This window comes from Methylobacterium sp. NPDC097929, assembly GCF_049543375.1.
Taxonomy (GTDB): Bacteria; Pseudomonadota; Alphaproteobacteria; order Rhizobiales; family Beijerinckiaceae; genus Methylobacterium.
Map to the genome: position 1 here is coordinate 885605 of NZ_JBMVEP010000001.1, position 110257 is coordinate 995861.

The window sequence follows — 110257 nt, forward strand, 5'->3', positions numbered from 1 at the left end:
CGCAAGCTGATCGAGTCGGTGACGCTGTTCCCGGAGCGGGCCCACATCGTCGGCGCCTACGCGCTCGGCAAGGCGCAGCGGGTGATGGCGCTGCTGCGGGAGGAGGGGTGGGACCGGCCGATCCACCTGCACGGGGCGATGGAGAAGCTGACGGCCCTCTACAAGGAGGAGGGCATCGCCCTCGGCGAGACGCCGAAAGTGGTGGCGGCCGAGCGCAAGGACCTGCACGGGGCGATCGTGCTCTGCCCGCCGTCCTCGATCCAGGACCTGTGGTCGCGAAAGTTTCCCGATCCGGTCACCGCCTTCGCCTCGGGCTGGATGCGGGTGCGCGCCCGCGCCCGGCAGAAGGGCGTCGAGCTGCCGCTGGTCATCTCCGACCATTCCGACTGGCCGGACCTGTGCCGGACGATTCGCGACACGGGCGCCGGGGAGGTCTGGGTCACCCACGGGCAGGAAGACGCGCTGGTGCACTGGTGCGGGACGCAAGGCATCCGCGCCAAGCCGCTGCACCTGCTGGGCTACGGCGACGACGGCGAGGCCGAGCCCGATCCCGGGCACGACCCGAAGATGGAGGAGGCCTCGGCGTGAACGACTTCGCCCACCTTCTCGACCGCCTCGCCTACGAGCCGCGCCGCAACGCCAAGCTGCGCCTGCTCCAGGACTTCTTTGCCAGCACGCCCGATCCCGAGCGCGGCTGGGCGCTCGCCGCCATGACCGGCGGCCTCACCTTCCGCGAGGCCAAGCCGGCGCTGATCCGGGGCCTCGTGGAGGAGCGGGTCGATCCGGTCCTGTTCGCGCTCTCGCACAACTACGTCGGCGATCTGGCCGAGACCACGGCGCTGATCTGGCCGGGACCGAACGAAAACCCTCCCCCCACAGAGGGGGGAGGGCAGTGGCCCGGCCCCGGCCACAACAACCCGCCCCCTTCCGTCCCCACCCTCGCGGAGGTCGTGGAGACGCTGACCGGCACCCCGAAGCGCGAACTGCCGCGCCATCTCGCGCACTGGCTCGACGCCCTCGACGAGACCGGGCGCTGGGCGCTCCTCAAGCTCGTGACCGGCAACCTGCGCGTCGGCGTCTCGGCCCGGCTCGCCAAGACCGCGGTGGGCGCGCTCGGCGGTCACGAGGCGGATGCGGTGGAGGAGGTCTGGCACGGGCTGAAGCCGCCCTATGCCGAGCTGTTCGCCTGGGTGGAGGGCAGGGGCGAGCGGCCCGAGAGCCGCAACCCGGCGCCGTTCCGCCCGCCGATGCTCTCGCACCCGGTCGAGGAATTCGAGGATCTCGACAAGCTCGAGCCGGAGGCGTTCTCCGCCGAGTGGAAGTGGGACGGCATCCGCGTCCAGCTCGCGGGTGGGCGCGACGGCCAGGGACGCCAAGTCCAGAAAATCTACTCGCGCACCGGCGAGGACATCTCCGAGGCCTTCCCCGATCTTGCCGAGGCGATCACCTTCGAGGGCGCGATCGACGGCGAGTTGCTGATCCTGCGCGAGGGCCGGGTGCAGAGCTTCAACGTGCTGCAGCAGCGCCTCAACCGAAAGGCGGTGACGGCCAAGCTGCTGGACGAGTTCCCGGCCCATGTGCGGGCCTACGACGTGCTGTCGGCCGGGGGCGAGGACTTACGCCTGCTGCCCTTCGCCGAGCGACGCCCCCGGCTCGAAGCCCTGGTGCGCGAACTCGACCACGCCCGCATCGACCTCTCGCCCCTCGTGCCCTTCGCGAACTGGGAGGCGGTCGCCGCCGCCCGCGCCGACCCGGCCTCGGCCGGCGCGGGGGCGGATGCCGACGCGGTCGAGGGCGTGATGCTCAAGCGGCTCAACAGTCCCTACCTGCCGGGCCGGCCGAAGGGCCCCTGGTGGAAGTGGAAGCGCGAGCCCTACGTGGTCGATGCGGTGATGATGTACGCCCAGCGCGGCCACGGAAAGCGCTCGTCCTTCTACTCGGACTACACCTTCGGCTGCTGGCGCCAGGGCGCCGAGGGCGAGGAGCTGGTGCCCGTGGGCAAGGCCTATCACGGCTTCACCGATGCCGAGCTGGCCAAGCTCGACCGCTATGTCCGCAACAACACCACCAAGCGCTTCGGCCCGGTGCGCGAGGTCGCCTACGGCCGCGATGCCGGGCTCGTTCTGGAGATCGCCTTCGAGGGCGTGCAGCGCTCGACCCGGCACAAATCCGGCGTGGCGATGCGCTTCCCCCGCGTCAGCCGCATCCGCTGGGACAAGCCGCCCGCGGAGGCCGACCGGGTCGATGTGCTGGAGCGGATACTCTCCCGCGGCGAGAGCGAAGTCGCGCCGGGCGCGGCGATGGAGGCATCGGAATGAGGCAGGCGGGCAGGAATGCGGGCAAGATCGGACCGCTCGACGGGTTTTCGGCCGGGCCGGCGAGCCGGCAGGCGTGTGCTCAGCTGACGGTCGCGACGCCCGGCCAAGGCTTTTCGGAACTCACCGGGGCGGTGGCGGAGTTCGTGGCGCGCAGCGAGATCCGCACCGGCCTCGTCAGCGTGTTCTGCCGGCACACCTCGGCCTCCCTGACGATCCAGGAGAATGCCGACCCGGACGTGCGGGTCGATTTGATGACAGCGCTCGACGGGTTTGCGCCCCGGCACGGGCAGTACGTCCACGGCATGGAGGGGCCGGACGACATGCCCGCCCATATCCGCACGATGCTCACCGATTCCGGCCTGACGGTGCCGATCCGGGATGGGCGCCTCGCGCTCGGCACGTGGCAGGGGATCTACCTGATCGAGCACCGCGACCGGGGCCACCGGCGGGAGATCGTCCTGCACGCCATCGGGGCTTGAGCCCGGTCAGCGCCGGATCAGGATCACGCCGCCGACCAGCAGGGCGACGCCGATCAGGCGCGGGCCGTCGAGAGGGCGCTGGGCGAGGCCCATCCAACCGAAATGGTCGAACGCCACCGATGCCAGCATCTGGCCGGCGACGAGGAGCGCGATGAAGGTCGCGGCGCCAAGTTGCGGCACCAGCACGATGGCGAGTCCGATGAACAGGGCGCCGAACAGGCCGCCGGCCCAGCCCCACCACGGGATGCGCGCTGCCGTGGCCATGGAGGGCAGGGGATCGCGCAGCGCCAGGGCCAGCAGGGCCATGCAGGCGAGGCCGACGGCGTAGCTCGCAAAGCCGGACCACGCCGCCGAGTTCAGGGCCGTGCGCAGGTTCGCGTTCAGCACCTGCTGGATCACGATGCTGACACCCGCCGCGACGGCGAGCGCGGACGGGATCAGGATGGCGAGCATCGGCTTCGGCCTTTCACGGTGCATCCGATCACCCCGCTCGAGTCATCCCTTGTCCGTTCGACTGCCTCGGCCTTCGCGGCACACCGTCATCGCGAGCGTCAGCGAAGCGATCGGGCTGCGCGACCTCTCCGGATCGTACGGAGCCCTGGATGGCTTCGGCTCCGCCTCGCCATGACGATCCGAGGAAAGGAACGGGCAGCGGGATCGGACGGGCCGACAGACGCCGCAGCTGCTCAGCGGTCGCGCAGCAGCAAGTAGAGCGCGTGGATCGAGCCCGGGAGGTAGAACAGCAGGCAGAGCAGGATGTTGAAGAGGAACTGGATGCCGATTCCGTTCGTCATCAGCACCGAGATCGGCGGCAGGAAGAACGCGATCAGGATCTTGATGATGCTCGACAAGGGGGTCTCCGGTTCGCTCGCTGCGGGTCGGGCGATGAACGAAAGCGGAGCGGTTCGGTTCCGTGCGGGGCGGCCCTCCCCGGGCGGGGGAGGGCGCCGGTCGTGCTAGGCTGCCCGGTTCAGGGCGTCGTAGAAGCGCCCGCCCGTCTCGGCCATGGCCACGACGTTCTCCGGCGGGGCGAAGCGGGGGCCGTGCTTCGCTTCGAGGCCGCGTGCCAGTTCGACGAAGGCGCGGGCGCCCATGAAGTCGATGTAGGAGAGCGCGCCGCCGGTGAAGGGGGCGAAGCCGAAGCCGAGGATCGAGCCGACATCCGCCTCGCGGGGATCGGTCACCACGCCCTCCTGCACCGTGCGGGCCGCCTCCAGGGCCTGCGCCACGAGGAAGCGGTGCTTCAGCTCGGCCACGTCGATCGTGTCCGGGTCGAGCCGGTTCGGCTGAATCTCGGCCAGCCCCGGCCAGAGCTTCTTCTGGCCACCCTCGGGGTAGTCGTAGAAGCCGCGCTTGTTCTTGCGCCCGAGCCGGCCGCGATTCTCGACCATCTCGACGAGGAGCCGCTTCTGGTCGAGATCGATCGCGGCCTCGCCGAGCTGCGCCTCCGTGGCCTTCAGGATCTTGAGGCCGAGATCGAGCGCGACCTCGTCGTTGAGGGAGAGCGGACCGACCGGCATGCCGGCCATCCGGGCCACGTTCTCGATCATGGCCGGGGGCACGCCCTCCGCCAGCATCTTGTGGCCCTCCTTCACGTAGGCCAGGACGCAGCGGTTGGCGAAGAAGCCGCGGGCATCGTTGACGACGATGCCGGTCTTCTTGATGGCCCGCACGTAGTCGAGTGCGGTCGCGACGGCGCGGTCGCCCGTCTGCGCGCCGCGGATGATCTCCACGAGCAGCATCTTCTCCACGGGCGAGAAGAAGTGGATGCCCACGAACCGATCGGGGCGCTTCGAGGCCTCGGCCAGGCCCGAAATCGGCAGGGTCGAGGTGTTGGAGGCGAAGATCGCGTGCTCGGGCAGAGCGGCCTCGACCCGGGCGATCACCTCGGCCTTCACCGTCGGGTCCTCGAACACCGCCTCGATGACGAGGTCGCAGCCGGAGAGGGCGGCGTAGTCGGGCGTGGCGGTGATGCGGGCCAGGAGCGCGTCGCGGTCGGCGGTCTTGGCCTTGCCGCGGTTGATCTGCCCGGTGATGAGCTTGTGGCAATGCGCCTTGCCGGCGTCGGCCGCCTCCTGGTCGCGGTCGATCAGCACGACCTCCATGCCGGCCTGCGCGCTGACATAGGCGATGCCCGCGCCCATGAAGCCCGCGCCGATCACGCCGACCCGGGCGACCTTGGTGGGCTCCACGTCCTTGGGGCGGCGGGCGCCCTTGTTGATCTCGCCCATGGAGATGAACAGGGTACGGATCATCGCCTGCGCCTCCCGGGTGCGCAGGATGTGGGCGAAGTAGCGGCTCTCGACCCGCAGGCCGAGATCCATCGGCAGCTGCAGGCCCTCGTAGACCGAGGCCAGGATCGCCTTGGCGGCGGGGTAGTTGTCGTGGGTCTCGCGGCGGTAGATCGCGTTGGCCGGCGGCCAGATCATCATGCCGGCGGGCGAGTAGACCTTGCCGGACGGCGCCTTGAACTTCGGCACGTCCCAGGGCGCCACCGCGGAGCCGCCCTCGCGGATCCAGGCTTTGGCGCGCTCGACGATCTCGGCGGCCGGGGCCACCGCGTGGGCGAGCCCCATGTTCTTGGCCATGAGGGCGCGGATCTGCTCGCCCTTGAACAGCATCTGCAGGGCGTCGCCCGTCTGCATCAGCCGCGCCACGCGCTGGGTGCCGCCGCCGCCGGGGAAGAGCCCGACCTTGATCTCGGGCAGGCCGACGCGGGTCTTGTCGTCGTCGGCGAGCACCCGGTGATGGCAGGCCAGCGCCAGCTCGAAGGCGCCGCCGAGGCAGAGGCCGTGCACCGCCGCGGCGAAGGGCTTGCCGCAGGTCTCCAGCTTGCGGAACACGAGGCTGAGGCGCGCGGAGCCGTCGAAGAAGTGGCGCATGGCCACCTCCTCGCCCTCGGCGGCCTTGAGGCGCTCGTACTCGGCGCCCAGCCCCTGGAGCATGGTGAGGTCGGCGCCGCCCGAGAAGTTGTTCTTGCCCGAGACGACGACGCAGCCCTTGATGCCGGCATCGGCGACGACCGCGTCGACGATGGCTTCGAGTTCGTCCATCACCTCCATGGTGATGACGTTCATCGAGCGGCCGGGCATGTCCCAGGTCGCGAGCGCGATGCCGTCGGCATCGGTCTCGAAGCGGAAGTTCTTCGGGGCTTCGGTCATCGCTCTTCCTCGGGCCTCGTCTGAGAAGACCGGCGGCGCATGGTGCCGCCGGTGCTTCGGCTTGGAGCGCCGTCAGGCCGGCGCCCCGCGGATCACTTCTGGGGCGTCGGCATGCCGCCGGGCAGACCGCCGGGCGCGCCGCCCTTCTGATCGCTGGCGGCGGCGAGCGTCAGCATGTTCAGGAGCCGCGTCACCACCGACTGGGAGAGCAGGTTCACCTCCGACTTCGGGTCGGCGTTGACGGCCTGGAACTTCTGGTAGGTCTTGTCCTCGTAGATCGTGTCGAGCTGCTTCAGCTCGTCGAGGGAGAACTTGTCCGCGTACTGCTTCGAGAGACCGTCGAGCAGCTCCTTGCGCTGCTTGTCGAATTCGGCCCGGGCCTCCTTGCGGACGGTCTCGGCCTTGTCCTCGGGCATGGTCGAGACGGTCTTCTCCAGCGCGCCGCCGAAGCCGGTGTCGAGGTTCTTGAGCACCGTCTTCTCGGTCAGCTTGGTGGCGACGGCGAGCTTGTCCGCGGCCTCGTCGGCCCGCGCGGCGAGCGGCAGGGCCAGCATTGCGGCGAGGCACAGGGCGGCTTTTCTCGTCTTCATCGTGGCGTTTCTCCCGGTCGAGTTCGGACCGCGCCCGCTTTGAAAAGGGCGCGGCGTGGGAGGCCCTTAGCAGCGTTTGCGTGCCGAGGGCAGGGCGGCGGAGCCTGCCCCGATCACACCCGCTCGATGATCGTCGCGGTGCCCATGCCGGCGCCGATGCAGAGCGTGACCAGCGCGCGCTCCTTGCCGGTGCGCTCCAACTCGTCGAGCACGGTGCCGAGGATCATCGCCCCGGTGGCGCCCAGCGGATGGCCCATGGCGATGGCCCCGCCATTGACGTTCACCTTGGCCGGATCGAGGTCGAAAGCCTGCTGGAAGCGCAGCACCACCGAGGCGAAGGCCTCGTTGATCTCGAACAGGTCGATGTCCGACAGGCTCATCCCGGCCCGCGCCAGCACCTTCCGCGTCACGTCGACCGGCCCTGTCAGCATCAGCGCCGGATCGGACCCGATATTGGCGAACGCCCGGATGCGGGCGCGCGGTCGCAGCCCGGCGCGCTCGCCCGCCTCGCGCGAGCCGAGCAGGACGGCCGCCGCGCCGTCGACGATGCCCGACGAGTTGCCGGCATGGTGGACGTGCTCCACCGCCTCGACATCCGGGTGGGCATCGACCGCCACCGCGTCGAAGCCGCCCATCTGGCCCATCTGGACGAAGGAGGGCTTGAGGGTGGCCAGCGACTGCATGTCGGTCGAGGGCCGCATGTGCTCGTCGCGGTCGAGGAGGGTGATGCCGTTGATGTCCTTGACCGGCACGACCGCGTTCCGGAACAGGCCCTCGTCCCAGGACTTGGCCGAGCGCCGCTGCGATTCCACGGCGTAGGCGTCGCATTCGTCGCGGGTGAAGCCGTACTTGGTGGCGATGAGGTCGGCCGAGACGCCCTGGGGCATGAAGTAGGACTTGACCGCGATCGCCGGATCGACGGGCCAAGCGCCGCCCGAGGCGCCGAGGCCGACGCGGCTCATCGATTCGACGCCGCCGCCGACGGTGAGGTCGTGCTGGCCGGCCATGACCTGCGCCGCGGCGAAATTGATGGCGTCGAGGCCGGAGGCGCAGAAGCGGTTGATCTGCACGCCGGGCACGTGGGTGCCGTAATCGGCGACCAGCGCCGCGGCGCGGGCGATGTCGCCGCCGGCCTCGCCGACGGGATCGACGCAGCCGAGCACCACGTCGTCGACCTGCCGCGTGTCGAGGCCGTTGCGGTCCTTGAGAGCGCGCAGCGCCGTCTCGGCGAGGCGCAGGGCCGTCACCTCGTGCAGCGCGCCGTCCGGCTTGCCGCGACCGCGGGGGGTGCGGACGTGATCGTAGATGTAGGCCTCGGGCATGTGCGCTTCCTCGTCTTCCCGGTCGCCAGCGCCTCGAAAACCCTCCCCCCTCCGCGGGGGAGGGTGCCTGCGGAGCAGGCGGGAGAGGGGACCAACGGTGCCGAATGGAGGGCTCGTCATCCGCCTCACCGCCCTTCCGGCGGCGTGGTTTCCCCTCACCCGACCCCCTTCGGGGGCCACCCTCTCCCGCGGAGGGGAGAGGGCTTGTCCGGTAGCGTTTAAAACGCCTCGGCCGGCAGCGCCATGGTGGTCTCGGCCCCGGCCTTGATCCGCGCCAGCCGCAGGGCCGTCTCCGGCAGCGTCCGTTCCATGAAGAAACGTCCGAGCACCAGCTTGGCGTCCATCCGCCCCGCATCCGCCCCGTCCGCCTTCTTGGCGAGCGCCGCCCTCGCGATCTTCCCCCACATGTAGCCCAGCACCACCTGCCCGAGCAGGTGCATCAGGTCGGTGGCGCCGGCGCCCGCATTGTCGGGCTTGGAGAAGGCGTTCTGCATCAGCCACATCACGGCGGCCTGCAGATCGTTCAGCGCGGGCTGGAGCGGGGCGACGAAGGGCTTCATCCCCTCGTCCTCAGCATGGTCCTTGATGAAGGTCTGCACCTCGGTGAGGAAGGCCATCATCGCCCGGCCGCCGTCCTTGGGCAGCTTGCGGCCGATCAGGTCCATGGCCTGGATGCCGTTGGCACCCTCGTAGATCATGGCGATGCGGGCATCGCGCACGAACTGCGACATGCCCCATTCCTCGATGTAGCCGTGCCCGCCGAACATCTGCTGGGCCTCGACCGCGTTGGCGAAGCCCCGGTCGGTCAGCACGCCCTTCACCACGGGCGTCATCAGGCCGAGCAGGTCCTCGGCCGCCTGCCGCTCGGCCGCGTCCTGCGAGCGGTGGGCGATGTCGGATTGCAGGGCCGTCCAGAGGACGAGCGCCCGGGCCGCCTCGTTGAAGGCGCGGATCTGCATCAGCGTGCGGCGCACGTCCGGGTGGACGATGATCGGGTCGGCGGCCTTGTCCGGCGCCTGCGCGCCGGTCAGCGCCCGGCCCTGGAGCCGTTCCCGGGCATAGGCCACGGCGTTCTGATAGGCGACCTCGGACTGGCCGAGCCCCTGCACGCCGACAGCGAGCCGCGCCTCGTTCATCATCACGAACATGGCGTTGAGGCCGCGATTCTCCTGGCCCACGAGCCAGCCCTTGGCCCCGTCGTAGTTCATCACGCAGGTCGAATTGCCGTGGATGCCCATCTTGTGCTCGATGGAGCCGCAGCTGACCGCGTTGCGATCGCCCACCGAGCCGTCCTCGTTCACCAGGAACTTCGGCACGACGAAGAGCGAGATGCCCTTGGTGCCCGACGGCGCGCCCTCGATGCGGGCGATGACGAGGTGGACGATGTTCTCCGACAGGTCGTGCTCGCCCGCCGAGATGAAGATCTTGGTGCCGGTGAGGCTGTAGGAGCCGTCGCCGTTGGGGACCGCCTTGGTCTTGAGGAGCCCGAGATCCGTGCCGCAATGCGGCTCGGTGAGGTTCATGGTGCCGGTCCAGGCGCCCTCGACCATCCGGGGCAGGTAGGTCTGCTTCTGGGCCTCCGAGCCGTGAACGAGGAGCGCGGCGATCGCCCCCTGGGTCAGGCCGGGATACATGCTGAGGGCGAGGTTGGCGCCGCAGCCGAATTCCTGGATCGCCGTGTTGATCACGTGCGGCAGGCCCTGGCCGCCGAACTCCTCCGGCACCGACAGACCCATCCAGCCGCCGGCCGCGTAGGCGTCGTAGGCCGCCTTGAAGCCCTTCGGCGTGACGACGCTGCCATCCTCGCGGCGGGTGCAGCCCTCCCGGTCGCCGGACAGGTTGAGCGGCGCGAGCACTTCGCCCGCGAGCCGGCCGCCCTCGCTCAGCACCGCCTCGACCACGTCGGGCGATGCCTCGGAAAAGCCCGGCAGGTTGGCGTAGCGGTGGAGTCCGAGAACGTCGTTGAGGAGGAACAGCGTGTCCTCGACCGGGGCCTGGTAGCTCGGCATCGCGTCAGCCTCCCGCACTCTTTTCAGGACCGGCCGATCTGTTTCGACGGCTCCGATCCAAGATAGTTCATATGTAAACCATCTCACCCTCGCGCCGCAAGGCGCATCCGCTTCCAACCCGCGACAATCGTCGGCGGTCCGGCCTCGTCCGCAGGAGCGGGACGGCGCGAAATGCGAGACATTCGTGACGCTTCGGGGCCGTGTCAGCGCGAAACGGCGCCGTGGCCGGCATTCTTAACGGGGCATTTACCAAGATTGGAAAAGGTCGTTTCGTCCGATCCGCGCTCCGCCGCCCCACGCTCCGCCGCGCGGGGTCGGGCGGCCGGGCGGACGCCGGAAGCCGCCGACTTCGGATCTCCGCGAGATGAAACAGACCGCCCCGATCAGCCTCGACAGCTTCGACCCGGAGGTGCTCGCGGCTGCCCGCGAGGTCGCCCGGCGAGCGGGGGTCCCGCTGGAATCCTGGATCGAGTCGGTCGCCCGGCCCGACAAGCCGGCGCCGCGCCGCCGACGCACCGATGTCGCGCCGCAGACGGGACAAGCCGCCCCCCGCGAGACGGCCGAGGCCGCAGCCTCCGAGTCCTCCCCGGCGCAGGAGCCGCCCCGGACGAGGCGCCGCGACGGCGCGCCGCCGCGCGAGAAGGCGGTGGTGACGCGCGGCACGCCGCTCGAAGTCTCCCTCGACGCGATGATGCGGCGCCTGGATGCCCTCGACCGGACGATCAGCGCGGAGCGCGAGGCCTCCAAGGCCGAGGCCGCGCGGATGATCGGCGAGATCGAGGCCCGGCTCTCCGCCACGCTGAAGCCGGCCGCCGCCGAGGACATCACGGAGGTGATGACCGAGCGCTTCGCCGATATCGAGCGCAAGGTCGGCGAGATTGCCGGGCAGCTCGGCGCACCCCGGCCGCTGGGCCGGCGCGGGCGGCCGATCGCCAGCGAGGTGCGCGAGGCGGTGGCCGAGGTGCGCCGCCGCCAGCGCGAGCTGGAGGAGGGCATCGCCGGGTGGAATGCCGCCGGCGCGGTCGCTCCGCCGGTGGAGGCGCCCGTGAGCGAGCCCGCCGCGATTCGGGACGAAGGGGATCACGACCGGCCGGAGAACGATCCGCAGGACGATCGACACGACGACCTTCTGGCGAGCATCCGCGAGCAGGGCCGGGACGAGCCGTCCCCGGCCATCGCCGAGTTGCAGCGCGAGACCGGCCGTCTGCGCGAGTCGCTGAGCGGCCTCGCCACCAGCCGCGACGTGGGCGAGCTGGAACAGACCATGCGGGCCGTCGCCAGCGACCTGCAGCGGGCGCGCGATCCCGGGGAGATCGCCTCCATCGCCGCCCCCGTCGAGCTGATGCGGGTCCAGGTGGACCGGCTCGCGGCGGATGTCACCGACAACGTCCATGCCCGCATCGTGGGCGACGTGGAGCGCCTCGCCGCCAAGGTCGAGAGCGTGCTCGCCGCGGCCCCCTCCGGCCCCGCCGACCAGGGCGCCCTCGAACGGGCCTTCCGCGAACTCGACGAGATCCGCCAGCTCGTGGGGGCGCTGGCGGCGCCGGAGCGGATCCTGGGCCTCGCCCAGGGCGTCCAGGCCATCGGCGCCCAGATCGCCGAGCTTCAGCGGGGCGAGGAGGCGGGCGTGGCCGCGCTGCGTCCGCTCTTGGAGGAGATCCGCGGCGAGCTGAAGGCGCCCGACGAGACCCGCGCGCTGCTCGACCGCTTCGAGGCGCTGGCCGAGCGGATCGACCGGGCCGAGACCAAGCCGGTCGGCGAGTTGGTCGGACGGCTCGAAAGCCTGGCCGCGAAGGTGGATCGCGTCAGCGCCGGCGGCGGCGGGCTCGACGCCCTGGAACGGCACGTCCTCGCCCTGGCCGACCGGCTTGATGCGCCGCGCGGCAGCGATCCCGCTCTGGTCCGCCTGGAGCGCTCCATGGGCGACCTGCTCGCGCAGGTCTCGGCCCTGCGCGACGGGGCGCACCTGGATGCCGCCATCGAACGCGCCGCCCGCGAGGCCGCGGCCGGCGCCGCCGCGCCGCTCAAGGCGGCGAGCGGTGAGTTCGGCCTGCTGCGGGCCGACCTCGCCGACCTGCGCGCGAACCAGAAGAACGCGGATCAGCGCCTGCATGCCACTTTGGAGGGCGTGCAGGGCGTGCTGGCACGCCTCAGCGAGCAACTCGACCGCACCATGACCTCCGCCGCGGCGCTGGCCGTCGGCGTGCCGTCCCAGGCGCCCGCGCCGCAGGAGCGCGCTGCCGGCGAGCGCATCGCGCACGAGCGTCCCGCCGCCCCGCAGGCGCCGGCCCGGGCGGGAGCCCCGGCACTCGGACGGCCGCGTCCGCCCATGCCGGCGGAACCGCTGGTTCTGTCGGAGGCGGCCCGCGCCCCCGAGGAATTGCTGGAGCCCGGTGCCGGTCGGCCCGGCAGCGGCCGGCCGGCCGCGGGGGAGGCGAACCCCGCCCCCGGCGGGGCCGACATCAAGACGAGCTTCATCGCCGCTGCCCGCCGCGCGGCACAGGCGGCCCAGGCCGAGGCGGCCGAGCCGCCGCTGACGGCGCGCCTGCGCGACAAGATGGGCTCGGCCGGGCGCATGACGGGCGGTTCGAGCGCGTCTCCCGTCGCCCCCGGCGAGTCGGGGCCGCTCTCGCGGGTGCGCGGCATGTTCGAGAGCCGCCGCCGCACGCTTCTGCTCGGCCTCGCCGCCGTGGTGCTGGCGCTCGGCGCCTACCAAGCCTTCCTCGCCGGCACGTCGGACACGGCGGGCGATGTCGCCGCGACGGACGCCCGACCCGCCGAGGCCGCGCCCGCCGCCGAAGCACCGGTGAGCCGGACGGCGGAGAGCAAGCCGGAGACGGCGCCCGCCCAGACCCAGACCCAAGCCTCTGCCTCGGCGCCGGCCGCACCGCAGGCGGCTCCGCAGACGCCGCAGGACCCCACGACGACGCAATCCATCGCCGCCAAGGCGGCGGACAAGGCGCCCGAGGCGGGCAAGCGCGCGCTGCCGCAGGTCGGCGGCATGGCTTCGCTCTCCCCGGACCTCGCCGGTTTGCCGCCCGCCCTGTCCAAGCTCAAGCAGGACGCGCTCTCGGGCGACGCCGCCGCGATCTGGGATCTGGCGAGCCGCGAGGCGGAGGGACGCGGCGTGCCCCGCGACCTCGGACTCGCCGCCAAGCTCTACGAGCGCCTCGCGGCCGCCGGCTTCGCGCCGGCCCAGGTCAAGACCGGCAATGCCTACGAGAAGGGCAACGGCGTGGTGCGCGACATCGCCCAGGCCCGGCTCTGGTACGGACGCGCCGCCGACCAGGGCAACGTCCGCGCGATGCACAATCTCGCCGTGCTGCATGCCGAGAACCCGGCGGCCAACGGCAAGCCGGATTTCGCCGCCGCCGCGGGCGCGTTCCGCCGGGCGGCCGAGCACGGCGTGCGCGACAGCCAGTACAACCTCGCGGTTCTCTACGCCCGCGGCCTCGGCGTCGGCCAGGACCTGGTCCAGTCGTATCTGTGGTTCGCGGCCGCCGCCGCGCAGGGGGACGAGGAGGCGGGCCGCAAGCGGGACGAGGTGGCGACCAAGCTCTCGCCCAAGGATCTCACGGAGGCCAAGGCGGTCACCGCTTCCTTCAAGGCGAAGAGCGTCGATCCCGCCGCCAACGAGGTGCCCGCCGCCAAGGATGCGGGCCCGGCCCCGATGTCGCTGATGGGCGCGCCCTCGCCGGGGCTGCCGAACCTGTCCTCGATCCCGAAGCGCGCGGGGGCGTAGGCCGGCTTCCGCCCACCCGCCAGCCTCGAAGGACACGAAACCGGCCGCGCCCCTGTGGGAGCGCGGCCGGTTTCGTATTGCGCGCTGCGTCAGCCACCGTTCGCGGCGGCACAGGGACCCGCCGGCCTCTCCACGCCGCCCCGGGCAGCCGTCGGCGAGCGCGCTCCATCAATACTGTATACGCTCAACTCCGCAGTATAATCCCGGAATATAAAAATTATTTTCCTGGATTAAATTATATCACAATTCTGTGTTTAAACGCACTTTTCATCACTCAATTGCGTGTTACTTGTGCTGATGCCTCATCATTGGGCGACAATGATTACGAGAGGAGCACAACATGCTGCGCACTGCATCACTGGCATCGGTTTTTCTGTTCGCGTTCGCGGTCGCGGCGACCCCCGTCGCCGCTCAGCCGACCCGTGCGAAGAAGGGAAGCTGGACGGCGCTGCCGGCGCAGGGCCAGTTGCCGGCGCCGCCGACCCGCATCGACAACGGCGGCCTCGGGGCGTTTCCGTTCGCCGCCTCCGGCTCCTCGCGCTACTGCGACATCGTGGTGAAGCGGGGCGGCGGCAATCCGACCCAGGACATGACGGGCTCGATCGGCCACGCGAAGAGCTATCAGGCCGGCGGCGGCGGCCCGGCCCGCCAGCGGGTCTGCTCCCGATAGAGCGTCGTTCCGGAAGGCCCCGGCTGGCGTCCGCCCGATGACGATGCGGGGACGCACGCGGAGCGCCTCCTCCCGGATCTCCTGTCCGGGAGAAGGCTCAAAAGCCTCGATCGGCAGGCGTGATACGGCGCCCCACGGAGCGGGTGCCGTATCGCCTCACACCAGCGGCGCCATCTCCGCTTGGCGCGCGGGTTTGGTCATCTCGGGCTTCTCGTAGGCGGCGATGTCGAAATCGTCGCCGGGCAGCCGGACGAGGAAGCGCTCGGCCATCTCGAACATCAGGATATCGGGGCGGACCCGCTCGACATAGGCCCAGTCCAGGCTGGACGACCAGACGAAGTGCATCTCGCGAAAGGATTCCGCGAGCAGGCCGGTCAGCATGATTGGCGCGAAATGCGCGTAGGAATCGCCGAACAGCACCAGGGTGCGCGGATCGGCGTAGGGGGAGGGGTTCCGGTAGACGACGTGGGCGCCGACATGCAGGTCGCCCGCCCGGCCCGCCGCCTCGTAGGATTCGACCAGCGGGCTCGCGTAGGAGCGGGCGGCGTCGCGCTGCACGGCCCAGTTCACCACCGTCTCCCGCACCGGCTCCGGCAGCTTGTCGCCGAGATCCCACACCCCCTCCGTCTCGAAGCGCGGGCGCTCGGCGATGTCGGGCGGCGGCACCGCGCCGCAGGCCCGCAGCAGGGCGCGGTAGCCGATCAGGCAGCCGTCATAGGTCCAGTGCGAGTCGGTGCGGCGATAGAGCGGCTCGGCGCCGTCGCGGGCGGCGCGGAGCGGCGCGACGAGATCCACGAAGCCGCTCATCCGGTCGAGCCGGCGGGCCAGCCGCCGGGCCGGCGAGAGCCGAGGATCGTAGCCGAGGTCGAGGGTGCGGTCGTCGTAGACCGAGAGCTTCTCCGGCACGATCGCGTGGACGTAGCGGATGCCGAGGCCCCGGGCCCGGGCCGCGCGGGCCTCGATCAGCCGGGCCCAGCGGCGCAGGTGCCACCAGCCCGCGAGCGAGCGCCGGTACTGGCCGAGCACGCCGTTGGTGCCCCCGATCAGGAACAACCACCCGTCGCGCCCCCGGTGGATGATCTCTCGGTTCCTGCGCATGGCTCCGTCCTAGACGCGCCGCCCTTCGCTGAACAGCGCGGGCGCGCCACAGCCGAGCGTCTGGAAGCGCGGCCCCGCCGCGCCATCTTTCCCGAACCCTGCCGGCCCCGATCGCGAAAGCTCCTGCGCGTTGCCCGAACCCGATCCGTTGATCCTGACCCTGCAGATGGACGAGGCGACCTCTTCCCGCTTCGAGGAGCTGCGGCGGCGGCACTTCCCGGCGGCGCTGAACCGCATCCCCGCCCACGCGACGCTGTTCCACCACCTGCCCGGCGGGGACGTGGCCGGGGCCACCGAGACCATCACGGCGCTGGCCCGGACGCAGGCGCCACCGGAGGTTGCGGTGACGGGCGTGCGCTTCACGGGCCGGGGCGTCGCCTACGCCCTCGACTCGGAGGCGCTGTCAGCCTTCCGCGCCCGCGTGGCGGCAGCGTTCCGCGATGACCTCACCCCGCAGGACCGGCAGGGCTGGCGTCCGCACGTCACGGTGCAGAACAAGGTGGCGCCGGAGACCGCCCGCGCGCTCCACGCCGCGCTCGCCCAAGACTTTGCGCCCGCACATTTCCGGGCGCCGGGGGTTCTGCTGTGGCGCTATCTCGGCGGGCCCTGGGAGCACGTGGCCACCATCGCCTTCGGAGGCACGGCATGAATCTCAACGGTCTCACCCGCTCCGGCGGCGCCCTCTGGCGCGGCTCGTCGGCGTTCTGGCTGCGGCTCCACCTCAACGAGGTCGGCCCGCTGGTCTCGCTGCTCGCCGTCAGCACGCTCGGCTACGGCTTCTTCGCCCTGGCCCGCGAGGTCGGCGAGGGCTCCACCGCCGCGCTCGACCGCAAGATCCTGCTGGGCCTGCGCAACCCCGCCGACCTGTCCGATCCCCTCGGCCCCGCCTGGCTGGAGGAGGCGATGCGCGACATCACCGGCTGGGGCAGCGTGGTGACCATCGTCTTCCTCACGGCGGCGGCGGTGATCTACCTCGCCCTGGCCGGCCGCCAGCGCGTGGCGGTCTTCGTGCTCGCCGCCGTCGGGGGCGGGGAGGCGGTCTCGACCGTGCTGAAGCTGTTCTACCACCGCCCCCGCCCCGACCTCGTGCCCCACGGCATGGAGGTGTTCACGGCGAGCTTTCCCTCGGGCCACGCGATGATGTCGGCCATCGCCTACCTCACGCTGGCCACCCTGCTCGCCCGGGTCGAACGGCGGCGCAGCGTCAAGGCGCTGCTGCTCGCGCTCGGCATCAGCATGACCGTCCTGGTCGGGATCAGCCGGGTCTATCTCGGCGTGCACTGGCCGAGCGACGTGGTGGCCGGCTGGTGCGTCGGCGCCGCCTGGGCGGCGCTGTGCTGGTTCGTCGCCCTGCAGCTCCAGCGCCGGGGCGAGGTCGAGGACCCCGATCCGACCCCCGCCTCGACCGGCCCGGGCCAGCACAAAGGAACCCGTCCGGCGGGCTGACGCGTTCCGGCCTCATCTCGGGTGGGGCCAAAGGCTGATCATGAGCGACGACATTCGATTCTCCCGGCGCATCCTGCTCGCGGCGGGAGGGGCCGGGCTGACCGGCGCAGCCCTGGGCCTCGGCGGAGCGGCGCGGGCCGCCTCCGGCCCGCCGGCTCCGTCCGTGCCGGCCGATACCGGCGCGATCCAGGGCGAGCGGGTCGTCTTCCCGAACTGGCGCGATGCCGGCGACGCGCCGCCCCCGCCGCCGCCCGCGCCGATGCCGCCCTCCGAGCGGGTCGGTTTCGCCATCGTCGGGCTCGGGCGCCTGAGCCTGGAGGAGATCCTGCCCGCCTTCGGCGAGGCGAAGAAGGCGCGGGTCGTGGCGCTGATGTCGGGCTCGCCCGAAAAGGCGAAGCTGACGGCCGCGCAGTACGGCGTCCCGGCGGAGGCGGTCTACGGCTACGACCAGTGGGACCGGCTCAAGGCCAACCCGGCGGTGAAGGCCGTCTACATCGTCACCCCCAACGGGCTGCATCGCGACAACGTGCTGGCGGCGGCGTCCGCCGGCAAGCACGTGCTGTGCGAGAAGCCGATGGCGAACACGCCCGACGAGGCGCGCGAGATGATCGCGGCCTGCGCGCAGGCCAACGTCAAGCTGATGATCGCCTATCGCTGCCAGTACGAGCCCTTCAACCGAGAGGTCGTGCGGCTCGCCCGCTCCGGCGAGTTCGGGCGGGTGAAGATGATCGAGGCCTTCAACGGCCAGACCACGGCGCTTCCCGAACAGTGGCGCCTGCGCAAGACGCTGGCGGGCGGCGGCGCGCTGCCCGACATCGGCATCTACTGCCTGAACGGGGTGCGGGCGCTGCTCGGCGAGGAGCCGGTGTCGATCCAGGCGCAGATCGCCACGCCGGAGGGCGATCCCCGCTTCAAGGAGGTCGAGGAGAGCGTCGCCTTCACCCTGCGCTTTCCCTCGGGCGTGATCGCGCAGTGCGGCACGAGCTACGGCGTCCACGAGAGCCGCTCCCTGCGGGTTCACACCACCGGCGGCTCGTTCGATCTGCAGAACGCCTTCGCCTATCGCGGCCAGCGCCTCGCCATCTCCCACCGCGAGGGCGGCCACGTGCAGCGCGACGAACCGGTGCTGACCCCCAAGAACCAGTTCGCGCTCGAACTCGACCACATGGCCGAGTGCGTCCTGAAGGACCGCACGCCCCGCACCCCCGGAGAGGAGGGCTTGCAGGACTTGATCCTGATGCAGGCGATCTACGAGGCGGCGCGCAGCGGCAATCCGGTGAAGGTGGGTCCGCTGGCGAACCGGCCCGACGGGCTCGACGCCACACGCGGTCCCGCGCTCGAGGAGGGCAAGTGAAGGAGCGCCCTCACTCCCCCCAGCGCACGAACACGCCGATGGCGACGATGGCGAGCACGGCGAGCAGCCAGGACTCGCCCGCCGTCAGCGCGTAGGCGAGCAGGCCGAAGAAGCCGAGGGCGATCCCGAGCATGGTCGCGACGGCGACAGGATTCATGGCTGGCGGCGGGCTCGACGGGGTTGGGCGTCCGGCATCCGCGTCGAATGCCGGGAGGTTTTGCGCCGTGAACTAGGGCGGCGTCACGCGGCCTGAAGTGCCGCGCCGATGCGGGCGAGCGGCGGCAGGCCCTTGACCGGGCCGATCGCCGCCAGGGTCGGAGCACCCTGCAGCAGGGTGCGACCGGCCGCGCGCACGTGCTCGACCTCGACCGCGTCGACCTTGGCGATGAGTTCCTGGGGCGGGATCACCCGGCCCCAGGCGAGGAGCTGGCGGGCGTTGCGCTCGATACGCCCGCCGGGCGTCTCCAGGGCCGAGAGCAGGGAGACCTTGAGCTGCGCCTTGGCCCGGGCGAGTTCCGCCGCGTCGAGCCGCTCGGCGGCCTCCCGGGTCGTGGCAATGGTGACCTCGACGAGTTGCGCCAGATCGGCGCCCGAGGTGCCGGCGCCGATCCCGAACAGGCCGCAATCGGCAAACGGCCAGTGGAAGGCCTGGATGTCGTAGGCGAGCCCGCGGGTCTCGCGCACCTCGTGCCAGAGTCGCGAGGTCAGCCCGCCGCCGAGCACTTGGCTGAACAGGTGCAGGGCGTAGTAGCCCTCGTCCCGGAAGGAGAGGCCGGGCAGGCCGAGCACGAGGTTGGCCTGTTCCAGGCGCTTCTGCATGCGCCGCTCGCCGCCGCCGTAGACGCCGGCCACGACAGGGGGCGCCTCGACCGGCTTCAGATCCCCGAAATGGCGCTGCGCCGCCTCGACGATGGCGGCGTGCTCCACCGCGCCGGCGGCGGCGACCACCATGCGCTCGGGCACGTATTCGCGGGCGATGTAGGCCTCGATCGCCGCCCGGTCGAAGCTCTGGATCGTCTCGGGCCGGCCCAGGATCGGCCGGCCGATCGGTTGATCGGGGAAGGCCGTCTCGATGAAGGCGTCGTAGACCACGTCGTCGGGGGTATCCTCGACGGCGGCGTATTCCTGGAGGATCACGCCCTTCTCGCGGGCGAGTTCGCCCTCTTCGAAGATCGAGCGGGTGAGGATGTCGCCGAGCACGTCGAGGGCGACACCCGCATCCTCGCCGAGCACCCGGGCGGTGTAGCTCGTGCTCTCGGTGCTGGTGGCCGCGTTGATCTCGCCGCCGACATTCTCGATGTCCTCGGCGATTTTCCGCGCGGAGCGCGTCGCCGTGCCCTTGAACGCCATGTGCTCGATGAGGTGGCTCAAGCCGTGCTCGTCCGGCCGCTCGTGCCGCGAGCCCGCGCCGACCCAGACGCCGAGCGTCGCGGTGGCGACGCCGGGAATGGTCTCGGTGGCCACGGTGAGGCCGTTGTCGAGCCGGGTGACGCTGAGGCCCGGCGAGGCGCCGAAGGTCGAGAAATGCTGGTTCATTCGGTCTCAGTCGCCCCGGGTGATGCGGGCATGCTCCGTGATGTAGCGCTCGATCGCGCCCTGGTCGTTGGCGAGGTTCGCCACGGTCTCGGGCCGGGTCATCAGGTCGGCGAGGTGGGGCGGCAGCACCGGACGCCCGCCGCCGGTCGCCTGCGAGACCGCGTCCGGGAATTTGGCCGGGTGGGCGGTGGCGAGCGCCACCACCGGCGTCGCCGGGTCCTTCTCCAGAAGCTTGCGGCCGGCGCGCACGCCGATGGCGCTGTGCGGGTCGAGCACCATGCCGGTCCTGCGGTAGGTGCCGGCGATCTCGTCCACCACGTCCGGCTCGCGCACGGCGGCCGCGTCGAACTCCTCGCGCACGCTGGCGAGCACCTCGGGGCTCAGAGTGAAGCCGCCGGACTGCTTCAGGCCCGCCATCAGGCGCCCGAGCGCCGAGGCGTCGCGGTCCAGAGCCTCGAACAGAAGCCGCTCGAAATTCGAAGAAATCTGGATGTCCATCGAGGGCGAGGTGGTCGGCTGCACGCCGCGCGGCTCGTAGGCGCCGTGCTCCAGGGTACGCGCCAGGATGTCGTTGGCGTTGGTGCCGATCATCAGCCGCTCGACGCCCAAGCCCATCCGCTTGGCGACCCAGCCGGCGAGGATGTCGCCGAAATTGCCGGTCGGCACCGCGAAGGACACCTTTCGATGCGGGGCGCCCAGCGCCACCGCGCTCGTGAAGTAGTAGACGGTCTGCGCGGCGACGCGCGCCCAGTTGATCGAGTTGACCCCCGAGAGCTTCACCCGGTCGGCGAAATCGCCGTGCTGGAACATCGCCTTCACGATGTTCTGGCAATCGTCGAAATTGCCGTCGATCGCCAGCGCGTGGACGTTGGGCGCGTTCACGGTCGTCATCTGCCGCCGCTGCACCTCCGAGACCCGGCCGTGCGGGAACAGGATGAACACGTCGACCTGATCGAGCCCCTTGAAGGCCTCGACCGCCGCACTGCCCGTATCGCCCGAGGTGGCGCCGACGATGGTGGCCCGCGTGCCCTTCGCCCGCAGCACGTGATCCATCAGCCGCCCGAGCAGCTGCATCGCCACGTCCTTGAACGCGAGCGTCGGCCCGTGAAACAGCTCCATCAGGAACAGGTTGTCGTCGATCTGGGTGAGCGGGCAGATCGCCGGATGGCGGAAGCTCGCGTAGGCGGTCTCGATCATGGCATCGAGGGCGTCGTCCGGGATCTCGCCGTCGATCAGCGGGCGCAGCACGCGCTTGGCCACCTCGGCGTAGCGCAGGCCGGCAAAGCCCGCGATCTCTTCGCGGCCGATCTGCGGCCAGCTCTCGGGCACGTAGAGCCCGCCGTCGCGGGCGAGGCCGGCGAGCAGCGCATCGGAAAAGCTCAAGGGCGCGGCGGCGCCGCGGGTCGAGACGTGCAGCAAGGATGCCTCCGGGAAGGCGCTCCCTCTACACGATCGATTCGGCCGTGTCGAAGCGGAGCCGGACCGGTTTCTCACATCAACGGGATCAAACCTTCTCGCCCGGCGCCTTCTTCAGGTGACACCCCGTGATGCGCCACTGGCCGTCGACCTGACGCTGGAGCGTGTAGAGCGCGACCCAGTCGAGACCGGCCTCGTCCTGAAGGCTCAGGCCTTGGGCGATCTCGTCCTCGGCGGTCTCTCGCGCCGTCTCGAAGCGGTAGCTGCGCGGGCGGAGCACCGGGGCGTAGCCCTTCTCCACCATGGCGATGAAGGTCTCGGCCGACGGGAACAGGCTCCTGACCTGCGGCGCCGCCTCGGCATAGGCCGCGGCCGAGTCGTTGCGGCGGAAGGCATCGATCTGCCGCTCGATGGTGGCGCGGGCGGCGGTGCGGGCCGCGTCGTCGGCCCGGGCCGAAGCCCCCATCAGGATCAGGAGCACGAGGCTGGCAACGGTGCGCATCTCGGGGCACTCCGCGGGTCCGGCCGCGGGAGGCTTTTCCCCACGCGCGATGCCACTGTCAGGGCACCAAGCGGTTCAACGTCCTCAGCCGGCTTTCGGCTCCGCCGGATCGTGGAACCGCCGCCACGCGAAAACGGAAAACACGCCGATCAGGCAGGCGGCGATGCCGAACCACGTGAAGGCGTATTGCAAGTGGTTGTTGGGCAGATCGACCCGGAGCTGGCCGCCGCGGGGCCAGCCGCCGGGGTTCGGGGTGGCGTCCGCCTCGATCAGGTAGGGGGCGACCTCGGTGAGCCCCCGCGCCGCCGCGATTCCCGGGACGTCGCGGGTGAACCACGCGTCGCGCTTCGGATCGGATTCCGGCACGAACAGGCCGCGGGTCTCGCTCGCCCGCAGCATACCGGTGACCGTGGCCTGCCCAGCGACCTGACCCGCGGCGCGGTTCTTCGGGTCCTTCAGTTCGGTCGGGACGAAGCCGCGATTGATCAGGATCGTCGTCCCGTCGTCGCGACGGAGCGGGGTCAGGACGTAGAAGCCCTGGAGCGCCCGACCGGGCTCGCCCGGCGCCAGCCCGTGCACCAGCGTCTCCCGATCGTGCAGGAAGGTGCCCGTCACCCGCACCCGGCCGAACTCGTCGGCCCGCGCATCCCAGGCGTCGAAGGGAGGAGGGGCGGCCGGCGGCTCGACATGCGAGCGCTCGACGATGCGGGCGATCAGCGCCTCCTTCTCGCCCTTGCGCGCGAGCTGCCAGAAGCCGAGGCCGAGCAGGATCGCGAGGCAGACGAGCGCGGCGAGGCTCGGCGCCACCAGGCTGCGCAGGCGGGTCGTGCGCTCCGGGCGGGTGTCCATCAGCGGAAGCGCCCCTGCTCGGCCTTGTTGGCGAACTGGATCGCGGCCAGCAGACCCTTCAGCGGGCGCACCAGCAGCAGGCTCAGGCCGATCGCCAGCGTGCCGGCCACCACCGCGTGGACCCAGACCGGCGGCTCGTAGCGGAATTCCAGCCAGAGCGCGGCGCCGACCACGACGAAGCCGGTGATCGACATCACGAAGAAGGCGGGCCCGTCCGCCGAGTCGAAGGCGGAAAAGTCCTGACCGCAGGCCTCGCAGGCCGGTGCAACGGCCAGAAACCCCTGGAACAGACGGCCCTCGCCGCAGGCGGGGCAGTGCCCGCGCAGGCCGGTCGGGAGCGGGGAGGGGGGCGGGCTGGTCGGCGTCGCTCGGGTCACGGGTGGCTCGCTCGTTCGCTCCCGCCGGTATGGGAAACCCGGCGAGGCCCTGCACGTGAAAAAGGGCGGCTCGCGCCGCCCTTCCAAGGTTGCCGCCCGCGTGGGGCGGCGGATGCGGTCGGCCCTCGGCCTCAGTGGGCCGCGCCGCCGGTGCCCGCGCCCCAGACGTAGATGGCAGCGAACAGGAACAGCCACACCACGTCGACGAAGTGCCAGTACCAGGCGGCGAATTCGAAGCCGAGGTGCTGCTTCGGGGTGAAATCGCCCTGGTAGGTGCGCAGCAGGCAGACCGCGAGGAAGATCGTGCCGATGATGACGTGGGCGCCGTGGAAGCCCGTCGCCATGAAGAAGGTCGCCGAGTAGATCGAGCCCGAGAAGCCGAAATGGGCGTGGGCGTACTCGTAGGCCTGGCAGGCGGTGAACAGCACGCCGAGGATGATGGTGAGCCAGAGGCCGTACTTCAGGCCCTTGCGGTCGCCGTGCAGCAGGGCGTGGTGGGCCCAGGTCACGGTGGTGCCCGAGGTGAGCAGGATCAGCGTGTTCAGGAGCGGCAGGTGCCAGGGGTCGAACGCCTCGATGCCCTTGGGCGGCCAGACGCCGCCGGTGAATTCGAGGCGGGTCGCCTGGATCGGGTCGGCGGTGTAGAGCGCGGCCTCGAAATAGGCCCAGAACCACGCCACGAAGAACATCACCTCGGAGGCGATGAACATGATCATGCCGTAGCGGTGGTGGAGCTGGACGACGCGGGTGTGGTCGCCGGAATTGGCCTCGTGGGTGACGTCCCGCCACCAGGCCAGCATCGTGTAGAGCACGCCGAGCGTGCCGGCGCCGAACACGTAGGGGCCGATGGCGAGGCCGCCCGCGGAGAGACCCTTCATCCAGAAGACGGCGCCGAAGGCCATCAGGAACCCGGAGAACGCGCCGAGCAGCGGCCACGGGCTCGGGTTGATGATGTGGTAGTCGTGGTTCTTGGCGTGCGCCCCGGCCATCGCAACTGTTCTCCCTCAGCCCTTGCCCGTCGCCTGACGGCCGGGCCCTGTTGCCTTGGGGGCTCGGCTCAGGCCGCGCCCCGGTTCGAAACCTCTACTGCGGCGGCCAAGCCGTTGTCACGCTTGGCCCCGCCGCTGCAACCCTCAAAAATTGCTCGCGGCGCGAGGCTTGGCGACCTCGGCCACCGGCGAGCCGTTCTTCGAGGGGTAGTAGGTGTAGGACAGCGTCATCTCCGAGAGGCTGCCGATGTCCGGATCCTGGCGCAGGCGCGGATCGACGTAGAACACCAGAGGAAACTCGGCCGACTCGCCCGGCTGCAGCGTGTGCTCGTCGAAGCAGAAGCACTGTACCTTGACGAAGTAGCTGCCCATCAGGTCCGGCTGCACGTTGAACACGGCGATGCCGGTCGCGGGCGCCGGGCCGGTATTGGTGACCTTGAAGAACACCGTCGCGGTCTGGCCCGGCACCGCCTCGACGCGGGACTGCTCGGGCTTGAAGCGCCAGGACAGGCCCTTCGCGACGTTGGTGTCGAAGCGGACCGTGACCGGGGCGAGCGCCTCGCCGGTGGAAGCGCCCGGCGCGGCGCCGATCTGGGGCGTGCCGCCGTAGCCGGTCGCCTTGCAGAACATGTCGTAGAGGGGCGCCGAGGCGAGCGCGAGGCCGCCCATGCCGAGCACGACGCCCGCACAGGCGAGCACCGTCCAGCGCGCACCGCGCGCGGCCTGCCTCTGTCTCTCAGCCGGATCCGTCATCGGTTCACGCCTTCAGAGCGGTCGCTGCAGGACCTGCGGCCCGAGCTTGGCGATCGTCAGCACGAAGAACAGCAGCACCAGCGCTCCCAGCGTGAGGGCGATGGCGATCGAGCGCTTGCGACGGGCCTTGGCCTCCTCCGGCGTCAGCGGGCGCACCCCTTCCGGGAGATCGGACATCGGGGGCCTCACGCCAGGACAGCGCGGAACAGGCCGAGCCCCTGCTCGGCGAGCAGGGCGGCGAAGAGCAGGAACAGGTAGAGGATCGAGAAGGCGAACAGGCCCATGGCCGCCTTGCGCTCGGACTCGCCCTCGCGCAGCCGGTAGACCTGCACCGCACCCGCCAGCATGCCGAGCCCGCCGACGACGCCGACGACGGCGTAGAGCCAGCCGCCGAAGCCGAGCGCCACCGGTACGAGGCCGAGGGGGGCGAGCAGCAGGGTGTAGGCGACGATCTGGCGACGGGTGGAGGCGGGGCCGGCGACGTTGGGCATCATCGGGATGCCGGCGCGGGCGTACTCGCCGCTCTTGACCAGGGCCAGCGCCCAGAAATGCGGCGGCGTCCAGATGAAGATGATCGCGAATAGCACCAGCGACTCGATGCCGACATGGCCGGTCACGGCGGCCTGCCCCACCACCGGGGGCAGGGCGCCCGCCGCGCCGCCGATGACGATGTTCTGCGCGGTCGCCCGCTTCAGCCACATCGAGTAGATCACGGCGTAGAAGACGATCGTGAAGGCGAGGAGCCCGGCCGCCAGCCAGTTCGAGGCCAGCCCGAGGATCAGCACCGAGCCGACCGACAGGACGATGCCGAAGGCCAGCGCCTCGTCGGGGCGGATGCGCCCATCGGGGATCGGCCGCTTGGCGGTGCGGGTCATCAGCGCGTCGATGTCGGCGTCCCACCACATGTTGAGGCAGCCCGAGGCGCCCGCGCCGACGGCGATCATCAGGAGCGAGATCGCGGCGATCACCGGGTTCACGGTGGCGTTCGAGACCACCATGCCGACGAGCGCGGTGAAGATGACGAGCACCATCACCCGCGGCTTCAGGAGCGCGAAGAAGTCCGAGACTTCGCCGCCCACCGTGGGGGCGAACGGCGCGGTGCCGGACTCGGCGCTGAGGCTGTTCGACAGGCTCGTCATGGTGACCTGATCTGACTGCGTGTGCTGGCTTTTGAAAGATCGCGCCGTCTCTCGGGGCGCCGCCCTTTGCGGGAGGCCCCGCCGCTGCGGCGAGGCCTCCGGGAAAGAGCGAGGACCGCCTCGGCGGTCCTCGCGATCCTTGTTTTCGGTCCCGCCTTAGTGGGCCGGCTCGTCGACGATCTTGGGAAGCGTCTCGAACTGGTGGAAGGGCGGGGGCGAGGAGAGGGTCCATTCCAGGGTGGTGGCACCCTCGCCCCACGGATTGTCCGCAGCGCGGGTCTTGGAGCGGAAGGCCAGCACGATGCCGATCATGAACACGACCATGCTCAGCGCGAAGACGTGACCGCCCATGGTCGCGACCTTGTGCCAGCCGGCAAACGCCTCCGGGTAGTCGGCGTAGCGGCGCGGCATGCCGGCGAGCCCCAGGAAGTGCATCGGGAAGAACAGGACGTTCGCACCGATGAAGGCCAGCCAGAAGTGCAGCTTGCCCGCCCATTCCGGGATGACGTGGCCGGTCATCTTCGGGAACCAGTAGTAGACACCGGCGAAGATGATGAACACGGCGCCCAGCGAGAGCACGTAGTGGAAGTGCGCCACGACGTAGTAGGTGTCGTGCAGGTACTTATCGACCGAGGAGTTCGCGAGCACGACGCCGGTGACGCCGCCGACCGTGAACAGGAAGATGAAGCCCACCGCCCAGTGCATCGCCGCGGTGAAGCGGATCGAGCCGCCCCACATCGTCGCGATCCAGGAGAAGATTTTCACGCCGGTCGGCACCGCGATCACCATGGTCGCGAAGACGAAGTAGGACTGCGTCTGGAGCGACAGGCCGACGGTGTACATGTGGTGCGCCCACACGACGAAGCCGACGACGCCAATGGCGACCATGGCGTAGGCCATGGCGAGGTAGCCGAAGACGGGCTTGCGCGAGAAGGTGGCGATGATGTGCGAGACGATGCCGAAGGCCGGCAGGATCATCACGTACACCTCGGGGTGACCGAAGAACCAGAACAGGTGCTGGTACAGGATCGGGTCGCCGCCGCCGGCCGGATCGAAGAAGGTGGTGCCGAAGTTACGGTCGGTGAGCAGCATCGTGATCGCGCCGGCCAGAACCGGGAGCGACAGCAGCAGCAGGAAGGCGGTGACGAGCTCGGCCCAGGCGAAGAGCGGCATCTTGTGCAGCGTCATGCCGGGGGCGCGCATGTTGAGGATGGTGGTGATGAAGTTGATCGCGCCGAGGATCGAGCCGGCACCGGCGAGGTGCAGCGCAAAGATGGCGAAGTCGACCGCGGGGCCGGGATGGCCGGCGGCGGAGGAGAGCGGCGGATAGACCGTCCAGCCCGTGCCCGCGCCGTTGGCGCCGGGGGAGCCCTCGACGAACAGCGAGCAGACGAGGCAGCAGAAGCCCGAGACCGTCAGCCAGAACGAGATGTTGTTCATCCGCGGGAAGGCCATGTCCGGCGCGCCGATCATCAGCGGGACGAACCAGTTGCCGAAGCCGCCGATGAGGGCGGGCATCACCATGAAGAACACCATGATGAGGCCGTGGCCGGTAACGAAGACGTTGTAGGTCGCCGGGTTGGAGAAGTACTGGAGCCCGGGCTCCTCCATCTCCATGCGGATGCCGAAGGAGAGGAACGCGCCGACGATGCCCGCCATGAAGGCGAAGATCAGGTAGAGCGAGCCGATGTCCTTGTGGTTCGTCGAGAGGAACCAACGGGCGAAGAAGGAGGGTTTGTGGTCGTGGTGGGCGTCATGCCCGGCATGTGCTGTGGCGGTGGCCATCGATCCTTGCCTTAATCAGATGTCTGTCGCCTCTGGCGAATGAAGGACCGGCCGGGACGACGATGCCCCGGCCCGATGAGATCTCAGCGGGCGTCCGCGAGGCGCGCGCCGTTGTCGATGGCGGCGTACTTGGTCTTGGCCTCGGTCAGCCACTCGGCATAGGCCTGCTCGCTGACCACGCGCACGGTGATGGGCATGTAGGCGTGACGGGCGCCGCACAGCTCCGAGCACTGGCCGTAATAGACGCCCTCGCGGTCGGCCTTGAACCACCACTGGTTCAGGCGGCCGGGGATGGCGTCGATCTTGCCGCCGAAGGACGGGATCGCCCAGGAATGGATCACGTCGGCGGAGGTGACCTGCACCTTCACGACCTTGCCGACCGGCACGACCATGTCGTTGTCGGTGGCGAGCAGCTTGGGCTGCTGCTCCTCGTCGACGTTGGCGTCGAAGGTGAAGCCGCCCTTATCGCCCTCGGCCGGGTAGTCGTAGGACCAGTACCAGGCGTGACCCGTCACCTTGACCATGACGTCGGCCTTCGGGTCCGACAGCTGGGTGCGCAGGGTACGGAACGAGGGGATCGCCACCGCCACGAGGATCAGGACCGGGATGATGGTCCAGGCCACCTCGATCATCGTGTTGTGCGTGGTGCGCGACGGCGTGGGGTTCGCCTTCTCGCTGAACTTGAAGATGCAGTAGAGGATCAGGCCGAGAACGAAGACCGAGATGGCGAACGCCAGCCAGTGCAGCCCGTGCTCGAAGCTGAGAAGGTCGGCGGCCTCGGCCGTGACCGGGACCTGGCGGCTCATCTGCCACGGCTCGGGCTGACCGATGCCGGCCGCGAGAGCGGAAGAGGACGAGCCGAAGAGAGCGCCGAGCGCGGCGATCCCCCACGATGACCGATGTTGCGCCTGCGTCGTCCGCATGTCCCCGCTTGGCTCCCCTGGTGCCTATGGTTTGTTTGCCCTTGAATTCGCCGACTTGCGGCGCAAATCCTGGGCTGCCCGACCTTCGCGCGGGCCTTGCCGGCCCCGGCTTGACCGTGTCGCTGCCGGATGGGCGGTCGCGACGTAGAACCATACTGATCGTAAAACCGCAACCGCAACAGCGCCGCCAAGCGTCGCTTGGACGCGGCATAGGCGTTATGCGGCCGAGCCTTCCCACGGGCCGGGCGCCGTCGGGAGATGTGGATGGCGGGACCGGAGCGTAGACCTGAGGACGAGCCCGGCATGAGCGAACCCGCCACCTCGGTCCGGGTCGGCACCCTTGTCGTCGCCTACGAGGCGAGCGAGGCGCGGCCCGATTCCCGTGGGCTGGCCGTCGAGATGCCGGTCAACGTCGTCTACGGCAGCGTGCCCTACGCGGTGATGATGACCACGCCCGCGGATCTCGAGGATTTCGCCTACGGCTTCAGCCTGACCGAGGGGGTGATCGAGACGCCCGACGAGATCCGCGGCGTCTCGGTCGAGCCCGGCGAGGGCGGCCTGCGGCTGCTGGTCGATCTCGCCCCGGGACGGCTGCGCGAGCATCTCGCCCGCAAGCGCGCGATCAGCGGACGCACGGGCTGCGGGGTCTGCGGCATCGACGACCTCGCCGCATTGCCGACGGCCAAGACCCGCGCGGGCGACGCACCGCGAAAGGGCCCGCAGGTCAGGCTGTCGGCGATCCAGGCGGCGCTGACCGCCCTGTCCGATCGTCAGGTGCTCAACCGCGAGACCCGCGCGGTGCACGCGGCCGCCTGGGCGCGGCTCGACGGGACGCTGACGGCCGTGCGCGAGGATGTCGGCCGCCACAACGCGCTCGACAAATGCATCGGCGCGCTGCTGCGGGAGGGCGTGCGGCCGGACGAAGGCTTCCTCGTCATCACCAGCCGCTGCTCCTTCGAGATGGCGGAGAAGGCCGCCACCCTCGGCGCCTCGGTGCTGGTGGCGATCTCCGCCCCGACCTCGCTCGCCATCGAGCGGGCGCGCTGCCACGACCTCACGCTCTGCGCCATCGCCCGCGCGGACACGCTCACGGTCTTTTCCGGGCGCGAGCGGCTGCTGCTGGCGGGCGAGGGGTGAGCGGAGGGGCGAGCAGAAAAGCAGGCCAAGGGGCGGGCGACGAGGGCTGAGCCCCCGTCAGTTGCCGGCGGCCTCGCCGCTGCCGCCGGGCACCACCGTCGCCCCGCCGATCACCCGCACGTTCTTGCGGGGACCGTCGGCGGGCGGGTCCTGCCAGCCGGGCTTGGCCGGCGCGGGGGCCGAGTCGGCCGTCTTCGCGGGTTCCTTGGCGGGCTCCTTGGCCGGTTCCTTGCTCGACTCCCTGGAAGGAAGCTTGGGCGACTCCTTGGCCGGGGCCGGGGCGGCGTCGAGCTTGGACGGGTTCGCCGGCGGCTCGGACGCCTTGGCTTCCTTCGCCGGCTCCGGGCGGGCGGCCGGCATGATCTCGGGCGTCGCCGCCTGCCCCGAACGCAGGGTCGGCTCGGGAGCCGGCGGAGTGATGCGCGCCTGGGCCGGCTTCGCCTTCTCGGAGGCGGGCACGGCGGCCGGCGCGGGGCGGGCGGCGCGGCGCGGCGCCTCGGGACGGGCGGTCGCCGCGTCGGGATTGACGCCGAGGGGATTGGCCTCGGGCCGCACGGCCGGCGAAACGCGCTCGGCCCGCAGGGGGCGGGGCGCCTCGCGCTCGGGGCCGAGCGGCGCGTTGCGGAGCCCCGGAACGGAGGGAATGTCGGCGGGAGGCACGATGCGCTCGGCCTCGCGCTGGCGGCGGGGCCGCATGTCCTCCTCGGTCCAGCCGTAGCCCGGCGCCGCCGGCCGCACCCGGTCGGACGGGTAGTAGACGCCGAGCGGCTCGCGCCCGAGCACGTCGCCCTCGCGGGCATCGACCACGAGCCGCACCCGCATACCCCGCGGGCTCGTCGCCTCGACGCGGTAGGCGCGGCCGTCGAAGCGGGGGCGGCCCACTTCGGAGAAGCCGCGCTCGTGCAGCCCCTCGACGATCTCCCGCGGCGGGAGCAGCCCGTCGTCATCGTTGAAGTAGGCGCCGCGGGGCGGGCCGTAGACCTCGCGATAGAACCCTTGCGCGGCAGCGCCCTGCGGGCCGGCCCCGGTCAGGAGCGCGGCCGCAAGGCCGAGACCGAGGCCGCGACGCAGCGACGCGCGCGCGATCCGACCCGGGGCATGACGGCTCGAAGCCATACGGACCTCTCGCAGCAAGTGCTTGGCAAAAAACGGTCTCCGGGGGCCCGCTGTTGACCGCGAGGTCCCCCGGCGTCACGGTCGGAGCGTTCCCCGCATTCCCCCGTGTCGGCAAGGGTTTCTAAACGGGTGATTGGGGCGACAATACGAATCCCCGGCCCGGCCGGCGCAGCCGAAGGCGGGCGGGGCCACGATCCCGGATCGGGCGAGGTCGCGCGCCGGGCGGATTTCAGCCATGTTCAAAAGGCCGGAGCCGGGGCTGGCCGGCCTCTTGCTGGAATGAATGAAATCTGGCAACGTCGCCCTATAGGACAGTAAGACTGTCCCATTTGTCGCGCTTGGCCGTCGGGCCAGCTTTGGGGATCCATCACGTGATCGACGTGACGTCCAAACGAGCTGACAAACCGGTGACCGTCAAGGTGATCCGGGCGAGCGCCGGCTGAGCAGGCCGGGGTTTCAGCCCGCGGGTTTGCGGGCGATTCCGGCAGGAAGACCCCGACGAGACCCGACTCGGTATAAAGAAGGCGGCGGCCCGGGCACCGATGGTGCACGGGCACGAAACATGCTCGCATGCGGGCAGGGTCGGAGATGTGCGGACGATGCGTGAGATCCCGTCTGAACTGTCGGTGCCGGTCGTGAGGGCTGAGAAAGCCGCGCCCCCGCGTGCCGGGACCGCGCCGATGATCCTGCGCGACCCGGGACTGCCGCGGGCGCAGGGCGCCTACGATCCGGCCCACGAGCGCGATGCCTGCGGCGTCGGCTTCGTCGCCGACATGCACGACCGCCGCAGCCACAGCATCGTCCAGCAGGGTCTCAAGATCCTGGAGAACATCGACCACCGCGGCGCGGTCGGCGCGGACCCGACCATGGGCGACGGCTGCGGCATCCTCACCCAGATCCCGCACGGCTTCTTCTCGGAGGAATGCTCGCGCCTCGGCTTCGAGCTGCCGCCCGCCGGCCAGTACGCGATCGGCCAGTTCTTCCTGCCCAAGGCGGAGGATGCCCGCGCCGCCATTGAGGAGATCGTCGAGAAGACGCTGGCCGACGAGGGCCTGCCGCTGCTCGGCTGGCGCGACGTCCCGGTCGATTCGACCGATCTCGGCCGGGCCGTGAAGGAGACCGAGCCGCATCACCGGCAGGTCTTCATCGGCTGCCCCGCGAGCGTCACCGATCAGGACGCCTTCGAGCGGCGCGTCTTCATCGCCCGCAAGGTGATCTCGAACAAGGTCTACGGCCTGGACGACCCGCGCGTGAAGGCGTTCTACCCCGTCTCCGTGTCGAGCCGGACCATCGTCTACAAGGGCATGGTGCTCGTGCACCAGCTCGGCCACTACTATCTCGACCTGAAGGACCCGCGCTTCGTCTCGGCGCTGGCGCTCGTCCACCAGCGCTTCGCCACCAACACCTTCCCGACCTGGCGCCTGTCGCACCCCTACCGGATGGTGGCCCATAACGGCGAGATCAACACGCTGCGCGGCAACGTGAACTGGATGGCCGCGCGCCAGGCCAGCGTCGACTCCGAGCTGTTCGGCAACGACATCTCGAAGCTCTGGCCGATCTCCTACGAGGGCCAGTCCGACACCGCCTGCTTCGACAACGCCCTCGAGTTCCTCGTGCAGGGCGGCTACTCGCTCGCCCACGCGATGATGATGCTGATCCCGGAGGCCTGGGCCGGCAACCCGCTGATGAGCGAGGAGCGGCGCGCCTTCTACGAGTATCACGCCGCCCTGATGGAGCCGTGGGACGGGCCGGCCGCCGTCGCCTTCACCGACGGGCGCCAGATCGGCGCGACCCTCGACCGCAATGGCCTGCGCCCGGCCCGCTACATCGTCACCGATGATGGCCTCGTCGTGCTCGCCTCCGAGATGGGCGTGCTGCCAATCCCGGATGAGAAGATCGTCCAGTCCTGGCGTCTTCAGCCGGGCCGGATGCTGCTGATCGATTTGGAGAAGGGCCGCATCGTCTCCGACGAGGAGATCAAGGGCGAGCTGGCCGGCGCACATCCCTATGCCGAGTGGGTCAAGAACACCCAGATCGTGCTGGAGGATCTGCACCCCATCAGCCCGCGCGCCTCGCGCACGGACGTGTCGCTGCTCGATCGCCAGCAGGCCTTCGGCTACACCCAGGAAGACCTCAAGCTGCTGATGCAGCCCATGGCCGTGACCGGCCAGGAGGCGGTCGGCTCAATGGGCTCGGACACGCCGCTCTCGGCGCTCTCCGACAAGCCCAAGCTGCTCTACACCTACTTCAAGCAGAACTTCGCGCAGGTCACCAACCCGCCGATCGACCCGATCCGCGAGGAGGCCGTGATGAGCCTCGTCTCGTTCATCGGCCCGCGCCCGAATCTGCTCGACATGGAGGGTGCCTCCCGCCGCAAGCGTCTGGAGGTCCGCCAGCCGATCCTGACGAACGGCGACCTGGAGAAGATCCGCTCGATCTCCCACTTCGAGGACCGCTTCGACACCCGCACGCTCGACATCACCTACGCGGCCGAATCCGGCGCTGCGGCGATGGAGGGCGCGCTCGATCGCCTGTGCGACCGGGCCGAGGTCGCGGTGCGCGGCGGCTACAACATCATCATCCTGTCCGACCGCATGGTGGGGCCGGACCGCATCCCGATCCCGGCGCTGCTCGCGACCGCGGCCGTGCACAACTACCTGATCCGCAAGGGGCTTCGCACCTCGGTCGGCCTCGTGGTCGAGTCGGGCGAGCCGCGCGAGGTGCATCACTTCGCCTGCCTGGCCGGCTACGGCGCGGAGGCCGTGAACCCCTACCTCGCCTTCGAGACGCTGATCGCGATGAAGGACGAGTTCCCGCCGGACCTGACCGACAACGAGATCGTCTACCGCTATATCAAGTCGATCGATAAGGGCCTGCTCAAGGTCATGTCCAAGATGGGCATCTCGACCTACCAGTCCTATTGCGGCGCGCAGATCTTCGACGCGATCGGTCTGAACTCCGACTTCGTAGCGAAGGACTTCTTCGGGACGGCCACGACGGTCGAGGGCATCGGCATGGCCGAGGTCGCCCAGGAGACGGCCCTGCGCCACCAGGACGCCTTCGGCGACGCCCCGATCTACCGCAACGCGCTCGATGTCGGCGGCGAGTACGCCTATCGCCTGCGCGGCGAGACCCATACCTGGACGCCCGACAGCGTGGCGACGCTGCAGCACGCGGTGCGCCTCGGCGTGCCCGAGCGCTACCGCGAATACGCCCGGCTGGTGAACGAGCAGGAGAACCACCTCAAGACCCTGCGCGGCCTGTTCCGGATCAAGACCGCCGCCGATCTGGGCCGCGAACCGGTGGAGCTCTCGGCGGTCGAGCCGGCCTCCGAGATCGTCAAGCGCTTCGCCACCGGCGCCATGTCCTACGGCTCGATCTCGAAGGAGGCGCACGAGACGCTGGCGATCGCCATGAACTCGTTCGGCGGCCGTTCGAACTCGGGCGAGGGCGGCGAGGAGCCGCGCCGGTTCATCCCCGGCCCCGACGGGCGCTCGCGCCGTTCCGCCATCAAGCAGGTGGCCTCGGGCCGCTTCGGCGTCACGACCGAGTACCTCGTCAACGGCGACATGATCCAGATCAAGGTCGCGCAGGGTGCCAAGCCCGGCGAGGGCGGCCAGTTGCCCGGCCACAAGGTCGACGCCAAGATCGCCAAGGTGCGCTACGCGACGCCGGGCGTCGGCCTGATCTCGCCGCCGCCCCACCACGACATCTACTCGATCGAGGATCTGGCCCAGCTCATCTTCGACCTGAAGAACGTGAACCCGGCGGCCGACATCTCGGTCAAGCTCGTTTCCGAGGTCGGCGTCGGCACCGTCGCGGCGGGCGTCGCCAAGGCGCGCGCCGACCACATCACGATCTCCGGCTTCGACGGCGGCACGGGCGCGGCGCCGCTCACCTCGATCAAGCATGCGGGCGGGCCCTGGGAAACGGGTCTGGCCGAGACGCAGCAGACGCTCGTGATGAACGGCCTGCGCGGCCGCGTCGCGCTCCAGGCCGACGGCGGCATCCGCACCGGCAAGGACGCGATGATCGCGGTGCTGCTGGGCGCTGACCAGATCGGCTTCTCGACCGCGCCGCTGATCGCGGCCGGCTGCATCATGATGCGCAAGTGCCACCTCAACACCTGCCCGGTGGGCGTCGCCACCCAGGACCCGGTGCTGCGCAAGCGCTTCAAGGGCACCCCTGAGCACGTCATCAACTACTTCTTCTTCGTGGCCGAGGAGCTGCGGGAGCTGATGGCGGCGATGGGCTTCACCAAGTTGGAGGACCTGATCGGCCGCTCCGACCTCCTCGACAAGCGCGAGGCGATCGAGCACTGGAAGGCCAGCGGCCTCGACTTCTCGAAGCTGTTCCACCGGCCCGATGTCGGGCCGGAGGTGGCGATCCGGCATGTCGAGACGCAGCATCACCCGATCGACACGGTGCTCGACCGCCGCCTGATCGCGGGGGCCGAGAACGCGATCGAGACCGGCGAGGCGGTCACCCTCACCGACGTGATCCGCAACTCGGACCGCGCGGCGGGCGCCATGCTCTCGGGTGCGGTGGCGAAGCGGCACGGCCATGACGGCCTGCCGGACGACAGCATCGTGGTGAAGCTCAACGGCACCGCCGGGCAGAGCTTCGGCGCGTGGCTCGCGGCCGGCGTCACCCTCGACCTGACCGGCCACGGCAACGACTATGTCGGCAAGGGCCTGTCGGGCGGCAAGCTGATCATCCGTCCGAGCGACGCGCTGAAGGCGCCGCCCGCCCGCACGATCATGGCCGGCAACACCGTGCTCTACGGGGCGATCGCGGGCGAATGCTACATCCGCGGTGCGGCCGGCGAGCGCTTCGCCGTGCGCAACTCAGGCGCCATCGCGGTGGTCGAGGGCATGGGCGACCATGGCTGCGAGTACATGACCGGCGGCGTGGTGGTCTCGATCGGCGTGACGGGGCGCAACTTCGCGGCGGGCATGTCCGGCGGCATCGCCTACGTGCTCGACGAGGACGGCTCGTTCCGCGACCGCTGCAACCTGTCGATGGTCGATCTGGAGCCCGTGGAGGAGGAGGACGACATCATGCGCCGCTTCCACCAGGACGGCGATCTGGAGACCAAGGGCCGGGTCGACATCCTCGCGGACATGTCGGGCCACGACGAGGAGCGGCTGTCGCAGCTTCTGACCAACCACCTGAAATACACCGGCAGCCCGCGCGCCAAGCAGATCCTCGATGACTGGGCGGGTTTCCGCACCAAGTTCGTCAAGGTGATGCCGGTCGAGTACCGCCGGGCCCTGCGCGAGATGGAGATGGCGCGCATGCCGGTGGCGGCAGAGTGATCTTGGACGGGTCGAAGGCGAGCGCCACAGGTGGAGATCACCTTCGACCCGGCCAAGCGTGAGCGGACGCTTATGGGACGCGGGCTCGATTTCGCCCGCTCCGCCGAGGTGTTTGCGACGGCAGTCGCCACGTTCATCGATACGAGGAGCGATTACGGAGAGAGACGGGAAGTCACGGTCGGATACCTTGACGGACGCATGGTCATCGTCGTCTGGACAGAACGCGACCGTGTTTGTCGGATCATCAGTATGAGGAAAGCCAATGAGCGAGAGCAAGCGCGCTACCGCCCACGACGCTGATCGACCGATGCATCCCGACGATATCGGATGGGACCCGGACGATGCGCCCGAACTCGATGACGAGTGGTTCGAGCGGGCAGACCATCTCATCGCCGGCAAGCTCGTCGAGCGCGGCTACCGCCCCGGCGAGACCGAGCGTCTCGTCCTGCCGACCGAGATCGTCGAGCGCTTCCGCGCCCAGGGTCCCGGCTGGCAGCTCCGGATCGAGGACGCTTTGAAAGAATGGATGGCCGAGCACCCTGAGCGGCTCTGAGTCATCGAACTGAGATCAGTGGGCCGCAGCGTGCCCGGGGGCTGGATACCGTCGCGAGGCGGTCACGAAGAGACGGACACGATGGGCAAGGTCACCGGGTTTCTCGAATTCGACCGGCAGGAGCAGAAGTATCAGCTCGCCGCCGACCGCGTGCGGCACTTCCGCGAATTCACGCTGCCGCTCGACGAGCACGACCTGTCCAAACAGGCGGCACGCTGCATGGATTGCGGCATCCCGTTCTGCCACGGACCGACCGGTTGCCCGGTCCACAACCAGATTCCGGACTGGAACGACCTCGTCTACCAGTCGGATTGGGAGGAGGCCTCGCGCAACCTCCACTCCACCAACAATTTCCCGGAATTCACCGGCCGCGTCTGCCCCGCGCCCTGCGAGGAGGCCTGCACGCTGAACCTCGAGAACCAGCCGGTCGCGATCAAGACGATCGAGCAGGCGATCGCGGATCGCGCCTGGAACAACGGTTGGGTCAAGCCCGAGCCCTCGGCGACCCGCACCGGCAAGCGCGTGGCGGTGATCGGCTCCGGCCCGGCCGGCATGGCCGCGGCCCAGCAGCTCGCCCGGGTCGGCCACGACGTGCATGTCTACGAGCGCGAGCCCAAGGCCGGCGGCCTGCTGCGCTACGGCATCCCCGACTTCAAGATGGAGAAGCGCCACATCGACCGGCGCGTGAAGCAGATGGAGGCCGAGGGCGTCGTCTTCCACTACCGGGCCAATATCGGCGTCAACGTCCCCCTCGAAGACCTGACGAGCCAGTTCGACGCCGTACTGTTCTGCGGCGGCGCCGAGGACCCGCGCAATCCGCAGCTGCCGGGCCAGGAACTCGACGGCGTGCACTACGCCATGCCCTACCTCGTGCAGTCGAACCGCCGGGTCGGCGCCGAGCCGATGCCGGGCAACGGCGAGCTGCCGATCCTGGCCGCCGGCAAGAACGTCGTCGTCATCGGCGGCGGCGACACGGCGTCCGACTGCGTCGGTACAGCCTTCCGCCAGGGCGCGCTCTCGGTGACCCAGCTCGATATCCGCCCGCGTCCGCCGGAGCGCGAGGACAAGCTGACGGTGTGGCCCTACTGGCCGACCAAGATGCGCACCTCGTCGAGCCAGGCCGAGGGCGCCGAGCGCGAGTTCCAGGCCGCGACCCTGCGCCTGGAGGGCAACCGCAAGGGCCAGCTCACCGGCGTGGTCTGCGCCCGGGTGGATGAGCGGCGCCAGCCGATCGAGGGCAGCGAGTTCGTGCTGCCGGCCGACCTCGTCTTCATGGCGATCGGCTTCGCCGGCTCGGTGCAGAAGGGTCTGGTCGAGGAATCGGGCGTGGCGGTCGACAAGCGCGGCAACGTGAGCGCCAACGATGAGGACTACCTGACCTCGAACCCGAAGATCTACGTCGCCGGCGACATGCGCCGCGGCCAGTCCCTGGTGGTCTGGGCGATCCGCGAAGGCCGTCAGGCCGCCCGCTCCATCGACGAGGCGCTGATGGGCGCGACGGTGCTGCCGCGGTAAGCCGTTTCAAGTCGGACGAAGCAGGGGCCATTGCCGAGAGGCATTGGCCCTTTTCGTTGACCCCAGGGCGCTTTCAGCGAGGCACACTCCCGGAGCCCGCATCGTCCCGGGCCTCCCACAGGTAGGCCGATCCGTCGCGTCCGATCCGGCCTCGGGACGAAAGATGCATCCCGGCGACGTCCAGCCCCTCGCTGGCGGCACGGTCGAGGATGCGACGGCGGGTGGCGATCGCCTGCGCCGGGTCGGCATCCCAGATCACGGTCCAGTCCGGATGCGGCATCTGCAGGATGCGGGAATGGACGATGTCGCCCCAGATCAGCAGCCGCTCCGATCCGTCCTCGACCAGCACGCCGGCATGGCCCGGCGTATGCCCCGGCAGCGGAAGGAACGAGAGGCCGGGCGCGAGCCCAGCCTCTCCGGAAACCCGGCGTATCCGGCCGGCATAGGCCGCCAGCACCGCCTGCGCCGTGTCGAAGAAGGGGGCCATCGCGGCCGGTGCCCGGGCGCGGGCAGCCGCATCCGACCAGTAGGCGGCCTCGCGCTCCTGCAGCACCAGCTCCGCGTTGCGGAAGCGGGCGCCGCCCTCGGGCGTGAGCAGGCCGCCAACATGGTCCGCGTGGAGATGGGTCAGCCACACCGTCTCGATCCGGTCCGGCCGCACGCCCTGCGCCGCGAGCGCCGCGCTCACCCCGTCGAATCCCGGCCCGAACACCGTCCCGCACCCGGCATCGAGCAGGCCGAGACGATCGCCGCGCCGGATCAGGAAGGCGTTGACCGGCTCCGGCGAGGGGCCGCCCGGCGGCAGGCCGGCCCGCACGAGCAGGACGCGCCCGGCCTCGCCGTCAGCGGCCGGAATCATGCTGGGCTGGAGCGGGAAGAGCCCGTCGTGCAGCGGCGTCACGGCAAAGGCGCCGACGCGGTAGGCGGCGGGCACGTGCGTCCTCGCATCGGCCGTGCGGAGGAGCGGCAGGCAGGCACCCGCGGCGAGCACGGTTCGGCGGGACGGCAGGAAGGGCATCGCCAACGGGTCCGGCTTGAGGGGAAAGAGAGCCGATCCTGGCGCGCCGGTTCGCCGCCGCCCAGGGAAGGACACCCGCCGAGCATCGGGCATTTTTCCCGATGAGGCTTCGTGCCCCTTGCGCCCCGGCCGGCTGCCGGTTCCCACTCGCTGGCCCTCGCTTGCCCGGTTGCCCCGATGAGCCTGCCCGCGCATCTCGCCCTGCGCCTCTCGATCGTCACGCTGCTCTGTCTGGCGGGCGCCGTCGCCTGGACCCTGTGGGAGGCGCGCACGGGTCTGCGCGAGGAAGCCGCGGTGTCGGCCGGGCGGATCGCGGCGCAGCTGGCCCGGCAGCCGGGGCTCGGCAGCCTCGGCCCGGCCGCACTGCCGATCAGCGAGCCGCAGGCCGAGCCGACCGTCCTCATGATCCTGCCGGGCATCTGCGCGGAGATCCGCCTCGGCGCCGAGGCCCCACGCCGGCTCTGCGGGGATTGGGACGGGCTCGGCACGGCCCCCGCCTGGCTCGCGGGCGCCCTGGCGGCGGAGGCGGGCGCGGCACCGGTGATCCGGGAGATCGCCTACCGTGGACGCTCCCTCGGCCAAGTCGCGGCCTGGCCGGATCCCGTCGCCGCCGCGGGCCGCGCATGGCGGCAGGTCCGGTTCGCGAGCGGTCTCGCCCTGTCGCTCGCCGGAACCACGGCGATCCTGGGCTGGCTCGCCGCCGCCCGCCTCGTGGCGCCGGCGGGACGGATCGTGCAGGGCCTCGACGGGTTCGAGGCCGGCCGGCCCCCGCCGGCCCTGCCACGCTTCGGGGCGCTGGAATTCGACCGGATCGCCGCTGCCATCAACGCCCTCGCGGCGCGCCTGGCCCGCACCGAGGGCGAGCGCGCGGAGCTGCTGCAACGGCTGGTCCAGGTGCAGGAGGAGGAGCGGCAGAGCCTCGCCCGCGACCTGCACGACGCGTTCGGCCAGTGCCTCGCCGCGGCAGGCGCGCTCGCCGCCGCCATCGAGGCGGGCGCGCCGGCGGATCGCGAGGATCTGCGGGCCGACGCCGTCGGCATTGAGGTGATCCTCGGCTCCATGCGCGAGAGCCTGCGCGGCGCCCTGGCCCGGCTCGAACTGCCCGACCTCGCCGGGATCGGCTTGAGTGAAGGCCTCCGCGGGCTCGTCCTGGAGTGGCAGGCGCGCCTGCGCACCGGGCCGAGCCTGCATCTCGACGTGACGGGCGATTGGGCGGGCCTGTCGGCGCAAGCCTCGGCGAGCCTCTACCGGATCGCGCAGGAACTCCTGACCAACGCCCTTCGGCACGGGCGGCCGAGCCGGGTCTTCCTGCGGCTGCAGGGAACCGAGTCGGGAGGGCGGGCCGTCAGCCTGAGCGTGGACGACGACGGCGGAGGCGACGCTGCGAGCGCGGCCGGCGCTTCCGGCCGCGGCCTTGCCGGAATCCGGGCACGGCTCGCCACTCTCGGCGGTCACCTGTCCCTCACCGGGAACGGCAGCGGCATCCGCGCCTGCGCCACCGTCCCGGTCCGCGGCTGAGGCGCGCGATGCCGTCAATCCTCCTCGTCGACGACCATCCCGTGGTGCGCGAGGGCTATCGCCGCCTGCTCGAACGGCAGCCGGGCTTCACCGTCGTGGCGGAGGCCGAGACCGCGGCGGAGGCCTACCGCCTCTACAAGGCGCGGGCCCCGGACCTCGTCATCCTCGACCTGTCGCTGCCGGGTCCGAGCGGCATCGAGGCGATCCGGCACATCCGGCAATGGGACGGCGCGGCCCGTATCCTCGTCTTCAGCATGCGCACCGGTGCCGCGGTCGCGCGCCAGGCCTTCGCCGCAGGTGCCGGCGGCTATGTCAGCAAGGCGAGCCCGCCGCGGGACCTGCTGACGGCCGTGGCGGGCGTCCTGCGCGGCGAGCGCGCCATGAGCCCCGACATCGCTCTCGCGATCGCGCGGGACGAGGTGGCCGGCGGACGGACCGCCCTCGACGATCTCAGTCCGCGGGAAGTCGAGATCCTCGGCCTGACGGCCGCGGGCGCGGCGGCGCCGGCCATCGCCGAGGCGCTGTGCCTCAGTCTCAAGACGGTCCAGAACAATCTTTCGCTGATCCGGGCCAAGCTCGGCGCCCGCACGGATGCCCATCTGGTCTGGATCGCCGTCGGGGCCGGGCTCGTGGCCGCCCCGCCCGGCCCTCCCTCCGCGGAGGGCTGATAGCGGCCGCCGCGACGCGGAGCCTATCCCGGCGGCCAGCGGAAATCGTCGGCCCGGCCGGGCTGGGGCAGGGGAGCCGCGCCGCGCTGCAGGCTGCGCTCGCGCGTGCCGGTGGCGTCGCCCTCCTGGGGCCGGCCGCTGATCAGCGTGCCGCCGGGCGAGGTCTCGGGACGGCCCAGCGGCACCACCGGCCCCGCCGCGGGCTTGACCGGCAGACTCGGGATACCGGGCGGTTCGGGCAGGCTCGGCAGCATCGCGGTGATCCGGCGGTCGATAGCCGCCGTATCCTCGACGCCGATCCCGGGGCCGCCCTCGGCGGGGGCGGTCGCGATCGGGGCGGCGGGCTGCTCCGAGGGCAGGCCGCCCTTGGCGCCCATCAGGCGCTTGAGTTCCACGTCGGCGAAGTGGGCCACCTTGCGGGAGCCCGCGCCGGTGAAGTGGATGCCGTCGGAGGTACGCAGCCGCGCCTCCTGGCCGTCCACGTCCGGCCCGGAGGCGGCAAAGCGATTGCGGTCGTCCACGAAGCCCTGCCAGATCTCGACATAGGTCTGGCCGGCCCGCTGCACCCGCTCGCGCACGAGGTCGTTGATCGCCGCGAAATCGCGGCTCAGGGATTCGCTGCGGACCGGCGGCAGGCCGACCCAGATCAGCGGCACCTTGTGCTCCTCGAACACCTTCACGACGGCATCGACCCGGGCCGCGTAGAGTTCGCGCCACTTGTCGGACAGGGCCTCGTAGCTCTGGTCCCCCTCGCGGATCGCCTGCCGGTCGTTCACGCCGACCATCATCAGGGCGTAGGACAGGTTGGGCGTGGCCTTGAGGAAGTCCTCGGTGGTCTTGGCCCAGTCCACCACGTCCCTGCGCACGAGGCCGCTCTCGGCCTTGGACCGGTCGAGCACGCCGATCTCGGCATTGTCAGAGAAGGCTTCGTCCACGCCCTTCACGAGGTAGCTCGCCAGGGAATCGCCGAACACGGCGACCTGGGTCGTCGGCGCCGTCTTCGGCACCTTCGCCTTGGGTTGCTGCGCGACCGCGGGGGGCGGACTCGGACGGCGCCGGCGCGCGGCGCGCTCCTCGTCCGAGCGGCTCGCGGCCGCCGGCGCGCGCGGACGCTGCGGCCGGCTGTAGCCCGAGGGCGGCTGCGGCTGCGGCGCGGGCTGGGCTCGGGGCTGATCCTCCCAGGGCCAGAAGAACTGGCGCGGCGCCTCCTGCTGCACGGGCGGCGGGGCGCGGCGGACCGGCGCGCGGCCGTAGCCGTACTCGTCGGCATAGCCCTGCCGGGCCCGGCGGCGCGGCGGCGGCGCGGCGTAGGGATCGGCCGCGGGCGCGTCGTAGCTGTCGCCCCATTGCGCGGCGGCCGGCACCGGCGCGGCGGTCAGCCAGAGGGCGGCGAGGACGAGAAGTCCGAGGATCGCGGCGGCGTTCGGAAACGCGAGGCGATCGGTCGGGCGGCGTTCCATGCGGGGAGAGCCTCGATCGAAGGGAAGCGGCCGGGCGGACCCGGCCTCACATCCCCGCAGGATAGCGCGACGGGGCCGACGCGTCTAAGGGCGCCCCTCGACCCTCTCCAGAAGCGCCGGCCGGGCATAGCCGTCGGCGGGCAACCCCTCGCGGATCTGGTACTGCCGCACCGCCTCGCGCAGCTTCGGCCCGGCCCGCCCATCCTGCTCGCCGGCATAGAGGCCCTTGGCCGCGAGCCCCGCCTGTAGGCGCTTGAGGCCCGGCCCGTCGAGCCGCGCGGCGCCGCTCGGCCAGGGAGCGGCGAGGGGAAGGCCGCCCGCCAGCCGGTCGGCGAGGTGTCCGACTGCCAGGGCATAGGAATCGCTGGTGTTGTAGCCGCGGATGACTTCGAAATTGTCAGTGATGAGGAAGACCGGGCTCCCGAGCCCGCCCGGCAGGAACAGGCTCGCCTCGCCGTTTGCCGGCAGGGGCTTGCCGTCGGTGCGGCGCACGCCGCGGGCGGCGAAATCGGGAATCGGCCCGCGGTAGCGGGTCAGGTCGAACTCCTTCGGGAGGCTGACCTCGTAGCCCCAGGACAGGCCGGGCTTCCAGCCGAGCGAGCGCAGGTAATGCGCGATGGAGGCGAGCGAATCGGCCTCCGAGCGCCAGATGTCGCGCCGCCCGTCGCCGTCGAAATCGACCGCCTCGCGCAGGTAGACCGAGGGCAGGAACTGCACCTGCCCCATGGCGCCCGCCCAGGAGCCGACCATGCGTGCGGGCTCGATGTCGCCGTTCTCCAGGATCTGCAGGGCGGCCCAGAGCTCATCGCGGAACAGGGTGCCCCGGTGCCGGGCGTAAGCCAGGCTCGCCAGTGCCCGGACCACCGACAGGGAACCGGCGCTGGCGCCGAAATCCGACTCGACGCCCCAGAAGGCCAGCACGATCGCGCGCGGCACGCCGGTCTTTCCCTCGATGGCGGCCAGCGTGGCCGCGAGCCGCTTGCCCTGCGCCTGCCCCCGCGCGATGCGCGCGTTCGAGACCGCGCCGACGAGGTAGTCCCAGACCGGCCGGCTGAACTCGCCCTGGCGGCGGGTGCGGGCGATCACCTCCGGGTCCGGGGCGCTCACGCCGGCGAAGGCCGCCGCGAAGGTCGCCTGCGAGATGCCGCGGCTCTTCGCGTCGGACCGCAGGGCGTCGACGAAGCCGGAGAAGTCGGTGTCCTGCGCGCGCGCCGGCCCGACGGCCGCGGGGGAGGCGGCGAGGAGCGCGAGAACGAGGCCCGCGAGGCCGGCCCTCACCGGCGGTTCCGCTTGGCCAGGGACTCCTCCCAGGCCAGCGCCTGGGCGACGATGGCGTCGAGATCGTCCTGGCGCGGGCTCCAGCCGAGTTCGTTGCGGATGCGATCGGCGCCCGCGATGATCTGGGCCGGATCGCCCGGGCGGCGCGGCGACAGGCGCACCTCGAAGTCGCGGCCCGAGATGCGCTTGACCACCTCGATCAACTCCAGAACCGAGTAGCCCCGGCCGTAGCCGCAATTGAGCGTCAGGCTCGCGCCCCCGCCGCGCAGGTGGTCGAGCACGACCATGTGCGCGTCCGCCAGATCCGAGACCTGGATGTAGTCGCGCAGGCAGGAGCCGTCGCGGGTCGGGTAGTCGGTGCCGAACACCTCCAGATGCGTGCGCTGGCCGAGCGCGGCCTGGGTCGCGACCTTGATCAGGTGGGTGGCATTGGGCGTCGACTGGCCCGAGCGCCCGCGCGGGTCGGCCCCGGCCACGTTGAAGTAGCGCAGCACCCCGTAGCTGAAGCCGTGGGCGGCGGCCGCGTCGGCCAGCATCCACTCGCTCATCAGCTTGGAGCGGCCGTAGGGGTTGATCGGGTTGGTGGCCAGCGTCTCGGGCACCGGCACGATCTCGGGCTCGCCGTAGACGGCGGCGGTGGAGGAGAAGATGAAGTGCCTGACGCCCGTGCGCGCCGCGGTCTCGATCAGCGCGCGGGTCTTGACCGTGTTGGCGAGGTAGTAGCCCAGCGGATCGGCGACCGAGTCGGGCACGACGATGCGCGCGGCGAAATGCGCGACCGCGTCGATCTGGTGGCGCAGGATGGTCTCGGTCACGAGCGCTTGGTCGGCCACGTCGCCGACGACGAGGCGCACCTCCGGCGGCAGGGCCCAGTCGAACCCGGTCGAGAGGTCGTCGAGGACGACGACCTCCTCGTGTCCGGCATCGATCAGGGCCAGCACCATGTGGCTGCCGATATAGCCCGCGCCGCCGGTGACCAGAACCGCCATCGTCCGTTCCCTCTGCCTTCAAGGCCCGACCGGGCGCGGAGGCCGCGCACCGATCCGCCAAGACGTTCATACATGACGAAATACGCCCAATCATACCCGAGCGGGGCTGTTACGCGGCGCCTTTGCGCTATTGTATTGCGTCGATCAGGGCTCGCCCCGACACAGAACCATCAACGGGTCCCGCCACATGAAACGAATTCGCAAGGCCGTCCTTCCCGTCGCCGGCCTCGGCACCCGCTTCCTGCCGGCGACGAAGGCCGTGCCCAAGGAGATGCTCACCGTCGTCGATCGTCCCGTCGTGCAGCACGTCGTCGACGAGGCCCGGGAGGCGGGCATCGAGCACTTCATCTTCGTGACGGGTCGCGGCAAGGCGGTGATCGAGGATCATTTCGACATCGCCTTCGAACTCGACCACATGCTGCAGGAGCGCGGCAAGCAGGCGGCCTACGAGGAGTTGAAGAGGGATCTGCCCAAGGCCGGCCAGACCAGCTTCACCCGGCAGCAGGCGCCGCTCGGCCTCGGCCACGCCGTCTGGTGCGCCCGCGAGATCGTCGGCGACGAGCCCTTCGCCGTGCTGCTGCCCGACATGCTGAGCCGCGGCTGCATGGCCCAGATGCTGGAGGCCTACGAGCGGCACGGCGGCAACGTCATCGCCGTGGAGGAGGTCAAGCCCGAGGAAACCCACCAGTACGGCATCGTCGCGGTCGGCGAGACCTTCGGCCAGACCTTCGAGATCACCGGCATGGTGGAAAAGCCCAAGCAGGGGACCGCGCCGTCGAACTTCATCATTTCCGGCCGCTACATCCTCCAGCCCGAGATTTTCTCGATCCTGGAGCGGGGCGAGAAGGGGGCCGGCGGCGAGATCCAGCTCACCGACGCGATGATCCGGCTCGCCGAGGAGCAGAAGTTCTACGGCATGCACTTCGATGGGCGGACCTACGACACCGGCTCCAAGATCGGCTTCCTGACCGCCAACATCGCTTACGGGCTGCAGCGCCCGGACCTGGCCGATTCCCTGAAGGCGGAGATCCGCGCCCTTCTCGGAGAGGGCTGATTCGGTTCCATGCATCGGCGCAGCGTAGCCATGCGCTGCCCGCAGGCGGGAAAGCGGCTTGTGCCCTTGCGGATTGTGCGCCGCGATGCGATTTGTGCATTGCGAGATCGCGATGGCGTCGCGGTCCAGCAGCCCTTCTTGGGCGTTTCCTCCCTAGACTTCGGGCCGTCCTTCGGGGCGGCCTTTTTTCTTGGCCGAACCACGCCCGCGGCTCCGGGCGGGCCCGGCCGCTATTCCGCGGCGATGCGGTGCGGCACGGCCTCCCCGGTCTCGGCGGCGATCTCGGCGAACACCGCGGCCAGGTTGTCGGCCAGAGTCGGAAAGCCCGCGGTCAGGGCCAGCGACTGCTCGTTCATGTAGAGCGCCCGGTTGATCTCGATCTGCAGCGCGTGCCGTCCGAGCCCCGGCTCGCCGTAATGCTCGGTGATGAAGCCGCCGGCATAGGGCTTGTTGCGCACGACCTTGTAGCCCAGCGCCCGCAGGCGGGCCTCGACCCCCTCCACGAGGGCCGGCAGGCAGGCGGTGCCGAAGCGGTCGCCGAGAACGAAATCGGCCTGCGCGCTCTCCTCCCGTCCGAGGCTCGACGAGGGCATCGAGTGGCAGTCGATCAGGAAGGCCCGGCCGAAGGTCCGCGCCGTGCGCTGGATCAGGCCGCGCAGGGTGCGGTGATAGGGCTTGTAGAGCGTCTCGATGCGCCGGACCGCCGCCTCGACCGGCAGGCGCTCCCGGTAGATCTCCTGTCCGTCGGCGACGATGCGCGGCACCGTGCCGAGACCTCCGGCGACCCGCATGGAACGGGTGTTGGCGTAGGAGGGCAGCCGCCCCTGGAACATGCGCGGGTCGAGTTCGTAGGGCTCGCGGTTCACGTCGAGATAGGCGCGGGGGAAGTTCGCCCGCATCAAGGGCGCGCCGAGGCCGACCACGGCGGCGAACAGCCGGTCGACATGGGCATCCTCCGAGCGGCGCAGGGTCAGGGCGTCGAGCCGGGAGGCGGCGAGGAAAGCCTCGGGGTAGTGCGCGCCGGAATGGGGCGTGTTGAACACGAAGGGAACGCTGTGCTGCGCCGGCTCGTCCACGACGAAGGGCGGATCGAAGGCCTCGGAATCGTCGGGAGGAAGAAAGCTCATCGAGAGGCGGAAGCCGAAGCGTGGCGCGGGGGAGACATCACCCCACTTTGCGGCGGCCCGACCGCCCTGTCCACCATGCGCCGCACAGCAGAGGCCGCGACCGCTGCGCCCGCGGGTGCGGCGCGGCACCGGGCGGGTTTAACGCTCTGTTTACCAAGCGACCGCTTTATGAAATGAACACCTCAAAGGCGCATGGGCACCGGGACGCCGTTCGATGAAGATCCTGCTCGCGGAAGACGACAACGACATGCGTCGGTTCCTGGCCAAGGCGTTGCAGAACGCCGGCTACGACGTGCTGTCGTTCGACAACGGTCTCTCCGCCTACAACCGTCTGCGCGAGGAGCCGTTCGAGCTTCTCCTGACCGACATCGTCATGCCGGAGATGGACGGTATCGAGCTGGCGCGCCGCGCCACGGAACTCGATCCCGACATCAAGGTGATGTTCATCACGGGCTTCGCCGCGGTGGCGCTCAACCCGGATTCGAAGGCCCCGAAGGATGCGAAGGTGCTCTCCAAGCCCTTCCATCTGCGCGATCTGGTCAACGAGGTCGAGAAGCTGCTGGCCGCCTGACGGCGGCCGGACGCCGGGCGCGCTCACGGAACGGCCGACCTGTGTCCTCGCCGCAGTAGGAAGATTTGCGCGACGCGCTTATATCCGTCGCTTCTCTCCCGAACGGGCGCGCGACGGACCCATGCAGCCGGTCACGATCTACACCACGGCCTGGTGCCCCTACTGCTCGGCGGCCAAGAGCCTGCTGCGCGACAAGGGCGTGTCCTTCAACGAGATCGACGTCGAGAAGACGGCGGGCGCGCGCGCGACCATGGTCCAGCGGGCGGGGGGACGCACCTCGGTCCCGCAGATCTTCGTCGGCGACAAGCATGTGGGCGGATGCGACGACCTCTACGCCCTGGAGCGTGCCGGCGGTCTCGACCCGCTGCTCGCCGCATGACGGCGGCCCTCGACGCCAAGCCCTTCGAGGGTAAGCCCTTCGACGATAAGCCTTTCCTGGCCGCCTGCGTGCAGATGCGCGGCGGGCGCGACCCCGCCGCCAACCGCGAGGCGGCCGTCAAGGCGGTGCGCGAGGCCGCGGCCGCGGGTGCGGCCTACGTCCAGACGCCGGAGACGACCTCGCTGATCGAGCGCGACCGCGCCGCCCTGTTCGAGAAGGTCGGCCCGCAGGCGAGCAACGCGACGCTCGCTGCGCTTCGCGAGGTCGCGCGGGCGGAAAAGATCGTCCTGCAGATCGGCTCGCTCGCCATCCGCGAGGGCGAGAAGATCGCCAACCGTGCCTTCCTGATCGACGCCGGGGGCGAGATCCAAGTTTCGTACGACAAGCTGCACCTCTACGACGTCGACCTGCCCAACGGCGAGAGCTGGCGGGAATCGGCGACCTATTCGGGCGGCGATTGCGCCGTGGTCGCGCAGACGCCGCTCGCCGATTTCGGGCTGACGATCTGCTACGACATCCGCTTCCCCGCCCTCTACCGGGCGCTGGCCGAGGCCGGGGCCACGGTGATGACGGCGCCCGCCTGCTTCACCCGGCAGACCGGCGAGGCGCATTGGCACATCCTGCAGCGGGCGCGGGCCATCGAGACCGGCTCGTTCATGATCTCGGCCGCGCAAGGGGGCCGGCACGAGGACGGGCGCGAGACCTTCGGACACTCGCTCATCGTCGATCCCTGGGGCCGCATCCTGGCCGAAGCCGCGGGCGATGCGCCGGGCGTGATCCTCGCCGAGATCGATCTCGCGCGGGTCGCGGAGGCGCGGGCGCGCATCCCCACCCTGTCCCACGCGCGCAGCTTCGGCGTGCGCCGCGCCTGAGCGCTCCCCATCTCACGCTCATGATCCGCTTCACCCTCGCCTGCGCGTCGGGCCACAGCTTCGAGAGCTGGTTTCCCTCCGGCGCGGCCTACGACGAGCAGGCCGCCCGCGGCCTCGTGTCCTGCCCGATCTGCGACTCGCGCCGGATCGCCAAGGCGCCGATGGCTCCGGCCGTGGCGCGCAGCGACCGCGCCCGCGCCGGGAGCGCGCCGCCGGCGCCCGCCCCGGAGGCGCCGACCGAGACCGTGCCGATGATCGCCGAGCCGGAGCGGCGCCTGCGCGCCCTGCTGCGGGCCGTGCGCGAGCAGGTCGTCGCGACCTCGGAGCATGTCGGGGAGCGCTTCGCCGACGAGGCGCGGGCGATCCATTACGGCGAGGCCGAGGGCCGGCCGATCTACGGCGAGGCGAGCCCGCAGGAGGCGCGGGCGCTCGTCGAGGAGGGCATCGCGGTCATGCCCCTGCCGCCGGCCCCCGACGACCGGCATTGAGGGCCCTTGTTCCGCCTTCCGCTCGGCGCGCTTGCCGGCAAAGTCAGACCGCGACGCGCGCGGCGTTGAAGCGGAACGCGATCACGCTTCCCGACGGCTGTCGCTCCCGCAGCTGGCGCGTGCCGTCGACCTGACGGGTCAGCGCGTCGACCAGCGTCGTCGCGAAGCCGTCCGCCTCCAGCGCGGTGCCGCTGCCATCCTCCTCGACCTCGACCAGCACCGCCTCTCCCTCCCGGGCGACGCGCAGCGTCAGGTGAAGGGCCCGGGCCGGGTCGGCGTGCTTGAGGATCGCGCTGAGAACCTCGTTGAGGATCAGCGCCAAGGGGGCCGCTGCGTCCGGCCGGATGCGCAGCGGGGCAAGATCGAGGGCGAGGGTGACGTCGACGCGGCCCGAGGCCGCGACCAGCGTCTCGGCGATCTCGCCCAGGAGGTCGGCGAGGTCGTGGCCGGCGCCCTCCTGCGGGTCGACGGGCTCGCGGTAGAGGGCACCGAGGGCCTCGATCCGGCCGATGGCCTCGCCGAGCGCCGCGCGCACCGCCGGATCGCCGCTGTTGCTGCTCTGGAGCGCCAGCATCGCCGCGATCATCTGGAGGTCGTTGCGGGCGCGGTGCCCGACCTCGCGCAGGAGCAGGTCGTTGGTCTCGAGGGCGGCCCGCGTCCGGTCGCGCTCCTGCGCCAAGGCGTAGCGCTCGCTGACATCGAGCTGCGAGGCGAAGAAGAACAGCAGCGTGCCGTCGTTGTCGTGGACGGGGCTGATGAACACGGCGTTGTGGAAGGTCGAGCCGTCCTTGCGGTAGTTGAGCAGTTCCGACGTCACGTCGCGCTCCGCGGCGATCGCCTCGCGGATCCGCGCCACCTCGTCGAGGTCGGTCTCGGGCCCCTGGAGGAAGCGGCAGTTGCGTCCCGTCACCTCCAGCCGTTCGTAGCCCGTCAGCCGCAGGAAGGCGTCGTTGGCGAAGACGATCGGGTTGTCGAGCCGGCGCGGATCGGTGACGATCATCGCCATGCGGGTGGCTCGCACGGCCGCTGCGAACGGATCGCCCTTGCCGGATCGGGTCCGGGCCCAGACCCGTTCCGTCAGCTGCCAGTCGTCGGGCTCCATCGGCTTCCGATCGCTCCTTGGTGGTGCGTCGCCGCGAACGCCGCCGAGCCCTGCGGCCCCCGTCGCCAAAGCTGGCGGGAATGACCATATCAAGCCGTGCCGGGGCGGCATACCCGCCGCACCCTCCCGCCCGACGGACATCCGAGGACAACGGTGATGCTTCTGTTCCGCAAGCGGCCCGAAATGCCGACCCCGTCCGAGGCGCTGCCCGGCCGGCCCCACCCCCTGCCGACGGCCGAGCGCCATTTCGTCAACGGCCAGCCTCTCAAGGGACCCTACCCGGAGGGCATCGAGACGATCGTGCTCGGCTTCGGCTGCTTCTGGGGCGCCGAGCGCAAGTTCTGGCAGTTGCCGCACGGCGTCCACGTCACGGCCGTGGGCTATGCCGGCGGCTTCACGCCGAACCCGACCTACGAGGAGGTCTGCAGCGGCCTGACCGGGCACAACGAGGTCGTGCTCGTGGCCTTCGACCCGGCCGTGCTGCCGCTGGAATCCGTGCTCAAGACCTTCTTCGAGAGCCACGACCCGACGCAAGGCTACCGCCAGGGCAACGATGTCGGCACGCAGTACCGCTCCGGCATCTATACCGGCAGCGAGGCCCAGGCCGAGACGGCGCGGGCGGTGCGCGACGCCTATGCGGGGGCGCTTCAGGCGCGCGGCTACGGGCCGGTGACGACGGAGATCGTGCCGCTCGAGACGTTCTACTTCGCCGAGGATTACCACCAGCAATACCTCGCCAAGAATCCCGGCGGCTATTGCGGGCTCGGTGGCACCGGCGTGACCTGCCCGGTCGGGGTCGGCGTCGCAGCGGAGTGATCTCGCCTTCGTTTGACTGCCTCGGCCTTCGCCCCGCTCCGTCATCGCGAGGCGGAGCCGAAGCGACCCGTCCGGACAGTGCGGAGCCCTGGATTGCTTTCGCTTCGCCTCGCAAGGACGACGGAAGAGACCGAAGCGATCAAATCAAAACCGCATGAGTCTCCGCGCCGGCGCCCTGCGGCGGGCGCAAGCTTGAGCGTCTTGCGGCCCCGCCGGCCCCGTGCCACATCCCGGCCGCCCTCGGATGGCCGGGAACTCGAGAGACAATGCTGGAACGTGGTTTCGAACGCTTTCTCTTCGCCTGTCGGTGGCTGCTCGCCCCGTTCTACGCGGCGCTGACGCTCGCGCTCGTCGTTCTGCTGGTTCGGCTCCTGATCGAACTGGGCCACGTCGTCACCCACACGCTGGAATCGACCGAGTCGCAGACCATCCTCGGCGTGCTGGCTCTGGTCGACCTGACCTTCACCGCCTCGCTGCTGATCATCGTGATCTTCTCGGGCTACGAGAACTTCGTCTCGAAATTCGATCATACCGATCACAAGGATTGGCCTACTTGGATGGGCACGATCGACTTCAGCGGCCTGAAGCTGAAGCTGATCTCCTCCATCGTGGCGATCTCGGCGATCCAGCTGCTGAAGTCGTTCCTCGACGTGAAGAACTACAGCGACCGCGACCTGAGCTGGCTGGTGGGCATCCACATGGTCTTCGTGGTGTCCGGCCTGCTGATGGCCCTGACCGACCGGCTCTCGGCCGGACACCACGAGAAATAGGCGGTTCTACCGCGCGTGCAGCACCGCCCGGCAGGCATCCGGCAGGCCGGCGAGCGTCATCGGCGGGCGGGGCCTGGGCGGCGTCTTGGGCTTGGGCGGGTTCAGCACCGCCGCGCTGAACCAGTAGTCGAGCTCCGAGCCGCAGCCGTCGCCGGGGGGAGGGGGCGCCTGGTCGTCGCAGGAGGCCTCGCCGCCGGGGCAGGCGAGGCGGATATGGTAGTGGTAGTTGTGCCCGTACATCGGGCGCACCTTGTTGAGCCAGCTCCGATCGCCGCCCGCCTCGCGGCACAGCGCCTTCTTGATCGCCGCGTTCACGAAGATGCGCGCCACCTCCGGCTGCTTGGCCGTCAGGCGGATCAGCGCCGTGTGCTGGCGGGTCCAGACCTCGGGATCGATGTCGAGCCGGTCGGAGCGCACCACGTTGGTGGCCGAGGTCTCCTCGCGCTCGGCCCGGCTCATGCGGTGATCCGGCATCGGCGTGAGCCAGACATCGGCGTCGAGGCCGAGCTGGTGCGAGGCGTGGCCCGTCAGCATCGGCCCGCCCCGGGGCTGCGACATGTCCCCGACGAGCAGCCCCGGCCAGCCGGCCTGCGGCGCCCGGGCGGCCAGCCGTTCCATGAAGTCCACGAGATGGGGCGTGCCCCACATCCGGTTGCGCGAGGGCCGCATGACCTGCCAGGTCGCACCGTCCATGGCCAGCGCCTCGCCGCCGGAGAAGCAGCCCTTGGCGTAGGAGCCGAAGGAGCGCGCCGAACCGCCGGTCGGTCCGGTGACGCGGCCGAACAGGGCCTTGGCCGGCGTCGAGGGATCGTCGGGGTTGGCGAGCGGCGGCAGCGGCTTCGGGTTGACGCTGCCCCGGTCCTGCGCCGCGGCCGGGCTCGTCAGCGCGGGGAGGGCGAGCGCCAGGGCGGTCAGTGAGGAGCGGAGAGTCAGGCGGGTCAGCGGCATGCGCGTCGGCTCGTCCGGAAGTGAGGTCTGGGAGGTGCGGCCGGAACGTGCCCGGTCGCGTGGGCGTTTTTTATGGCAAGCTGTAACAACGTTGCAGGGGGAAACGCCATGAATCCCGTCTCACCCGAATATCCCGCTTCGTCCGACGATGTCGCGGACCATCCGCGCAGCCTGATCGCAAGCGACCGCGTGATCGGCACCGAGGTGCGCCGGCCGGACGGGGCCAAGGTCGGGCGCATCGAGCGTCTGATGCTCGACAAGCGCTCGGGCCGGGTCGCCTACGCGGTGATGAGCTTCGGCGGCTTCCTCGGCATGGGCGAGGAATACTACACGCTGCCCTGGGCCGTGCTGCGCTACGACACCGAACGCGACGCCTACGTGGTCGACATCACCGAGGAGCAACTGCGCGACGCCCCCGCCCGCTCGCCGGAGGGCGGCGACCCGGAGGACGAGCGCGCCTGGGAGGAGCACGTCCACCGCTACTACAACGCGGCGCCCTACTGGGGAATCTGAGGACGCCCGGAGCGTCGTCCTCTCCGAAAGCCGGCGACCATCGGTCGGGACTACGCTCTACGGCCGCGTCAGGAACCCGATCGGCTCGCGGGGCGGCTGGCCGAGCCAGACCAGCACCGCACCCAGCGCGAGCCCGAACAGGGCCGCCGGGACGAGGCCCAGCGGCGCGAGCAGCAGGTTGTCGGCCCAGGGCGCGACGCCCTCGATGCTGCGGCCGATGGCCGTGATCCGCTCCTGGGGCAGGGAGCGGATCAGGTCGGCCAGACTGGTGACGCGCAGGCCGTTGTTGGCGATGGAGCGGGCGCCGTCGTAGCAGAGCTGCACGAAGCCCGCCGCCATCACGATCAGCCCGAGCGCCCGGCTGAGGAACGGCAATCCGAGAAAGCGGGAGACGGTTCGCAGCATGTTCGCCCTCGCGCGGGGTAACGGACCCGATGACGATCCCCCTGCCACCGCGACGCTTCCGGCCTGACTAGGCCGAGGCCGGAGGTCAAGGCAAGTCGGCGGCTCCGAGCCTCCGGCGCGGGCTCACCCTGCGCGGATCGGCCCGGGCGAGCAGCACGGCCCCGAACAGCGCCGAGAGCAGCGAACCGCCCAGTACGCCGAGTTTGGTCTCGGTCTCGTGCAGCCCGTCGGTGAAGGCGAGTGCGCCGATGAACAGGCTCATGGTGAAGCCGATCCCGCACAGGAGCGCCACGCCGTAGACCTGAAGCCAGGTCGCGCCCGCCGGGCGGGAGACGAGGCCGAGGGCGGCGGCGAGCCGCACGCTGGCGAAGATGCCGACCTGCTTGCCGAGGAACAGGCCGAGGGCGACGCCGAGCGTCACGGGCTCGATCAAAGCCCGCGCCGGCAGGCCGAGCAGCGTCACCCCGGCATTGGCGAAGCCGAAGACCGGCACGATCAGAAACGAGACCCAGGGGGTCAGCGCGTGCTCCAGCCGGTGCAGGGGCGAGGTTTCGTCCTCCGGCCGGCCCGGGCTCGGGCGGATCGGCACGAACAGGGCGAGCAACACGCCCGCCACCGTGGCGTGGACGCCGGAGCGCAGCACGAAGACCCAGAGCACGAAGCCCGCGAGCAGGTAGGGCAGGAGCGCGCGCACCCCGAGGCGGTTGAGCGCGAACAGCACGGCCAGCATCCCGGCGGAGGCCGCCAGCATCGTCGCATCGAGCTGCCCCGTGTAGAACAGCGCGATGATGAGGACGGCGCCCAGATCGTCGACGATGGCCACCGCCGAGAGGAAGATCTTGAGCGAGATGGGCACGCGCGAGCCCAGCAGCGCCAGGACGCCCAGGGCGAAGGCGATGTCGGTGGCCGCAGGGATCGCCCAGCCCCGGGCGGTGGACTGCCCGGCATTGAAGGCGAGGTAGACCAGGGCCGGCACGGCCATGCCCGCCGCGGCGGCCAGCCCCGGCAGCACCCGGTCGGGCCAGGTGCGCAGGCGCCCGTCCAGGGCCTCGCGCTTGATCTCCAGGCCGACGAGCAGGAAGAACACGACCATCAGGCCGTCGTTGATCCAGTGCATCAGGCTCAAGGGCCCGAGATGGACGTGAAGGACCGCGTGGTAGGCCTGTGCCAGGGGCGAGTTGGCGACCGCGAGCGCGAGGCCCGCGGCGACCATGAGCACGATGCCGCCGGCCGCCTCGTTGGTGAGGAAGCGGCGCGCCGCCGAGTACTGGCGGCGCAGGGGACGCGGCAGAGCGCGGATGGAACGGGGCGGTGCCTTCATGCCGTCGGGTTGCCCTCTCCGGGCCGGACCTTCAACCCGGGCGCCTATGAATCATCAGGACGATTTCGCCAGAGCCGCGCGGATCAGCCGCTTGCCGTCCTCGCTCGACCACTCGGCCGGCCCCTTCATCACGCCGAGCGTGCAGCCCCGGGCATCGACCAGCATGGTGGTCGGCAGGCCGGTCGAGCCGACGGCGGACTGGATCGCGGGCAGCACCTTGCCCTCGGGATCGCCGTAATAGGCCAGGCGCGTGATGCCGTTGGCGTTGAACCAGGCGGGCGGCTTGTCGAGGTTGCGCGTCTCGACATTGATCGCCACCACCTGGAAGTCCTCGCCGCCGAGATCCGCCTCCAGGCGGTCGAGGGCCGGCATCTCGGCCTTGCAGGGCGCGCACCACGTCGCCCAGAGATTCACGAGCAGAAGCTTTCCGCGCAGGGCCGCGAGATCGGTGGGCGCGCCGTCCGGCCCCCGGAAGGCGACGGCCGGGGCGGGCCGGGGCGGGGCGGCGGCCTCGAAGGCCGCGACCTCGCCGCGGGCGAGCGGGGCCAGCCGCGCCGCCACCGGAGCGGCTTCGGCGCAGGGGCCGGAGGCGGCGAGGTTGCCGAGGTTCGAGCCCGTCCCGTATAGGGCGAGGCCGCCGACGAGGATGGCGGCGAGCGCGCCGCAGGCGGCCAGGGTTTTCGGGGTCGCCCTCACGGCCGGGCCTCGTTTCGCGTGCGCGGGAAAGTGAGATCAGCCATGAGCAACCGGATGTGGGGCGGGCGCTTCGCGAGCGGCCCCGCCGAGATCATGGAGGAGATCAACGCCTCCATCGGGTTCGACAGGCGGCTGGCGTCCCAGGACATCCGCGGCTCGCTGGCACATGTCGCGATGCTGGGCGCCCAGGGCATCCTGCCCGCCGACGATGTGGCCGCGATTTCGGCCGGGCTCAAGTCCGTCGAGGCGGAGATCGAGCGCGGCGAATTCGTCTTCCGGCGCGATCTGGAGGACATCCACATGGCGGTGGAGAGCCGCCTGACCGAGATCGTCGGCCCCGCCGCCGGGCGCCTGCACACCGCGCGCTCGCGCAACGATCAGGTCGCCACCGACATGCGGCTCTGGGTGCGCGACACCCTCGACGCCCTCGACGCGCAGGTCGCCGACCTGCAGCGGGCTTTTGCCCAGACGGCGGAGCGGCACGCCGGGACGGTGATGCCGGGCTTCACCCACCTGCAATCGGCCCAGCCCGTCACCTTCGGCCATCACTGCCTCGCCTATGTCGAGATGCTGGCGCGCGACCGCGGCCGCTTCCGCGACGCGCGGGCTCGCCTCAACGAAAGCCCGCTCGGCGCCGCCGCGCTCGCCGGCACCTCCTTCCCCATCGACCGCCACGCCACCGCCGCCGCGCTCGGCTTCGACCGGCCGACGGGCAACTCGCTCGATTCGGTCGCCGACCGCGACTTCGCCCTCGAATCGCTCGCGGCGGCCTCGATCTGCGCGGTCCACCTCTCGCGTTTCGCCGAGGAGCTGGTGGTCTGGACCTCGGCGCAGTTCGGCTTCGTGCGGCTGTCGGACCGGTTCACCACCGGCTCCTCGATCATGCCGCAGAAGCGCAACCCCGACGCCGCCGAACTCGTGCGCGCCAAGGCCGGCCGCATCGTCGGCGCGCTCACGGGCCTGCTCATCGTCATGAAGGGCCTGCCGCTCGCCTACTCAAAAGACATGCAGGAGGACAAGGAGGGCACCTTCGACGCCCTGCAATCGCTCTCCCTGTGCCTTGCCGCCATGGCCGGCATGGTGCGCGACCTGGAGCCCGTGGCCGAGACCCTGAAGCGCGCGGCGGGCTCCGGCTACGCCACCGCGACCGATCTCGCCGATTGGCTGGTGCGGGAGCTGAACATGCCGTTCCGGCAGGCCCACCACGTGACGGGCCGGGTCGTGGCCCTGGCCTCCGAGCGCGGGATCGGCCTGGACGATCTGTCCCTGGCCGAGATGCAGGCGGTCGAGCCCGGAATCACGGAGGCCGTCTTCGCGGTGCTCGGCGTCGAGAACTCGGTGGCGAGCCGCACGAGCTACGGCGGCACGGCGCCGGACAACGTGCGCCGGCAGGCGCAAGCCTGGCTGGAAGAGCTCGGATCTGTGGAGAAGTAGGTCCAGCTTGGCGGGAACAGGCACGGAATATGCCGCGTTCAGCTTTCAGCTAGGCATGCGTGGCTAGGGCATCGGCCCGAAAGGTGGTTGGCGGCTTTCGGAAAAACGGCCGATGCGCAGGGACGATCACGGCGTCCGGTCGGCCTATGGCCGGACCGACGCCCAGCTCCTCCGCCCCGCATCGTCTCCTTCTGACAAGCCGAAGGCCGCTTCTCGGGCCGGTGCGTGAGCCGGCCGCCCGAACCTGCGGAGTACCGTCGATGAACGTAGAGAGCTGGATCAGCGTCGAGGAAACGCCCGCCCTGGCCGAGGCCGCGATGGCGGTCATCGACGCTCGCCTCGCCCGCTTCACCGAGGCCGAGCGCCTCGCCTTCTGGGCCTCGATCCGCAAGGCCTACAACACGCCCTACAACGATCCTGCCAAGGATTCCGGCAAGGAGCCCGGCAAGCCGGCCCAGCCCAAGCCCGTCGAGCCGGCCCCGAACGCGGTCGAGATCCGCCTTCCCGAGATCGACCCCGCGCTCGACCTGCCGGCGGCGGCTCTCGCCTCGGCGGCCCTGGCCGGAGAGATGCGCGCCGCCTAAAACGCCGAGGGCGAGCGACGAGAAAAGGCGCGGCCAATTGCCGTTTTCGGTTGATCGGGGCGGGTGGGGCTTTCCTGTCGCGCTTGTGCCCGGCATCCTGGCCCCGTCATCCTGAGATGCGTGAAGGCGGTCGGGCCGGTCCGACCGTCGGGAAACCGAGTTGAGATGCAGCGGCCCCGCCTTCCGAGCCTTCCGTCGAACCAATCCCCGTATCGCTCCGCCGCGGTCCTCGCCCTGATCGCGGCGGGCAGCCTCGCCGCGAGCCTGCCGCCGCGGCCGGCTCACGCCCTGGACGGCGTGCAGGGCGCGGAGTTGATCCTCGCCCGGTCGAGCGGGCGGCGGGAGCGCAAGCCGGAGAGTTCGGGCCTGCCGCCGGGCATGCAGCAGGCGGTGCCGCTCGCCGTGTTCGGCGACTGGAACGTCTTCACCAACGGGGCTCAGGCCCGGGACAAGCTCTGCTACGTCATCGCCCAGCCGACGACGCGCAGCCCGAAATCCCTGGCCCGCGACACCGGCTACCTGTTCGTCACCTTCCCCAAGGGCGGCGGCCAGGGCGAGATCGCGGTGATGCTCGGCTTCAAGCCCAAGCCCGCCGCGGCCCAGGCCAAGCCGGGCGCGGCGGCCGCGCCGAGCGATCCCTATCTCACGGTCGGCAACACCCGCTACGGCCTCGTGGTGAAGGACGAGAACGCCTGGATCCAGAACCAGGCCGACGAGCCGCGCATCGTCGCCGAGATGAGCCGGACGCAGACCGCCACGGTCCGCACGATCTCCCAGCGCGGCAAGCCGACCCAGGACGACTACGCCCTGGGCGGCTTCGCGGAAGCGCTCAAGCGCGCCCGCGAGGAGTGCAAGTAGGCCGGACGCCACGCCCAGCCCGTCTCCGCGAGCCCCGGCAAAGGGATCGACGACGCGACATCGCAGGACGGTGTCGCGCGGCTGGATTGCTTCGGCTTTTCTCCGCGAGGATGCGCGGGGGCTGAGCCGATCCGACGAGCACCACCTTGAAAACTGCTGCCCGCCGCCCGCCGAAACGAAGCCGGCGGCCCCGAGGGACCGCCGGCTCACAGACGAATAAGGCGGGAAGAATGCGCTGACGGCGAAACGTCAGACCGCGCGAAGCCGTGGCTGGCGGCTCTTCTCCCGCGCGGCGCGGGCGGCCTGCTCCACGGTGCGGAACAGGGTGCCCTCGAGGCCGTCGAAGCGGCGCTCGGAGGAGAAGAAGCGGACGCCGCCATGCTCGGGGACGGCGATGCCGGCGGTGATGTCGCCGACCTCGATCACGCGGGCGAGCGGTTCGTCCGGAACAAGGCTGGGGTCGTCGTAGGCGAACTGGACACGGGTCATAACAGGGTGAACTCCTGCGGCCTTCATCGGCCGGTTGTCGGCAAGGCGTTCGCGGGCGCTCCTAGCGCACGGATGTGACTGCCCGTCGACAACAGCCCTGCTCCCGGCGACCCCGCCCGCCGGCCAGTTTCGAAGTCCTCCAAAGAAAAACATCGATCAAGGCAAGTCCTCCTCTGTCTCGAGGACCACGGCGCAAGTGCGCCGTGATGCATTAGCGTTTGATGACGCGGCGCAAGCGTGCCACTACAAATCACCGCGGCGCGAAGTCATTCGCACGTCCTTAAGATGAGCCCTCTCCCCCCGACCGTCAACGGAATGTTCTTTCGAAGTTCAGCTTGACAGGGAAAGATCGCGTCGCGACTCGCGGTGTGGTTGGCGCAACTTACCTCTTCGACGAAGAGCTTAGCCTCGCCAGGCCCGTTGCCGCCGCGCCGTCGCGCGGCGGGGTTCGCGGTCGCCGCTGCTACGGCCTATTCCTTGAGGGACGTCTTCGGGGCCGGCGCGAGGCGCACGCCGAGACCCGCCTGTTCGAGAACACGGTTCAGCGCGTCCAACCCCTCGTTCTCCGGGCCGAGGCGCGCCAGACCGGCGACGAGGGCCGCGGCGGCTTCAACCTCGACGAGGTCGGAGGCCATGACGCCGGCATCCGGGACCCGGTTCAACACCGCTTCCACCGCCTCGAAGGCGGGCGGGAAGAAGAAGCATCGATCCTGCGGCACCTCGTTCAGACCCTTGCCGCTGGCCAGCGTCAGATTGGTCCCCGTCTGATCGAAATCGAGATCGCCGGAAGCCGTCAGCGGCCATCCCGGCGGCAGGTAGGTCGAGCGATGCTCGGCGTTGAGCAGGACGCGCGCCGGGGCGCCCTCCTACGGGCGCAACTGGAAGAAGCGGCCGACCTTCCGGAAGACGCACGGCAGGGAGAGCGAGACCCAGCCCCGGATCTCGATATCGGCCGGGGTCGTGGCGAAGAAGGTCGGCACCGTGATGTTCGGCAGCAGCACGACGAGGGCCGTCTTGCCGGCGGGAACGAAGAAGGAACCGACGTAGCGGTTGCCGCCGGCCGGGCTGCGCGTCAGGGTGGTCGAGAAGACGTTGTCGGGCGAGGCGACGTCGGTGATGAACAGGGTATTCCCGTCGAGACGCCGGGACGGATTGTCCGGATTCGGCAGGGTGATGTGGAAGGCGATCCGGAAGCGGAAGTCGAACGCCTCCGTGTTGGCGATCGTCAGGAAGTAGCCCTGAAGGACGCGGCGGGCGATCGCCTCCGTCCCGGCCCCGAGCGACGGCGTCAGCGGCTTGTAGAGGATCTCGAAGGTTGAAACGTCCATCGTGCCACTCCTCGAAAGAGGCGCGGATCGGGACTTCGGATCGCGCGCCGACGGGACGATCGGCCTGCAACGGGGGACGTGGCGGCCGCAGGAACGACGCTACGGCAGCGCTGAACGGGGAAACCGCAGCTCTCACGCCCCATCGCGGTGCCGGCAACCGTCCTGATCGCAGGGTACTGCAATCCTGATTGCAGCACTACTTCTGCGTGCTCAGCAAGAGGCCGCAACCTCCTGGGGCGCGGGATGACACTCGGGATTGTCGGAGGTGTCCCCCGTCGACAAGGCATCCCTCGCGACGGGGGGGCGTGCCCAGGTAGCGGCCGGAGGTCGGCTCGTTTCGATGAGGCGCGACCGGTGCTCGATGCGGCGCCCTCAGCCCCCGGCGACGATCCGCCCGAGATCGGCATGCGCGGAAAAGACGGATTCAGCGCCGGCCGCGAGGAGATCCTGCCCGTTCCGGTCGTGGCCCCAATGGCCGCCGCCGGTGAAGCCGACGACGCGCATCCCCGCTTCGCGTGCCGCCTGCACCCCCGGCACGCTGTCCTCGATCACGAGGCAACGCTCGGGCGCGACCTCCATCCGCTCGGCCGCGAACAGGAACAGGTCCGGGAACGGCTTTCCGCGCGCCACCTGCGCCGAGGAGAAGACCCGCCCCTCGAACAGCGGCAGCAGGCCGGTGAGCCCCAGCGAGCGGCGCAGACGCACCGGATCGCTGCTGGAGGCGACGCAGAACGGCAGGTGCAGGAGGCCCAGGGCGTCCACGATCCCGGCCATGGCGGTCAGTTCCGCCTCGAAGGCGGCGAGCGTCTCCGCCTTGACCCGCTCCACGAAGCCTTCGGGGGCGGTCACCCCGTCCTCGCGGGCGATGCGCTCCATGATCGAGGTCATGGAGGTGCCGGCAAACCGCGTCCGGACGCTGTCGAAGTCGATCGCGAGCCCAATGCCGTTGAGCCCGCGCGTCAGGGTCGCGAGACTGATCGGTTCGCTGTCGATCAGCACGCCGTCGCAGTCGAAGATCACGAGGGCGAGGGGAGGCGCGGCGGGGAAGGCATCCGTCATCGGCGGCCCGTCTCGCACGGCGACCGGAGCACCGCAACGCGGTTGTCGCCTCGCGTGCCGGCGTGTAGCCCGGCAGCATGCGCACCTATCTCGGCCTCGCCACGACCTTCCACGATCCGGCACTCGCCCTCGTCGGGCCGGACGGTGCCGTGCTCTTCGCCGAGGCCGCCGAGCGCTACCTGCAATACAAGCGCGCCCCGAACTGCGAGCCCGATCCCGGCACCCGCATGGCCGGGCTCCTGAAGCGTCACGTCCCCGAGGGGACGGAGATCGTCGTCGCCACCTCCTGGGGCGAGCAGTTCACGGAGTTCCTGCAGGGTCAGTCGGCGTCGGGCGCCTTCGATCTGCCGACGCTCGCCGCGCATCCCTCCAGCCTCAACCGCTCCTTCGTGCCGGAGCGGGCCGAGCGGGTCTTCATCGCCGACCTCCACGCCATGCAGGCGCGGGCCGGCAACGGCACGGTGCTCGCCCTCGACAACGAGACGCGGGGGCTCGGCGGTAAGCCGCGGGCGACCATCGCGGGACGGCGGCGCTACGCCCACCATCTGGCCCATGCTGCCTACGCGCTGTGGGGCAGCCCGTTCGAGGAGGCGACCGCGCTGATCGTCGACGGTATGGGCGAGACCGGCGCGGCGGCGATCTACCGTCTGAGGGACGGGCGCATCGAGGAGGTGCGGCGCCAGCGCGGGCGCGGCTCGGTCGGCTTCCTCTACGGGCTGGTGACGGACCTCGCCGGCTTCGACCAGATCAAGGGCGAGGAATGGAAGATCATGGGGCTCGCGCCCTATGGGAAGACCGACCCCGCGCTGATGGCGCTGCTGCGCCGGCTCTTCTCGGTCGAGGCGGGGCGGCTGAAATTCGCCGACGAGGCCACGGTGCAGGCGGTCGCCGCCGAGATCCTGTCGCGGCGCCCGAAGGATGTCGGCGAGCAGGGCTGGGCCGATCTCGCCCGCTGCGGCCAGGACATTTTTTCGGAGTTGATGGACGTTCTCGTCGCCGAGGCTTGGCGGCTGGCGCCCGGCGAAAACCTCGTGATCGCCGGGGGCTGTGGGCTGAACTCCTCCTATAACGGCCGGGTGCTCGCGCGCTCCGGCTTCCAGCGCTTGCACGTTCCCTCGGCGCCGGCCGACGACGGCAACGCCATCGGCGCCGCGTGGCTGGCGCTGGCCGAGGACGATCCCGATTGGAAGGGTCCGACGCGCGCGGCGCGTCCGCTCACGCCCTATCTCGGTTCGACCGTTTCCACCGAGCCGCTGGAGCGCATGGCCGAGTGGGAGCCCCGCGCCCGCCGCCTCGGCCATGAGGGCGTGACGCGGGAAGCCGCGACGATCCTCGCCGAGGGCGGCCTCGTCGGCTGGGTGCAAGGAAGGGCGGAGTTCGGGCCCCGGGCGCTCGGCAACCGCTCGATCCTGGCCGATCCGCGCCCGGCCCATGCCAAGGAATCGCTCAACGCCAAGGTGAAGTACCGCGAGGCGTTCCGCCCCTTCGCGCCCTCGATCCTGGCCGAGGCCGGGCCCGACTGGTTCGAGGACTATGCCGACAGCCCCTACATGGAGCGCACCCTGGTCTGGCGCGAGGCTTTGCGCGACCGCGTGCCGGCGGTGGTCCACGCCGACGGCACCGGCCGGCTCCAGAGCGTGACGCGGGAGCGCAACCCGGCCTACGCGGCGCTGATCGAAGCCTTCGCCGAACGCACCGGCGTGCCGATCCTGCTCAACACCAGCTTCAACGTGATGGGCAAGCCGATCCTCCACACGGCGGAGGACGCGATCCTGATGTTCTACACCACCGGTCTCGACGCCATCGTGGTCGAGGATTGGATCCTGACGAAAAAGGCGCCCGCCTGAAGCGGACGCCTTTCATCCTCGCTCGCGGCGAACCCGCAAGTATCACTCGCAGACTTCGACCCGGCGATAGGTGAACTCGACCTCGTCGAGCCAGACCTTGCGGCGCTCGTAGTGGCAGATCGGGCCGCGGCGGGGCGGGGGCGCGACGTAGACCGGCTCCTCCTCGACATAGACCGGGCGCGCCCGCGGGGGAGGCGGCGGCGGGGCAGCGCCGTTCAGGAGCGCGCCGACGGCCAAGCCGCCAATGACACCCGCGGCCGCGCCACCGATCAGCGCGCCGTTGCGGCCGTCGCGGGCGGAGGCCGGCGCGGCGGCGGAGAGGAGGGCGGCGCCGAGAAGCGTCGCGCAGACGCCCTTCCGGGCGAGGGAGGAGAGGGACGAAGCGGGCACGGGAACCGATCCTCTGGACAATCCGAGACGTCAGGCACGTATGTCGGACTTAATCCGGCCAAGCTTAAGGATTGGCGAACGGGGCGTTGCCGGCCGTTCAGATCACCGCATCGAGGCTGTTCACGACGGCGCGCGGCGGCTGGTCCGGGTATTCGTCGGGCTGACCCTTGCGGTTCACCCACACCGCGTCGAAGCCGAAGGCGCTCGCCCCGGCGATGTCCCAGCGGTTCGAGGAGAAGAACAGCACGGCCCCCCGGGCCACGCCGAGCCGATCGAGAACCAATTGGTAGGCGGCGGGCGCCGTCTTGAAGGTCTGGACCGGATCGACCGAGAGCACGGCGTCGAGCCGCTCACCGAGCCCCGCCGAGGCCACCGCCCGCTCCAGCATCGCCGCGTTGCCGTTGGAGAAGAGCGCGGTCCGCACGCCCCGCGCCCTGAGCCGGGCGAGCACCTCCGGCACTTCGCCGTAGGCGTCGAGATCCCGATAGGCGTCGAGCAGCGTCGCGCGCAGATTGCGGTCGATGTCGGGGTGCTTGGCCAGCGCGAAATCGAGGGCGCGCTCGGTCAGGTCCCAGAAGCCGACGTAGCGGCCCATCAGGCCGTGCACCCAGGAATATTCGAGCTGCTTGGTGCGCCACAGCTCCGACAGGTTTTCCGCCCGCGGCCCGAGCGCACCGGCATGGCGCGCCACCGCCGAATGCACGTCGAACAGCGTGCCGTAGGCGTCGAACACGGCGTGGCTCTTGCCGGCGAGGAGGTCGGGATCGCTCATGCGGCGTGAGATGGGGCGGCGCCCGAAGACCTACCTGCGGCGCAAGCGCACGCCGAAGACGGCCATCACCGCGATCAGGGTGCCGGCATAGGCCAGCGCCCCGGCCAGCCCGAGGAGCGCCAGCACTGCGATCTCGCGCAGATGGGGCAGGGCGGGCACGATCCGCTCGGCGAAGGGCAGCCCGTAGACCGCGAACCCCGCCAGCACCGCGCTCGCCACGATCACCGCGCCGACGGTGACGCCGAGCACCCGCCCCGGCGCGGTCCAGCCCCGGCGCAGGGCCAGCCCGTAGAGCAGGGCGAGGTTGATCCACTGGCCGATGGCGGTGGCCAGCGCGAGGCCGGCCACCCCGTAGGGGCCGGTGAGCACGAGCTTGAGTGCGACGTTGACGGCGATCGCCGTGAGCGAGGCGTAGAGCGGCGTCGTGGTGTCCTGCCGGGCGTGGAAGCTTGCCACCGCCGAGCGCACCAGCACCACGGCCGGCAGCGCCATCCCGTAGGCCGCGAGCACGGAGGCCGCGCGGGCCGCATCCTCGGCCGTGAAGGCGCCCCGCTGAAACAGCGCCGCCATGATCAGCCCCGGCAGGGTCAGGAAGGCGACCGTGAAGGGGGCCGAGAGCGCGAGCGTGAAGCCGGCGGCCCGGTTCTGGGCCGCGTGCGCCCCGGCCACGTCGCCCGCGGCGAGGCGCCGGCTCATCTCCGGCAGCAGCACCGTGCCGGCGGCGATGGCGATGACGCCAAAGGGCAATTGGTAGAGCCGGTCGGCGTAGTAGAGCGCCGAGACCGCGCCGGTGGGCAGGAAGCTCGCGATGATGGTGTCGGCAAAGGTCGCGATCTGGAAGCCGGCCGAACCGATCACCGCCGGCCCCAGGATCTTGAAGAAGCGGATCAGGTCGGGGTCGCGCAGGGTGGGCCGCGTCAGCCGCGGGGCGTAGGCGCGGGCGCGCGCATCCCACCACACGAGTGCGAATTGCAACACGCCGGAGACCGAAACGCCCCAGGCCGCCGCGTAGGCCGCATTCGGAAACAGGAAGGCCAGCGCGAGCGCGGCCAGCATGGCGAGGTTGAGGAGAACCGGCGCCCCGGCCGCGGCGGCGAAGCGCCGATGCGCGTTGAGGATGCCGGAGAACAGCGTCACCAGCGTCATGAACAGCAGGTAGGGGAAGGTGATCCGCGTCAGGCTCACGGCCAGCGCGAACCGCTCCCCATCCTCGGAGAAGCCCGGCGCCAGCGCCCGCACCACCCAGGGCATCGCCGGCAGGGCGAGCGCCAGCAGCACGACCTGCACGATCAGCATCAGAGTGAAGACGCGGTCGGCAAAGCGCGCCGCGGCCCCCGGCGCCCCCGCCTGCTCCAGATGGGTGTAGGCCGGCACGAAGGCGGTGTTGAGCGCCCCCTCGCCGAAGATCGCGCGAAAGTGGTTCGGCAGGCGGAAGGCGACGACGAAGGCATCCGCCACCGGTCCCGCGCCCATCACCGCGGCGGTGACCACGTCGCGGGCGAACCCGGTGACCCGCGAGACCAGCGTCCAGCCGCCGACGGAGAGGATCGAGCGGATCATTTCTTTACGCGGTTGATCCCATGCGGGCGGGATCGCCCTGTCTTCGCACTAGGCCGTCGGGACAAGGCGCGACTAGGGCCGCAAGGTCACGACAGGCACGAAAAAGCCGCCCCGTCGGCGAACGGGGCGGCGGCATCAAACGGGGACGCGGATCAGGCCTTGGCCTCGCCGTACAGCTTCTCGACGTACTCCCAGTTCACGAGGTTCTCGATGAACGCCTTGAGGTAGTCGGGACGGCGGTTGCGGTAGTCGATGTAGTAGGAGTGCTCCCACACGTCGACGCCGAGGATCGGGGTCGCGCCGTGGACGAGCGGGTTCTCGCCGTTCGGGGTCTTGAGGATGGCGAGCTTGCCGTCCTTGACCGCGAGCCAGGCCCAGCCCGAGCCGAACTGACCGATGCCGGCCTGGATGAAGTCGGCCTTGAACTTCTCGTAGCCGCCGAGGTCCTCGTCGATCTTCTGGGCCAGCGCCGCCGGGGGCTGACCGCCGCCGTTGGGCTTCATCCAGTTCCAGAAGTGCAGGTGGTTGTAGTGCTGGCCGGCGTTGTTGAAGAGCGCCTGATTGGTGTTGTAGCTCGCCTTGACGATCTCCTCGACGCTCTTGCCGGCCAGATCCGTGCCTTCGAGCAGCTTGTTTCCGGTATCGACGTAGGCCTTATGGTGCTTGTCGTGGTGGAACTCGAGGGTTTCCTTCGACATGTAGGGCCCCAGCGCGTCGTAGGCGTAGGGCAGCTCGGGCAGGGTGAACGTCATGCGTGTCTCCTGGGTTGTCCGGGTCTCGCGGGGAGCGTGGGCGAAGCGCGCGGGCAATGTGACGCGCGCGGCCGGCGAGGTGACGGGCGGGTAGGTAAGTCGGTGGACCGGGCTCGGCAACGCCACCGGGGCCGTATCCGCGCGCATGACCACCCGTCGGAGCGCACGATCCACGATTTTGCGCGTGTTCGCGCCGGCCGCATCGCGCTCATGGCCCGGGCCGCACACGCTCCGCGGGCATTCGGCTGTGCATGGCGGGAGGGAACGGCCGGATTCCGCACACCCCATCGCCGTGCGATTTTGCATTGGGCGCTCCGGGGGTTATCCTGCCCCTCCACGCCGCCCGCGACAGTTCAGTCGAGAGTACCATGGTCGTCGCGCTGCTCGCGCTCAGTCTCGTCATGATTCTCGGCGGCATCGCCGCCGTGGTCCAGGGCTTTCCCTACGTGCGCCTGGAGAGCGGGCTCGCCATGGTGATCGGCGGCTCGACCGCGGCCTCGGCCGGCGTGATCCTGCTCGGCCTGACGGCGGTTCTCGACCGGCTGCGCAAGCTCGGCGACAGCCTCGACCGGCGGCTCGATGCGAGCCCGGGCCAGGATGTGCCGCAGAGCGTGCCGGCCGAGCCCGCCTTCGCCACGCCCGCTTTCGCCGCCGCACCCTGGGAGGCCGAGGCTTCGGCGGCATCCGCTTCCGCCGCGGCGCCCGAGGTGGCGCCGCCGGAGCGCCCCTCGCTCGCGGCCATGGGCGCCGGCATGGGAGCGGCGGGGCTCGCGGGCCTGTCGATCGGCGCGCTGCGCCCGGGCGCACGCGGCTCGGAGCCGGTCTTCGAAGACCCGACGCCGCCGGCCGAGACCGCCGCCGAGCCGCTTCTGCCCGATCTCCTGCCGGACTCGGCTCCTGCGCCCGAACGCCACCCGCCCGTGGGAGCCAGAGCGGAGGAGGATCTGTTCGCCGCGCCCGAACCCGCTCGGCACGCCTTCCCGGAGCCCGAGCCGGTCGCGCTGCACGAAGCGACCGACCACGGGAGCGAGCCGCAAGAGACCTATCCCCAGGAGACCCACCCCCAGGTGGCGTATCCCGAGGAGGCACGTCCCGAGGAGGCCCCCGCGCCCGAGACGATCGGCCTGCGCTCCTCCCTCGACGAGCCCGCTCCGGAGCCGGCCGCCGAGCTGCCGGCGGAGGCCGAACCTGCCGCTCCCCATCCGGAGACGACCGCGGCCGCCCCCGATCCGGAGCGGCACGCGGTGGGCTCCTACGCCTCGGGCGCCAACACCTACGTGATGTTCTCCGACGGCTCGATCGAGGCGGATACCCCGCGGGGACGCTTCACCTTCGCCTCGCTCGACGAGCTGAAGAGCTTCGTCAACGCGGGCGGCGAGGAGACCCGGGGCGCGGCCTGATCTCGTCTCCGTTTGATCGCCTCGGCCTTCGCCCCGCTCCGTCCTCGCGAGGCGGAGCCGAAGCGACCCGGAGCGCGACCTGTCCGGACAGTGCAGAGCCCTGGACTGCTTTCGCTGAGCCTCGCAAGGACGCTGGAAGAGACCGAAACGATCAAACCAAAACCGTTTGAGGCCTCGCCTCGCGCGGGATTGCGTTCACATCCTCGGCGTCATGGCGAGGCTTGGCGCAAGCAATCCGGCGCAGTGCCATGTCCGTGCCGGTCAAGCCGCCGGCCGCCTCACGCCAGCGGGTTGAGTGCCGGGTTGCGCTCCGGCAGGGGTGCGGCGAGCGTGAGGTGGAAGCCCTCCGGCGCGTAGTCGGTCGTGATCCTGGCCTGGACCTGCGTGGTCAGCACCCGCTGCAGCAGGCGCGAGCCGAAGCCCTGGCGGGTCGGCGGCTCCACGCGCGGGCCGCCGGTCTCGCGCCAGTCGAGATGCAGCAGGCCGTCCTCGACCCTCCAAGAGATCGCGACCCGGCCGCGCCCGGACGAGAGGGCGCCGTACTTGGCGGCGTTGGTGGTCAGTTCGTGGATCGCCATGCCGATCGGCACGGCGATGTCGGAGGGCAGATCCACGGGCGGCCCGTCCAGCACGATGCGCAGGTCCGGCGAAGTCTCGGTCTCGCTCTCGGCGTAGGGCATCAGTTCGGAGGCGAGCAGGTCGCGCAGGCTCGCCGTCTGCCACGTCGCCTCGGTGAGCACGCTGTGGGTGTGAGCGAGCGACTTGATCCGGCCGACGAAGGCCTCGTGGAAATTGTCGATGCTGGTGGCGGTGCGCGCCGTCGAGCCGACGATGGCCTGGACCGTGGCCAGCGTGTTCTTCACCCGGTGGTGCAGCTCGCGGATCAGCAGGCTGCGGCGCTCCTCGGAAAGGTGCCGGTCGGTCACGTCGGCGACGACGCCGATCAGGCGCCGCGGCAGGCCGCCGGTCGCGCCGCGCTCGAAGCGCCCCGCCATGTCGATGGTGCGCCAGGTGCCGTCGTCGTGGCGGCGGATGCGTCCCGTGGCGTGCAGGATCGTGTCCTCGCGCAGGGCGCGCAGGATGGCCTGCCGGAAATGCGGCCGGTCCTCGGGATGCAGGATCTGCTTGAGGAAGGTGGCCTTGCCGATGCTGCCCTCCTCCGGCCGGCGGCCGAAGATCGCGAACATCCGCTCGTTCTCCCAGGTCGCCCGGTCGTCGAGGACGTGCCACTCGAAGATGCCGAGATCGGCCACCGTGGTGGCGACCCGCAGGCGCTCCTCGCGCTCGGCCAGCGCCTCGCGGGCCTCGACTCGCGTGGTGATATCCTGCACCACGCCGACGACGCCGACCGGAGCGCCGTCGGCCGCCAGGACGGCCTCCCCGCGGGCACCGATCCAGATCTCGGCCCCGTCGGTGGCGCGGCGGAAACGGGCCTGGAAGGCGTAGGGGCGCCGCTCGGCGAGAGCCTGCGCGACCGAGGCCTGGATGCGGTCGGCATCGGCCGGGTCGATCTGCCCGCGCATCACCGCCCAGGTGACGGAACGTCCCGGGGCGTAACCCAGGATCTGCGCGGCGCGGCGCGAGAAAACCATCTGCCCGGTGGTGAGGTCCCAGCGCCACTCGCCGAGGCCCGCCGCGGTCAGGGCATCGCGGTTCTGCTCGGCGCGCACCAATTCGTCGGCATCGACGAGACTCACGACGGCGACCGCGTCCCCGAACGGGTCGGCCTCGCCCGAGAGGGTCAGGCGCAGGTCGACGGCGCCGCCATCCGCCCGCTGCCAGCGCCGGATTCCGGCCTTGAGGCCGAGGGCGTCCCCGCCGAACTCGTCCCGGCCGATCACCTGATCGGTGGGGCGTCCGTCGAGGGCGCCGGGCGCGTAGCCGAGCCAGCGGCAGAGGCAGGGATTGGCCGCGCGGATCGTGCGTCCGTCGGGCGAGAGCACGGCGAGACCCACCGGCGCGCCGTCGAAGGCGGCACGGTACAGACCGAGCGACGCGTCCGCCGGTCGGGAGCTCTGATCCGCCCTGTCGTGCACCCCGTTCCCCGTTCAGCCGCCCGCTGCGGGTGCAAGCGGGACCGTCCGGAGAGCGGAACCATGACGGAGGCCGCCGCGGACGACAAGACTGGGCGTCGAGGCAAGCCTCATCGATCGCTGCCGGTCAACAGGTCCGGCATGGCCGCGGCCAGCATGCCGCCTGCGCGGATCACCGCACCCGCGTCCCGCGCCGAGCCCCGGAGCAGGGCGCGCCCGAGGCGCACGGGCAGGTTCACCGCGAGCGCGGCGGCCAGAACTGCGAGGAAATTCAAGCGGCCGAAATGCTTGTCCGCGTAGAGCGCCTGCGCGCGCAGGAAGTAGAACAGGCGCCGGTCCTTCACCGCCTCGGTGGTGCCCTGGCCGCGGTGTCGGATCTCGGCCCGTGCGGCGTGGCACACGGCAAAGCCCGCCGCGCCCGCGCGGGCGCAGAGGTCGGCATCCTCCCAGTAGACGAAGAAGCGCTCGTCGAACCCGCCGAGCCGGGTGAACAGGGAACGCCGGATCATCAGGAAGGCGCCCATCACCGCGTCAACCGCCCGCGTCTCGGCATGGTCCCAGTCGAGCAGGAAATGCGCGGGCACGCGGCCCGGCAGCAGCCGGTCGAGGAACAGGGTGTGGGCGATCAGGCGCGCAGGCGTCGGATGGCGGGCGCAGGTGCGGTGTGTGCGCCCCGCCTCGTCGACGAGCCGGGCGCCGACGATGCCGATGCCTTCATCCGCCTCGAGCACGGCGCGGGCGGCCCCGATGCCGTCCCGGCTGACCTGCGTGTCGGGATTGAGGAACAGGATCGCCTCCGCCTCGCCCAAGGCCGCCCCCTGATTGCAGGCCCGGGCGAAGCCGCGATTGTCGGTGTTGCGCAGCACGGTGAGCGCGAGATCCGGCCGTTCGAGCCCCTCGGCCGAGCCGTCGGTGGAGGCGTTGTCGACCACGACGACGCGCAGGCGCGCCGCATCCCCGCTCGCGGCAAGGCTCCCAAGGCAGTCCCGGAGCTGGTCCCCGGCATTCCAGTTGACGATGACGACGTCGAGGAGCGGCCTCACGGCGGCGCGTCCGCCGGCCGGCCGAGCCGGCCGCCGAGGCCCCGGGCGAGCGCCCCGAGCAGGCGGGCGAGCACGCGCGGCGAGAAACGGTGGCGGGCCCAGTAGAGGACGATCTGGAGCGGCAGGTAGGCCGCCTGCTTCAGCTTCCACCGGCGGGGCAGGTGCGGCAGGCGCCAGCCATAGGCCGTGTTGCGCACGTAGACCGCCATGCGGAACAGCGGCTGGTCGGGCATCGCCACGGGCAGGACGCGCGCGCGGATGGTGCCGCGGCCGACGCTGTGGGGGATCGCCGTGGCCGGGTCCATCCAGCAGCTCAAGCCCCGCGCCCAGGCGCGAAAGCACCATTCGAGATCGACCGCGTCGATGAAGAAGTCCTCGCGGAACGGGCCGACCCAGGCGAAGGCGTCGAGATCCATGAGCGACCCGGAGGTGGCGAGGAACTCCACCGGTTGAAGCCCGCCCCGCGGCGTCTGGCCCGAACGGGCGGGGTAGCGCGGCGCCTTGTGGCCGGGATTGGGAGCGGGCGCCGGCCCGACCAGCGCCGGATGCGGCGCATCGCCGGCCGCGCGATCCAGGGCCTGAGCGAGCGAGGAGAGCGTCGCCAGGGTGGCGTCGGCATCCTGATCGAGCAGGAACAGGCGGCGGAAGCCCGCGGCGCGGGCGGCGTCCGCGAGCGCGTTGAGGGCCGCGGCGATGCCGAGATTGCGGCCCTCGCCGAGCAGGGTCAGCCCCTCCGCCGCCCGCAAGGCGGCCAGGGCCTCGGGCGGAATGCCGCCGTTGTCGAAGACGAGCACGGCCGCACGCCCGGCGAAGCGCTCGACGATCCGCGCCGCCTGCGCCGCCGAAGGGCGGAAGAACACGACCGCGACGGCGGTCGGAGGATCGTCTCGGGAGGGAGCTTGGGGCGTCACGACGGACCTGCCTGTGAGGCTACCGGCCTAGAGCATCGTTCCGAAAGGTGGCCGCCGGCTTTCGGAAAAAGACGATGCGAAACAAAAGGCTAGACCATCGTGCCGGATACGATATCCGGCACGATGGTCTAGGCGCGGGACCGCGGGGGCGCAAGCCCGGAACCCGGCGGCTCACTCCACCACGATCTTGTAGCTCTGACCCGGCCGGAGCGCCGCGCCGCGTTCCAGACCGTTGAGCACGAGGAAACGGTCCACGGCGCGGTCGGGCACGCTCATGCGCCGAGCCAGCCCCTCCACGCTGTCGCCCGGCGCGGCGGTGACGATCTGCAGGTGGGCGGGCTTGAGGGAGGCGGCCTCCTCCGGCTCGATCGGGCGCAGGCTCTCCAGCCAGCGCCGGAAGGCGGCGTCCGGATCGGTCGCGCCCTTAGCCGCCATGATCATGCGGTAGGTGCTCTCGCCCATGCGGATCGCCGCGAGCCGGAAGGTCCAGTCCTTGCCGCGCGAGATCGCGGTCACGGCAGAGCGCCCGTCGATGATACGATTCTCGACCGTGCCCGCCTCGATGGCGTCGTTCCAGGTCGCGCGCAGCACGTCTTCGAGGCTGCGGTCGCCGCTGGCCTCGACCTGATCGAACAGCAGGCGGCGGCTGCCCTCGGGCGTGGTGCCGAGCACGGCGTTGCGGGTGTTCTCGATGGCGAAGGCGTCCGGCACCTCGAACGCGATCCTGAGGCCCGGATGCAGGAAGCGGCGCCCGCGCACCAGCCCCTCGCCGGGATTGTCGCCATAAGCCACGCCGTCGATCGCCGCGAGGTAGCGGGCGCGCTCGTCCGTGCCGAGGCCGGGGGCGCCGATACGCCGGGCCGCGCGGGTGACCAGCGCGATGCGCTCGGTCGTGGCCGGATGGGTCGCCAGCATGTCCGGCTCGGAGGCGCTGCCGGTGCCGGACTTGAGCGCCATGGTGCGGTTGAGCGCTTCGAGGAAGCGGCCGGCGCCGAAGGGATCGAAGCCGGCCTGCGCCAGCACGCGCACGCCGTTCGTGTCGGCCTCCAGCTCCTGCTCGCGGGAGAAGCGGGCCAAGGTGAACTTGGACTGGCTCTCGAGCTGCGCGCCGGTGACGGGATCGTTCAGCACGTCGGCCACCACGCGGCTCACGAGTTGCGAGCGCAGGGCCATCTCGCTGCGCGCGGTGGCGTGGCGCAGCGTGACGTGGGCGATCTCGTGGGCGAGCACCGCGGCGGCCTCCGAGCTGTCGCTGGCGAGCGCCAGCAGGCCGCGGGTCACGTAGAGCCGACCGCTCGGCAGGGCAAAGGCGTTGACCACGGGCGAATCGAGCAGGGTGACCGCGTAGCTCTCCTCCGGCCGGTCGCTGGCGCGCACCAGCCGCTCGGTGATCTCGGTGAGCAGCCGGTGGGCGGCGGGCGAGCGGTACTCGCCGCCGAAGGAGGCCACGAGCTTGGCGTGATCCGCCTCGTCGGAGCGGCTGCGCCCGGTGGTCCTGGGCGCCTGCTCCGGCACCTTGATCACCGCCGGCGTGAGGACGGTCCCGGTCTGGTCGGCGGCGCAGGCGGAAAGCCCGGCCGCGAGCACGGCCATCGCGCCGAGCCGCAGCCCGGCACGCATGCGCGCACCCCGGCGACGTCCGCCTGCACGCCGCGCCGATTCGTTGTGCCGATCCCCCGTCATGCCGTTCTAGCGCCGCAGCGCCCGCTCCCCCTCGACGACCTCGATGGCCTCAACGCCTGCAAGGTCGATGAGCGGGCCCCGCCCGATCTCGACCATGCCGCGGATTCTCACGAAGCGGCCCCTCAGCGCGGCCGCAGACAAACCATGTTCGGACAGGGTCCGCCAAGTGCGTTTCTGCACGGTTACGGTCAGGCCCGATTCCCCCTTTCGCGCGAAGTCGAGATAGGTCCGGGCCGAGCGTTCGCCGACATGCAGGATGCGTCCCTCCACCACGGAGAAGCGCCCGGCACGGGCCGTCAGCGCCGCCATGTCGGTCGCCGCGACCGGGCCGGCGGCCCAGACGCCGCGCCGCGCCACCCGCGGCGCCCCCTCCAGCGCGCGCAGGGCCGGGCGGCAGAGGGCATCGGCCTCGCCGGGATCGGCGCTGGCGAGCCCGGCCGCGATCAGCCCTCCGGCGAGATCGACCGGCTCGGCGGCGCCGGCGAGGCCGTCGATCCGGCGGCGGCCCCAGCGATCCTCCGGTCCGCGCTCGGTCACGGTGAGGGGCAGGCCGCGAAAGGACAGGAGCCAGGCGCGGGCCGCCACCTCGGGGGCGGGCTCGTCGGGCCAGCGCAGGCCCGACAGGACGGCGCGGCGGCCCGAGGCGAGGATCAGTTCGCCCCGGGGCCCGAGCCCGGCGAGGCTTTCCTCCCGCGACGCACCGGCCCGGCAGGCCTCGTCGGCGGGCGCGGCGAGGCCGGGCTGGCTTGCCGCGGGCATCCCGCACGCGGCGAGCAGCCACAGAGCCGCCGGAGGAGCGCAGCGCCCCATCCGCGGCCGGCCGGATATGGAGTCATGACCGGGCCGCTTCGTCACCGCTCGTGCTCGCCCCCTCGTCGACCCGTTGCCAGCCTGCGAGGATGGCGCGGGAAAAGGCCCGGATCGCGGCTGCCGAAGGTGGCGAAGCGGATTGTCCGACCATGAGTCCGCGGGGCAACAGGGGAGCCGCCGAGCGCGATGGGCACGGTTGGCGGTCCCGCGCGATGATGCTAAGCCTTGTCTCGACGTCTCCGTAGCTCAGCTGGACAGAGCACAGGTTTCCTAAACTCCACAATTGGGCGTCGCGCCGGGAAACCGCGCGGCGGATCCGCTCAAATTCGGGGAAAGCTTCCGGCGCCAAAGCGCCCTGCCGATCCCGAGCCAAGCCCGAGGCGCCGTCGTGGTCCTCGGGAAGGTGTAGAGACTAGACGGGCGGCACCTAAAGACCTCACCGGGTCCAGGGTGAAGGGATAGTCCAGACCACGAACGCGCGACGAGCGCGGCGGCGAAAGCCGAAGTGGGATGAAACCTGGGGTCGCAGGTTCGAGCCCTGCCGGGGACGCCATTTTTCCATACTCAAGATTGCAGTCGACACTTGCCTGCGCCCGCTGATCCTACATCGGTACGCTGTCGCACTTTAACAAATGACATAACTTGTGGGTCGTTGCCCACGCCAAGCTTCCCGGTCTTGCACACCGTAAGGTTTCGACCGAAGCATCGCCCGATTGGGGCTGGGCAGAGCGAAAATGGCGGGCCAGAAAACTGACGACCGTGACGTCCTTCTCGGACGTCGCATCGCCGAGCAGCGCAAACGCTCGAAGCTGACCCAGAGGGCCGTCGCCGACAGCTTCGGCATGTCGGCTGCCCAACTCCAGAAGTACGAAAAGGGTGTGAACCGGATCAGTGCGATCCACCTCGCCATTCTGAGCCGGCTGACGAATACGCCGGTCTCGGACTTTCTCGACGGCATTCCCCATCCCGACGAGGCGACCGAGCGCGGCTTTTCGGAGAGCACGCAGCAGGGCTACAGCTCCGAGCCGTGGTCGGATTTCGCCCGCGCCTTCGCCCGGCAGGTGGTCGGCACCTTCAGCGAGGCGCAGCGGCGCGAACTTTCGGCCGCCGTCGACGTGCTGAGCCGCGAATTGAAGAACTAGGCCGTTCGGAGGGTCGGCGGACCCGCTCGGCAAAAACAGCACGCCCCTTGCGAGGCGTTCTATATAACGAACGATTTCGGCATTCCGTCTTGACCCCTCCCATCTCCGATGCGACAAGCCGCGCCTTCGAGAGACCGGGTCAAGCGCCGTTGCCGACGAGGCGCGCCCGACATTCGGGGGTGCACGCGATGCCTCGTTCCGACTACCTCTTCACCAGCGAGTCCGTCTCGGAGGGCCACCCCGACAAGGTGAGCGACCGGATTTCGGACACCGTGGTCGATGCCTACCTCGCGGCGATGCCGGAAGCTCGCCTCGGCGTGGAGACGCTGACCACGACGAACCGCGTCGTGATCGCGGGCGAGGTGCGCGGCCCCGATTCCGTGACCTTCAAGGATCTGGAAGAGCTGACCCGCGAGGCGGTGCGCGACATCGGCTACGAGCAGTCGGGCTTCCACTGGAAGAACAACGACGTCGCCATCCATCTGCACGCGCAGTCGGCCGACATCGCCCAGGGCGTGGACGCGGCGGGCAACAAGGACGAGGGCGCCGGCGACCAGGGCATCATGTTCGGCTACGCCGCCGACGAGACCCCGGCCCTGATGCCGGCCCCGATCTTCTACGCCCACAAGATCCTCAAGGACCTCGCCGACGCCCGCAAGGCGGGGCAGGGCGATGCGGCCAAGCTCGGCCCCGACGCCAAGAGCCAGGTCACGGTGCGCTACGCCAATGGTCGCCCGGTCGAGGTGACGCAGATCGTGCTCTCGACCCAGCACCTCGACGAGTCGCTCGACTCGGCCGACGTGCGCGCCATCGTCGAGCCCTACATCCTCAAGGCCCTGCCGCAGGGCTGGGTCAACGAGGGCACCGTCTGGCACGTCAACCCGACCGGCAAGTTCGTGATCGGCGGCCCCGACGGCGATGCCGGACTCACCGGCCGCAAGATCATCGTCGACACCTACGGCGGCGCGGCGCCTCACGGCGGCGGTGCCTTCTCCGGCAAGGACCCGACCAAGGTCGATCGCTCGGCCGCCTACGCCGCCCGCTATCTGGCCAAGAACGTCGTCGCCGCCGGCCTCGCCCGCCGCGCCACGATCCAGCTCTCCTACGCCATCGGCGTGGCCAAGCCCCTGTCGATCTACGTCGACCTGCACGGCACCGGCACCGTGGACGAGGCCCGGCTCGAAGGCGTGCTGATGGACGCCCTCGACCTCTCGCCCCGCGGCATCCGCACAGCGCTTCAGCTCAACAAGCCGATCTACGCCCGCACGTCGGCCTACGGCCATTTCGGCCGCGAGCCCGACGCCGACGGTGGCTTCTCCTGGGAGAAGACGGATCTGGCCGACCGGCTGAAGTCGGCCTTCTGAGCCCGAACCATGATGGGGAGGGATGCTGACATCCCTCCCGAGACGGGCGGGACGGCGGAGACCGAGCGGGCCTTCTACGGGCGCCGCAAGGGCAAGCGCCTGCGGCCGGGCCAGGAGCAGCGCCTCGAAGGGGCGCTGCCGCGCTTACGCATCACGCTGCCCGAACGCGGCGAGTTCCTCGATCCGCCGAGCCTGTTTCCGGTCTCGGTCGACGAGGTCTGGCTGGAAATCGGCTTCGGTGGCGGCGAGCATCTCGCTGCGCAGGCCGAGGTTCACCGCCGAGCCGGCATCGTCGGCTGCGAACCGTTCGTCAACGGCGTCGTCAAGCTGCTGCGCGCGGTGGACGATCGCGACTTGCGCAATGTCCGCGTCTGGGACGAGGACGCGACCGCCCTGCTGGCCGCCCTGCCGGATGCGAGCCTCACCCGCGTCTACCTGCTCTATCCCGACCCCTGGCCGAAGCGCCGCCAGCGCAAGCGCCGCTTCGTCTCGGACGCCTCGCTCGCCGAAATCGCCCGCGTGCTGCGCCCCGGCGGCCATTTCCGCTTCGCCAGCGACATCGACGACTATGTGGGCTGGACCCTGGTGCGCGCCGCCCGCTGCCCGGAACTCCGCTGGACCGCCGAGGGTGCCGACGACTGGCGCCGGCCGTTCCCCGGCTGGCCGGGCACTCGCTACGAGGCCAAGGCCCTCGCCGCCGGCCGGCTGCCGAGCTACCTGACGTTCGAGCGCGTCGAAGCGGTCTGATCGCGAAGCCTCACCGCGGACTTCCCTCTCCCCTCCGCGGGAGAGGGTGGCCCCCGTAGGGGGTCGGGTGAGGGGAGCGCCGCTTCCGGAAAAGACGCGACGGACGCCACCTCCGGCACCGTCGCGCTGCCCCTCTCCCGCCTGCTCCGCAGGCACCCTCTCCCGCGGAGGGGAGAGGGCTTCTTCAGGCGCGCCTCAGCCCGCCTTCGTCTTCGCCGTGGCCTTCTTGGCAGCCGCCGGCTTGGCCGCGGCCTTCGTCGCCGTCTTGCTGGCCGTCTTGCGCACGGCCGGCTTCTTCGCCTCGCCGGCCTCCGCCTTCTTGGCCGGCGCACGGGCGCGGGCCGCCGTCTTGCGGACCGGCTTCTTGCCGCCGCCCGAGGCGCGCTTGGCGTTGACGAGGTCGATCGCCTGTTCCAGCGTCAACGCCTCGGCAGCCATCGTCTTCGGCAGCGTCGCGTTGACCGAGCCGTCGCTGACATAGGGGCCGTACTTGCCGGCCTTGACCACGAGGGCGGCGCCGTCCGGATGCTGGCCGAGCGCACGGCCCGGATCGGAGGAGGGACGCCCGCGCCCGCCACCTTGCTCCTTGGCGACGATGAGATCGATGGCGCGGTTGGCGCCGATCTCCAGCACGTCGTCGTCCTTGCCGAGATTGGCGTAGGTCTTCCCGTGCTGCACGTAGGGGCCGAAGCGGCCGAGATTGGCCAGGATCGGCTCGCCGGTCTCCGGATGCTTGGCCACCTCGCGCGGCAGCGAGAGCAGGCGCAGCGCAATCTCCAGCGTCACGCCGCCCGGGCTCGTGCCCTTGGGCAGCGAGGAGCGCTTGGGCTTCTCCGCGCCCTTCTCGGCACTCGCCTCACCGAGCTGCACGAACGGCCCGAAGCGGCCGTCGCGCAGGGTCACGGGCAGACCCGTGGCCGGATCATCGCCGAGCACCCGCACGCCGGGCTGGCCGCCCTCGGCCGAGGAACCGTCGCCCTCGCCTTCGACGCCGGAGGCCGAGAGCTGGCGGGTGTACTTGCACTCCGGGTAGTTCGAGCAACCGATGAAGGCGCCGAACTTGCCGAGCTTGAGCGAGAGCTGGCCCGAGCCGCAGGTCGGGCAGGCGCGCGGATCGCCGCCATCCGCCTTCTCGGGGAAGATGTGGGGCCCGAGCAGGCCGTTGAGCGCCTCCAGCACCTCCGCGACGCGCAGTTCCTTGGTGCCGCCGATAGCGGCGGAAAAATCGCGCCAGAAGTCGCGCAGCACGGAGCGCCAGTCGATCTCGGCATTCGAGACCCGGTCGAGCTGCTCCTCCAGGCTCGCGGTGAAGTCGTACTCGACGTAGCGCTTGAAGAAGCTCTCGAGGAAGCCGGTGACGAGCCGACCCTTGTCCTCCGGCTGGAGGCGCTTCTTCTCGATGCGGACGTATTCGCGGTCGCGCAGGGTTTGGAGCACCGCGGCGTAGGTCGAGGGCCGGCCGATGCCGAGCTCCTCCATCCGCTTGACGAGGCTGGCCTCGGAATAGCGCGGCGGCGGCTCGGTGAAGTGCTGGGTCGAGGCGATGCGCTCGCGCTTCAAGGCGTCGCCCGCCTTCATCGCCGGCAGGCGCTTGGAATCCTCGTCCTCCTCGTCGTCCTTGCCTTCCTGATAGAGGGCGAGGAAGCCGTCGAACTTCACGACCTGGCCGGTGGCGCGCAGGTCGATCCGGCGCGGGCCGACGCTGGCGGTCACCTCGACGGTGGTGCGCTCCAGCTCGGCCGATTCCATCTGGCTGGCGATGGTGCGGGTCCAGATCAGCTCGTAGAGCTTGGCCTGCTCCGGTTCGAGGTAGCGGGCGATCTGCTTCGGGAGCCGGCCCATATCGGTCGGGCGCACGGCCTCGTGGGCCTCCTGCGCGTTCTTGGCCTTCACGGAGTATTTGCGCGGCGCGCCCGGAACGTAGTCGTCGCCGAACTCGCGGCCGATCACCCGGCGGGCGTCCTGGATCGCCTCCGGCGCCATGTCGACGCCGTCGGTCCGCATATAGGTGATGATGCCGACGGTCTCGCCGCCGACATCGACGCCCTCGTAGAGCCGCTGGGCGACGCGCATGGTCTGCGCCGGCGCCATCCCGAGCTTGCGGGAGGCTTCCTGCTGCAGCGTGGAGGTGGTGAAGGGCGGCTGCGGGTGGCGCTTGGCCGGCTTGGCCTCGATGCTCGCCACCTGGAAGGTCGCGAGTTCGAGGTCGCGCTTGAAGGCGGCGGCGGCCTCGGCATTGCCGACATCGAGGCGCTGGATGCGCTTGCCGTCGGCACCCACGAGCCGGGCCTCGAACACGCCGCCGGCTTCCGTCACCAGGGTGGCTACGATCGACCAGTACTCGCGGGGCTTGAAGCGCTCGATCTCCATCTCGCGCTCGACCACGAGACGGAGCGCCACCGACTGCACCCGGCCCGCCGAGCGGGCGCCGGGCAGCTTGCGCCACAGCACCGGCGAGAGGTTGAAGCCGACGAGGTAATCCAGCGCCCGGCGCGCGAGATAGGCATCGACCAGGGCCTGATCGATCTGGCGCGGCTTCTTCATCGCCGCGTCGACCGACGCCTTGGTGATGGCGTTGAAGGTCACGCGCTCGACGGGAATGCCTTTCAGCGCCTTGCGGGCGGTGAGCGCCTCGATCACGTGCCAGGAGATCGCCTCGCCCTCGCGATCCGGGTCGGTCGCGAGGATGAGCTTCTCGGCTCCCTTCACGGCGCGGGCGATCTCGGACACGCGCTTGGCGCCGCGATCCTCCACCTCCCAGATCATGGCGAAGTCGGCCTCCGGATCGACCGAGCCGTCCTTGGCCGGCAGATCGCGGATATGGCCGAAAGAGGCCAGAACCTCGTAATCGCGCCCCAGGTATTTGTTGATCGTCTTGGCCTTGGCCGGCGACTCGACGACGACGACTTTCATGAACCTCTGCCTCTCGCCAGAGCCTCACCGCAGAGACGGTTTTGGGAATGGCGCGGATGCGTACCGGTCGGAGGCCGGCTCTCGCGCCGCGCAGAAGTGGGTGAGCCGCGCGGCGTTGTCAAATCGGGTGAACGTGCCGGCGAGCGGATTAGATTCCCGCGTACCACTCGTAGCCGCGGTCTTCCCAGTAGCCGCCGTTGCCGTCGCCGATGCCGGTCAGGCCCTCGGTCAGCTCGATGCGCATGATGTATTTCGCCTGCTTGTAACCGAGTTGGCGCTCAACCCGAAGGCGCAAGGGGGCACCGTTCGAGACCGGCAGCGCCTTGCCGTTGAGGTCGTAGGCGAGGATCGTCTGAGGGTGGTAGGCATCGGTGAGGTCGATGCTCTCGTAGTAGCGCACCGGCGTGCCCTGCGCCGCCTCGCCCTCGTCCGCCGGAGCCTCGTTGCCCGCGGCCTTCGAATCACTCGCTTGGTTCTCCGCCCCCTCGGGCCGCTGCTCCATCCCGGGATTGGCGGTCTTCTCCGCGGGCTCCTCGGCCTCCTCCGTCTCCTCGCTCGCGGCGTATTCCATCGTGTCGGCGCAGTGGAACACGACGTAGCGGGCATTCGGCTTCAGGCCGGCGCGCTGGAGTATCTCCGCGAGCGGCACGCCGGTCCATTTGCCGATGGCGCTCCAGCCCTCGACGCAGTCGTGCCGGGTCGTCTGGGTGCGGGCGGGCAGCGCTCGCAGCTCGGCGAGGCTCAGATCCTGGGGCCGCTCGACGAGGCCGTCGACGCGCAGCTTGAAGCCCTCGAAGTTCCTGGCGGCGAGCGCCTTGTAGGCCCGGTCCGGCGGATCGATGGTGCCGTTGGGCTTGAACCAGGGGGAGATCTCGGAATCCGGAAACTCCTTGGCGAGCGAGGCCGGTGTCAGCAGCAGACGCTGCACGAACAGGTTGGCATCCTCGCCCGTCTTGAGGGCGCGCTGGCCGGCGGGGCTCGCGGCGAAGCGGTCGCAGCCGCCGAGCGCCGAGACGCCGAGGAGCCCGGCCGCCGCGGTGAGGAAGCCGCGGCGATGGGGCAGTGCGATCGAACGGGAGAGGGTCAGGCGGGGTCTCATCGGCTCTCTCCCGGTCCGGCGGGAAGCTTCTGGCGCTCGATCACGAACCAGCCGGTCACCATGCTGCGCATGTTGTTGACCACGCCGGAGAGCAGCACGAGCAGGACGTGGACGATCACGAACAGGACCAGCAGGTTCGTGACGATGAAGTGGATCGTGCGCGCCGATTGCCGGCCGCCGAACAGGTCGGGCAGGGGCACCACCGCGTTGACGCCCGGCGACATGGCCAGCCCCGTGAGCACCATCAGCGGCAGCAGCACCGCCACCACGACGAGGTAGGTGAGCTTCTGCAACACGTTGTAGCGCTTGGCCTCTTCGCCTTCCGGGAAGTGCAGGGTCAGGTGCTCGCGGATCGAGGAGCCGAAGCCGCGCATCTGATCGCCGTCGGGGACGAGGCGGCGGCGAAGCTGGCCCGTACCGAGCCCGTAGAGGAGATAGATCAGCCCGTTGATGACGAAGGCCCAGGCGAACAGGAAGTGCCAGCGCCGCCCGGTGGCGAGATCCTGATGCGCCGGCAGGGTCGCCCAGGAGGGAAAGGCGCGCCCCGCCGGCCGGCCGTTGAGGTTCGACAGGCCGAGAACGCCCGTGGTGTCGAAGGTCTGGCCAGCGACAGTGACGATGCCCCGGGCCGTGCCGTCGTCCCGCTGGTCGTCGGTGATGGCGACGAACGGCTTGTCGAAGGTCGAGGCCGAGCCCCAGTAGAGAGCCGGATGGGCGTTGAAGATCTGCAGCCCGCTCATCAGCAGGATGGCGAGGCAGACCACGTTGATCCAATGCGCCAGCCGGATCACCAGCGGGTGGCGAAACATCCAGCGCCGCCGCACCGTCTCCACGATGTCGGGCCCCGAGAGCGTCGATCCTGCGGCCACGGCGCGCTGTTCCTTAGCTGTCGCGTTCCTCGCCGGATCGGAAGACCGGCCGGCGCCGGGAAACGTAAGCCTTCGTTTCATACGAAAAAGCCCGCCCGGTTTAACCGGGCGGGCCGCGCACCGCCTAGACGGCGCGCCGATAACAGTCTGGTGACGGGGCGGTTACATCCCGCCCGCACCGGACTCCATGCCCGAGCCGGAGTTCATGCGCTTGGAGCGCATCATCTTCTTGCTCTTCATCGGCTTTTTCATCTTCTTGGAGCTGCGCTTCATCGGGCGCTGCTCCTGGCCCATGTCGTCACCCATGGCGCCCTGCTGCATTTGGCCGCCCATCTGACCACCCATTTGCCCGCCCATGCCGGGCTCCATGCCGCCCCGCTGCATGCCCTGGGCGTAGGCGCCGGAGGACAGGGCAAGACCGAGCGAGAGGGCGCCGGCCGTAAGGAGAAGTCGCGCGTTCATGGACATCCTTTCGGTGTTTCCAGGCAGGCACCGCTGGCCGAAGACCCCCGGCACGCTCAAGCCCGAACGATGTGCAGCCAACGGGTGCCGGACGGGATCGTTCAAAATTTTCTCGTTCACGGCCCCGCGAGCACAAGGAAAATCTCTTCGCCGCGACCGGACGAGACGGTTCTTCCCGCCGGGCCGAGCGGGGTGTCAAACGTCGGCGCGCCTCACGCCTTGCCGGGCCCGGCGCCGGCACCTATAGCGCGGGGCCGAGGCCAGAACCGCCGCATGACCGCTCAGACCGCACCCGCCTTCCCGCACCGGCACCTGCTCGGCATCGAAGGCTTGAGCCGGCCGGACATCGAAGCGCTCCTGGAGCGTGCCGACGCCGCCGTCGCCCTGTCGCGGCAGGTCGAGAAGAAGCGCACGACCCTGCGCGGTCGCACCCAGATCAACCTGTTCTTCGAACCCTCGACGCGCACGCAATCCTCGTTCGAGCTCGCGGGCAAGCGGCTCGGCGCCGACGTGATGAACATGTCGGTCGCCTCGTCCTCGGTGAAGAAGGGCGAGACCCTGATCGACACCGCCGCGACCCTGAACGCCATGCGGCCCGACATCATCGTGGTGCGCCACCACGCGGCGGGCGCCGTGCACCTGCTCGCCCGCAAGGTCGATTGCGCCGTGGTCAACGCGGGCGACGGCGCCCACGAGCACCCGACCCAGGCGCTGCTCGACGCCCTCACCATCCGCCGCAACAAGGGCGGCATCGAGGGGCTTCAGGTCGCGATCTGCGGCGATGTCCTGCACTCGCGGGTGGCGCGCTCCAACATCATCCTGCTCCAGGCGCTCGGCGCCAGGGTCCGGGTGATCGGCCCCTCGACGCTGCTGCCCACCGGCATCGAGCGCTTCGGCGTCGAGGTGTTCACGAACATGCGCGAGGGGCTGAAGGGCAGCGACATCGTGATGATGCTGCGCCTCCAGCGCGAGCGCATGAACGGCTCCTTCGTGCCGAGCGTGAAGGAGTATTTCCGCTATTACGGCCTCGACGGCGACAAGCTGGCGCTGGCCAAGCCCGGCGCGCTGGTGATGCATCCGGGTCCCATGAACCGCGGCGTCGAGATTTCTTCCGATATTGCCGACGGGGCGCAATCGCTGATCCGCGAACAGGTGGAGATGGGCGTCGCCGTGCGCATGGCCGTGCTGGAAGCGCTGGCGACCCACCTGCCGAACGGGTGACCCGAATGAGCGCACTCCTCCTCTCCAACGCCCGTCTGCTCGACCCCGCGACCGGCCGCGAGGGCTCCGGCGCGGTGCTCGTGCGCGAGGGCCGCATCGCCGATCTCGCCTGGGGCGCCGGGCCCGGCACACCCGAGGACGCCCAAACAATCGACTGCGGCGGGCTCACCCTTGCACCCGGCCTGATCGACCTGCGCGCCTTCGTCGGCGAGCCCGGCGCCGAGCACCGCGAGACCCTGGCCTCGGCGAGCGCCGCCGCGGCGGCCGGCGGCGTGACGACGCTGGTCTGCATGCCCGACACCAACCCCGTCATCGACGGGCCGGCCATCGTCGATTTCGTCCTGCGCCGCGCCCGCGACACGGCGAGCGTCAACGTCCTGCCCGCCGCCGCCATCACCAAGGGGCTGGCGGGGCGCGAGATGACCGAGTTCGGCCTGCTGGCGGAGGCCGGCGCGGTCGCCTTCACCGACGGGCTCAAGGCGGTCACCAACGCGCAGGTGATGCGCCGCGCGCTGACCTATGCCCGCGATTTCGGCGCGCTGCTGATGCAGCATGTCGAGGAGCCGGACCTCGTCGGCGAGGGCGTGATGAACGAGGGCGAGATGGCCTCCCGCCTCGGCCTCCTCGGCATCCCCCGCGAGGCCGAGACGGTGATGCTGGAGCGCGACATCCGCCTCGTGCGCCTCACCGGCGCGCGCTACCACGCGGCGATGATCTCGACCGCCGATTCCGTCGAGATCGTGCGGCGGGCCAAGGAGGCGGGGCTGCCCGTCACCTGCGGCGTCTCGGTCAACAATCTCGTGCTCAACGAGGGCGACATCGGGCACTACCGCACCTTCTGCAAGCTCTCCCCCCCCCTGCGTCGCGAGGACGACCGGCAGGCGGTGATCGCCGCGCTGAACGAGGGCGTGATCGACGTCATCGTCTCCGACCACAACCCGCAGGACGTGGAGACCAAGCGCCTGCCGTTCGCCGAGGCCGCGGACGGCGCGCTCGGCATCGAGACGCTGCTCGGCGCGTCCTTGCGCCTGCTGCATACCGGCGACGTGACGCTGGGAACGCTCCTCAAGGCCCTCTCGGCCAACCCCGCCGCGCTGCTCGGCCGCGAGGCGGGCCGGCTCGCGACCGGCGCGCCCGCCGACCTCGTGCTGATCGACCCCGATCTGCCCTACCTGCTCGACAAGCGGCAGCTGAAGTCGCGCTCCAAGAACTCGCCCTTCGACGAGGCGCGGCTCCAGGGCGCGGCGGTGCTGACGCTGGTGGGCGGCCGGATCGTCCACCGCTCCGACCTCTCGGCCATCGCCGCATGACCACGCTTCTCGCGGCCGGCTGGCCGGCCCTCATCGCGGCGCTCGTCCTCGGCTACGCCTGCGGCGCGATCCCCTTCGGGCTGATCCTCACGAAGTTCGCCGGCCTCGGCGACGTGCGGGCGATCGGCTCGGGCAATATCGGCGCGACCAACGTGCTGCGCACCGGCCGCAAGGGGCTGGCCGCCGCGACCCTCCTCTGCGACGCGCTGAAAGGCACGCTGCCGGTGCTCGTCGCCGGCCTCTGGGGGGAGGGGCCGGCGCTCGCCGCCGGGCTCGGCGCCTTCCTCGGCCACCTCTTCCCGGTCTGGCTCGGCTTCAAGGGCGGCAAGGGCGTGGCGACCTTCATCGGCGTGCTGCTGGGCCTGAGCCCGCTGACGCTTCTCGCCTTCGCCGCGATCTGGCTCGGACTGGCGTTTGCCCTGAAATACTCCTCGCTGGCCGCGCTCGCGGCCTCGGCCGCCACGCCCCTCGTTCTGTGGGCGCTCGGACACGGAGCGGTTGCAGGGCTCTTCCTCGTGCTCGCGGCGCTGCTATGGTGGAAGCACGCGCCCAACATCCGCCGACTCGCCGCCGGCACCGAGGGCCGGATCGGGCAGAAGGGCTGAGGGCGGCCCCCTCCCGGCAGGAGGGGAACCCGATGCAGCTCACCGACGCGCAGCGCCTCGACTGGCTGCGCCTGATCCGCACCGAGGGCGTCGGCCCGCGCACCTTCCGCGGCCTGATCAATCGCTTCGGCAGCGCGGCGGCCGCGCTCGATGCCCTGCCGGACCTGACCAAGCGGGCGGGCAAGCGCGCCGTGCCCCCCTCGAAGGCGGCGGCCGAGCGCGAGATGGCGGCCGCCGCCCGCCTCGGCGTGCGCTTCCTCGCCATGGGGGAGGCGGCCTACCCGAAGGCGCTGCACGCCACCGAGACCGCACCGCCGCTGATCGCCGTCCGCGGCGACCCGGCCCTGCTCCTGAAGGCGTCGGTGGCGATGGTGGGCTCGCGCAACGCCTCGACCGCCGGCCTCGCCTTCACCGAGCGGCTCGCCCGGGGTTTGAGCGAGGCCGGCCTCGTGGTGGTTTCGGGGCTCGCCCGCGGCATCGACGCCCGCGCCCATAAGGCCGCGCTCGACGGCGGCACCGTGGCGGTGCTCGCGGGCGGGCAGGACCGGATCTACCCGGAGAACCACGGGCCTCTCATCGAGGAGATCGTCGGCGCAGGGGGCGCGGTGGTGGCCGAGATGCCGATGGGCTGGGTGCCCCGCGGGCGCGACTTCCCCCGGCGCAACCGCATCATCTCCGGGCTCAGCCTCGGCACGGTGGTGGTCGAAGCGGCGCGCCGCTCCGGCTCGCTCATCACCGCCCGCTTCGCCCTCGAACAGGGCCGCGAGGTCTTCGCCGTGCCCGGCTCGCCGCTCGACCCGCGGGCGGAGGGCACCAACGACCTGATCCGCCAAGGCGCGACGCTGGTCTCGGAGGTCGAGCACGTCCTCAGCGTCCTCGAACCGCTGATCGCCGGGGAGGCGCCCCCCGCGGACGGCCTGAACGACCGCCCGGAATTGCCCGAACCGCGCGACTATTGGGACGAGATCGATCTCGACGGCACGGCGCCCGCGGCACCGGCCGCGCCGTTCGACGCGCTTGAGCCCGGCGCGTCCGATCCCGGCGCGCCCCGCGACGAGCGTGCCCGGCTGATCGCGCTCCTGAGCCCGACGCCGGTTGGGACCGACGAACTCGCTCGCTCCTCCGGTCTGTCGGTGCGGATCGTGCAGACGACGCTGCTCGAGCTCGAGCTCGACGGCCGCATCGAGCGGCACGGCAGCGGGACGGTGTCCCTGGTGCCGGGGCTCTGAGCCCCGCGTGGCGTTCGAATCCTTTCATCCCCCGGGCGTCATTAAGGTTTCATCAAACAATTCTCATTGCCGAAGTCTCGAATCACGATTATCGGGCGCTATCCGGCCTCGGCTCGATTACTGTCGCCGGCGCAGGCAATTCCGCGATCAACCCCAAGAAGGGTGGCGCGGGCGGGGGCTCGGACACGGTGGCGCGGCTTCTCCATCACGCTCGGATGCGGCCCTTCCTGACCGGGAGCCCGCAGCGGTTGCTGCGTGCGGCGGCGCTGACGCTGGGCCTGAGCCTGTCCTCCACCGCCGTGCTCGCCTATGCCGACCTGCTGCCGCAGGGCCTCGACCTCGATCTGTTCGAGAGCGACGCGCCCGCCGGCCTCCCGCACGTCGCCCGGAAGATCGCGCTCGGCGGGCCGCTCAGCATCGTCGCCTTCGGCTCCTCCTCGACGGAAGGGGTAGGCGCCAGCACCCCCGCCGCCGCCTATCCCGCCCGGCTTGAGGACGGGCTCCGGCGCGCCCTGCCGCGGCTCGGCGGCCGGATCACGGTGACCAACCGCGGCATCGGCGGCGAGGCGGTGGACGAGATGCTGGCCCGGCTCGACCGGGACGTGATCGCCCCGCGGCCCGACCTCGTGATCTGGCAGACCGGCAGCAACGACGCCCTGCGCGGCGTCTCCCTCGACCATTTCCGCGAGGCGACCGAGGCGGCGCTGGAGCGCATCCGCGAGGCGGGCATCGACGTGGTGCTGATGGAGCCGCAATGGTGCCCGGCGCTCGACGCCACCCCCGGCGCCGACCGCTTCCGCGACGCCGTGCGGGCGCTCGGGACCGATCTCGACATCCCGGTGATCCGCCGCTCGGACCTGATGCGCGACTGGATCGGTCAGGGGCGCCTGACCCGGACCCAGCTCTTCGCCAGCGACGGCCTGCACATGGCCGATGGCGGCTACGCCCTGCTCGCCGAGGCCGCGCAGGACACCGTGCTCGACGGAGCCGAGGCGGCGCCGCTCGCGCTCGCCGCGGCGGGGACGGATTGAGGCGCCTCCTCGGGGCGATGCGCCTCGCCTGCTGTCTCACGGCCGGCCTTCTCCTCGCGGCAGCGCCCGCCGGGGCGGTCGACCGGCGCCTGCTGCCCGAGAGCCCGCGCTACGCCCGCAACACGGCCTGCGCGGAGGTGAGCGTCGCCGCGCCCCTGCGGCGCCCCCGCACCCACCCGCTCGACGACCGGATCAGCCCCAACCCGGCCCTCTCGCCGATGAGCCAGGGCGACAGCGCGATCTGCTTTGCCTACGCCACCGCCGACATGATCTCGCAGCGGGTCGGCGTCACGGTCTCCGCGCTCGATGTCGCCACCCGCTACTACTTCGCCGACCCGGCGGGCCTCGAGCGCAGCCGCGACCGCGCGCTCCGGCATTTCCTGCGCGGGCGCCCGGACCTCGCGGAGGAGATCGCCGAGAGCCGCAACGACACCGAGGCGAGCCGCGAGCGCAACCCGGGCCGCAAGCCCTATTTCGACAAGCTGGAGGACGGGCAGGAGGAGGCGGCCGCCCTCCTCTACAATCTCGGCGGCCTGTGCGAGGACCGGGACCTGCCCTCCTTCGACGGCTACGGCCAGCACGGGCGCACCCTCGGGGCCCTGCGCTGGCGCAGCCGCGTCGCGGCGCCCAAGCTCTGCTGGCGCAGCCTCGGCGGGACGGTGCCGCGGCTGCGCGACCCGGCGACCGACGCCTTCAACGCGGGCTGGATCGCTCATGTCGAGCGCCGCTGCCGGCGCAAGCCCCTGCCGGTGCCGCTGATCCCGGTCTCGGATTCGATCGCCGACAACCAGCTCGACTTCATGGACAAGGCCGCGCGCCGGGAGCCCGGGCTGGCCGCGGGCTCCGACCGGCTGATGGCGATGATCGACTACGCGCTCGACCGGGGCCGGATGCCGGTGATCGGCTATTCCTGGTACGTCCTGGAGGAGCGCGATCCGAAGGACCCGGACATCGCCGCCGACCATTCGAGCCCGATCATCGCCCGGCGGAAAGCCGCGGGCCGCTGCCAGTACCATCTGCAGGACAATACCGGCGAGTACTGCGCCCGGATGCGGCCGGGCATCCGCGAACGCTGCGAACTCGGCCGGGTCTGGCTCGACGAGGAGGAACTGCGCCGCTCGCTCTACAGCGTGATCTATCTGCGATAGGCTTCCCAAGCGAAGAATTTGGCCGAGCGAAGAAATCGGCCGAGCGGAGCATTCGACCGAAGGGAGCATTCGGGACCATGGCGATCGAGATCGGCTTCCTCGTCTTCCCCCGCGTGCAGCAGCTCGACCTGACCGGGCCCTACGAGGTGCTGGCCATGGTGCCGGGCAGCCGCGTCCACCTCGTCGCCAAGAGCCTGAGCCCGCTCCCGAGCGCCACGGGGCTCGTGCTGACGCCGACGCTCGACTTCGCCGCCTGCCCGGCGCTCGACGTGATCTGCGTGCCCGGCGGCGCGGGCGTGAACCCGCTGATGGAGGATGCCGAGACCCTCGGCTTCCTGCGCCGGCAGGCGGCCAGGGCGCGCTACGTCACCTCCGTCTGCACCGGCGCCCTGGTGCTCGGCGCGGCGGGGCTCCTGCGGGGGAAGCGCGCCACGACGCACTGGGCGGCGCACGATCTGCTCGCCGCCTTCGGGGCGATCCCGACCGAAGGGCGCGTGGTGCGCGACGGCAACCTCCTCACCGGCGGCGGCGTGACCGCGGGCATCGATTTCGGACTGACCCTCGCCGCGGAGCTGACGGACGCGGCGACCGCCCAGGCGATCCAGCTTCATCTGGAATACGCTCCGGCGCCGCCCTTCGACGCCGGGCGCCCCGAGACCGCCGGTCCCGACATCCTCGCGGCCGCCCGCCAGCGGCTGGCGACGACCCGCAGCGAGCGGGAGGCGATCGTGGCGCGGGTGATGCGGGAGCGGGATTGAGATCGGAGTCCGGGGCGCGGCTCCCGCGCCGTCACGGCGAGGCGACGCCGAAGCAGTCCAGGGCTCCGCACTCTCCGGACAAGTCGCGCTCTGGATCGCCTTGGCTCCGCCTCGCGATGACGGGTCGAACGCCGCGGGCTAGAACATCGTCTTTTCCGAAAGCCGGTGGCCACCTTTCGGGACGATGCTCTAGAATCCGTCCGCCGCCCTGTCCGCAACCCCCAGAAGCCCACCCATGACGTCGAGGCAGCTCTGCAGGATGTAGGCGGCGGCGAGCTTGTCCACGAGTTCGCCGCGCCGCGCCCGGGAGGCATCCGCCGCGATCAGCGTGCGGGTCACCGCGGCGGTGGAGAGGCGCTCGTCGAAGAACAGCACCGGCAGGGGCAACAGCGGCTTGAGGTTGCGCGCGAAGCTGCGGCTCGATTGCGCCCGCGGGCCTTCCGAACCGTCCATGTTGAGGGGCAGGCCGATCACGAGGCCGCCGACGGCGTGGGTCGCGCAGAGCATCACGATCCGCCCCGCATCGGGCGTGAACTTCACCCGCCGGATCGTCTCCAGCGGCGAGGCGATCTGCCGTCCGACATCGGAGAGCGCCAGCCCGATCGTCTTGGTGCCGAGGTCGAGCCCCATCAGGCGCGGCGCCCCGGCGGAAGCCTCGGCGAAGGCCGCGATCTCGTCCCGGTTCACGCGGCGGCCGCCCCAAGCTGCTCCAGAGCCGCCGCATCGTCGCCCTCGAAGGTCTGGGGCAGCGGCCCCTCGCCCTCGCCGAGGATGTGGAGGATCTCCAGGCCCTGAAGCCCGCGCACGAAGGTCGGCAGATCGGCGCCGCCGAAATGCACCGTCTCCAGATCGGCGCAGAGCACCCAGATGTCGTATTCGGGAAAGCCCGGCGTGACGTCGAAGAACAGGAAGTCGCCCCGCTCGGTCTGTCCGAAGAAGCAGGCCCGATCCATCAGCTCCGCGTCGGCATCGCCCTCCACGGTGAAGCGGTGCGGCTCGTCGCTGTCCCCGTCCCGCAGGCCGTCGAGGGCGAGCGCCACGCCGTGGGCGATGAGGTGGGAGCGGGCGACGAGGTCGGCGGCCTCCACCGGCACGGGGGTGAAGACGCGCACATGCCCGCCGATCCGCCCGGCCCCGCAGGTCGTCGCGAAGCCGCGGTAACTGGCGGGCAGGGCAAAGCCCAGCTCCGCCTCGGCGCGGGCCAGATCCGCCTCGCTCGAAGCGAGCCCCGGCCGCAGGTCCCGGAAGACGCTCTCCCACATGGTCCGCCCTCCCGACGCCGCCAGGAGCCCGGCTTACGCCCGGCCGCGCGGACTTGTCCACCGCGCAGATTAACCATCGCTGCGGGTTCGGGGGCGGGGAGGGGAGCCGAGCGGGGCCGGCAGTGTTAAGGTTTCGTTAACGATAGCGGAGCCGCCCCGTGTTCCTACCACCGACGCAACAGCCCGCCGCCCCACGGCACCGCCTGTCCCGTCGGCACGTGATCATGCTGGCGCTGGCCGTCGAGATCCTGATCGTCGGTACGGTCCATGCCGACCGCTACCGCCGGCCCGGCATCACCGTGGACGTGCCGCTCACCCGAGGCCACGTCATCACCTGAGCGCCCGGCGGTCCCGCCGTTGCTCCCGCGCGAAGGCGGGTGCTATAGCCCGGCCGATTCCGGGCGGGGCCGTTTCCCGCGAGAAGCGAGGCGACACGGACGGCATGTCGGTCGACGAGACAACGGTACGGCGCATCGCGCATCTGGCCCGCATCGCGGTGACCGACGAGGAGGTCGGCCCGCTCCAGGGCGAGCTGAACGCGATCCTCGCCTTCGTGGAGCAGCTCGGCGCGGTCGATGTCGCCGGCGTCGAGCCGATGACCTCGGTCACGCCGATGCGCATGAAGAAGCGCGAGGACGTGGTGACCGCGGGCGGCCGGGCGGCGGACATCGTCGCCAACGCGCCGGAGACCGAGGACAACTATTTTCTCGTGCCGAAGGTCGTCGAGTAGGTTTTTTCGGCATCGGCGGAATGGCTTCGCCGGCCCCTCGCTGAGCCTTCACACGCTCGCGGGGTCGGCGCGCAGGTCTGGGACGGGCATGACGGCACTCAACGAACTCACCCTGGCCGAAGCCCGCGACGGGCTGAAGGCCAAAGATTTTTCGGCCCGCGAGATCGCGCAGGCGCATCTCGACGCGATCGAGCGGGCGCAGGCGCTCAACGCCTACATCGTCGCGACACCCGACCGCGCCCTGAAGATGGCGGAGGTCTCGGACGAGAAGATCGCCAAGGGCGAGGCGCGGCCCCTCGAGGGCCTGCCGCTCGGCATCAAGGACCTGTTCGCCACGCAGGGCGTGCACACCACCGCGGGTTCGAAGATCCTCGAAGGCTTCGAGCCGCATTACGAGTCGAACGTCTCGACCCAGCTCTGGCGCGACGGCGCGGTGATGCTGGGCAAGCTCAACCTCGACGAGTTCGCCATGGGCTCGTCCAACGAGACCAGCGCCTACGGCAAGACGATCTCGCCCTGGCGGCGCCAAGAAAACGGAACCTTCTCGGACGCGCCGCTCGTCCCCGGCGGCTCGTCCGGCGGTTCGGCGGCGGCGGTCGCCGCGCATCTGTGCCTGGGCGCCACCGCCACCGATACCGGCGGCTCGATCCGCCAGCCGGCGGCCTTCACCGGCACCGTCGGCATCAAGCCGACCTACGGGCGCTGCTCGCGCTGGGGCATCATCGCCTACGCCTCCTCCCTTGATCAGGCCGGCCCGATCGCCCGCACGGTGCAGGATTGCGCGATCCTGCTCGGCTCCATGGCCGGGCACGACCCGCGCGACACCACCTCCGTCGACATGCCGGTGCCCGACTTCGAGGCCGCCATCTCCCGCGGCGTGAAGGGCCTCACCATCGGCATCCCGCGGGAATACCGGGTCGAGGGCATGCCCGCCGAGATCCAGCGGCTCTGGGACCAGGGCGCGGACTGGCTGCGGGAGGCCGGCGCGACGGTCCGGGAGATCTCGCTGCCGCACACGCAGTACGCGCTGCCGGCCTACTACATCGTCGCCCCGGCCGAGGCCTCCTCGAACCTCGCCCGCTACGACGGCGTGCGCTACGGCCTGCGGGTGCCCGGGCGTGACATCGCCGGGATGTACGAGAACACCCGCGCCGCCGGCTTCGGCCGCGAGGTGAAGCGGCGCATCATGATCGGCACCTACGTGCTCTCGGCGGGCTATTACGACGCCTACTACGTGCGGGCCCAGAAGATCCGCACGCTGATCAAGCGCGACTTCGAGGCGGCCTACGCCTCCGGCATCGACGCGATCCTCACCCCCGCCACCCCTTCGGCGGCCTTCGGCATCGGCGAGATGGCGAGCGCCGATCCGGTCGAGATGTACCTCAACGACGTGTTCACGGTGACGGTGAACATGGCCGGCCTGCCGGGCATCTCGGTGCCCGCCGGCCTCGACGCGCAGGGCCTGCCGCTCGGGCTCCAGCTGATCGGGCGCCCCTTCGACGAGGAGACCCTGTTCGCCGCGGCTCAGACCATCGAGAACGCGGCCGGGCGGATCAGCCTGCCGAAGGCGTGGTGGGCGTGAACGCGGCTCCCGTCGTCCCGGTCTACTCCTTCTCGGTCTGGATTCAGGCCGGGTTCGACCCGTTGCTGATCGCGGTCGCCGTTTTCCTGGGCTGGAAGGCGGACCAGTTCGGCAAGGTCTTCATCGCGGCCATCGCCGCGCTGGCGATCTCGGTGCTGTTCGCGTGGCTCGTCACCCGCATCGGCCTGCCCTGGCCGGCCCCGGTCGCGGCCGACCTGCCGACGTTCTTCCCCGTGCGGACGGTATCGGCGTTCGTATGGGCGGCGCTCGGGTATGGGGCGCGTCGAATTTACAATCGACGACGCTAAATGCTCATCGACACAGTTTTTGGTTGATTTTCCGAGATTGATCGGCGCTGGCTCGCGCAACGATGCGACGCCGATTCCGTGAAGACGCTTCTCTACACCGCCGCTGCGCTCAAGAGTCTGACCCGGCTTCCCAAGCCTGCGCAAGCCGACATCGTCGCCAAGTTGGAGCGCTACGCTGCGACCGGCTCCGGCTCGACGAAAGCCCTCGTGGGTCGGCCCGGCGTGCGGCTACGGGTCGGTGATTACCGCGTGATCTTCACCGAAACGGCCGATACGATCTCGGTCTTCGCAATCGGCGATCGACGCGACATCTACACCTGAATGGGTGAAGCGACCATGAAACCGCAGATCATCAGGACGGAAGCCGGCGAGGAACTCGTCGTACTCACCCGGCGTGAATACGACGCACTTCTCGCCAGCATTGATGCCGAGGAGGCCGAAGATTGCGGCACGGCACGGCTCACGGATGCGTATCTCGTCGACGAGGCGGCGGGCCGTATTGCGGCGATCCCCCATTGGTTCGTGAAGCTCGTGATCGCGCACGGCTCGCCGGTCGCGGCGGCGCGTGCGTATCGCGGCTGGACCGAGGCGGAACTTGCGCAGGCCACCGGTCTCGATGGAGATCTGATCGCCCGGTTCGAGCGCGCGGAGGCCGAGCCGAACGATGGTGAGCGGCAGCGACTCGCGGAGCAGACAGGGGCCGAGCCGGGTTGGTTGCGCTAGACCATCGTGCCGGATACCGCATTCGGCACGATGGTCTAGGCTCTTGTTTCGCATCGTCTTTTTCCGAAAGCCGGCGGCTACCTTTCGGGACGATTCTCTAAGCGGCCTCGCTCGCTTCGGCAGAGAACTGCCCGATCGAGAGCCGGAAGCATCCGAGACAGGGTCGCAGATGCCGTTCGGTTTGGAGGGGGGCCGCCGGCCCCCGGCTCCTCATGCTGAGGTGCGTGCGGCATGCGCGCCGCTCCTCCCGCCCGCTACTCCGCCGGCACCGAGTGCCCGTGACCGGAATCATGCTCCTTCGGCGCGGCCTCCGCGTTCTCGCCGGCGGCGACTTGCTTGCGCTTGAACAGGCGCATCACCACCACGAAGAAGACCGGCACGAAGAAGACCGCGAGCACGGTGGCCGAGATCATGCCGCCCATCACGCCCGTGCCGATGGCCTGCTGGCTCTTCGAGGCGGCGCCCGTGGCGATGGCCAGCGGCACCACACCGAAGATGAAGGCGAGCGAGGTCATCACGATCGGCCGGAAGCGCAGGGTCGCCGCCTCAATCGTCGCCTGGACGAGATTGGTGCCCGGCTTCCACAGATCCTTGGCAAACTCCACGATCAGGATCGCGTTCTTGGCCGAGAGGCCGATGATCGTGATGAGCCCGATCTTGAAGTAGACGTCGTTGGGCAGGCCGCGCAGGTACACCGCCGCCACCGAGCCGATCACGCCGAGCGGGATGACGAGAAGCACCGAGATCGGGATCGCCCAGCTCTCGTAGAGCGCGGCGAGGCACAGGAACACGATCAGCACCGAGAGGGCGAGCAGCAGCGAGGCCTGGGAGCCCGCCTTCTTCTCCTGCTCGGACTGGCCGGTCCAGGTGTAGCCGAAGCCCTTCGGCATCCGCGTCATCAGCCGCTCCATCTCGGCGATGGCGTCGCCCGAGGTGTAGCCCGCCGCCGGCTCGCCGGTGAAGCGGACCGACTGGTAGCCGTTGAAGCCGACGATCTGGCTCGGGCCCATGCTCCACTTGAGGTCGGCGAAGGAGGACATCGGCACCATCGTGCCCTGGCTGTTCTTCACCGCGTAGTTGAGGATGTCGGCCGCCTGCATGCGCTGCAGCTGCTCGGCCTGCACGTAGACGCGCTGCATCTTGCCGAGGTTCGGGAAATCGTTGGTGTAGACCGAGCCGAGATTGACCTGGATCGCGTCGTTGATGTCCTCGAACTTCACGCCGAGCGCGGCCGCCTTCTCGCGGTCGATGATGAGCTCGGCCTGAGGCGTGGGCGGAAGGCCCTCGATCTTCACCGACTTGAGGATCGGGCTCTGCCGGGCCAGCGCCAGCAGCTGGGCCTCCGCGGCCGCGAGCGCCGAGTAGCCCTTCTGTCCCCGGTCCTGGAGGCGGAACGAGAAGCCGGCCGCGTTGCCGAGATTGTCCACCGGCGGCGGCTCCTGGGCATCGACGATGGCGTCGCGGTAGCCCGCCATCGCCGCGTTGGTGCCGGCCACCAGGGCGGTGGCCGAGTTCGCCGCGTCGCGCTCGGCCCAGGGCTTCAGGGTGACGAAGGCCTGGCTCAGGTTCGGCCCCTGGCCCGAGAACGAGAAGCCGTTGAGCATGGTCACCGTGGCGACGCCCGGCTGGGCCAGCAGGTGCTCCTCGACCTTGCGCACGGCCGCCTGCGTCCGGTTGAACGAGGCGCCGGGCGGGGTCTGGATGTCGACGGTGAAGAAGCCCTGGTCCTCGATGGGTAGGAAGCCCTCGGGCAGGCGCAGGAAGGCGAAGGCGGTGCCCGCCACCAGGATCAGGTAGATCACCATCATCCGGCCGGACTTCTTGATGCACCACGCCGTGCCGCGGCCGTAGCGGGCGGTCTCGCGATCGACGATCCGGTTGAACCAGCCGAAGAAGCCGCCCTTGGCATGGCCGTGGCCGGCCTCGACGGGCTTGAGCAGGGTGGCGCAGAGCGCCGGCGTCAGAGTCAGCGCCAGCAGCGCCGAGAAGGCGATCGAGGTCACCATCGCGATCGAGAACTGGCGGTAGATGATGCCGACCGAGCCGGGGAAGAAGGCCATCGGGATGAACACGGCGACCAGCACCAGGGTGATGCCGATGATCGCGCCGGTGATCTGCTCCATGGCCTTGGCGGTCGCCTCCTTCGGCGGAAGCCCCTCCTCGTTCATGATGCGCTCGACGTTCTCGACCACGACGATGGCGTCGTCGACGAGGATGCCGATGGCCAGCACCATGCCGAACATGGTCAGCACGTTCACCGAGAAGCCGGCCAGCAGCATCACCATCACGGTGCCCATCAGGGCGATCGGGACGACGATGGTCGGGATCAGGGTGTAGCGGATGTTCTGCAGGAACAGGAACATCACGACGAAGACCAGCGCCACCGCCTCGACGAGGGTCATCATGACCTTCTTGATCGAAGCCTTCACGGCGGGCGTGATGTCGTAGGGGATGTCCCACTTCAGGCCCGGCGGGAAGAACTGGGACAGCTCCTCCATCTTGGCGCGGATGGCGTTGGCGGTCTCCAGGGCGTTGCCGTCGGGGGCGAGCGTCACGGAGATGCCGGCCGCCTCGCCGCCGTTGAGCCGGGTCGAGAACTGGTAGGCGTCGCCGCCGAGTTCGATCCGGGCCACGTCGCGCAGGCGCACGTTCGAGCCGTCGGGATTGGCCCGCAGCACGATCGCGCCGAAATCGTCCACGGTGCTGAGCTGGCCCTTGACGATGATGGGCGCGAACACCGCGTGATCGACCGGGCTCGGCTGGGCGCCGACGGCGCCGGAGGCGATCTGGATGTTCTGGTTGCGGATCGCCTCGGTGACGTCGCCCGGCGTCAGCGAGAGGCCGCGCAGCTTGTCCGGATCGACCCAGACGCGCAAGCTCCGCTCGGTCGAGTAGAGGGTGGCGCGGCCGACCCCGGGGATGCGGCGGATCTCGTTGATCACGTTGCGCATCAGGAAGTCGCCGAGCCCGATCTCGTCCATCTTCCCGTCGGTCGAGACCAGGGTGATGATGTTGAGGGTGGCGGCGGAGGCCTCCTCCACGAGGATGCCGTTCTGGCGCACCTCCGCGGGCAGGCGCGCCTCGACGCGCTTGAGCCGGTTCTGCACCTCGACCGAGGCCAGCGCCGGGTCCGTGCCGGGCTGGAAGGTCGCCGTGATGTTGATCGAGCCGAAGGAGTCGGTGGTCGACTCGAAGCTCATGATGTTGGCCGCGCCGTTCAGCTCGTCCTCGATGAGGCGGGTCGTGCCCGTGTAGAGGCTCTCCACGGAGGCGCCGGGGAAGGCGGTCGAGAGCGCGATCGAGGGCGGCGCGATCACCGGATACTGCGCGACCGGCAGCATCGGGAGCGAGAGCGCCCCCCCGAGAATGATGAACAGGGCGACCACCCAGGCGAAGACCGGCCGGTCGATGAAGAAGCGGGCCATGAGGGGCTCGTAGCGTCGTGTCGGATCTGGGCCGGCGGGATCGGGCACCCGCCGGCGGCACGGTTCGGGAGGATGTCGTCGGGGATCGGCCGACGATCAGTCCTGGAACTGGGCGACGGGCTGGGCGGTCGATCCGGTCGCCGCGGAGTCCTTGCCGTTCTCCGTGCCGTCGGTGTCGTGGCTGTCGGTATCGACGGGCTTGCCGTCCTCGGACGCCGCCTCGGTCCTCCAGGGAACCGTCTTCACCTCCGTGCCGGCCACGATCTTCTGGAAGCCCTCGACGACGACCTTCTCGCCGCCCTCCAGGCCCTCGCGGATCAGCCAGTTTCCGCCGACCACGGGGCCGACCTCGATCGGCTGAAGCATGGCCTTGCCGTCGGGCTTGACCACCCAGACCTCGGGCTTGCCGTCGCTGGTGCGCTGGATCGCCTGCTGCGGCACGGCGATGGCGTCCGCGTCGATGCCCTGCTTGATGCGGGCGCGGACATACATGCCGGGGAACAGCTCGTTGTGCGGATTGGGGAACTGCACCCGCAGCGTCACCTGGCCCGTGCTCGGGTCGGCGGTGACGTCGGAGAAGAGCAGGCGCCCGGCCGAACCGTAGAGCGAGCCGTCATCCATGATGAGATGGACGTTGGCGGTGTCGGCGGCGAGCTTGGAGAGTTCGCCCGAGGCGATGTCGCGGCGCAGCTTGTTCAGCTCGCCCACCGACTGGGTGATGTCGACGTAGATCGGGTCGAGCTGCTGGATCGTGGCCAGCACGCCGGTCGCACCGGACTCGATCAAGGTGCCCTCGGTGAGCAGCGCCCGGCCGATGCGGCCGGAGATCGGCGCGCGCACGTCGGTCCAGGACAGGTTGAGCCGGGCCCGGTCGCGGGCCGCCTTGGCGCCGGCGACCTCGGCCTCGGCCTGCTTCTTGGCAGCGAAGGCGGTGTCGTACTGCGCCTGGCTCGCGGTGTTGCGGGCGAGCAGGGTCTCGAGGCGCTCGGCCTGCTGGTTGGCCAGCACCAGCGCGGCCTCCCGGTTGGCCAGGGTCGCCTCGGCGCTCGCGAGATCCACCTGATACGGGGCCGGGTCGATCTTGTAGAGGACGTCGCCCTCGTTGACGTAGCTGCCCTGCTCGAACAGGCGCTTGACCACGAGGCCGGAGACCCGCGAGCGCACCTCGGCGATGCGCATCGGCGCGACGCGGCCGGGCAGGTCGCGGACATAGGGGATGGGCTGCGGACGGACGGTGACGACGCTGACCTCCGGCGGCGGCAACGGCACGGGCGCGGCGGCCTTGCGCTCGTTGCAGGCGGAGACGGCGACGAGGACGGCACCGACGAGGAAGGAAGCCGGCAGCGTCCAGCGGGAGCGGCCGCGTCCCGAGCTGACTCGGGCGGGCGCATGACCGGACGACTGGGGGGACGGCGTCACGATGGGGTCGCTCCTACGATACGCTGGACGCGAACGGCGCACTTTCCACGGTGGGAAGCGGCCTCGCATCTCGGATCCGGCCGGAGCCCGCGATGGGGCCTCACGCGCCGTTGCAATCGCCGGGCCTCGTGGCGATCGAGAATCGAGAGGCCCCGGACGGAAGATGCCGCCAAGCATCGGCAGGCGGTCGCGGACTGCGACCGGGCACGGTCGAGGGACATCCTGGGGTCGAACTTTGTCAATCCGACGACGGATGACGCCGGTCGATTCGACGGGATGTCCCGGGCGACCGGGGCGAGGGATCGCTCAGACCCTGGGTGGACGCTCGGGGAGGGTGCGGTCGGCGGCGGCCGGGTTCGGATCGGAGACCGGACGGCAGGGCGACCCGGTCTCCCTGCGATCCGGGCCGGATGCGGCGGCGGCGATGCGGCCGTGGCTCGCGATCTCGTCGAGGTCGATCATCGTGCGATCGGTCCGCACGCTGACGAGCGGATCGGTGTCGGGACGCTGCTCGAAGGCGATGCCGCCACGGGCCTGCGGGATTCCGCCGAGCGCGGCCCCGTCGGCCGGAAGGCCGATGACGACGAGGAGGCTCAGCAGTCCGGCCAGGGTGGACAGAACGATCCGGGCCGGGAGGCCGGTCCTGGTGCGGCCTGACGGGGCTGGGTCAAACATGCGTGTCACGATGCGTACATTGTGGTGGACGAAGCGTTCCCGCGCAATCGACTGCGACATTCTGACAAGCGAAGCATCGCCGAGCGTTTCGGGAAGACGAACGCCGGCGCGCACCCGTGCGGAGCACGTTCCTCGCCGCCACCGATGTGCCGAGCCGCACCGCGACCGGATTTCTCCCCATTGTTTCGCCGCGCCTGTTGCAGGAAGCGCACAGCCCTGCCTTCCTCCTGCCGCGACGGGCCGTCCTAACCCTCCCGATCGGCCCGATCGCGCCGGGCTCGAGCGATGCTCGAGCCATGTGCGGAGGGCCTGCCCCTTCGAGGATGGAGGAATCCCATCGTGTCGAGCCGTTCCCTGTCGCCCTCGCGCCGCCCGGCGCTCGCGCGCTTCGTCTCAGCTCTCGCCCTGGGCGGCGCGCTCGCGTCCGCGGCCCTGGCCCCGGCTCGCGCCAACCCGCTCGACAGCGGGCCGATCGCCGACTTCATCAACGTCTTCAAGACGCAGGCCATCCCGCGCGAGACGGTGGCCTATGCCGGCAAGGAGAAGCCCGGCACCATCGTGATCTCGACGAGCCAGCGCCGGCTCTACTACGTGCTCGGCGGCGGCGCGGCGATCCGCTACGGCGTCGGCGTCGGACGCCAGGGCTTCTCGTGGTCGGGCGTGAAGACGGTCACGGGCAAGAAGGAATGGCCGGCTTGGCGCCCGCCGGCGCAGATGCTCGCCCGCCGCCCCGACCTGCCGCGCTACATGGCCGGCGGCCAGGACAACCCGCTGGGCGCACGCGCCATGTATCTCGGCTCCTCGCTCTACCGCATCCACGGCTCCAACGAGCCCGAGACGATGGGCGCGGCGGTCTCCTCCGGCTGCATCCGCATGACCAACAAGGACGTGGTCGATCTCTACGATCGGGTGAAGGTCGGCACCAAGGTGATCGTGAAGAACTGAACGGAAAACCTCCTCGCCTTGGACGGCGAGGAGGCCGGCGGTTCGCGTTCCGCCGGGCAGGCCGAAAGGCTCAGCGCGGGTCGGGCGGGCCCTCGCCCTTGCCGACGAAGGGGATGCCCTCGATCGGGCATTCCTCGGTGCCGACGCTGGGGCGGGTGATGGCCCGCACCGCGTCGCGGGTGGCGTCGGGGTCTTCGATCCAGCGGCGGTAGAAGTCGTAGGGGCATTCCGACAGGCCGTGCCGGTTCTCCTTCGAGTTGATCATGCCCGTGTAGCCGCGGTGCAGCAGCTTGAAGAGGTGGTTCTCCGACTGGGCGTGGGCGCGGAAGTCGCGGATCAGGAACTTCGAGAGCGCGGCGTACTGGATGCCCATCTCCTCCTCGCCGCACTCGCCGAGCGTCCGACCGTCGAAGCCGATGATCGCCGAGTGGCCGAAATAGGAATAGACGCCGTCGAAGCCGGCGGCGTTGGCCACCGCCACGTAGGTGTTGTTGGCGAACGCCATCGCCTTCGAGATCAGCACCTGCTGTTCCTTGGCCGGATACATGTAGCCCTGGCAGCGGATGATGAGCTCGGCGCCGCGCATGGCGCAGTCGCGCCAGATCTCAGGGTAATTGCCGTCATCGCAAATGATGAGACTGATCTTGAGGCCCTTGGGGCCGTCCGAGACGTAGGTGCGGTCGCCCGGATACCAGCCCTCGATCGGGGTCCAGGGCATGATCTTGCGGTATTTCTGCACGATCTCGCCCTGGTCGTTCATCAGGATGAGCGTGTTGTAGGGGGCTTTGCGCGGATGCTCCTCGTGGCGCTCGCCGGTGAGCGAGAACACGCCCCAGACCTTGGCCTTGCGGCAGGCCTCGGCGAAGATCTCGGTCTCGGCTCCGGGAATGGTCGAGGCCGTCTCGTACATCTCGCCCGCGTCGTACATGATCCCGTGCGTCGAGTATTCGGGGAAGATTACGAGATCGAGGCCCGGCAGGCCGGCCTTCATCCCGACGATCATGTCGCCGATCTTCTTGGCGTTCTCGATGACCTCGGCCTTGGTGTGCAGACGGGGCATCTTGTAGTTCACCACGGCCACGCCGACGCTGTCGTGGCTCGATGAAATGTCGCCGTGCATCATGGCGTCGTTCCTCCGGTTTTGAAGTGGGAAGAGGCCGCGCGTTCCCCGCGCGGCCCGTTTCGCGAGGCCGCGGGTCGTCAGCCCGGAGCGAGGCCGAGGAGGGTTCCGAGCGGGACGACGAGGGTGAAGCCGCCGTAGAAGCCGTCCTTGGCGCGGCGCGCCGTGTAGGGGTTCCAGAACGTGTTCGGGTTGACCACGTACTGCACCACCGGCTCCAGGATCACACCCGCGCCCACGTCCAGATGCGCGTTGGCCTCGAACACGAACTTGTCGCGCGAGTACGGGGCGCCCGTGCCGCCCGAGATGAAGTTCGCCTCGGACAGGAACTGCGTGTAGTTCTCGTTCAGGCGCTGCCAGTTCACCTTCAGCCCGTAGGTGTCGTTGGGCCGGCTCTGGTCGGGCGCCTGCAACAGCACCCCGAAGAACGAGTTGAAGCGGATCGGGATGGTCGGGTCGAAGGCGTAGCCCGTGCCGGTGTAGAGCGCGATCGCCGTCGGGGTCGGGTTGGCCACCTGCCCGCCATCGGCCCGCCAGACCGTCTGCGTGCCGGTGAGCACGAGGCCCGAGGTGCCCGCCTTCTGCAGGGCCGGCGTGCCGGGGTTGAGGCCGCGCGAGGTGCCCAGCACCGTCTTGAAGTTGTCGTCGTGGTCGGCGGTGTTGACGAAGCCGGTCAGCGAGGCGCGGCCGGGATAGGCGGTCATGCCGTAGTCGGTCTTGTAGCCGATCTCGGTCATCACCAGCGCGCCCGAGAGCCGCTCGTAGCCGAAATCGTAGCCCGAGAGCGCGTTGGTGCCCGGGTTCACCGAGAAGGCGCCGGCCTGGATGTAGGTGGTGGGCGAGAGCTGGTAGGCGGCATTCGCCCCCCAGACGGCGTAGAGCGGCGAGGTGAAGCCGGCGTTGAAGTAGAACAGGTCCTGGAAGCAGGAGTTGATCGAGTTGCAGGGCGGCAGGCCGTAGTAGCGGTCGGGGTGGGTTCGGCCGAACTCGATGACGAGGCGGTCGTCGAGGAGCTTCTGCTGGTAGGTGAGCAGGGAGAGGCGGTTGTTGTTGGGGTTGAAGGGCGGCTGGTAGCCGAGCGTGGTGTCGCCGATGTCGGCGGCCATGTTGAGGTTGCGCACGAGGCCGAAGAAGGTCTGGGTGAACTTGATGGTGCCGCCGGAGATGTTGGCGATTCTCTGCATGTCGGCGGTCATGGAGAGGACGAAGTAGGCGGAGTTGGACTGTTCGCCGGTGCGCAGGCCGGCCGAGGGGTTGGCCTGGTAGAAGTCGTAGATGTTGATGTCGAAGGTGAGCCCGCGCTCGGCCATGTCGGTGGCCCAGGGGGCGAGCGGCCCGACGCGGACGGGATCGGCGGGTTTCTCGGCGATCCTGGGATCGGTGCGGGGCTGGGTCTGATCGTTGAACTGGCCCACCGGCGAGGGCTGCTGCGCCAGCGCGCCGGTCGCCCCGGCGAGGCTGGCCGCCAGCAAGGCTCCTGCCGTTCCGATCCTGACGCCGCGGCGTCCTGATGTCTTCGTCGTACGTCTCATTCGCTCAAGCATCGTCAGTCCCCAACCCGTCCTTTGCGCCGGCCTCCCCACAGGGTTCGTCCCGCTTGTCGTGTCGCGGCCGGCGGCTCCTTCTCGGAGCGGTTTCTCGGTTCGATCCATCCTCCCGGTGGTGGAACGGCGGGCACGCCGGGCGCCCGCCGCAGCGGCGGCCGTCCGATCAGTGGCTGATCATCCAGGGCCGCGCGTTCGGGAAGCTCTTGGCCGCCGCGGGCGCAGCGGGCGTCTTCTTCGGCGAGCAGCAGCCGCAGCCGGCCCCGTGGCTGCGGGAGCGCCGCGGCTCGTGGCGGCTGCGCTCGTTGGTGGCGTGGGCCGCCTTCAGCCCCGCATCCATGCCGGAGATCCGCGGGGCGATGAGGAAGGCGCGCTGGCATTCCCCGCCGCAATCCGGGCAGTCGTGCGGGTCCTTGAACTGCGCCATCGGGCGCAGCACGGTGAATGGACCGCAACTCTCGCAGGCGTAATCGTAGACCGGCATGATCAGAGATCCGGCGAGAGCGGCATCTGGATCGAGCCGTCGAGGAACTTCGTCGGCCCGGCCTCGGACGGGTTGATGTCGAAGTCGAAGATGCCGGTCGGAATCCAGAGCGTGGCGCAGGCGTTCGGGATGTCGACGACGCCGGAGATGTGGCCCTGGACCGGGGCGGTGCCGAGGATCGAGTAGGCCTGGGCGCCCGAGTAGCCGAACTTCTTCAGGTACTCGATCGCGTTGAGGCAGGCTTGGCGGTAGGCGACCGTGACATCGAGGTAATGCTGCTTGCCGTACTCGTCGACCGAGACGCCCTCGAAGATCAGGTGATCGTCGTATTTCGGGGTGACCGGCGAGGGCTTGAAGATCGGGTTCTTGATCCCGTACTTGGCCATGCCGTCCTTGATCAGGCTGACCTTGAGGTGGACCCAGCCCGCCATCTCGATGGCGCCGCAGAAGGTGATCTCACCGTCGCCCTGGCTGAAATGCAGGTCGCCCATGGAGAGGCCGGCGCCCGGCACGTAGACGGGGAAGTAGATTTTTGACCCGCGCGACAGATCCTTGATGTCGCAATTGCCGCCGTGCTCGCGCCCCGGCACCGTGCGGGCGCCCGTGGCCGCGGCGTTGTCCTTCGCCTCACCCTTCAGCCGGCCCATATGCGCGGTCGGGCCGAAGGGGAGGGTAGCCAGCGCCGGCACCCGGCTCGGGTTGGTGTCGTAGAGTGCCTTCTCGCGGGTGTTCCAGGTCTCCAGCATCTTCGGATCGGGCAGGCAGCCGATCAGGCCGGGATGGATCAGGCCGGGGAAGCGTACGCCGGGCACGTGGCGCGACTTGGTGAACATGCCCTCGAAGTCCCAGATCGACTTCTGGGCCTGGGGGAAGTGCTCGTCGAGGAAGCCGCCGCCGTTGTTCTTCGAGAAGAAGCCGTTGAAGCCCCACTGCGATTCGGGCTTGGCGCCGATGTCGAGGAGATCGACCACGAGGAGGTCGCCGGGCTCGGCGCCCTCGACGCCGATCGGGCCGGAGAGGAAGTGGACGATCGACAGGTCGATGTCGCGCACGTCGTCGGCGGAATCGTTGTTCTTGATGAAGCCGCCGGTCCAGTCGTAGGTCTCGACGATGAAGTCGTCGCCGGGCTTCACGGTCGCGACCATCGGAATGTCCGGGTGCCAGCGGTTGTGCACCATGTCGTTGTCGTAGGCCGATTGCGTGAGATCGACCTTGATCAGGGTCTCGGGCATGTCCTTCCCAGCTCCTTTACTGTCCAGATTGCGGGCAGCCGTTCCCGTTGCGTGTCCGGGGTTGTTCCGGCCGCTCTCGTGGGTGTCGTGAACTCGGCGTTTCCCGGCGCGCTCCCCTCGCCGAGCGGAGGGAAGCGCGTGGCTCAGACCGACAGGAACCGGGCGACCTGCGCCTCGTCGATGTCGGCGCGAAGACTTTCGTGGACGATCGAGCCGTTCTCGATCACGAGCACCCGGTCGGCCACGTCCATGGCAAAGCTTAAGACCTGCTCCGAGACGACGATCGACAGACCGCGCTCGTCGCGAATCTTCTTCAGCGTACGCCCCATCTCGCGAATAATCGAGGGTTGAATGCCTTCCGTCGGCTCGTCGAGAAGAAGGACCTTCGGATTGCTGGCGAGTGCCCTCGCAATGGCGAGCTGCTGCTGCTGGCCGCCCGACAGGTTGCCGCCGCGCCGGCCCTTCATCTCCAGCAGCACCGGGAACATCGTGTAGAGATCCTGCGGCACCTTTCGCGAGCCGGTGACGGTGAGGCCCGTCTCGATGTTCTCCTGAACCGTCATGGTGGAGAAGATCATCCGCCCCTGCGGCACGTAGGCCAGCCCGTTCGCCACGCGGGCATGGCTCTTCAGGGTGGTGACGTCGGTGCCGTCCACGGTGATCGTGCCGGACTTGGTCGGCACGATGCCCATCAGCGTCTTCATGAGCGTCGACTTGCCCATGCCGTTGCGGCCCATCACGGCGACGATTTCGCCGGGCGCCACGTCGAGGTCGATGCCGTGCAGAACCTCGCTCTGGCCGTAAGCCGAGTGGAGGTCGCAGATCGACAGCATGGCCTGGGTGCCCGGCACCACCGGCGGCACGACGGGGGAGGGGGAAGTCTGGAGCATGATCGATACGCCTTCAGTGGCCCAGATAGACTTCGATGACCTTCGGGTCGGTCTTGACCCGCTCCATCGATCCTTCCGACAGCACTTTGCCCTGGTGGAGCACGGTGACGCGGTGGGCGATGTCTTCGACGAACTTCATGTCGTGCTCGATCACGAGCACCGAGCGGCCCTTGATGATCTGGTTGAGGAGTTCGGCGGTCTTGATGCGCTCGCCGACGCTCATGCCGGCCACCGGCTCGTCGAGCATCAGCAGCTCCGGGTCCTGGATCAGCAGCATGCCGATCTCCAGCCACTGCTTCTGGCCGTGGCTCAGGAACTCGGCGCGCTCGTCGAGCTGGTCCTTCAGGAAGATCGTCTGGGCGATCTCGTGGATGCGGTCACGCACCTCGGCATCGCGCTTGAAGGTCAGCGCCCCGAACACCGAGCGGCCGCGGGGGAACGAGATCTCGAGATTCTCGAACACCGTCAGGTCGTCGTAGATCGAGGGCGTCTGGAACTTGCGCCCGACGCCGGCCTGGACGATCGCGCTCTCGGAGAGCTTGGTCAGTTCCTGGCCCTTGTACTTGATCGAGCCGGAGCTGGCCCGGGTGCGCCCGCAGATCAGGTCGAGCACCGTGGTCTTGCCGGCGCCGTTGGGGCCGATGATGACCCGAATCTCGTCCGGATCGACGTAGAACGACACGTCGTTGACCGCCTTGAACCCGTCGAAGGAGACGGTGAGCGCCTCGACCGCCAGCAGGAAATTTTTGTCATCTGCCGGCGTGCCGATCGGCAGGGAGGAGGGGAGGAGGGCCGCGTTCATGGTTCTCGTCCTCACTCGGCGGGGGTGCCGTGGGGCAGGGCGGGGCTGGCGACGGGGGCCAGGCCCTTGGCCTTGCGGAACAGGCGGGGTTCGATGTGCTCGCGCCAGATGCCGGCGAGACCGTTGGGGAAGATCAGCACCACGGCGATGAACAGGCCGCCGAGGCCGAACAGCCAGAGGTCGGGGAAGGATTCCGAGAAGCTCGTCTTGGCCCAGTTGACCAGCAGCGTTCCCCAGACCGCGCCGAAGAGCGAGAGGCGCCCGCCGACGGCGGCGTAGATCACCATCTCGATCGAGGGCACGATGCCGACGAAGGAGGGGGACATGAACCCGACCTGCAGGGTGAACATCGCCCCGCCGATCGCCGCGAAGGCCGCCGCGAGGCAGAAGGCGAACACCTTGAAGCCCGCCACCGAGTAGCCCGAGAACCGGACCCGGTCCTCCTTCTCGCGCATGGCCACCAGAATGCGGCCGAGCTTCGACTTCTTGACGTACTGCGCCATCAGGATGCAGCCGATCAGCAGGCCGCCGTTGACGAAGTAGAGGATGAACTTCGCGCTATCCTGGCGGATGTCCCAGCCGTGCAGCGTGCGCAGGTCGGTGATGCCGTTGATGCCCCCCGTGTAGCCCTGCTGGCCGACGATCAGGATCGTCAGGATCGCGGCAATCGCCTGGGTGATGATGGCGAAGTAGGTGCCGCCCACGCGCCGCTTGAACATCGCCACCGAGATCAGGAAGGCGAAGGCGACCGGCACAGCGACGACGAGGAGCAGCGTCAGCGGCAGGCTCTGGAACGGGTGCCAGAACCAGGGAAGCTCCGTGATCTGGTTCCAATCCATGAAGTCGGGAATGCCCGGCGTCGACTGGATCTTCGTATTTTCGACACTCGAAGCCTCAAGCTTCAAGTACATCGCCATGCAGTAGCCGCCCAATCCGAAAAAAACGCCCTGGCCGAGCGAGAGGATGCCGGCATAGCCCCAGCAGATGACGAGGCCGAGCGCGACGAAGGCGTAGGTGAGATACTTGCCGACGAGGTTGAGACGGAAGCCGTCGAGCACGAGCGGCAGGACCACTAGGATCACGCCGGCCAGCAGCGCGAGGCTGACCCACTCGACCGGCTTCATGAAGGGGTTGTCGTTGACGGTGACCGCCTTCGACAGGGACTGCATGGGGCTTGTCTTCTGGCTCGTCATCTGGCGCGCTCCTCAGCGACGGACCTTGAGGGTGAACAGGCCCTGCGGCCGCAGCATCAGGATCGCCACCACCGCGAGCAGGGTGAGCACCTTGGCCATCGAGCCGGAGAGGAAGAATTCGAGGGTGGATTGGGTCTGCGAGATCGAGAAGGCCGAGGCGATGGTGCCGAGCAGGCTCGCCGCGCCCCCAAAAACCACGATCAGGAAGGTGTCGACGATGTAGAGCTGGCCCGAGGTCGGCCCGGTGGAGCCGATCATGGTGAAGGCCGAGCCGGCGATGCCGGCGATGCCGCAGCCGAGGCCGAAGGTGGTGCGGTCGACCTTCTCGGTATCGATGCCGACGGCACCGGCCATCGGGCGGTTGCTCATCACCGCGCGGATCTGCGCGCCGAAGCGCGAGCGGTACATCAGCACCGCGACGCCCACGGTGATGACGGTGGTGACCGCGATCACGAACAGGCCGTTGATCTGTACCTCGATGGAATCGGTGACGGGGATCGAGCCCATCATCCACGAGGGCAGTTCCACGCCGACCTCGCGCGGGCCGAAGATCGTGCGGTAGGCCTGCTGCAGGATCAGCGAGAGGCCCCAGGTCGCGAGCAGCGTGTCGAGCGGGCGCTTGTAGAGGTGGCGGATCAGCGCCCATTCCACCAGCATCCCCATTGCCCCCGAGGCCAGGAAGGCGAGCGCCATGGCGACGAAGAAGTACGCGGAAAACAGCGAGGGCAGGTAGGTCTGGAAGAAGGTCGAGCAGAGATAGGTGACGTAGGCGCCCAGGATCATGAACTCGCCGTGGGCCATGTTGATGACGCCCATCTGGCCGAAGATGATCGCCAGGCCCAGGGCCATCAGCACGTAGACGGAAAACAGGATCAGACCTGCAAAGCCCTGCATCACGAAGATCGAGCTGAGGTCTGCGAGCGAATAATCGCCGAACATGATGTGATCTCCGATCCGGCCCGAACAGGCCTTCACTCGGTCA

General features: G+C 70.3%; 105 protein-coding genes (1 of these 105 only partly in view). 45 read left to right on the top strand and 60 right to left on the bottom strand.

Features of this window, described 5'->3' with window-relative positions; all coding sequences use genetic code 11:
- The 3 genes in view from ACPCJR_RS04280 to ACPCJR_RS04290 are tightly spaced (each overlapping or abutting the next) and all read left to right on the top strand, a layout consistent with a single transcriptional unit that may run on beyond the window.
- Positions 1-588, top strand: the 3' portion of a protein-coding gene (locus ACPCJR_RS04280; RefSeq protein ID WP_391510529.1) for a ligase-associated DNA damage response exonuclease. It extends 471 nt beyond the left edge of the window; only the last 588 of its 1059 coding nucleotides appear in the window; its start codon lies beyond the left edge, outside the window; the stop codon is at positions 586-588.
- Entirely contained in the window at positions 585-2318 is a 1734-nt protein-coding gene (locus tag ACPCJR_RS04285; protein WP_391510528.1) for a cisplatin damage response ATP-dependent DNA ligase, read from the top strand. Before ACPCJR_RS04280 ends, ACPCJR_RS04285 begins: the two co-directional genes overlap by 4 nt.
- Positions 2315-2797 (top strand): secondary thiamine-phosphate synthase enzyme YjbQ, encoded by a 483-nt coding sequence (locus ACPCJR_RS04290; protein WP_391510527.1) that lies wholly within the window; start codon positions 2315-2317, stop codon positions 2795-2797. The genes ACPCJR_RS04285 and ACPCJR_RS04290 overlap by 4 nt, the downstream gene beginning before the upstream one ends.
- Positions 2798-2803: 6 nt before the next feature.
- Here the strand turns inward: ACPCJR_RS04290 and ACPCJR_RS04295 are convergent, their stop codons facing one another.
- The 6 genes from ACPCJR_RS04295 to ACPCJR_RS04320 all read right to left on the bottom strand — a co-directional run bounded on the left by ACPCJR_RS04295 (position 2804) and on the right by ACPCJR_RS04320 (position 9879).
- Positions 2804-3250, bottom strand: coding sequence for a DMT family transporter (locus ACPCJR_RS04295; protein ID WP_391511200.1), 447 nt, complete (start codon positions 3248-3250; stop codon positions 2804-2806).
- Positions 3251-3483: 233 nt separating this feature from the next.
- Complete coding sequence (locus ACPCJR_RS04300) at positions 3484-3648, bottom strand: YqaE/Pmp3 family membrane protein (protein WP_110349615.1); 165 nt, start codon at positions 3646-3648, stop codon at positions 3484-3486.
- Positions 3649-3753: 105 nt separating this feature from the next.
- Positions 3754-5958, bottom strand: coding sequence for an FAD-dependent oxidoreductase (locus ACPCJR_RS04305; protein ID WP_391510526.1), 2205 nt, complete (start codon positions 5956-5958; stop codon positions 3754-3756).
- A 92-nt stretch (positions 5959-6050) separates the two neighbouring features.
- Positions 6051-6548 (bottom strand): hypothetical protein, encoded by a 498-nt coding sequence (locus tag ACPCJR_RS04310; RefSeq protein ID WP_110349613.1) that lies wholly within the window; start codon positions 6546-6548, stop codon positions 6051-6053.
- A 113-nt stretch (positions 6549-6661) separates the two neighbouring features.
- Positions 6662-7870: an acetyl-CoA C-acetyltransferase gene (locus ACPCJR_RS04315; protein ID WP_391510525.1), complete on the bottom strand. Its 1209-nt coding sequence runs from the start codon at positions 7868-7870 to the stop codon at positions 6662-6664.
- Between the two features lie 218 nt (positions 7871-8088).
- Complete coding sequence (locus ACPCJR_RS04320) at positions 8089-9879, bottom strand: acyl-CoA dehydrogenase C-terminal domain-containing protein (RefSeq protein ID WP_391510524.1); 1791 nt, start codon at positions 9877-9879, stop codon at positions 8089-8091.
- 364 nt (positions 9880-10243) lie between these two features.
- Here ACPCJR_RS04320 and ACPCJR_RS04325 point away from each other — a divergent pair, with 364 nt between their 5' ends.
- Entirely contained in the window at positions 10244-13621 is a 3378-nt protein-coding gene (locus ACPCJR_RS04325; RefSeq protein WP_391510523.1) for an SEL1-like repeat protein, read from the top strand.
- A 340-nt stretch (positions 13622-13961) separates the two neighbouring features.
- On the top strand, positions 13962-14291 hold the full coding sequence (locus ACPCJR_RS04330; protein ID WP_391510522.1) for a hypothetical protein: 330 nt from the start codon (positions 13962-13964) through the stop codon (positions 14289-14291).
- A gap of 156 nt (positions 14292-14447) precedes the next feature.
- Here the strand turns inward: ACPCJR_RS04330 and ACPCJR_RS04335 are convergent, their stop codons facing one another.
- Positions 14448-15389 carry an alginate O-acetyltransferase AlgX-related protein gene (locus ACPCJR_RS04335; protein WP_391510521.1) on the bottom strand — a complete coding sequence of 314 codons (942 nt, stop codon included), beginning with the start codon at positions 15387-15389 and terminating at the stop codon, positions 14448-14450.
- Positions 15390-15519: 130 nt separating this feature from the next.
- Here ACPCJR_RS04335 and ACPCJR_RS04340 point away from each other — a divergent pair, with 130 nt between their 5' ends.
- From ACPCJR_RS04340 to ACPCJR_RS04350, 3 genes are read left to right on the top strand one after another with little or no spacing between them, the layout of a single operon-like run.
- The gene (locus ACPCJR_RS04340) at positions 15520-16038 is read left to right on the top strand and encodes a 2'-5' RNA ligase family protein (protein WP_391510520.1); all 519 of its coding nucleotides are present in this window, start codon (positions 15520-15522) and stop codon (positions 16036-16038) included.
- The gene (locus ACPCJR_RS04345; protein ID WP_391510519.1) at positions 16035-16835 is read left to right on the top strand and encodes a phosphatase PAP2 family protein; all 801 of its coding nucleotides are present in this window, start codon (positions 16035-16037) and stop codon (positions 16833-16835) included. The genes ACPCJR_RS04340 and ACPCJR_RS04345 overlap by 4 nt, the downstream gene beginning before the upstream one ends.
- Before the next feature lie 40 nt (positions 16836-16875).
- A complete protein-coding gene (locus ACPCJR_RS04350; RefSeq protein ID WP_391510518.1) occupies positions 16876-18189 on the top strand; it encodes a Gfo/Idh/MocA family protein in 1314 nt (437 codons plus the stop codon).
- A gap of 10 nt (positions 18190-18199) precedes the next feature.
- Here ACPCJR_RS04350 and ACPCJR_RS04355 read toward each other — a convergent pair whose 3' ends face one another.
- The 12 genes from ACPCJR_RS04355 to coxB all read right to left on the bottom strand — a co-directional run bounded on the left by ACPCJR_RS04355 (position 18200) and on the right by coxB (position 28458).
- Positions 18200-18346, bottom strand: a complete 147-nt coding sequence (locus ACPCJR_RS04355) for a hypothetical protein (RefSeq protein ID WP_181425395.1) — start codon at positions 18344-18346, stop codon at positions 18200-18202.
- Between the two features lie 83 nt (positions 18347-18429).
- A complete protein-coding gene (locus tag ACPCJR_RS04360) occupies positions 18430-19725 on the bottom strand; it encodes a M16 family metallopeptidase (protein ID WP_391510517.1) in 1296 nt (431 codons plus the stop codon).
- A gap of 6 nt (positions 19726-19731) precedes the next feature.
- A complete protein-coding gene (gene thrC, locus ACPCJR_RS04365; RefSeq protein WP_391510516.1) occupies positions 19732-21144 on the bottom strand; it encodes a threonine synthase in 1413 nt (470 codons plus the stop codon).
- A gap of 85 nt (positions 21145-21229) precedes the next feature.
- Entirely contained in the window at positions 21230-21643 is a 414-nt protein-coding gene (locus tag ACPCJR_RS04370) for a DUF4864 domain-containing protein (RefSeq protein ID WP_391510515.1), read from the bottom strand.
- Positions 21644-21727: 84 nt separating this feature from the next.
- A complete protein-coding gene (locus tag ACPCJR_RS04375; protein ID WP_391510514.1) occupies positions 21728-22492 on the bottom strand; it encodes an SURF1 family protein in 765 nt (254 codons plus the stop codon).
- Positions 22492-22869: a DUF983 domain-containing protein gene (locus ACPCJR_RS04380; RefSeq protein ID WP_391510513.1), complete on the bottom strand. Its 378-nt coding sequence runs from the start codon at positions 22867-22869 to the stop codon at positions 22492-22494. The genes ACPCJR_RS04375 and ACPCJR_RS04380 overlap by 1 nt, the downstream gene beginning before the upstream one ends.
- A 131-nt stretch (positions 22870-23000) precedes the next feature.
- Positions 23001-23858, bottom strand: coding sequence for a cytochrome c oxidase subunit 3 (locus ACPCJR_RS04385; RefSeq protein WP_391510512.1), 858 nt, complete (start codon positions 23856-23858; stop codon positions 23001-23003).
- A gap of 144 nt (positions 23859-24002) precedes the next feature.
- Positions 24003-24611 (bottom strand): cytochrome c oxidase assembly protein, encoded by a 609-nt coding sequence (locus ACPCJR_RS04390; RefSeq protein ID WP_391510511.1) that lies wholly within the window; start codon positions 24609-24611, stop codon positions 24003-24005.
- A 12-nt stretch (positions 24612-24623) separates the two neighbouring features.
- Entirely contained in the window at positions 24624-24788 is a 165-nt protein-coding gene (locus ACPCJR_RS04395) for a hypothetical protein (protein WP_391510510.1), read from the bottom strand.
- An 8-nt stretch (positions 24789-24796) separates the two neighbouring features.
- Positions 24797-25750 (bottom strand): heme o synthase, encoded by a 954-nt coding sequence (locus ACPCJR_RS04400; RefSeq protein WP_391510509.1) that lies wholly within the window; start codon positions 25748-25750, stop codon positions 24797-24799.
- Between the two features lie 156 nt (positions 25751-25906).
- The gene (gene ctaD / locus ACPCJR_RS04405) at positions 25907-27535 is read right to left on the bottom strand and encodes a cytochrome c oxidase subunit I (protein ID WP_391510508.1); all 1629 of its coding nucleotides are present in this window, start codon (positions 27533-27535) and stop codon (positions 25907-25909) included.
- Between the two features lie 83 nt (positions 27536-27618).
- Positions 27619-28458, bottom strand: a complete 840-nt coding sequence (coxB, locus tag ACPCJR_RS04410) for a cytochrome c oxidase subunit II (protein ID WP_391510507.1) — start codon at positions 28456-28458, stop codon at positions 27619-27621.
- A gap of 303 nt (positions 28459-28761) precedes the next feature.
- Here coxB and fdhD point away from each other — a divergent pair, with 303 nt between their 5' ends.
- Positions 28762-29595 carry a formate dehydrogenase accessory sulfurtransferase FdhD gene (gene fdhD, locus ACPCJR_RS04415; protein ID WP_391510506.1) on the top strand — a complete coding sequence of 278 codons (834 nt, stop codon included), beginning with the start codon at positions 28762-28764 and terminating at the stop codon, positions 29593-29595.
- A gap of 57 nt (positions 29596-29652) precedes the next feature.
- On the opposite strand, the gene ACPCJR_RS04420 is transcribed toward fdhD, so the two are convergent.
- Positions 29653-30711, bottom strand: coding sequence for a hypothetical protein (locus ACPCJR_RS04420; RefSeq protein ID WP_391510505.1), 1059 nt, complete (start codon positions 30709-30711; stop codon positions 29653-29655).
- Between the two features lie 599 nt (positions 30712-31310).
- Here ACPCJR_RS04420 and gltB point away from each other — a divergent pair.
- The 4 genes from gltB (at position 31311) to ACPCJR_RS04440 (ending at position 38097) form a co-directional block, all read left to right on the top strand.
- Positions 31311-36029 carry a glutamate synthase large subunit gene (gltB, locus tag ACPCJR_RS04425; protein WP_391510504.1) on the top strand — a complete coding sequence of 1573 codons (4719 nt, stop codon included), beginning with the start codon at positions 31311-31313 and terminating at the stop codon, positions 36027-36029.
- Positions 36030-36059: 30 nt separating this feature from the next.
- Positions 36060-36329, top strand: a complete 270-nt coding sequence (locus ACPCJR_RS04430) for a BrnT family toxin (protein WP_391510503.1) — start codon at positions 36060-36062, stop codon at positions 36327-36329.
- 7 nt (positions 36330-36336) lie between these two features.
- Complete coding sequence (locus ACPCJR_RS04435; protein ID WP_391510502.1) at positions 36337-36582, top strand: BrnA antitoxin family protein; 246 nt, start codon at positions 36337-36339, stop codon at positions 36580-36582.
- 81 nt (positions 36583-36663) lie between these two features.
- On the top strand, positions 36664-38097 hold the full coding sequence (locus ACPCJR_RS04440) for a glutamate synthase subunit beta (RefSeq protein ID WP_391510501.1): 1434 nt from the start codon (positions 36664-36666) through the stop codon (positions 38095-38097).
- 73 nt (positions 38098-38170) lie between these two features.
- On the opposite strand, the gene ACPCJR_RS04445 is transcribed toward ACPCJR_RS04440, so the two are convergent.
- The gene (locus tag ACPCJR_RS04445; protein ID WP_391510500.1) at positions 38171-39115 is read right to left on the bottom strand and encodes an MBL fold metallo-hydrolase; all 945 of its coding nucleotides are present in this window, start codon (positions 39113-39115) and stop codon (positions 38171-38173) included.
- A 177-nt stretch (positions 39116-39292) separates the two neighbouring features.
- Here ACPCJR_RS04445 and ACPCJR_RS04450 point away from each other — a divergent pair, with 177 nt between their 5' ends.
- Both ACPCJR_RS04450 and ACPCJR_RS04455 read left to right on the top strand, forming a co-directional pair.
- Entirely contained in the window at positions 39293-40633 is a 1341-nt protein-coding gene (locus ACPCJR_RS04450) for a sensor histidine kinase (protein WP_391510499.1), read from the top strand.
- Between the two features lie 8 nt (positions 40634-40641).
- Positions 40642-41301 carry a response regulator transcription factor gene (locus tag ACPCJR_RS04455; protein ID WP_391510498.1) on the top strand — a complete coding sequence of 220 codons (660 nt, stop codon included), beginning with the start codon at positions 40642-40644 and terminating at the stop codon, positions 41299-41301.
- Between the two features lie 23 nt (positions 41302-41324).
- On the opposite strand, the gene ACPCJR_RS04460 is transcribed toward ACPCJR_RS04455, so the two are convergent.
- From ACPCJR_RS04460 to galE, 3 genes are all read right to left on the bottom strand, one after another.
- Positions 41325-42761, bottom strand: coding sequence for a DUF459 domain-containing protein (locus tag ACPCJR_RS04460; protein ID WP_391510497.1), 1437 nt, complete (start codon positions 42759-42761; stop codon positions 41325-41327).
- An 84-nt stretch (positions 42762-42845) separates the two neighbouring features.
- Positions 42846-44039, bottom strand: coding sequence for a lytic murein transglycosylase (locus ACPCJR_RS04465; RefSeq protein ID WP_391510496.1), 1194 nt, complete (start codon positions 44037-44039; stop codon positions 42846-42848).
- Entirely contained in the window at positions 44036-45028 is a 993-nt protein-coding gene (galE, locus tag ACPCJR_RS04470) for a UDP-glucose 4-epimerase GalE (protein WP_391510495.1), read from the bottom strand. Before galE ends, ACPCJR_RS04465 begins: the two co-directional genes overlap by 4 nt.
- Positions 45029-45215: 187 nt before the next feature.
- Here galE and galU point away from each other — a divergent pair, with 187 nt between their 5' ends.
- Complete coding sequence (gene galU / locus ACPCJR_RS04475) at positions 45216-46082, top strand: UTP--glucose-1-phosphate uridylyltransferase GalU (protein ID WP_391510494.1); 867 nt, start codon at positions 45216-45218, stop codon at positions 46080-46082.
- Positions 46083-46312: 230 nt separating this feature from the next.
- On the opposite strand, the gene ACPCJR_RS04480 is transcribed toward galU, so the two are convergent.
- Positions 46313-47209 (bottom strand): N-formylglutamate amidohydrolase, encoded by an 897-nt coding sequence (locus ACPCJR_RS04480; protein ID WP_391510493.1) that lies wholly within the window; start codon positions 47207-47209, stop codon positions 46313-46315.
- Between the two features lie 214 nt (positions 47210-47423).
- On the opposite strand from ACPCJR_RS04480, the gene cpdR reads away from it, so the two are divergent.
- The 4 genes from cpdR to ACPCJR_RS04500 all read left to right on the top strand — a co-directional run bounded on the left by cpdR (position 47424) and on the right by ACPCJR_RS04500 (position 49519).
- On the top strand, positions 47424-47780 hold the full coding sequence (gene cpdR, locus ACPCJR_RS04485; protein ID WP_003603128.1) for a cell cycle two-component system response regulator CpdR: 357 nt from the start codon (positions 47424-47426) through the stop codon (positions 47778-47780).
- A 121-nt stretch (positions 47781-47901) separates the two neighbouring features.
- Positions 47902-48159 (top strand): glutaredoxin 3, encoded by a 258-nt coding sequence (gene grxC / locus ACPCJR_RS04490; RefSeq protein ID WP_110349580.1) that lies wholly within the window; start codon positions 47902-47904, stop codon positions 48157-48159.
- Positions 48156-49031 (top strand): carbon-nitrogen hydrolase family protein, encoded by an 876-nt coding sequence (locus ACPCJR_RS04495; protein WP_391510492.1) that lies wholly within the window; start codon positions 48156-48158, stop codon positions 49029-49031. The genes grxC and ACPCJR_RS04495 overlap by 4 nt, the downstream gene beginning before the upstream one ends.
- Positions 49032-49051: 20 nt before the next feature.
- Positions 49052-49519 carry a DUF1178 family protein gene (locus ACPCJR_RS04500; protein WP_391510491.1) on the top strand — a complete coding sequence of 156 codons (468 nt, stop codon included), beginning with the start codon at positions 49052-49054 and terminating at the stop codon, positions 49517-49519.
- A gap of 43 nt (positions 49520-49562) precedes the next feature.
- Here the strand turns inward: ACPCJR_RS04500 and ACPCJR_RS04505 are convergent, their stop codons facing one another.
- Entirely contained in the window at positions 49563-50621 is a 1059-nt protein-coding gene (locus ACPCJR_RS04505) for a PAS domain-containing protein (RefSeq protein WP_391510490.1), read from the bottom strand.
- A 156-nt stretch (positions 50622-50777) separates the two neighbouring features.
- Between ACPCJR_RS04505 and msrA the strand changes: the two genes are divergently transcribed.
- Positions 50778-51437 carry a peptide-methionine (S)-S-oxide reductase MsrA gene (msrA, locus tag ACPCJR_RS04510; protein ID WP_391510489.1) on the top strand — a complete coding sequence of 220 codons (660 nt, stop codon included), beginning with the start codon at positions 50778-50780 and terminating at the stop codon, positions 51435-51437.
- A gap of 266 nt (positions 51438-51703) precedes the next feature.
- The gene (locus ACPCJR_RS04515) at positions 51704-52207 is read left to right on the top strand and encodes a TIGR00645 family protein (RefSeq protein WP_110353844.1); all 504 of its coding nucleotides are present in this window, start codon (positions 51704-51706) and stop codon (positions 52205-52207) included.
- A gap of 6 nt (positions 52208-52213) precedes the next feature.
- On the opposite strand, the gene mepA is transcribed toward ACPCJR_RS04515, so the two are convergent.
- Positions 52214-53155 carry a penicillin-insensitive murein endopeptidase gene (mepA, locus tag ACPCJR_RS04520; protein WP_110353843.1) on the bottom strand — a complete coding sequence of 314 codons (942 nt, stop codon included), beginning with the start codon at positions 53153-53155 and terminating at the stop codon, positions 52214-52216.
- 108 nt (positions 53156-53263) lie between these two features.
- Between mepA and ACPCJR_RS04525 the strand changes: the two genes are divergently transcribed.
- Positions 53264-53668: a PRC-barrel domain-containing protein gene (locus ACPCJR_RS04525; protein ID WP_391510488.1), complete on the top strand. Its 405-nt coding sequence runs from the start codon at positions 53264-53266 to the stop codon at positions 53666-53668.
- A 57-nt stretch (positions 53669-53725) separates the two neighbouring features.
- On the opposite strand, the gene ACPCJR_RS04530 is transcribed toward ACPCJR_RS04525, so the two are convergent.
- From ACPCJR_RS04530 to tlpA, 3 genes are all read right to left on the bottom strand, one after another.
- Complete coding sequence (locus ACPCJR_RS04530; RefSeq protein WP_391510487.1) at positions 53726-54073, bottom strand: PetM family of cytochrome b6f complex subunit 7; 348 nt, start codon at positions 54071-54073, stop codon at positions 53726-53728.
- 85 nt (positions 54074-54158) lie between these two features.
- Positions 54159-55394, bottom strand: a complete 1236-nt coding sequence (nhaA, locus tag ACPCJR_RS04535) for a Na+/H+ antiporter NhaA (protein WP_391510486.1) — start codon at positions 55392-55394, stop codon at positions 54159-54161.
- Between the two features lie 54 nt (positions 55395-55448).
- Positions 55449-56090, bottom strand: coding sequence for a thiol:disulfide interchange protein TlpA (gene tlpA / locus ACPCJR_RS04540; protein ID WP_391510485.1), 642 nt, complete (start codon positions 56088-56090; stop codon positions 55449-55451).
- Positions 56091-56132: 42 nt separating this feature from the next.
- Between tlpA and argH the strand changes: the two genes are divergently transcribed.
- From argH to ACPCJR_RS04555, 3 genes are all read left to right on the top strand, one after another.
- On the top strand, positions 56133-57524 hold the full coding sequence (gene argH, locus ACPCJR_RS04545; protein ID WP_391510484.1) for an argininosuccinate lyase: 1392 nt from the start codon (positions 56133-56135) through the stop codon (positions 57522-57524).
- Between the two features lie 260 nt (positions 57525-57784).
- On the top strand, positions 57785-58108 hold the full coding sequence (locus ACPCJR_RS04550) for a hypothetical protein (protein ID WP_391510483.1): 324 nt from the start codon (positions 57785-57787) through the stop codon (positions 58106-58108).
- Positions 58109-58273: 165 nt separating this feature from the next.
- Positions 58274-58966 (top strand): invasion associated locus b family protein, encoded by a 693-nt coding sequence (locus ACPCJR_RS04555; protein ID WP_391510482.1) that lies wholly within the window; start codon positions 58274-58276, stop codon positions 58964-58966.
- A gap of 249 nt (positions 58967-59215) precedes the next feature.
- Here ACPCJR_RS04555 and ACPCJR_RS04560 read toward each other — a convergent pair whose 3' ends face one another.
- From ACPCJR_RS04560 to ACPCJR_RS04575, 4 genes are all read right to left on the bottom strand, one after another.
- Positions 59216-59455, bottom strand: coding sequence for a hypothetical protein (locus tag ACPCJR_RS04560; protein ID WP_391510481.1), 240 nt, complete (start codon positions 59453-59455; stop codon positions 59216-59218).
- Positions 59456-59925: 470 nt separating this feature from the next.
- Positions 59926-60174, bottom strand: coding sequence for a hypothetical protein (locus tag ACPCJR_RS04565; RefSeq protein ID WP_391510480.1), 249 nt, complete (start codon positions 60172-60174; stop codon positions 59926-59928).
- Positions 60175-60321: 147 nt separating this feature from the next.
- The gene (locus ACPCJR_RS04570) at positions 60322-60783 is read right to left on the bottom strand and encodes a hypothetical protein (RefSeq protein ID WP_391510479.1); all 462 of its coding nucleotides are present in this window, start codon (positions 60781-60783) and stop codon (positions 60322-60324) included.
- Positions 60784-61155: 372 nt separating this feature from the next.
- The gene (locus ACPCJR_RS04575; RefSeq protein WP_391510478.1) at positions 61156-61842 is read right to left on the bottom strand and encodes an HAD family hydrolase; all 687 of its coding nucleotides are present in this window, start codon (positions 61840-61842) and stop codon (positions 61156-61158) included.
- Between the two features lie 77 nt (positions 61843-61919).
- Between ACPCJR_RS04575 and ACPCJR_RS04580 the strand changes: the two genes are divergently transcribed.
- Positions 61920-63689, top strand: a complete 1770-nt coding sequence (locus tag ACPCJR_RS04580; protein ID WP_391510477.1) for a carbamoyltransferase family protein — start codon at positions 61920-61922, stop codon at positions 63687-63689.
- A 42-nt stretch (positions 63690-63731) separates the two neighbouring features.
- Here the strand turns inward: ACPCJR_RS04580 and ACPCJR_RS04585 are convergent, their stop codons facing one another.
- The 4 genes from ACPCJR_RS04585 to ACPCJR_RS04600 all read right to left on the bottom strand — a co-directional run bounded on the left by ACPCJR_RS04585 (position 63732) and on the right by ACPCJR_RS04600 (position 67163).
- The gene (locus ACPCJR_RS04585; protein ID WP_391510476.1) at positions 63732-64079 is read right to left on the bottom strand and encodes a hypothetical protein; all 348 of its coding nucleotides are present in this window, start codon (positions 64077-64079) and stop codon (positions 63732-63734) included.
- Positions 64080-64176: 97 nt separating this feature from the next.
- Positions 64177-64851 (bottom strand): haloacid dehalogenase type II, encoded by a 675-nt coding sequence (locus ACPCJR_RS04590; RefSeq protein WP_391510475.1) that lies wholly within the window; start codon positions 64849-64851, stop codon positions 64177-64179.
- 30 nt (positions 64852-64881) lie between these two features.
- Positions 64882-66411: a murein biosynthesis integral membrane protein MurJ gene (gene murJ, locus ACPCJR_RS04595; RefSeq protein ID WP_391510474.1), complete on the bottom strand. Its 1530-nt coding sequence runs from the start codon at positions 66409-66411 to the stop codon at positions 64882-64884.
- Between the two features lie 152 nt (positions 66412-66563).
- Positions 66564-67163, bottom strand: coding sequence for a superoxide dismutase (locus ACPCJR_RS04600; protein WP_331286207.1), 600 nt, complete (start codon positions 67161-67163; stop codon positions 66564-66566).
- Between the two features lie 368 nt (positions 67164-67531).
- On the opposite strand from ACPCJR_RS04600, the gene ACPCJR_RS04605 reads away from it, so the two are divergent.
- A complete protein-coding gene (locus ACPCJR_RS04605; RefSeq protein ID WP_391510473.1) occupies positions 67532-68563 on the top strand; it encodes a hypothetical protein in 1032 nt (343 codons plus the stop codon).
- 278 nt (positions 68564-68841) lie between these two features.
- On the opposite strand, the gene ACPCJR_RS04610 is transcribed toward ACPCJR_RS04605, so the two are convergent.
- The 5 genes from ACPCJR_RS04610 to ACPCJR_RS04630 form a co-directional block, all read right to left on the bottom strand.
- Positions 68842-70599: a sensor histidine kinase gene (locus ACPCJR_RS04610; RefSeq protein WP_391510472.1), complete on the bottom strand. Its 1758-nt coding sequence runs from the start codon at positions 70597-70599 to the stop codon at positions 68842-68844.
- Positions 70600-70706: 107 nt separating this feature from the next.
- Entirely contained in the window at positions 70707-71639 is a 933-nt protein-coding gene (locus ACPCJR_RS04615; protein ID WP_391510471.1) for a glycosyltransferase family 2 protein, read from the bottom strand.
- Positions 71636-72550 carry a rhamnosyltransferase gene (locus ACPCJR_RS04620; RefSeq protein WP_391510470.1) on the bottom strand — a complete coding sequence of 305 codons (915 nt, stop codon included), beginning with the start codon at positions 72548-72550 and terminating at the stop codon, positions 71636-71638. Before ACPCJR_RS04620 ends, ACPCJR_RS04615 begins: the two co-directional genes overlap by 4 nt.
- A gap of 171 nt (positions 72551-72721) precedes the next feature.
- Positions 72722-74233 (bottom strand): M48 family metalloprotease, encoded by a 1512-nt coding sequence (locus ACPCJR_RS04625; protein ID WP_391510469.1) that lies wholly within the window; start codon positions 74231-74233, stop codon positions 72722-72724.
- A 6-nt stretch (positions 74234-74239) separates the two neighbouring features.
- Entirely contained in the window at positions 74240-75043 is an 804-nt protein-coding gene (locus tag ACPCJR_RS04630; RefSeq protein WP_391510468.1) for a DNA-binding protein, read from the bottom strand.
- Positions 75044-75777: 734 nt separating this feature from the next.
- Between ACPCJR_RS04630 and ACPCJR_RS04635 the strand changes: the two genes are divergently transcribed.
- The 3 genes from ACPCJR_RS04635 to trmB all read left to right on the top strand — a co-directional run bounded on the left by ACPCJR_RS04635 (position 75778) and on the right by trmB (position 78296).
- Positions 75778-76185 (top strand): helix-turn-helix domain-containing protein, encoded by a 408-nt coding sequence (locus tag ACPCJR_RS04635; RefSeq protein WP_391510467.1) that lies wholly within the window; start codon positions 75778-75780, stop codon positions 76183-76185.
- 188 nt (positions 76186-76373) lie between these two features.
- Positions 76374-77549 carry a methionine adenosyltransferase gene (metK, locus tag ACPCJR_RS04640; RefSeq protein WP_391510466.1) on the top strand — a complete coding sequence of 392 codons (1176 nt, stop codon included), beginning with the start codon at positions 76374-76376 and terminating at the stop codon, positions 77547-77549.
- A gap of 9 nt (positions 77550-77558) precedes the next feature.
- On the top strand, positions 77559-78296 hold the full coding sequence (gene trmB, locus ACPCJR_RS04645; protein ID WP_391510465.1) for a tRNA (guanine(46)-N(7))-methyltransferase TrmB: 738 nt from the start codon (positions 77559-77561) through the stop codon (positions 78294-78296).
- Between the two features lie 195 nt (positions 78297-78491).
- Here the strand turns inward: trmB and topA are convergent, their stop codons facing one another.
- The 4 genes from topA to ACPCJR_RS04665 all read right to left on the bottom strand — a co-directional run bounded on the left by topA (position 78492) and on the right by ACPCJR_RS04665 (position 83645).
- Positions 78492-81209, bottom strand: a complete 2718-nt coding sequence (topA, locus tag ACPCJR_RS04650) for a type I DNA topoisomerase (protein WP_391510464.1) — start codon at positions 81207-81209, stop codon at positions 78492-78494.
- A 148-nt stretch (positions 81210-81357) separates the two neighbouring features.
- Positions 81358-82308 (bottom strand): molybdopterin-binding protein, encoded by a 951-nt coding sequence (locus tag ACPCJR_RS04655; protein WP_391510463.1) that lies wholly within the window; start codon positions 82306-82308, stop codon positions 81358-81360.
- Positions 82305-83177, bottom strand: a complete 873-nt coding sequence (locus ACPCJR_RS04660; protein WP_391510462.1) for a cytochrome b/b6 domain-containing protein — start codon at positions 83175-83177, stop codon at positions 82305-82307. Before ACPCJR_RS04660 ends, ACPCJR_RS04655 begins: the two co-directional genes overlap by 4 nt.
- A gap of 162 nt (positions 83178-83339) precedes the next feature.
- Positions 83340-83645: a hypothetical protein gene (locus ACPCJR_RS04665; RefSeq protein WP_017486550.1), complete on the bottom strand. Its 306-nt coding sequence runs from the start codon at positions 83643-83645 to the stop codon at positions 83340-83342.
- A 267-nt stretch (positions 83646-83912) separates the two neighbouring features.
- On the opposite strand from ACPCJR_RS04665, the gene ACPCJR_RS04670 reads away from it, so the two are divergent.
- The 7 genes from ACPCJR_RS04670 (at position 83913) to ACPCJR_RS04700 (ending at position 90941) form a co-directional block, all read left to right on the top strand.
- Positions 83913-84860, top strand: coding sequence for an aspartate carbamoyltransferase catalytic subunit (locus ACPCJR_RS04670; RefSeq protein ID WP_391510461.1), 948 nt, complete (start codon positions 83913-83915; stop codon positions 84858-84860).
- Between the two features lie 5 nt (positions 84861-84865).
- Complete coding sequence (locus tag ACPCJR_RS04675) at positions 84866-86170, top strand: dihydroorotase (RefSeq protein ID WP_391510459.1); 1305 nt, start codon at positions 84866-84868, stop codon at positions 86168-86170.
- Positions 86167-86775: a glycerol-3-phosphate 1-O-acyltransferase PlsY gene (gene plsY, locus ACPCJR_RS04680; RefSeq protein ID WP_391510458.1), complete on the top strand. Its 609-nt coding sequence runs from the start codon at positions 86167-86169 to the stop codon at positions 86773-86775. Before ACPCJR_RS04675 ends, plsY begins: the two co-directional genes overlap by 4 nt.
- A 32-nt stretch (positions 86776-86807) precedes the next feature.
- Positions 86808-88004 (top strand): DNA-processing protein DprA, encoded by a 1197-nt coding sequence (gene dprA / locus ACPCJR_RS04685; protein WP_391510457.1) that lies wholly within the window; start codon positions 86808-86810, stop codon positions 88002-88004.
- A gap of 215 nt (positions 88005-88219) precedes the next feature.
- Positions 88220-89035: an SGNH/GDSL hydrolase family protein gene (locus ACPCJR_RS04690; protein WP_391511199.1), complete on the top strand. Its 816-nt coding sequence runs from the start codon at positions 88220-88222 to the stop codon at positions 89033-89035.
- Between the two features lie 17 nt (positions 89036-89052).
- Positions 89053-90183 (top strand): hypothetical protein, encoded by a 1131-nt coding sequence (locus ACPCJR_RS04695; RefSeq protein ID WP_391511198.1) that lies wholly within the window; start codon positions 89053-89055, stop codon positions 90181-90183.
- Positions 90184-90260: 77 nt separating this feature from the next.
- Positions 90261-90941, top strand: a complete 681-nt coding sequence (locus ACPCJR_RS04700) for a DJ-1/PfpI family protein (protein WP_391510456.1) — start codon at positions 90261-90263, stop codon at positions 90939-90941.
- Between the two features lie 189 nt (positions 90942-91130).
- On the opposite strand, the gene ruvX is transcribed toward ACPCJR_RS04700, so the two are convergent.
- Together ruvX and ACPCJR_RS04710 are read right to left on the bottom strand one after the other, a co-directional pair.
- Positions 91131-91628 (bottom strand): Holliday junction resolvase RuvX, encoded by a 498-nt coding sequence (gene ruvX, locus ACPCJR_RS04705; protein ID WP_391510455.1) that lies wholly within the window; start codon positions 91626-91628, stop codon positions 91131-91133.
- The gene (locus ACPCJR_RS04710; protein ID WP_391510454.1) at positions 91625-92203 is read right to left on the bottom strand and encodes an SMI1/KNR4 family protein; all 579 of its coding nucleotides are present in this window, start codon (positions 92201-92203) and stop codon (positions 91625-91627) included. The genes ruvX and ACPCJR_RS04710 overlap by 4 nt, the downstream gene beginning before the upstream one ends.
- A 158-nt stretch (positions 92204-92361) precedes the next feature.
- Here ACPCJR_RS04710 and ACPCJR_RS04715 point away from each other — a divergent pair, with 158 nt between their 5' ends.
- From ACPCJR_RS04715 to ACPCJR_RS04740, 6 genes are all read left to right on the top strand, one after another.
- Positions 92362-92541 (top strand): hypothetical protein, encoded by a 180-nt coding sequence (locus ACPCJR_RS04715; protein ID WP_391510453.1) that lies wholly within the window; start codon positions 92362-92364, stop codon positions 92539-92541.
- A gap of 104 nt (positions 92542-92645) precedes the next feature.
- Entirely contained in the window at positions 92646-92933 is a 288-nt protein-coding gene (gatC, locus tag ACPCJR_RS04720) for an Asp-tRNA(Asn)/Glu-tRNA(Gln) amidotransferase subunit GatC (protein WP_110353807.1), read from the top strand.
- An 88-nt stretch (positions 92934-93021) separates the two neighbouring features.
- Positions 93022-94515 (top strand): Asp-tRNA(Asn)/Glu-tRNA(Gln) amidotransferase subunit GatA, encoded by a 1494-nt coding sequence (gene gatA / locus ACPCJR_RS04725; RefSeq protein WP_391510452.1) that lies wholly within the window; start codon positions 93022-93024, stop codon positions 94513-94515.
- Positions 94512-94823 carry a hypothetical protein gene (locus tag ACPCJR_RS04730; RefSeq protein WP_331289041.1) on the top strand — a complete coding sequence of 104 codons (312 nt, stop codon included), beginning with the start codon at positions 94512-94514 and terminating at the stop codon, positions 94821-94823. The genes gatA and ACPCJR_RS04730 overlap by 4 nt, the downstream gene beginning before the upstream one ends.
- A gap of 78 nt (positions 94824-94901) precedes the next feature.
- Positions 94902-95144: a type II toxin-antitoxin system RelE family toxin gene (locus tag ACPCJR_RS04735; protein ID WP_391510451.1), complete on the top strand. Its 243-nt coding sequence runs from the start codon at positions 94902-94904 to the stop codon at positions 95142-95144.
- A gap of 15 nt (positions 95145-95159) precedes the next feature.
- Entirely contained in the window at positions 95160-95546 is a 387-nt protein-coding gene (locus ACPCJR_RS04740) for a helix-turn-helix domain-containing protein (RefSeq protein ID WP_391510450.1), read from the top strand.
- A gap of 254 nt (positions 95547-95800) precedes the next feature.
- Here ACPCJR_RS04740 and ACPCJR_RS04745 read toward each other — a convergent pair whose 3' ends face one another.
- The 3 genes from ACPCJR_RS04745 to ACPCJR_RS04755 form a co-directional block, all read right to left on the bottom strand.
- Entirely contained in the window at positions 95801-98971 is a 3171-nt protein-coding gene (locus ACPCJR_RS04745) for a multidrug efflux RND transporter permease subunit (RefSeq protein WP_391510449.1), read from the bottom strand.
- Positions 98972-99067: 96 nt separating this feature from the next.
- Positions 99068-100390, bottom strand: a complete 1323-nt coding sequence (locus tag ACPCJR_RS04750; RefSeq protein ID WP_391510448.1) for an efflux RND transporter periplasmic adaptor subunit — start codon at positions 100388-100390, stop codon at positions 99068-99070.
- 306 nt (positions 100391-100696) lie between these two features.
- Positions 100697-101179 carry a hypothetical protein gene (locus tag ACPCJR_RS04755; RefSeq protein WP_391510447.1) on the bottom strand — a complete coding sequence of 161 codons (483 nt, stop codon included), beginning with the start codon at positions 101177-101179 and terminating at the stop codon, positions 100697-100699.
- A 195-nt stretch (positions 101180-101374) separates the two neighbouring features.
- Here ACPCJR_RS04755 and ACPCJR_RS04760 point away from each other — a divergent pair, with 195 nt between their 5' ends.
- Positions 101375-102010: a L,D-transpeptidase gene (locus ACPCJR_RS04760; protein ID WP_391511197.1), complete on the top strand. Its 636-nt coding sequence runs from the start codon at positions 101375-101377 to the stop codon at positions 102008-102010.
- Between the two features lie 70 nt (positions 102011-102080).
- Here the strand turns inward: ACPCJR_RS04760 and ACPCJR_RS04765 are convergent, their stop codons facing one another.
- The 8 genes from ACPCJR_RS04765 to urtB all read right to left on the bottom strand — a co-directional run bounded on the left by ACPCJR_RS04765 (position 102081) and on the right by urtB (position 110214).
- A complete protein-coding gene (locus ACPCJR_RS04765; protein ID WP_391510446.1) occupies positions 102081-103133 on the bottom strand; it encodes an aliphatic amidase in 1053 nt (350 codons plus the stop codon).
- Between the two features lie 77 nt (positions 103134-103210).
- A complete protein-coding gene (locus tag ACPCJR_RS04770; RefSeq protein WP_391510445.1) occupies positions 103211-104674 on the bottom strand; it encodes a carbohydrate porin in 1464 nt (487 codons plus the stop codon).
- Positions 104675-104840: 166 nt separating this feature from the next.
- Positions 104841-105158 (bottom strand): FmdB family zinc ribbon protein, encoded by a 318-nt coding sequence (locus ACPCJR_RS04775; protein ID WP_391510444.1) that lies wholly within the window; start codon positions 105156-105158, stop codon positions 104841-104843.
- A 2-nt stretch (positions 105159-105160) separates the two neighbouring features.
- Positions 105161-106390, bottom strand: coding sequence for a formamidase (gene fmdA, locus ACPCJR_RS04780; RefSeq protein ID WP_391510443.1), 1230 nt, complete (start codon positions 106388-106390; stop codon positions 105161-105163).
- A 143-nt stretch (positions 106391-106533) separates the two neighbouring features.
- Complete coding sequence (urtE, locus tag ACPCJR_RS04785; RefSeq protein ID WP_391511196.1) at positions 106534-107223, bottom strand: urea ABC transporter ATP-binding subunit UrtE; 690 nt, start codon at positions 107221-107223, stop codon at positions 106534-106536.
- Positions 107224-107293: 70 nt separating this feature from the next.
- Positions 107294-108082 (bottom strand): urea ABC transporter ATP-binding protein UrtD, encoded by a 789-nt coding sequence (gene urtD, locus ACPCJR_RS04790; protein WP_391510442.1) that lies wholly within the window; start codon positions 108080-108082, stop codon positions 107294-107296.
- Positions 108083-108093: 11 nt separating this feature from the next.
- Positions 108094-109275 (bottom strand): urea ABC transporter permease subunit UrtC, encoded by a 1182-nt coding sequence (gene urtC, locus ACPCJR_RS04795; protein ID WP_391510441.1) that lies wholly within the window; start codon positions 109273-109275, stop codon positions 108094-108096.
- 12 nt (positions 109276-109287) lie between these two features.
- Positions 109288-110214 (bottom strand): urea ABC transporter permease subunit UrtB, encoded by a 927-nt coding sequence (gene urtB / locus ACPCJR_RS04800; protein ID WP_391510440.1) that lies wholly within the window; start codon positions 110212-110214, stop codon positions 109288-109290.
- Positions 110215-110257: the final 43 nt, after the last annotated feature.

What these genes read in the sequence shown, in the direction of transcription:
- ACPCJR_RS04450 (WP_391510499.1), top strand. Translation starts at nt 39,293, where the DNA reads ATGAGCCTGCCCGCGCATCTCGCCCTGCGCCTCTCGATCGTCACGCTG.
- plsY (WP_391510458.1), top strand. Translation starts at nt 86,167, where the DNA reads ATGACCACGCTTCTCGCGGCCGGCTGGCCGGCCCTCATCGCGGCGCTC.
- ACPCJR_RS04435 (WP_391510502.1), top strand. Translation starts at nt 36,337, where the DNA reads ATGCATCCCGACGATATCGGATGGGACCCGGACGATGCGCCCGAACTC.
- ACPCJR_RS04635 (WP_391510467.1), top strand. Translation starts at nt 75,778, where the DNA reads ATGGCGGGCCAGAAAACTGACGACCGTGACGTCCTTCTCGGACGTCGC.
- topA (WP_391510464.1), bottom strand. Translation starts at nt 81,209, where the DNA reads ATGAAAGTCGTCGTCGTCGAGTCGCCGGCCAAGGCCAAGACGATCAAC.
- ACPCJR_RS04370 (WP_391510515.1), bottom strand. Translation starts at nt 21,643, where the DNA reads ATGCGCACCGTTGCCAGCCTCGTGCTCCTGATCCTGATGGGGGCTTCG.
- fmdA (WP_391510443.1), bottom strand. Translation starts at nt 106,390, where the DNA reads ATGCCCGAGACCCTGATCAAGGTCGATCTCACGCAATCGGCCTACGAC.
- ACPCJR_RS04625 (WP_391510469.1), bottom strand. Translation starts at nt 74,233, where the DNA reads ATGACGGGGGATCGGCACAACGAATCGGCGCGGCGTGCAGGCGGACGT.
- gltB (WP_391510504.1), top strand. Translation starts at nt 31,311, where the DNA reads ATGCGTGAGATCCCGTCTGAACTGTCGGTGCCGGTCGTGAGGGCTGAG.
- ACPCJR_RS04440 (WP_391510501.1), top strand. Translation starts at nt 36,664, where the DNA reads ATGGGCAAGGTCACCGGGTTTCTCGAATTCGACCGGCAGGAGCAGAAG.
- ACPCJR_RS04700 (WP_391510456.1), top strand. Translation starts at nt 90,261, where the DNA reads ATGGCGATCGAGATCGGCTTCCTCGTCTTCCCCCGCGTGCAGCAGCTC.
- murJ (WP_391510474.1), bottom strand. Translation starts at nt 66,411, where the DNA reads ATGATCCGCTCGATCCTCTCCGTCGGCGGCTGGACGCTGGTCTCGCGG.
- ACPCJR_RS04740 (WP_391510450.1), top strand. Translation starts at nt 95,160, where the DNA reads ATGAAACCGCAGATCATCAGGACGGAAGCCGGCGAGGAACTCGTCGTA.
- ACPCJR_RS04335 (WP_391510521.1), bottom strand. Translation starts at nt 15,389, where the DNA reads ATGCGCAGGAACCGAGAGATCATCCACCGGGGGCGCGACGGGTGGTTG.
- ACPCJR_RS04515 (WP_110353844.1), top strand. Translation starts at nt 51,704, where the DNA reads ATGCTGGAACGTGGTTTCGAACGCTTTCTCTTCGCCTGTCGGTGGCTG.
- ACPCJR_RS04315 (WP_391510525.1), bottom strand. Translation starts at nt 7,870, where the DNA reads ATGCCCGAGGCCTACATCTACGATCACGTCCGCACCCCCCGCGGTCGC.
- coxB (WP_391510507.1), bottom strand. Translation starts at nt 28,458, where the DNA reads ATGCGGACGACGCAGGCGCAACATCGGTCATCGTGGGGGATCGCCGCG.
- ACPCJR_RS04630 (WP_391510468.1), bottom strand. Translation starts at nt 75,043, where the DNA reads ATGGGGCGCTGCGCTCCTCCGGCGGCTCTGTGGCTGCTCGCCGCGTGC.
- ACPCJR_RS04655 (WP_391510463.1), bottom strand. Translation starts at nt 82,308, where the DNA reads ATGAGACCCCGCCTGACCCTCTCCCGTTCGATCGCACTGCCCCATCGC.
- fdhD (WP_391510506.1), top strand. Translation starts at nt 28,762, where the DNA reads ATGAGCGAACCCGCCACCTCGGTCCGGGTCGGCACCCTTGTCGTCGCC.
- ACPCJR_RS04665 (WP_017486550.1), bottom strand. Translation starts at nt 83,645, where the DNA reads ATGTCCATGAACGCGCGACTTCTCCTTACGGCCGGCGCCCTCTCGCTC.
- msrA (WP_391510489.1), top strand. Translation starts at nt 50,778, where the DNA reads ATGCTTCTGTTCCGCAAGCGGCCCGAAATGCCGACCCCGTCCGAGGCG.
- ACPCJR_RS04710 (WP_391510454.1), bottom strand. Translation starts at nt 92,203, where the DNA reads ATGTGGGAGAGCGTCTTCCGGGACCTGCGGCCGGGGCTCGCTTCGAGC.
- ACPCJR_RS04295 (WP_391511200.1), bottom strand. Translation starts at nt 3,250, where the DNA reads ATGCTCGCCATCCTGATCCCGTCCGCGCTCGCCGTCGCGGCGGGTGTC.
- ACPCJR_RS04355 (WP_181425395.1), bottom strand. Translation starts at nt 18,346, where the DNA reads ATGAATCCTGTCGCCGTCGCGACCATGCTCGGGATCGCCCTCGGCTTC.
- trmB (WP_391510465.1), top strand. Translation starts at nt 77,559, where the DNA reads ATGATGGGGAGGGATGCTGACATCCCTCCCGAGACGGGCGGGACGGCG.
- ACPCJR_RS04525 (WP_391510488.1), top strand. Translation starts at nt 53,264, where the DNA reads ATGAATCCCGTCTCACCCGAATATCCCGCTTCGTCCGACGATGTCGCG.
- ACPCJR_RS04310 (WP_110349613.1), bottom strand. Translation starts at nt 6,548, where the DNA reads ATGAAGACGAGAAAAGCCGCCCTGTGCCTCGCCGCAATGCTGGCCCTG.
- ACPCJR_RS04745 (WP_391510449.1), bottom strand. Translation starts at nt 98,971, where the DNA reads ATGGCCCGCTTCTTCATCGACCGGCCGGTCTTCGCCTGGGTGGTCGCC.
- ACPCJR_RS04695 (WP_391511198.1), top strand. Translation starts at nt 89,053, where the DNA reads ATGCGCCTCGCCTGCTGTCTCACGGCCGGCCTTCTCCTCGCGGCAGCG.
- metK (WP_391510466.1), top strand. Translation starts at nt 76,374, where the DNA reads ATGCCTCGTTCCGACTACCTCTTCACCAGCGAGTCCGTCTCGGAGGGC.
- ACPCJR_RS04480 (WP_391510493.1), bottom strand. Translation starts at nt 47,209, where the DNA reads ATGAGCTTTCTTCCTCCCGACGATTCCGAGGCCTTCGATCCGCCCTTC.
- ACPCJR_RS04330 (WP_391510522.1), top strand. Translation starts at nt 13,962, where the DNA reads ATGCTGCGCACTGCATCACTGGCATCGGTTTTTCTGTTCGCGTTCGCG.
- ACPCJR_RS04605 (WP_391510473.1), top strand. Translation starts at nt 67,532, where the DNA reads ATGGTCGTCGCGCTGCTCGCGCTCAGTCTCGTCATGATTCTCGGCGGC.
- ACPCJR_RS04580 (WP_391510477.1), top strand. Translation starts at nt 61,920, where the DNA reads ATGCGCACCTATCTCGGCCTCGCCACGACCTTCCACGATCCGGCACTC.
- ACPCJR_RS04770 (WP_391510445.1), bottom strand. Translation starts at nt 104,674, where the DNA reads ATGCTTGAGCGAATGAGACGTACGACGAAGACATCAGGACGCCGCGGC.
- ACPCJR_RS04385 (WP_391510512.1), bottom strand. Translation starts at nt 23,858, where the DNA reads ATGGCCGGGGCGCACGCCAAGAACCACGACTACCACATCATCAACCCG.
- ACPCJR_RS04360 (WP_391510517.1), bottom strand. Translation starts at nt 19,725, where the DNA reads ATGAACCAGCATTTCTCGACCTTCGGCGCCTCGCCGGGCCTCAGCGTC.
- nhaA (WP_391510486.1), bottom strand. Translation starts at nt 55,394, where the DNA reads ATGAAGGCACCGCCCCGTTCCATCCGCGCTCTGCCGCGTCCCCTGCGC.
- ACPCJR_RS04555 (WP_391510482.1), top strand. Translation starts at nt 58,274, where the DNA reads ATGCAGCGGCCCCGCCTTCCGAGCCTTCCGTCGAACCAATCCCCGTAT.
- ACPCJR_RS04395 (WP_391510510.1), bottom strand. Translation starts at nt 24,788, where the DNA reads ATGTCCGATCTCCCGGAAGGGGTGCGCCCGCTGACGCCGGAGGAGGCC.
- mepA (WP_110353843.1), bottom strand. Translation starts at nt 53,155, where the DNA reads ATGCCGCTGACCCGCCTGACTCTCCGCTCCTCACTGACCGCCCTGGCG.
- ACPCJR_RS04455 (WP_391510498.1), top strand. Translation starts at nt 40,642, where the DNA reads ATGCCGTCAATCCTCCTCGTCGACGACCATCCCGTGGTGCGCGAGGGC.
- ACPCJR_RS04575 (WP_391510478.1), bottom strand. Translation starts at nt 61,842, where the DNA reads ATGACGGATGCCTTCCCCGCCGCGCCTCCCCTCGCCCTCGTGATCTTC.
- ACPCJR_RS04505 (WP_391510490.1), bottom strand. Translation starts at nt 50,621, where the DNA reads ATGGAGCCCGACGACTGGCAGCTGACGGAACGGGTCTGGGCCCGGACC.
- gatC (WP_110353807.1), top strand. Translation starts at nt 92,646, where the DNA reads ATGTCGGTCGACGAGACAACGGTACGGCGCATCGCGCATCTGGCCCGC.
- urtD (WP_391510442.1), bottom strand. Translation starts at nt 108,082, where the DNA reads ATGAACGCGGCCCTCCTCCCCTCCTCCCTGCCGATCGGCACGCCGGCA.
- ACPCJR_RS04305 (WP_391510526.1), bottom strand. Translation starts at nt 5,958, where the DNA reads ATGACCGAAGCCCCGAAGAACTTCCGCTTCGAGACCGATGCCGACGGC.
- grxC (WP_110349580.1), top strand. Translation starts at nt 47,902, where the DNA reads ATGCAGCCGGTCACGATCTACACCACGGCCTGGTGCCCCTACTGCTCG.
- ACPCJR_RS04420 (WP_391510505.1), bottom strand. Translation starts at nt 30,711, where the DNA reads ATGGCTTCGAGCCGTCATGCCCCGGGTCGGATCGCGCGCGCGTCGCTG.
- ACPCJR_RS04690 (WP_391511199.1), top strand. Translation starts at nt 88,220, where the DNA reads ATGCGGCCCTTCCTGACCGGGAGCCCGCAGCGGTTGCTGCGTGCGGCG.
- ACPCJR_RS04390 (WP_391510511.1), bottom strand. Translation starts at nt 24,611, where the DNA reads ATGACGGATCCGGCTGAGAGACAGAGGCAGGCCGCGCGCGGTGCGCGC.
- ACPCJR_RS04530 (WP_391510487.1), bottom strand. Translation starts at nt 54,073, where the DNA reads ATGCTGCGAACCGTCTCCCGCTTTCTCGGATTGCCGTTCCTCAGCCGG.
- ACPCJR_RS04550 (WP_391510483.1), top strand. Translation starts at nt 57,785, where the DNA reads ATGAACGTAGAGAGCTGGATCAGCGTCGAGGAAACGCCCGCCCTGGCC.
- urtE (WP_391511196.1), bottom strand. Translation starts at nt 107,223, where the DNA reads ATGCTGTCGATCTGCGACCTCCACTCGGCTTACGGCCAGAGCGAGGTT.
- ctaD (WP_391510508.1), bottom strand. Translation starts at nt 27,535, where the DNA reads ATGGCCACCGCCACAGCACATGCCGGGCATGACGCCCACCACGACCAC.
- galE (WP_391510495.1), bottom strand. Translation starts at nt 45,028, where the DNA reads ATGGCGGTTCTGGTCACCGGCGGCGCGGGCTATATCGGCAGCCACATG.
- ACPCJR_RS04400 (WP_391510509.1), bottom strand. Translation starts at nt 25,750, where the DNA reads ATGACGAGCCTGTCGAACAGCCTCAGCGCCGAGTCCGGCACCGCGCCG.
- ACPCJR_RS04345 (WP_391510519.1), top strand. Translation starts at nt 16,035, where the DNA reads ATGAATCTCAACGGTCTCACCCGCTCCGGCGGCGCCCTCTGGCGCGGC.
- ACPCJR_RS04445 (WP_391510500.1), bottom strand. Translation starts at nt 39,115, where the DNA reads ATGCCCTTCCTGCCGTCCCGCCGAACCGTGCTCGCCGCGGGTGCCTGC.
- ACPCJR_RS04375 (WP_391510514.1), bottom strand. Translation starts at nt 22,492, where the DNA reads ATGGACACCCGCCCGGAGCGCACGACCCGCCTGCGCAGCCTGGTGGCG.
- ACPCJR_RS04460 (WP_391510497.1), bottom strand. Translation starts at nt 42,761, where the DNA reads ATGGAACGCCGCCCGACCGATCGCCTCGCGTTTCCGAACGCCGCCGCG.
- ACPCJR_RS04500 (WP_391510491.1), top strand. Translation starts at nt 49,052, where the DNA reads ATGATCCGCTTCACCCTCGCCTGCGCGTCGGGCCACAGCTTCGAGAGC.
- ACPCJR_RS04600 (WP_331286207.1), bottom strand. Translation starts at nt 67,163, where the DNA reads ATGACGTTCACCCTGCCCGAGCTGCCCTACGCCTACGACGCGCTGGGG.
- ACPCJR_RS04765 (WP_391510446.1), bottom strand. Translation starts at nt 103,133, where the DNA reads ATGATGCACGGCGACATTTCATCGAGCCACGACAGCGTCGGCGTGGCC.
- urtC (WP_391510441.1), bottom strand. Translation starts at nt 109,275, where the DNA reads ATGACGAGCCAGAAGACAAGCCCCATGCAGTCCCTGTCGAAGGCGGTC.
- ACPCJR_RS04560 (WP_391510481.1), bottom strand. Translation starts at nt 59,455, where the DNA reads ATGACCCGTGTCCAGTTCGCCTACGACGACCCCAGCCTTGTTCCGGAC.
- ACPCJR_RS04775 (WP_391510444.1), bottom strand. Translation starts at nt 105,158, where the DNA reads ATGCCGGTCTACGATTACGCCTGCGAGAGTTGCGGTCCATTCACCGTG.
- ACPCJR_RS04670 (WP_391510461.1), top strand. Translation starts at nt 83,913, where the DNA reads ATGACCGCTCAGACCGCACCCGCCTTCCCGCACCGGCACCTGCTCGGC.
- dprA (WP_391510457.1), top strand. Translation starts at nt 86,808, where the DNA reads ATGCAGCTCACCGACGCGCAGCGCCTCGACTGGCTGCGCCTGATCCGC.
- ACPCJR_RS04320 (WP_391510524.1), bottom strand. Translation starts at nt 9,879, where the DNA reads ATGCCGAGCTACCAGGCCCCGGTCGAGGACACGCTGTTCCTCCTCAAC.
- ACPCJR_RS04590 (WP_391510475.1), bottom strand. Translation starts at nt 64,851, where the DNA reads ATGAGCGATCCCGACCTCCTCGCCGGCAAGAGCCACGCCGTGTTCGAC.
- argH (WP_391510484.1), top strand. Translation starts at nt 56,133, where the DNA reads ATGAGCAACCGGATGTGGGGCGGGCGCTTCGCGAGCGGCCCCGCCGAG.
- ACPCJR_RS04570 (WP_391510479.1), bottom strand. Translation starts at nt 60,783, where the DNA reads ATGGACGTTTCAACCTTCGAGATCCTCTACAAGCCGCTGACGCCGTCG.
- ACPCJR_RS04495 (WP_391510492.1), top strand. Translation starts at nt 48,156, where the DNA reads ATGACGGCGGCCCTCGACGCCAAGCCCTTCGAGGGTAAGCCCTTCGAC.
- ACPCJR_RS04290 (WP_391510527.1), top strand. Translation starts at nt 2,315, where the DNA reads ATGAGGCAGGCGGGCAGGAATGCGGGCAAGATCGGACCGCTCGACGGG.
- ACPCJR_RS04675 (WP_391510459.1), top strand. Translation starts at nt 84,866, where the DNA reads ATGAGCGCACTCCTCCTCTCCAACGCCCGTCTGCTCGACCCCGCGACC.
- galU (WP_391510494.1), top strand. Translation starts at nt 45,216, where the DNA reads ATGAAACGAATTCGCAAGGCCGTCCTTCCCGTCGCCGGCCTCGGCACC.
- gatA (WP_391510452.1), top strand. Translation starts at nt 93,022, where the DNA reads ATGACGGCACTCAACGAACTCACCCTGGCCGAAGCCCGCGACGGGCTG.
- urtB (WP_391510440.1), bottom strand. Translation starts at nt 110,214, where the DNA reads ATGTTCGGCGATTATTCGCTCGCAGACCTCAGCTCGATCTTCGTGATG.
- ACPCJR_RS04350 (WP_391510518.1), top strand. Translation starts at nt 16,876, where the DNA reads ATGAGCGACGACATTCGATTCTCCCGGCGCATCCTGCTCGCGGCGGGA.
- ACPCJR_RS04325 (WP_391510523.1), top strand. Translation starts at nt 10,244, where the DNA reads ATGAAACAGACCGCCCCGATCAGCCTCGACAGCTTCGACCCGGAGGTG.
- cpdR (WP_003603128.1), top strand. Translation starts at nt 47,424, where the DNA reads ATGAAGATCCTGCTCGCGGAAGACGACAACGACATGCGTCGGTTCCTG.